This is a genomic window from Methylophilus glucosoxydans (assembly GCF_042676145.1).
GTDB classification, from domain to species: domain Bacteria; phylum Pseudomonadota; class Gammaproteobacteria; order Burkholderiales; family Methylophilaceae; genus Methylophilus; species Methylophilus glucosoxydans.
The window spans coordinates 1,777,613-1,892,955 of sequence record NZ_JBHTJW010000002.1 but is presented as its reverse complement, the minus strand read 5'-3'; the positions used below and the strand labels follow the sequence as shown (position 1 = coordinate 1,892,955).

Sequence of the window (115,343 nt, the reverse complement as noted above, 5' to 3'; positions counted from 1 at the left end):
GTAATCCGACCGTAAATTCGTACAAAAGACTGGTCGTTGGGCGCTCATTAACCGGGTCAACGTGGGCGCCAGCGTATATCAGTTACGGTAACAATAACCGTTCGACATTGGTGCGTATTCCTTATGGCCGCTTAGAACTGCGGCTCCCTGACGGCAGCTGTAATCCATATCTTGCAACCGCAGCCGTGATCGCAGCGGGCTTGGATGGCGTTGCCCGTCAGTTAAACCCAGGCAAGGGGCATGATGAGAATCTCTACGATTACAGCCCCGAGCAACTTCAAGCGTTGAAGATTGGCATACTTCCCCAGAATCTGGGTGAGGCATTGGATGCGCTTGAGAGTGATGAGGTCATCATGGATGCGCTGGGGGCAAATCTTGCCCAAGAGTTTTTAAAGATCAAACGCATGGAGTGGATAGATTATCAACGGCATGTCTCCCAGTGGGAAATTGATAGGTATGTTGAGTTCTTTTAATTGTTTGATGTGAGTGACGCATTGGTCATCGAACATGAAGTATTGATAGGAGAAAATGATGTGTGGGATTGTAGGATTACTGGTTAAAAACCAGAGTATGCGCGCGAATATCGGCCAATTGATGATGCCGATGCTGATTGGGATGACAGAGCGAGGCCCGGACTCTGCTGGCATGGCTGTGTTTACCTCGCCTGTGGATGCAAATGCGTTGAAATATAGCCTGTATGCACCGACGGCAGATTTTAGCTGGAAGGCATTGGAGCAAGCGTTTAATTCAGAGCACTCAGATCAGGTCACTCTCGCGGTGAAGGGGAATCATGCGATTCTCACCTCGGCAGTGGACACCGTGAAAGTAAAAAGCTGGATCAAGCAAGCCTATCCGCAGATTCATATCCTTTCTGTGGGTCAATCGATCGACGTGTACAAAGATACCGGCCTGCCTGCCGATGTGGCTGCGCGTTACGATTTGCCAGCATTGAGTGGCACGCATTTGGTTGGGCATACACGGATGGCGACTGAATCTGCCATTACCCCAGCGCATGCGCATCCTTTTACAGCAGGCACAGATTGGTGCCTGGTGCACAATGGATCCCTTTCTAACCCCAACAGCCTCCGTCGCAAGCTGCAACATGAAGGTATCAATTTTGAAACCGACAATGACACTGAAGCAGCCTGCCGCTTCCTTGAGTGGCGTATGCGTGAAGGTGACGATTTGAAAACCGCCCTGGAACATGGTTTCGACGAGCTGGATGGTTTCTATACATTGCTGATGGGTACCAAAGATCAATTGGCCTTAGTGAGGGATCCATTTGCATGTAAGCCTGCAGTGGTCGCGGAGCATGATGATTATGTCGCGATCGCTTCAGAGTTTCGCTCTTTAGCCCACCTTCCTGATGTGAAGAATGCTCACGTTTTTGAACCTTCACCAAAGGAGATGTACGTATGGAAAGTCTAAAATTTGACTTGGAAAATACCGAGTTGAGAACCGTGAATCAATATCTGCATCGTCCTGCAGCAGAGTTGAGTGGTAAAAATGTGGTCATTAGCAACCCCAATGGGGCTCACAACATCGCAGTTGGCCTGAATGCTGAGGTGAATGTCACAATCGATGGTCACGCCGGATATTACGCCGCAGGCATGAACCAACTGGCAACAGTCACTGTGACCGGCAGTGCATCCACTGGCGTAGCTGAGAATATGATGTCCGGCGTGGTACATGTGAAAGGCTTCGCTTCTAATGCTGCTGGCGCAACGGCGCAAGGTGGCTTGTTAATCATTGACGGTGACGCCGGGCTTCGCTGCGGCATCTCGCTCAAAGGGGCTGATATTGTGGTTGGCGGTTCTGTGGGAAGCTTTTCCGCATTCATGGCACAAGCTGGCAATCTGGTGGTGCTTGGAGACGCAGGCGAGGCATTAGGCGACTCATTATACGAAGCGCGACTGTTTGTGCGCGGTAACGTCAAGAGCCTGGGTGCCGATTGTGAAGAGAAGGAGATGGATGAGGAGTCACGCAATATTTTAGTGGATCTTCTGGCCAAATCCGGCCACGCAGACGTGGATCCGGATAGTTTCAAATTATTTGGCTCTGCACGCACTCTCTATAACTTCCATGTTGATAACGCAGGAGCATATTAATCATGAGCGATACCTCTAAAAAAACTCCGCAAACAGAACCGCGTTTTTCTGCGACGTTCGATCCGGGTACGATGTCAGAAATTCGCCGTGCAGCAGCCACCGGCATTTATGATATTCGTGGCGCGGGTGCTAAACGAAAATTGCCACATTTCGATGACCTATTATTCTTGGGGGCTTCTGTCAGTAGATATCCACTGGAAGGTTATCGTGAGAAATGTGGCACAGATGTGGTCCTCGGAACACGTTATGCCAAGAAACCTATTCATCTCAAAACACCAGTGACTATCGCGGGCATGAGCTTTGGTGCGCTGTCTGGGCCAGCAAAAGAGGCGCTGGGCCGTGGGGCAAGCGCAGTCGGTACCAGTACAACCACTGGGGATGGCGGTATGACGCCTGAGGAGCGTGGTCAGTCTTCGATTCTGGTCTATCAATACTTGCCTTCCCGGTATGGCATGAATCCAGATGATCTGCGGAAAGCGGATGCCATTGAAGTGGTGATTGGCCAAGGCGCGAAGCCTGGTGGCGGGGGGATGTTGCTGGGCCAGAAAATTAGTGACCGTGTCGCGAAAATGCGTTGCTTGCCAAAAGGTGTCGATCAACGTTCTGCATGTCGCCATCCAGACTGGACTGGTCCAGATGACTTGGAAATTAAGATTGCTGAACTGCGTGAGATCACGGATTGGGAAAAACCAATTTATGTGAAGGTGGGGGCGACGCGTCCATATTTTGATGTCACTCTCGCTGTTAAATCGGGTGCCGATGTTGTTGTACTCGATGGTATGCAAGGTGGGACCGCTGCCACACAAGAGGTGTTCATTGAACATGTGGGCATCCCGATTCTTGCGGCAATTCGACCAGCTGTACAGGCACTGCAAGATATGGGTATGCACCGTAAAGTTCAGCTGATTGTTTCAGGTGGTATCAGAAATGGTGCTGATGTCGCTAAAGCCTTGGCATTGGGCGCAGATGCTGTTGCTATCGGCACCGCTGCATTAATTGCGTTGGGTGATAACGATCCACATCTGGAAGAGGAATACCAGAAACTTGGGACCACTGCCGGCGCTTATGATGATTGGCATGAAGGTAAGGACCCAGCAGGGATTACTACACAAGATCCAGAGTTGATGAAGCGATTAGATCCGGTGAAAGCTGGCCGTCGTCTTGCAAACTATCTCTCTGTGCTGACGATGGAGGCTCAGGTGATTGCTAGAGCATGCGGTAAATCTCATTTGCATAATTTGGAGCCTGAGGATTTGGTGGCACTCACGATTGAATCCGCTGCCATGGCCAAGGTTCCGCTCGCAGGCACTAACTGGATTCCAGGCGCGTCTTCGTTCTGACATAAAGCGACTAATCAATACTGCAAGAAGGGGCAAGGCTAATAGGTCTTGTCCCTTGACGTTTGGTAGATGATCGTAGGGTTATCCTTTGGCCTTTACTCTATCCAATGTGCCAGTAGAGGAGAGCTGTTCGCTTTTGAACGTTACTATTATTCCATTCAAGGTTTAATATTTCAGACTGTCGCAAAAATAGCCTTAGCCATCCTCATAGTTGACAAGGCTGCGAGATTGCGACATTCTTAGCCCAACGGAGGTCGAAATGCTATTCCTAAAGATGAGCGCCAATAGTAAGTTGCTGGCAGAGCAGGTCAAAAATGCAAAGAAAAAATACCCGACATTGAAAGTGGTCGGTCGTGGCACGGTGACGATTAACCCGGCCAGCATTGTCAATTCAGCCAGTTTCCAGGCAGATGCTTCAAAGATTGCGAATCTTCCCCTGCAAAAATAGCCATGGGGGTGTTATTTGTTCTGCTGATTCTGGTTTCAGGGTTTCTTGTTTGTCATTACCATCCCCAGTACTTCTTTAAGCTGCATCGATACGAAGGCCAGTATCTTTACCTGCAAGCGGCCTATCTCGGTATTCTCTGCCTGATCTCGGCGGCCATTTTTCATTTTTTGTTGATCAATCTGTCAGCGATCGCGGTGTTTGAGGGGACGCGTACTCTTGGTATCGATTATGTCGATTTGCTGGCCCGTTATCTGCCGGATAGCCTGGGACTCACCGAGGGGGATAAAAAACGCTATGTGCTGTTAGGTGTGATTGCCCTGACGACATTGTTGATGCCGTTATTGATTTCAAAGTGGGTGTATTGGCGGCTTAAACATTATTTGCAGCTCGATAGTGATGAAGAAGTGGATATTGTCATTATGTCGGAGTTGTTTTCTGACAGTCCTTTGGACCAGTTGCTGTTTTCGGCGATGATTAACGACCGCAACCTGATGTTGGTGCTGGATGACCGCAAGGTGTATGTGGGGCGGGTGGCCACTATGGGCGAGCCCAACGAGAATGAGGGTGCGGATCAGGAAATCAGTTTTCTGCCTTTTGTGAGCGGTTATCGCGACAAAGACACGTTGCAGGTGATGTTTACTACCGATTACAAAAAAGTCGGCGACAATTTGCCGCTGGTGATCCGGCAAGAGTCGATTGTCAGTGCGCGTGAGTTTGATTTTTCTGTGTATGATACCTTTCAGGAGACTGGTAGACCTTCAGCAGGTCTAGCCACTACCTAATCTGTAAGCGGATCCCAAACGGTTGGGTGATGCCTTACAAATCTTTGAATACCAATCCCGCATGCTTCGCCGTAACTCTGTGCGGTCAGCCGCCGCGCAGTCCGTCGGCCATTTCTGACAGCGAGATACCCCTTTGACCGATAGGGCGTGGCCGTGCCCTTGGGTATGCTGGAGTCAGGTTTCTGCTGCGTTTAACGTTGGCAAAGCTACCCCTTGCTGCTAAACGGCAAGTCTTTATAGTCTATGCATGGATAATCTGGATGAAACAAGTCTGGCTACTGGTGAAAACGGCCTTTGTCGGTTGGCGGGATGATTACGCACAAAGCATGGGTGCCGCCCTGGCTTACTACACGTTGTTCTCGATTGCACCGCTTTTATTGATAGTGATTTCAATTGCGGGGCTGATATTTGGGCAGGAGGCTGCGCGCGGCGAAATTATTGGCCAGTTGAATAGCTTGATGGGGCAACGTGGCGCGGTGGCAATACAAACCCTGCTAGAAAGCGTGAGCCGACCGTCCGAAGGCATTGCTGCCACTGCCATTGGGGTGGTGCTATTGCTGGTAGGGGCGACTTCTGTGTTTGGCGAGTTGCAGGACTCGCTGGATCGTATCTGGAAAGCACCGATGCGGGAAGGCAGCGGCTTGTGGCACTTGCTGCGGGTGCGCTTGTTATCGTTTGGCATGATCTTGGGCATCGGCTTTTTGCTCATGGTCTCACTAGTGTTTAGCGCCGGGCTGGCGGCGATCAGCAAATGGTGGTCGCCGGTGTTTTCTGGCTGGATACTGATTGCGGGGATACTGAATACCGTGTTCAGTTTTGCATTGACGACTGGTATGTTCGCCATGATTTACAAGACCATGCCACGTGCACAAATTCAATGGGATGAGGTCTGGATAGGCGCCATTATCACGGCAGTCTTATTCACCATCGGCAAGTGGCTGATTGGCATTTATATCGGCAACAGTGCATTTTCCAGTGCCTATGGGGCAGCTGGGTCCATTTTGGTGTTATTGATCTGGGTCTATTACTCCGCGCAGATATTCCTGATGGGCGCCGAATTGACGCGTGCCTATTCGCATGTGATGGGCACGGCAAAGCGTATTGACGTTGATTGAACCAAGTCAGCCTAGCATGCGTCTTTTCACGTATCGCAAACACTTTATAAAATTGTATAATGTTTTGTGTCCTCAGGCAGTCGCGTAGTTGAGGAGGATTGATATCGATCAAGCCCAGGCATTCATGTGCAGACTACACTTTATCCAAGTGTGGCATCGCGCTTGAAACACGCGAACAATCAAAAGTTGTCAGGAAGTTGTGTGATTTACGTAGAGTTAAAGACCGTTATTTTAAAAAAACAATTAGAGTGGGGCAGAACCATCACCATCACCGAAATTGCAGATGCAAGCGGGATTAGCCGCATGACTTTGCACAGAATGCTCAAAGACCGGACCTATAATGCCAGTACCGAGCACTTGAACAAGCTATGTGCTTACCTGCAGTGCGATTTATTTACCCTGATCCGTTGGGAGCCTGATCTGCCAGTCGCGCAGGTACATGTTGCCTGAACATCGCCTTGTACTTGATCACAGGTCGTCCTCGCCAGGCTTCTTCCCTGGCCAGACTGTCCTTTCCGCTATATTTGTTATCCCACCTGGTTTTCTTGCCGGTCATGTCTCATGAGCGGGGCATGTTTACGGCAGCCCTGATCTTTTCTTTAATGGTTGCGCGTGTTGGTATGCTTCTGACATAAAACGATATTTTCTCCTCAATCCAGAGCTGGTGCGGCTTGGCAAGCATTTCGTCTGGGCTGTCACCATGCTGAACACATAAGCTGGCTGGTGTTTTCCGCTTTTTTTAAGCGATGCCTTTGCACAGGAGTTTTCAATAATAAGAGAAAATTTTTGGAACTCTCTGTTATGAACAAGCTTGCTGTCACCCCGTTTGCCCAGGATAGCCAAACACATGGCAGCGCACCTGGCCGCCAGCAACTGTTGCAGCAGCTGGCACAGCTTTGGCAGCAAGGGGCCACTGAAGCCTGCTTTAGCATTGCCCGGCAGTTAACAAGTGAGTTTCCAAAAGAGGGGATTGCCTGGAAAATTTTGGGCGGTTTACTGCAACAGCGCGGTGACCTGCAAGGCGCCGGCGAGGCCCTTGCGCAAGCCGTCAAGCTGCTTAAAAAAGATGCAGAGGTATTCTTGAATGCCGCGAACGTAGCCGCGCAACTGGGGGATGTGACCCTGGCCACCAAGCATTATCGTCAGGCGATCCGTTTGAATCCATCCATGACCCGCGCTTATGCCAATCTGGCCAGCTTGCTCAAAGAAGCCGGGCAGCAGAAAGAAGCCGAGAAACTGTTGCGTACCGCTTTGCAGCTTAACAAGCACGATGCACTGGTATTGTTTGACCTGGCAGCGTTGCTGCATGAATCCGGCAAGTCACTTGAGGCTGTGCAATATTATCGTCAGGCGCTAGAGATTGAGCCTGACAATGCCGTGCTGGCCTACAACATGGCACAAGTCTTGTTTGTCCTGGGTAACCTGGATGAGGCGCTGGTACATTTTCAGCGCGCCATTGATCTGAACCCGACCTATTTTGATGCATTGCACCAGTACGGACAGTGTCTGCGGCAAAAAAACCGTTTTAAGGAAGCCGAGCAAGTGTGGTTGCAAGCCCGGGTACTCAATCCTGAGAGCTGGCAGTTGCTCAATGACCTGGCTCAACTGTATAAACAGTTACAACAACCGTTGGAATATGAAGCTTGCGCCAAGGCCATCATGCAGGTCAAAGCGCCAGAGATCGAAGAACTCAATAACTTTACCTCTACCCTGATTAACCAGCAGTTGCTCACTGAAGCAGAACGTTATTGCAAGCAAGCGATGAGCCTGGGGATCGAAGATCCGTTTACCTATTGCAATATGGCTTTGCTGCTGTATTACAAACAAGAGTATGCACAATCTCTGGAATATTATGAAAAAGCGTTGCAGCTCAAGCCGGACTGCGCCGCTTTTTGGAGTAACTACAGTGTTTCGCTGCGTTTGGTTGGTGAGGTGGAGCGTGCCCGGCAAGCCCTGGAAAAGGCGATTGCGCTGGATCCTGAGTATCTGGACTCTTACATCAATCTGGGCAGTGCCTATCTGGAGCAGGGCGATGTCAAGCTGGCGGTGGAGACTTATGTCAAGCTCATCGCACGCGCACCCCATTTGGATAAAGCTTACCGTAACCTGTTATACACCAACAGTTTTGCCAATGAGCTGAGCCCGAAAGAGCATTTAAAGTATGCACGTGCCTGTGGTGAGCAGTTCATGGCCAAGGCTGCACCTTTCAAAAACTGGTTGGTCAACGCGCAAGACCAGCGTTTGCGCATTGGTCTGGTCTCTGCAGATTTGCGCAGTCATCCGGTGGGCTATTTTCTTGAGCATTGGTTAAAACATATTGATGCCGGTAAAACAGAAATCTATGCTTACTCAGCCGATGGGCGTGAGGACAATTACAGCCAGGTCTTGAAAAAACACTGCACGCAATGGCGTTCATTGGCTGGCATGAATGATGCCCGTGCTGCCAGCCTGATCCGTGAAGATGGTATTCATATTTTGCTCGACCTCTCTGGCTATACGGCTGATAGCCGCGTGTCATTATTTGCCTGGCGTCCGGCGCCCGTGCAGGCCTCCTGGCTGGGCTACTGGGACACCACAGGCCTGCCCACCATGGATGCGGTGATTGCTGACCCGGTCAGCGTGCCTGCGGGTAGTGAAGGGCAATTTACCGAAAGCGTTGTCAAACTGCCGCATACCCGTTTGTGTTTCTCTGCCCCTGAGTCCGAAGAGCAGGTGAATGCGCTGCCAGCCTTGCAAAATGGCTATGTGACCTTTGGCTGCTTTCAAAAATACAGCAAGGTCAGCGACGAGGTATTGGCGGTTTGGGCACAAGTGTTTCTTGCGCTGCCTGCGGCCAAACTTTACTGGCAGTGCAAGGCCTTTCAAGATGATCAGATACAAGCTGAAGCCCTGACCAGACTGCAACAAGCCGGTATCCAGCCTGAACAATGTGTCTTGATGCGTCCCACAGCGCGAGATGCCTATTTCAAAAACTATCATGCTGTAGACATGATTCTGGACAGTTTCCCCTTTAACGGCGGGACAACGACTTGCGAAGCCTTGTGGATGGGCGTACCTACGCTGACCATGCCGGGCGAGACCATGATCTCCCGCCAAGGCGCCAGCATGATGAGCAGCGCTGGCTTGCCAGAGTGGGTTGCCGAAGATAAGAAAGCTTTTGTACAAAAAGCAATTCAATTCGCTGCGGATTTACCTGCTCTTGCCAACCTGCGGGCAGGCTTACGTGCGCAAGTGATGCGCTCCCCATTGATGGATGGCGAGCGTTTTGCACGCGATATGGAACAGTTGCTGTGGAATGTCTGGAGCGAGCGGGTGACGGGTATTGCCGACGCGCTGTTGGCTAAAACACGCATTCAGGACGCTTATGCCGGTGAGGATCCAGTCTGGATCATTAGCGCCACTCGGGCCAGTGAAGAGGCCTTCTGGACTTCTTCTGCACTCGGTGTATCGCTCAAGCGGCATATGCAGCAAGATGCCAGAATCGTTCCGTATGTGTATTACGAAAATACACGCGGTCTATCCGAAGTTTTTAATGAGGCCGTTGCCATCGCGCCTGACAATGCGCTGGTCATTTTTGCCCATGACGATATCTGGCTGGACCAGAACCCTTTTGTGCAAACTGTGATGGATGGCCTGGCGGCCTATGATGTGATTGGCGTCGCCGGCACTGCGCGCATGTTGCCCAAGCAACCGGCATGGTTATTTACCGACCTTGCCTTTACCTGGGAGCAGTCTGCGTTCTTGCGTGGCAAGGTTGCGCACAGCGAACACCCGTTTGGGCACAACACTTATTTTGGTGCTGAACAAGGCGATTGCGTCTTGATGGATGGTGTCTTCATGGCCGCCTACAAACGCACGCTGACGCAAGCCAACGTGCGCCATGACCCGCAATTTGATTTTGAATTTTATGACCTGGATTTTTGCCGTACAGCGACTCAGGCAGGGCTCAAGCTCGGTATTTGGCCGATCAGCCTGACGCACCAGAGCATGGGCAATTTTGGCAAGCAGCGCTGGCGTGACAAATATCAGATGTATCTGCGTAAATGGGGCGAGGGTGAGGCTGCAGTTGGCACGCCAATGACGGCTGAACTTGGCGCGGCGCTTGAAGAAGTGTTTACACTGGCTCTGCAGCATCAGCAAGCGGGTGATCTGCAAACTGCGACACAGTTATATCAAGAGATTCTGGCGGTTGCCCCGCAATCCGCCCCTGCCTGGTTTAATCTGGGACTCATCGCCTGGGCGCAAGGGCATCAGCAAGAGGCCGTGGCCTGTTTTGCGCAAGCCCATGCTGCACAGCCGGCTGAGTGGGAGTATCTGCAACATTATTTGGTGGCCATGCATGCCACGGCGAGTGCCGATACCTTGGCTGCCACCTTTGAGCAAGCCATGGCATTGCCGCAGCATGCGGAGGCGGTGCACCAGCTTGCCGAAGCGTTAAAGATGCCTAGGTTCACTCGCCAATCCGTGCAACATGCACAAGCTTCGTCGCAAGACGCAGCCATGCAACCGGATGCCTCCCAGCAACAAGCCTTGCTAACAGCGTTTGAGCAGCAACAATATGGACAAATGGAACAGGCCCTGCACACCTATTTGGGGCAATATCCGCAGTGGCTGGCGGGCTGGAAAATGCTGGCGGATGTCTTGATGCTGCAAAAAAAGGATGCCAGCGCTGCGGCCAAACAGGCCCTGACATTGAATGCGCAAGATCCACAAGAACATTGCTATTACGGCATCGTCCTCAAGGCCAAGGGAGATCTGCCTGGAGCGGCAACAGCCTTTCAACAAGCGATTGCCCTCAAGTCGGACTACGCTGCGGCTTACAACAATCTGGGGACAGTCCTCAAAGATCTGGGGCAGGTCGAAACGGCTATCGAGCACTTTAAATGCGCATTGGCCTTGCAACCCAACTATGCCGATTGCTTCAGCAACTTGCTGTTTTGCATGACCCACGCAGAACACATAGACAATGCCGCACTCATGCAAGCACATCAAGCCTATGCCGACTTGTACGAAGCACCACTCAAAGCAGCCTGGCTACCACATCAGAATACACGTGACGTGCACAGACCACTCAATATCGGCTGGGTCTCTGCAGATTTCAGGGCCCATTCGGTCGCGCACTTTATGCTGCCTTTACTTAGTGAGCTGGCAAAAGAAACCTCTCTGCGCTTGGTTGCCTATGCCAATCAACCGCTGGTGGATAATGTCACCACCCAGATGCAGGGCTATTTTTCAACATGGTACGAAGTCTCATCCTGGTCAGACCAGGCATTGGCCGAGCAAATCCGGGCTGACGGCATTGACATCCTGATTGATTTATCCGGCCATACGGCAGGCAACCGCTTGCTGGCATTTGCGCGCAAGCCTGCGCCAGTTCAGGTGAGCTGGCTGGGCTACCTCAATACCACCGGCTTGAGCAGCATGGATTATTACCTGGCAGACTCTTATCTGTTGCCAGCCGGCCAGTTTGATGACCAGTTTACTGAAAAGCTGGTGCAGCTGCCGGTGAATGCTACCTTTATCCCATATGAGCAAGCGCCAGAGGTGAATGCCTTGCCTGCACTGAACAACGGCTATGTCACGTTTGCTTGCTTTAACCGGGTCCTCAAAATCACCCAGGCTACCGTGCAACAATGGGCTGCGTTGATGCAAGCCTTGCCTGACAGCCGCCTGGTGATTGGAGGGGTGGGAGAGGGCGAAAGCACGCAGCATTTGCAAACCTGGTTTGCCGAAGCTGGCATTGCCGCTAACCGCATCCGCTATTACGCACGCACTGACATGGCAAGCTATTTAGGCTATTACCACGAGGTCGATATTTGCCTGGATACCTTCCCCTCCAACGGCGTCACCACCACTGCACATGCGCTGTGGATGGGCGTGCCCACGTTATGTGTTGCCGGTGACCGCTTAGCAAGCCGTGGCGCCATGGCATTGATGCAGCATCTGGGGTTGATGCAGTTTATTGCCTCAGACCATGACCGCCTGATCAAGCAGACCCTGGACCTGTGTGCTGACTTTACAAAGTTGGCAGCGTGTCGCGCCCACATGCGTGAACACTTTTCTAACAGTTTGCTCGCCAAACCTGGCTTGCAAGCAGAGGCGTTACGCCAGATGTTATTCCAGATGTGGCAACGCTGGTGTGCGCAACAGGCCCCAGCTTCAATTCAAAGCAGATGGGTGGATGCCGACCTATCTCAACCCATTCTACATATGGAGCCAGAGATGCTTGTGGAAGAAATTGATACTGTAGAAGCCGTAAATACACTTTCTCCTGTCACGCCTAGTAGTGATTTAATGGCTGCCGCCCAGAAATTACAGGCAGAAGGAGAGATTACGAAGGCTGCTCAACTTTATCTTGCCTTGCTTAAGGCAGAACCCCAACATGCGGAAGCCAATTTCCAGTTGGGATGGATTGAAACACATACCCGCGGTGTCACATTCGCTTTGCCAAGACTGGAGCAAGCAGTCATGCTGCAGCCAGAAGTAGAGCAATATTGGGTCACCTATATTGATGCATTGATGATGCAAGACAACATTCGAGCAGCGCTCTTGGCTATTCAGCAAGGGCAGCAACATGGGTTAACCGCTGCGTCAGCAGCCATGCTGATGAATGATTGCATGCAAGCGGCGAGCCAACAGTTTGCTGAGAAAAATACGCCTGATTCAGCCCTGGTTTCTGTCGAGCAATTACAACAACAGCTATTTGCTGAAAGCAAGATGCAGACGACTGTTACCGATGACGTGCCAGTGTCCGTTGTCCCTCAGCAGCCTCTGTTAGCGCAACCTGTTCAGTGGTTTAACAAGACAAAACCACTTGCGGATCAGACAGTCTTCCCTGAAAGCTGGTTAAAGGCTTATCCTCAGGCATTGATGATTGAGTACACTTCCCGTTGTAATTTGCGCTGCAAGTATTGCTCCAAGAGTAATCCCGGCGACGACCAAATTCCTGGGCGTAATATGGATATGACAACCACAACCGTGGATGCGGTCATTCATTTAATCGAGCAATCTTCTTATAGCGAGTTGTTGCTGGCAGGAACCGGCGAGTCTACTTTTCATCCGCATTGGCGTGAAGATTTTCCACGCATGATACACGCTGGCAAGTCTCGTAATCCGTCATGTTATATCCATGTCAACAGCAACTTTGCGGCCAAATATGAAGATGAGGATTGGGCGGTCTTTGCCCAGCTAGACGGCATCGTGATTTCAATTGATACCGCTGATCGGCAATTGACACGTGAGGTACGCGCCAAGTCCGACCTCGGTTTGATTATTTACAACATTACCCGTTTGCAGACCTACTGCCAGTTTCACGGTCTCAAGTTACCCAAACTGACGGTGAACGTTACTTTATATCATGAAGCGGCTGCCGGCCTGCCTGAATTGATGGCGATGCTGTCTAATTTGCCGATCACGTCGGTGACGATTTCAGATTTGTTTGAGCGTGAAGCTACTGACAAACATGCGATTCGTCCTTTGCATAACGATGATCCGGTGTCATTCAAGCAAGCTGTCGAGCATTTAAAGCATGCCATGGAAATTGCAGATAAGCAGCAGGGCTTTCGCGTCACCATACAGCCACATTTGATGGAGAGAATCGAAGCCATGGCGAAAAGTATCAATGCTGCAGCCACTGATACAGGCGCTGTGCAGGCCGATCCGCAACTTTCCACCAAGCTTTGTTTGCAGCCTTGGACACGCTTTACGCTGGCTGCCGATGCTGCGATCTTCCCTTGCTGCATGACTGAAATGGATCCGGTGGGCAATATTGATAGTGGCAAAGAAGAGGAAGGGTTGAACGGTGAAGGGATACGTGCCTTCCGTCATGCATTGCTGCGAGGTGATATGCCAAGCTCCTGCAAGCATTGCACGAATGCACCGGATGTCAGCCCACAAACCCTGCAGACAGCAATCCATGAACTTTCAAGAAAGGCCAATGCATGAGCCAGGACACTATCAATCAGATGAATGCCACGCCGGAGCAACTGATGGCTGAGGCCAATGCGCTGGCAGATCAACCGGAACAAGTGCTAAGACACTATCAGGCTATGTTGCAGCAATATCCTCGCTATGCGCCTGCTTATCACCAGTTTGGATTGGTTTTGCGCTCACAAGGGGATGCTGGTGCAATTGGCAAACTTGAACAGGCTGTTCAGCTGGATGCCGGGAATGAGCAATATTGGGTCAGCTACATTGAGGCCTTGATGTTTTGCGCGCAATTGCAAAAAGCAGCTGCGGCAATTCAATTAGGGTTGCAGTATGGTTTAGGACTGTCAAAAGCACACGTACTGGCCCAGACATGTGTAGACATGATGGAAGCGGCCGGATCTTCAGTCATGGCCACTGCAAGCGAAGTGCCTGCTTCATTTGTCAAATCAGGCAACGTTGCTAAGGTTAAAATTTACCAGGCCTATTATTCAGAACAAAGTCGCCTCGAGTTGGATAAAGGATTTATTCCGTTTGATAACCTGGCCAATCCCCGACCAGATTGGCGTGAGTATTGGTTTATGCGTCAATACTTTTTAAATGAGGCGCTAGATGAAGAGACCTTCTATGGCTTCTTCTCGCCAAAGTTTTCTGAAAAAACCGGGTTAAGTTCTGCAGAGGTTTACCGTTTTATCGAGGCCAATGCTGATCAGTCAGACGTGATTCTTTTTTCACCTTTTTTTGACCAGACCGCGTTTTTCCTGAATCAATTCCATCAAGGTATCCTGGCCCATCAAGGCATTGCACCTTGCTTTGAATTGGTGATCAATAAAATTGCGCCTCAAGCCGAGATGGACACACTCATCATGCACAGCGAAAACTCTGTGTATTCTAATTTCTTTGTGGCAAAACCTAGCTTCTGGCGAACATGGCTGGCAGCTTGTGAAGATTTGTTTCATGAAGCTGAAGAGGGTAAAACGCTGCTCGCAAAATGTTTGAATGCCGATACTACCCATGAACATAAACTTTTGCCGTGTAAGTCATTTGTGTTTGAACGGATTGTTTCTTTGATGTTGGTGACACAACCGCAATGGCGGGTCAAAGCTTATGATTCAAGTTTAATGCCACTGGTCAATTCGACATTGGCTGAATTTGTGACCATGGATGAATTCAAGGCATTGGATGAAATAAAAAAACAGGCCTGTAAGCAGCACTGTGATGTGGATAGTTTGGGCTACACTGCTTTGAAAGATAAGATCGTTGATCGGATTAAGCGCCATCGGTTAAATCAGCTCGAGCAAGCGATTGAGGAAGTGTATGCGCAGGCCGAGCAATTACAAGCCGCAGGTGAGCTTCAAAAGGCGATGGCTTTATATGAAGATATTCTCAAGAATCAGCCACAACATGCCGGGGCCAATCACAATCTGGGCTTTATTGAAACGCATACGCGGGGTGTTGAAGCCGCCTTACCCAAGTTTGAAGCAGCAGTCATGGCCAGGCCTGAGGTTGAACAATATTGGGTGAGCCTGATTGATGCTTATATCTTAGCGCAAGACTTTCCTGCAGCTTATGAGGCGATCAAGCAAGGCCAGAAACATGCATTGACTGCACAAATGGCTCAGCTATTAAATCAGGAGTGTCTAGAGAAAACCGATAGTGCCTGGCGCTTGCAAAAAGAAACCGAGACCGCATCGCTTGTAGAGTCAAACTTGATGACGCATGCGGCAATAGAGGCTTTGTTGACGCAAGCACAAGCTTTACAGGCAGAAGGTAATTATCAGTCTGCCAAAGCACAGTTACAACAAGTGTTACAAGCTGATCCCAAACATGCCAGGGCTAATCATGACTATGGACGATTGCTCGCAGAAACAGAGGCATTAGATGCCGCGTTACCATATTTGGAAGCAGCGATTGCGAATGCCCCTCAAATTGAGCAGTACTGGGTCACCATTATTGATGCCTATACCCAGTTACATGCCTTTAAAACCGTGTTTATGGCAATCAGCGAGGCTAAGAAGTATGCCTTTTCTGAGGCAATGCATGACATGCTATATGAGGAAGTTGTCAATTACGCGATTGGTCTCATTGGCAATCCTCAAGTTCAACAAAGTCCGGTCATGGAGGGGTTGATAGACGCTACCGGCCTGCTGCAGGAGATTGTGACAGCCAATGTAGCCGATATTCAAAGAGGCCAGTCTAGCGGAGCGTTGATTTCTGGCAATATGGATTTAAGCGCTTGTGAGGCCTTTATACAACGCTTTCCAGCTTTGATGGAGACCGATAAACTGATTAATTTTGTGCGTGCAGTGGTCTTGAAGCTGATGTGGCTGCCAGAATTTACTGGTCATAAAATATTTGCACCATATTTTGATCAGTTACTTGCCAACATAGACTTGGGTATTCCAGCCGTAGTACCACGCAATGCCAAACTGGCAAACATTGTTGTTGCCACCGAAGTCTATGACTTTGGCGGACATACCAAGGATATTATTACCATGCTGCATCAGCTTGAGAATCCCATGCTGGTGATCACCGATGTTTATGCAAGATTTGCAACACAATCGTTTTACAAGAATATTCAAAGCGCGCTGCCACAGTGCCCTGTTTTAGTCCTGCCACAAGAAAGCTTGCTGGCCAAAGGCCAACGTTTGGCCAGCCTGATTAATACCTATGCCCGTAATGTGTTTTTGTTGACGCATCAGGATGATGTCGCTGCGGTCGTGGCTTGTCAGCCTAATTTTGAGACGGATTACTACTTTATTCACCATGCGGATCACAATTTGTCAGTAGGGAGCCGCGTCCCCCATTTGAAACATGTCGATTTGTATGGGCAACGAGCCATCAACTGTCATGAAGATTTGGATCGCGAAACATTGTTTTTACCAACGACGGCTGTTGACCAAGGGGTTAAAACTTTTGACTATACCTCCGGCAAGTTGAATACAGTCACGGCTGGCACTTTTGCCAAGTTTAAAACCGAGGGTGCGATTGCTTTTCAGGAGTTGGTCTGCCAGGCATTGTATCTAGGCGAAGGTCAGCATTATCATTTTGGTGAGATTCAGGCCCCTGTGCTGCAACAAGTGCGGGACTACCTAACGCAAAAAGGCTTGGATGTAGCGCGTTTTGTCTATATGGGCAACGTGCCATCCTTATGGCAAGCCTTGCTCGAGATTGATGCACATGTGTTTATTGGCTCTGCCCCTATTATGGGCGCTAAGTCGGATATTGAGGCGCAGGGAGCCGGCTATCCTTTACTGGCGTTTAAAGCTCTGGATTGCCCGCGTCATCTTAACGTTGGCAGCCATGCCCCTGAGACGATTTACTGGCATGACATGGAGACGTTTATCGCCGGTTTAAAAGCATTGAATGCTGATCATTCGAAGTATGCAAAAGCGGCACGTACCTACTATGAGCAGGCTTGTTCCATGAGCGCTTATCAAGAGGTATTGGGGAAAATGAGTCACTAGTATGGATATTCGGACTTATCAGCAACAGCATGTGGCATGGGACCAGTTTTTGGCACAGAGCCGGAATGGGGCCTTCTTTTTCAAAAGAGGCTACATGGATTATCACGCTGACCGTTTTCAGGATGCTTCTTTGTGGATAGAGAAGGAAGGGCAAGTACTTGCCATGTTGCCGGCGAGCCGCGACGGTGACACCATCGTCAGCCATGGCGGTTTGAGTTTTGGCGGTTTGGTCATGAGTGCACGTCTGGGGGCGGCAGATGTAAAAGCCCTGTTTGAGCAGTTACGTGATTACTGGGCGGCCATGGGGATTAAAAAGCTTATTTATAAGCCTATTCCACATATTTATCACAGCATGCCCAGTGAAGAGGATTTGTATGCCTTGTTTAGATTAGGTGCCAGGACCATGCGAGTGGATGTATCAACCACCATTATGCAGGAGTCACGTTTGCGCTTATCAAAAGGTCGTAAGCATGCATTGTCCAAAGCGGCTAAAGCAGGGGTCACGATTAGAAAAAGTGACGACTACGCTAGTTGTTGGCAGATACTCACTGATAATTTGCAAGCGCGACATGGCACCAGTCCCACGCACAGCCTGCAAGAGATCTCGCTGCTAGCCAGCCGCTGTCCTGAAATCAGCTTGTATATGGCCTATCTACATGAGCAGCCGATTGCCGGAGTCGTTATGTTCGATTTTGGCCGGGTTGCGCACACGCAATACATTGCGCCTAGTCAGGTGGCAAGAGAGGTGGGGGCGGTAGACTTACTACTGGAAACGCTCATCAGCGAAGTCTACGCAGATAAGCCCTATTTTAATTTTGGCATTTCTACCTGCCACAATGGCTTAAGTTTTAATGAAGGCTTATGTGCGCAAAAGGAAATGTTTGGTGGTCGCACGACAACCTTGCAATGGCTGGAAATGGATTGTATATGATGCATGATGACCAACGTAAACAAGCGATCTCGGCTTATGAGCAAGCGTACAGCGCCAGCGATTTTGAAGTGATTCAGGCGCGCTATCGTAAAAAACTCTTGCTAGAGTTGTTTGAAAAATATCAACCCAAACATGTGCTGGAGGTCGGCTGCGGTTGGGATACGATTGCGAATCACTGGCAAGGCTTTGAAAGCCTGACCGTCGTTGAGCCTGGCCCGCAGTTTGCAGAAAAAGCCAGAAAAGATACTGCCCAATTAGCAGGTGCACAGGTGATCGAGGCGTTTCTTGAAAGCAGCCATCTGGGCAAACCTGACCCGGCATATGATTTGATCCTGCTGAGCAGCCTGTTGCATGAGGTGCCAGATGCGAAGGCATTATTGGCTAGTGCCAAAGCATTGGCAGGTCAAAATACAGTGATTCATATCAATGTGCCGAATGCGTTGTCTATGCACCGCCTGCTAGCTGTGGAGATGGGGTTGATGGATAGCGTCTATGCCCAGTCTGCACTGCAAAAATCATTTAATCAGCCACGTATTTTTGATTTAAAACAATTAAAAGTATTGGCGAAAGAACTAGGATTACAAGTGCTTGAGGCAGGTTCTTTTTTGGTGAAACCATTTACCCATCACCAAATGATGACCCTGATGCAACAAGGCTTGCTGACGCAGGAAATGCTGGATGGCTTGTGGCAATTGGCGCGGCATTTTCCTGAAAACGGCTCTGAAATTTATGTCAATCTCAAACTTGAGGACTGAAAATGGATACTAAAACAACGGTGATTGTAGGGAATGCTTTAGCTGGAATGGTCGCGGCATTAGAGTTGGCGCGCCAAGGCAAAAAGGTGACCTTGGTCAATCCTGGTGGACCATTGGGCGGTTACTTTGCCGGACTGGAGATTGATGGCGTGATGTTTGATGCGGGTTTAGTCAAGTTTGAGCTGGATGGCTATCTTTCGCAAAACAGTACCTTAGCCAGCTATAACCCCAAGCTACGTAATGATGTGGGCCGCTTTATGAATATCGTGCATGCCTGGGCCCTGCAGTATGCGCCATTACATCAGTTTGACATGCCAAAAATGTGGTTGCAGAACAAGGCTTACGATGATGTGGTATTGAGTAATAGCTACCATACCTTTAGTCAATTGCCTTTTGCCCAGCAAAGTATTCAAGAGTTGCAGCAATTACCTGCTGCAGAGATTCATGCGCGCGAAAAATCCAATGGTGCCCGTTACCATACGCTGGATTACCTGACCGCTTCCCTTGCCAATCATGGTAAAGCCATGCATGACCATATCATTGCTCCTTACCTGATGAAGGCACAAGGCGTGACAGCCGACAAAATGCTGGCACGTTATCATCGTGTCGCCTGGTTACCACTCTTCTACCCCGAGACATTGCTGGCTAGTTTTCAGGGAAAAGCGGTGCCCCTGCAACCCACCGTATTTCACTATCCCAAGCAAGGGGCGGTCGGTGGCATCTGCCGTCAAGTCAAACAACAAGTACTCAGTCATCCCAATATCACCTATGTACAACAAGCGATACAAACGGTAGAAAAAAATGACGGTGGATGGCGGTTACAGTTGGGTGAGGGGGCCGTGAGTGGTCCTATTGAAGGTGGCCATTTGGTCTGGACCGGTGCGCCAGCAGCGTTGCTCAAGGCACTGGGGAAACAGCCTACCATGGTGCAAGAGATTAAATCGCCGATTGCAGTGCTATTTCTGCGCATTAAAAAAGCGGACATCCGTGATGTGTATACGATTTTGCATGTTCTGGATATGGATAAATGCGCTTATCGGATTACAAATCAGACGGCATGTGCTGATCAACAAGACGAAGATATGAATATTGTGGTTGAGTTTAACCAGAATTATTTCAAACAGTTGTACGGTGAGAATGATTCGGACGCATTCATCGTTGAGAAATTACTGGCCGAACTGGCGGCCATGAACATGATTGCGGCAGATGCCCAACCTCTGATTGCTGCCATCAAACGTATCCCGGGTGGATTTTTGGTACCAGATCAGGCGGCACGGGATGCTTGGGAGCAAGATCAGCAAACCGTGGCAGCACTGCATCCTGAGATTGCTTTACTCGCAATGTCGAGCGGCTTTTTTGCCACCTCACTTAACGATCAGGTGATTCAAGGGTTGTACTATGCAGAAACCCGCCTGGACGCAGAAGTTGAAACAGTCAAGGAAACACTGCCTGCCTGAATCTCAAGTCACTGACTCGCCACAGATTCTGGTGGCGAGCAATTTGATATGCCTTATTTGGCTGTGAGGCGAGCCTGTCACCTTACTGATGATAAATGCTGCCTTTTCCAGGCTTTATTAGTTGAATTAATTCGTGCATGCCTATCGTATAGTGGGTTGAGTTACGAGATAGAGCAGGTGTGTGTATGCCACTAGAACATTGCAGAATTATTGAGTTGCCTAAAATCCATGACCCGCATGGCAACCTCACATTTATTGAAAGTGATAATCAAATCCCATTCGCGATTCAGCGCGTCTACCATGTGTATGATGTGCCGGGCGGGGCCGAGCGCGGCGGGCATGCGCACAAGAATCTGCATCAGTTTATTGTCGCCATGTCTGGTAGTTTTGATATCACCCTGGATGATGGCAAGGATAAGAAAAAATTTCATTTAGCCCGTTCTTATTATGGCTTGTATATCTGTCCTATGATTTGGCGTGAAATTGATAATTTTTCTTCAGGTTCAGTATTAATGTGCCTGGCCTCAGAAAAATATGACGAAACTGATTATTTCCGGCGTTATGATGAGTTTATGCGCGCGCGCTGGGCTGCTTGAGATCACCGTTTTATCCCGTTTTTGAAGTGGGCATATAAAAAGGCGCATCATTGATCTGATGCGCCTTTGTTTTTTATACGTGAATCACTATGTGCCCGAGTGGCTCACAGTGGTTGCAGTCGTGACAGGTTGTGCTGGTTGTTTGACCGGCTTTTTGTTTTGGCGGTAGACCTGGCCAGAGGTCGATACATTGGCGCGCATTCTAATCAGCTCAGCAATCTCTGCATTTTCCTTCTGCTCTTCTCTAGGGGCAAATAAAGCTCTGCCTCTAGGGTCAGCATCGACAGGGGGTTCGCACAGGTAATAGACGGCCAGGCTCTTGCGATAGATACCATAAGGCTGCGTCAGGGGGCGGCTCATGCCATGCCAGGAGTTCTGGGTGGTATCAAAAATCACGGCCCGGTTAAATTTGGGGCAGACTTCTTTGATCAGTTCACCTGGCTGGTTTTGTTCAGCGTCGTGACTCCACAAACCCAAATGGCCGCCATGGTAAGCCTTCAGTTGTTCAGAGACGTAGATAATGATGTTGATTTTGCGTTGCAAGCCCAGTTTGGGGTGAATGGAGTAATCCAGGTGCGGATTCAGGTTGCCTCCGGTGCCGTGAATATGCCAGCCGCCACCATGCAACCCGTTATCAGCATACAACTGGGTGCCGACAATTTCGGACAGTTTGTCTATCACGGGTGCTGAGTTCAGAGTTTGAAACAGGGCATAGGTCAGAGCAGGGAAGGCATTCCAGTCATTTAAGGCCTTTTTATCTTCAATCTGGTTTTGGTAGCAAAACCAGCGCGAAGAGTCATACTCGGGAAATTCACGTGCAACCTTTTTCACCAGGTCAGGATTCAGGAAGTTATCGATCACGGCATGACGAAAGGGCTTTGCATCCTCAAAATGTTGCATTCCTTTGGTCAGTTGATTCAAATCCAGAAACGATTGCATGAAAATCCCCCTTCGCATTCATTGAGCGTGTTATGTATTTATATCGGACGCACAAGCAATTTATTAAGGCGAATACGCATGTATTTATGCGCTAATTTTTGTAGATGCAGTACCGACCTTGGGTGGTGGCGCAGTGCGACAAGGTCTTAGCGTTTTAGCGCATGAATCAGCGCGCAGGGATATCTCTAGAAATAGTGGCAAAACCACGTTCTATTCAATGAAATCAAATATGCGGGGCTGCGATAAAGTGATTCTTAACTTGACGCAACGTTCTTACTATTACGGTCAGCATTTGCTTAACTTGAGTAATAACGTGCGAAATCAGATTAATTTAAAACAGATTTGAAGAGCTTGAGTGTGGCATGAATACTTAACATGAAGCTCGATATTTTTGTACATTAAGGAGGCTTAACATGGCTGCAGTCATTAATACCAATATTTCATCATTAAATGCCCAGCGCAATTTAAATGCATCTCAAGCTGGTTTGAATCAATCCATACAGCGTTTGTCTTCAGGGCTGCGCGTTAACAGTGCCAAAGATGATGCGGCCGGGTTGGCGATTGCAACACGCATGGACTCTCAAGTCCGTGGCAATGATGTGGCAATTCGCAACTCCAATGATGCAATTTCCTACCTGCAAGTGACCGAAGGTGGTTTGTCGAAAGCGACTGATGTGCTGCAGCGTATGCGTGAGTTGGCGGTGCAGGCAGCCAACGGCAGCTACGGTAGCGGTGATCGTGCCAATCTGGACACGGAATTTACGCAGTTGACTGCGGAGCTAACCCGCTTGAGCACCTCCACCCAGTTTAACGGTTTGAACGTATTTGGCGGTCCAGGCTATACCTTCCAGATTGGTTCTGGCTCTGCGGATACTTTGCAAGTCAGTTCCGTGACCGCAGCTTCCATCACTGGTAATGTGCAAACCGCCTCAGCAGCAACGGCTGCGATTACAGCCATTGATGCGCAACTGGATTCAGTGAATACGTCACGTGCGAGTCTGGGTGCGTACCAGAACCGCTTTGAAGCGGTAATCAGCAGCTTGCAAGTGAATATCGAAAATGTGTCCGCGGCGAAATCCCGGATTATGGATGCAGACTTTGCGTCAGAAACTGCGAAGATGACCCGTAACCAGATTCTGCAACAAGCTGGCACGGCGATGCTGGCCCAGGCCAACCAGTTGCCTAACAGCGTCATGTCACTGATTAAAGGGTAGTCTTTCAGCAGCTTTCTTGGTGTATATGTTTACAGGTCGTGGGCTTTTGTCTAGGCAAAAGCTCACGACCTCTTCATTTCTGGATCATCTCATCAACACACCAGTTCTCTATCGTTCAGGATAGGCCGGTAAAACCGGTTTTGTTTTTTTCAATTTAAAGTTTCCAGATGCGATATAGTTAACGCAATCTTTGCGGTAACACGCGCGATCCCTGTTGCTGGGATGTTGATAATTGGATGCCAAACATGATTCCTTTCCTTGATCTCAAAGCCGCTTATGACGAATTGTCGCCTGACCTTGAGACTGCCCTGTTAAGGGCTACCCGTTCTGGCTGGTATATCGGTGGCGAAGAAGTGGAGGCCTTTGAAGCCCAGTTTGCCGCCTATACTGGTGCACCATATTGTGTCGGCGTGGGCAATGGCCTCGATGCACTGACCTTGGCCTTGCGCGCTATGGATGTGGGGGTGGGGGATGAGGTGATTGTCCCCTCCCATACTTATATTGCGACCTGGTTGGCGGTGAGCGCGGTCGGTGCCACTGTGGTCCCTGTCGAGCCTACTGAGGGGCAGTTCAATATTGATGTTGCCGCCATTCAGGCAAAAATCACAGCTAAAACCAAAGTTATTTTGCCGGTGCATTTATATGGTATCCCGGCAGACATGGAAGCCATTTGTGCATTAGCCAAACAGCATGGCTTGCTGGTGTTGGAGGATGCTGCGCAAGCGCATGGCGCTGCCGTCAGGGGTAAACGGATAGGTACGCATGGGGATGCGGTCGCATGGAGCTTTTACCCGGGCAAGAATTTGGGGGCTTTGGGCGATGGTGGGGCAGTCACCACAAGGCATGAGCATCTCGCCCAACGTATATGCGCGCTTGGCAATTATGGCTCAGCCGTCAAATATTACAATCTGGAGCCTGGCGTGAATAGTCGCCTGGATCCCTTGCAAGCCGCCGTGCTGTCAGTCAAGCTGGCTGCGCTGGATGAGTGGAATACACGCAGGCAGGCATTGGCGCAGCGCTATCTTGAGGGTTTGCAAGGCTTGCCTTTGCAATTGCCGGTTTCTCCAGCCTGGGCCAATACTATCTGGCATTTGTTTGTGATCGCAACGCCACAACGCGATGCCTTGCAAACCTGGTTGCAGGCGCATGGGGTGCAAACCCTGATTCATTATCCCGTCCCGCCACATTTGCAACAGGCTTATCAGTCGCTCGGTTGGCAAGCAGGTGATTTTCCGTGTGCCGAGCGTTATGCCAATCAAGTGCTGAGTTTGCCCATGGGCCCGCAACTCTCAGTCACGGCTGTTGACCAGGTGATTGAGCTGGTACAGCAGTTTTTCGGAGCGCAGTGAGACTGTCTCACGCATCGCCTCGTTTAAAGTTTTTCCGAGTAGGGTCGTAAAGAGTGTCAAGTGCATGATCTTCCCAACAGAAATTTAAAGTGCATGATTAAAGAAATTTCTGGCGAAGTCGATAAAAGTAATAACAACGCTGAATAGCAAACACGAAGTCAAAAAGTGGATCAACGTTGATATGACATGCCGATTTGACACTAACTACACATAGGACTCTGAAGGAGACTAAAACATGGCTTCTGTAATTAATACCAACATTGCATCCCTGAATGCACAGCGTAACCTCAATGCTTCACAAACAGGCTTGAATCAATCGATTCAGCGTTTATCTTCTGGCTTGCGTATCAATAGCGCCAAAGATGATGCAGCGGGCATGGCGATTGCCACTCGCATGGACTCCCAAATTCGTGGCAATGAAGTTGCGATTCGTAACTCAAACGACGCGATTTCTTACCTGCAAGTGACAGAAGGTGGTTTGTCCAAAGCGACAGACGCCTTGCAACGTATGCGTGAACTGGCCGTGCAGGCAGCCAACGGCAGCTATGGTTCTGGCGACCGTACTAACCTGAACACAGAGTTTACACAACTGACTTCAGAATTAACCCGCTTGAGTACATCTACCCAGTTTAACGGTTTGAATGTATTTGGCGGTTCAGGTTACACCTTCCAGATTGGTTCTGGCTCTGCAGACACCTTGCAAGTGAGTGCAGTGACTGCGGCTTCTGTGACTGGCAGTGTTGCCACCGTTTCAGATGCGACCGCAGCGATTACTGCGATTGATGCGCAACTGGATGCGGTGAACACTTCACGTGCCAGCTTGGGTGCCTACCAAAACCGTTTTGATGCCGTTGTGAGCAGCCTGCAAGTGAACGTGGAAAATATTTCTGCAGCGAAATCCCGGATTACGGATGCAGACTTCGCGTCAGAAACTGCGAAGATGACCCGTAACCAGATTCTGCAACAAGCAGGCACAGCAATGCTGGCCCAAGCCAACCAGTTGCCTAACAGTGTCATGAGCTTGCTCAGAGGCTAAGTTTTCTCGAGGCTTTCAAACCATGGCGAGCATTTGTTTAGACAAGTGCTCGCTTTTCTTTTTTTAGCCACCAGCATTGTCAGTCAGTACCTGGCTCCGCATCCTGCGGTTGCCTGTCTAACTCAACAGCATAATCCCTTGCCCTAGCGTGTCGCAACATGCGCATTGCAGGCTTGTCCTGCGGATGCATCATGGCGATGATCGACAGGCGACTTGCCTTCGTTTTCCTTCTTCATTTCATGAACCACAATACGACAGTCAATTCGATAAGCTTCTGAAAATAAAAAGAATACCTTTATTTTCACCTCTGATTTCAACGTACTCCATCTCTCAGTGAGCGCCTGTGCGACTTTGAAGATAAGCAGGTAAAAACGTCGTTGTTTAGCCAAATTATGCTGGCTTGGTTACGGTAAAGTAGGCATGTTGGTGTACCGCTAACTCACTTGAGTGCAGCGGGCACAAAATGAGTTCATGGAGACTGCAGGACTGAAGGAAATTACACGGGATTTTTCGCAAGAATAGACCAAGTTGTGCTAACGCGATGACCATGCTGACACCGGCATGGTAGCCATGTTGCACGGCTTGAATTTGCCATGAATGATTTGATATTAAAGTTTTTCCGAGAGGAGTCGTAAATAGTTTCAAGTGCATGATCTACCCAACAGAAATTTAAAGTGCAGCATTAAAGAAATTTCTGGCGAGGTCGATAAAAGTAATAACAACGCTGAATAGCAAACACGTAGTCGCAAGTGAATCAACGTTGATATGACATGCCCATTTGACACTCATTGGATATACGACTCTAAAGGAGATTTAACATGGCTTCTGTAATTAATACCAATATTGCATCTCTGAATGCACAGCGTAACCTGAATGCTTCACAAACAGGCTTGAATCAATCGATTCAGCGTTTGTCTTCCGGCTTGCGTATCAATAGCGCTAAAGATGATGCAGCGGGGATGGCGATTGCCACTCGCATGGACTCCCAAATTCGTGGTAGTGATGTTGCGATTCGTAACTCAAACGACGCGATTTCTTACCTGCAAGTGACAGAAGGTGGTTTGTCCAAAGCGACAGACGCCCTGCAACGTATGCGTGAACTGGCCGTGCAGGCAGCCAACGGCAGCTATGGTTCTGGTGACCGTGCCAACCTGAACACAGAGTTTACACAGCTGACTTCAGAATTATCCCGCTTGAGTACATCTACCCAGTTTAACGGTTTGAATGTATTTGGCGGTTCAGGCTACACCTTCCAGATTGGTTCTGGTTCTGCAGATACCTTGCAGGTGAGCGCAGTGACTGCGGCATCTATTAGCGGCAACGTGTCCACTGTTTCAGATGCGACTGCAGCGATTACCGCGATTGATGCGCAACTGGATGCGGTGAACACTTCACGTGCCAGCCTGGGTGCCTACCAAAACCGTTTTGAAGCCGTTGTGAGCAGCCTGCAAGTGAACGTGGAAAACATTTCTGCAGCGAAATCCCGGATTACGGATGCAGACTTCGCGTCAGAAACTGCGAAGATGACCCGTAACCAGATTCTGCAACAAGCAGGCACAGCAATGCTGGCCCAAGCCAACCAGTTGCCTAACAGTGTCATGAGCTTGCTGAGAGGTTAATTGTTCAGACACTTGAATCATATCCACAGAGGCATCCCTCTGTGGATTTTAGGCTAAGCAGAGGAGCAGCATCATGACTCAATCTATGGATGGTGTTGGCGGTAACCGCACATTAACAGGTGTGCCTGCAGTAAATAGCTTGAAGCTGGTGAAGTATGCAGAAGCCAGCGGCGAGCAAAAACCTGTCGAAGCGATGGATAAAGCCACTTTGACCGGGGCGGTAAAAAAACTGAATGACTATGTGGCGCCTGCGCTGCAAACCATACAGTTTTCGATTGATGATGACACAGACCGTATCGTCGTGAAAGTGGTCGACACCGAGACACAGAAGGTGCTCAGGCAAATCCCAAATGAGGAGGTGCTGGCCATTAGCAAGACGCTGGACAAATTAAGAGGCCTAGTCATTCGTCAAACGGTGTGATGAATTGTGATTGTATTTGGAGACTAGATTATGGCATCAATTGTAAGCTCAACGGGCTCATCAGGGTTACCTATTGACTCTCTTGTCAGTGCCATGATGACGTCTGCCCAGCAGCCGATTACCCAGATCAAGACGCAAGTCTCTACTTACAATGCCAAACTCTCTGCGTACGGTACGTTGAAAAGTGGATTGAGTACCTTCCAAACAGCTTTGGATGGTCTGTCTAGTGCCGGCAAGTTTAATGCGCAATCCGTGACGCTCACCGATTCAAACAGTATCAGCGCGACTGCAAATGGTAGCGCTACCAATGGCAACCACAGCATTTCGGTGAGCCAGCTGGCGACTTCACAACGTATTACCACGTCTGCTTATAGCGATGCCAGTACCACTTTTGGTACCGGGAGCCTGAAGATTTCCTTTGGTACTTATACCCCAGCCAACGGTAGTACGGCAGCTTCTTTTACTGCGAATAGCAGCAAAAATGCGATTACGGTCAATATCGACAGTAGCAACAATACCCTGTCCGGTATCCGTGATGCCATTAACGCACAAAATGCTTCTGTCACGGCTTCTATTGTCAATGACGGTACTGGTAACCGCCTGGTGATCACTTCCATGGACACTGGTGCAGCCAATAGTCTGAAGATTGATGTCACGGATAACGATGGCAACAATACCGACGGTAGCGGCTTGTCCACCTTTGCTTATGACCCGACCGCCTCCAGTGGCAGTGGTAAAAACTTAAGTGAGCTTCAGGCTGCTCAAAATGCGTTATTGACTGTTGATGGGTTGAGCATCAGTAAGGCGAGTAACACCATTACTGATGTGATTGAGGGCGTGACCTTAAACCTGAAGGCGGTCACCAGCACGCCTAATGCAATGACGATTGCGACGGACAATAGCGCGATTAAAAGTTCTGTACAGAGCTTTGTCGATGCCTACAATAAACTGAATACCAGTCTGCGTAGCCTCACAAAGTTCGTTGATGGCGGATCTTCTGCCAATGGCCCTTTGCTGGGTGACTCGGTGGCACGTGACGTGTCAGTGAAACTCGGATTAATGATGTCCCGCATCTCTCCTACGGCCAGTACCTACCGTACCTTGAGTGATATTGGCGTCACCGTGGGCGATGGCGGAGTCATGACGCTGGACGATACCAAGTTTCAGAAAGCGATGGCGAATAGCCCTTCCGATGTGGCGAAAATTTTTTCACCTTCGGCAAGCAGTACCGATCCATTGGTCAGCTTTGTCAGCAGTGGGGATAAAACAGTTTCTGGCACCTATGCCGTCAATATCTCACAAGCGGGGAGCAGCTCACAAGATGTGGCTGGTACCCTGAATGGTGTGAATGCGATTGGCAGTGGTAATACCCTGACCGGCGCGTTTGGTCAGAATAGTGCAGGTTTGAAACTCAGTATTTTAGGCGCGGCGACTGGAGACCGTGGCACGGTGACTTTCAACCGCGGCCTAATCGGGGAGTTTAGTAGCATGCTTGATAGCTGGCTGGACTCCGATGCTGCGTTGGCCACCAGGACAGACGGTTTGCAGTCGTCTATTAAATCATTGAATAAAAAAGCCGATGACTTGAGCGCCAAGCTGCCAAGTCTTGAAGCAAGTTATCGTGCCCAGTACGCAAAACTGGACGCATTACTCAGCAGCATGCAAACCCAGAGCAGTGCGTTGACACAACAATTGAGTGCAATAAGCAAAAATAGCTAATCGCGGAATATTATCAGGAGAATCATGATGTTTGGATCGAAACAATCTGGCATTAATGCCTACGCCAAAGTAGGTTTGGAAACCGGCGTCGTGGATGCCAGTCCGCTCAAGCTGACGATCATGCTTTACGAAGGCGCTGTAACTGCCTGCATCCGCGCGCAGCAAGCGATTCAAAAGCAGGATATTCCGCAAAAAGGTGAATATATATCCAAAGCCATTTCCATCATTGAAAGCGGTTTGCGTACCAGTTTGAACAAACGTGCAGGGGGCGAGGTTGCCCTCAATCTGGACCAGTTGTATGAATACATGATCCGTACACTCATGCAAGCGAGCCTGCGTCAGGATAGTAGTAAAGTTTATGAAGTTCAGCAGTTGCTCATGGAGTTGAAAGGCGCCTGGGAAACGCTGGAAAAATCGGGGATGAGCCGCCTTGCACAACAGAATGCCTTGGAAAACTCGGCGATCGCAGAAAAAGCACAGGCGTATCAACATTTGGCCATGGCCGGGGCCTGATATGTCCAAGGCGCTGATTAATACTTATGAGTCTGCTGCCAAAATCATGGCGCAGATGCTGCTGGCCGCTCAGCAAAATGCCTGGGAAAAAGTGACAGAGCTGGAGCAGTCTTACATGCTCAAGATCGAAGTGATCAAAGCGCTGGAACAAACCTTGCGTTTACAATCCGAGCAACTGACACAGGCGCAGCACTTGCGCAAACAGGAGTTGGTGCAGAAAATTTTGGCCGATGATGGCGAGATCCGTAATTTGCTGTATCCCGTCATGCATCGTATTACCGATATGATTTTTGATGCGCAGCTACATGCACGCACCCCACCGGATGTGATTTAGATGATTCCTATCCCGCAAGTCCTCTCACAACGTTTCATTACCAGTGAAACTGAGAACTTGCGTGCGGTCACTTCCATCATGCCGGTGGAAGGTACCCAGGCCGAAGCCCCTTTATGGGAACGCATGCGTCCAGGCATGCAGTTTACCGGACTGATTTTGCAAAAAGACACCGCTCAAAAAGGCGCAGGCAATGCCGACCTGGCTGCTTTTAAAGTGCAAATCCAGTTACCCAACCAGCCACCCATGGTGGTGCAGATGCAATTACCCGCTTACTTGTCGCAACAGCAAACACTGAACATGCAGTTTATGGGGCTGGCACAAGGCCAGGGCAAAGACGCCGAGGGTTATCCGCAAGTGCGCTGGGGTGTGCAGTCTTCCGCGGCGGGGACGTCACGGCTGTCGACAGCTGGGTTGCTGGCAGAGACGCCACATGCAGACAACCCCGCTACTATGCAAAGTCTGGTACAGAATGCGGCCGGGCAATCGAGTCTGGTCGAGTTAAGCTCTCCCGCCAGAAATCTACAGCGCTGGCTGGATGCCAGCCCGTTTCAGTCGCAATCTGCCGTCTTGCAGTCACAAACCGTGGTCAGCAACAGCCCGCAAAAGCCGCAAGTGCTGGCGCAAGATCTCAAGCATGCGCTGGATAGCTCGGGCTTGTTCTATGAGTCTCACCTGAAAGAGGCGACGCTGGGCACCCGGCCCTGGCATCAGCTACTGCAAGAGCCGCAAAACAAACCTCACTTTGTACCGCCGGAGATGGTGTCGCAACAGTTACAGGTGCTGGAACAACAGCGTGTGATTTGGCATGGTGAAGTCTGGCCCGGCCAGATGATGGAGTGGCAGGTCAGTGAGCGCAAAAATTCCCAGCAGTCTAGCGAAGATCCGACCTTAAACAGTTTGTTTAGCAATTTGAAATTGCAGCTGCCAAGGCTGGGCGAGGTGGCTGTAAGAATCACGCTGGCTAACGGGCGCTTTAGTGTACGTGTACAGCCCACGGATGCAGCGAGCCTCAAGGAAATGCAATCTGGCCGCAGTACGCTGGCCATGAATCTGCAAGCTTCTGGCGTGAAGCTGGATTCCTTGCAAATCGTGCGTGAAGAAATCGCGCAGCACAGGCCGCAATATGCAGCAGGATAAGCCTTATACCCAATCTGCCGTGGCCCTGGCTTACGAAGCCGGGGATTTGGCGCCACGCGTGGTGGCCAAAGGCAATGGTCTGCTCGCACAACGCATCATTGCCCTGGCGCAAGAACACGAAGTCTATGTGCATGAGTCACAAGCCATGCTCAACCTGCTCATGCAGGTCGAACTCGATGCCCATATTCCCCCGCAGCTGTACCAGGCGATTGCTGAAATTCTGGCCTGGTTATACAAGCTGGAACAAGGGCAGGCCGACCATTAAACTGGCCAGTCTCAGATAGAGACTTTGTCGCAGTAACATTGCCGCATCTTGTTTTGCCAGAGAGTTACTGCGTCTACGCTTTTTCTGCAATCACTTCTGCCAGCGCCTGTTTGACGTCTGTAATGACACTTGTCCAATCATGGTCATGCGCTCTGAACAGTCTGGCCGAGGGGTACCACGGACTGTCTTCGCGTGCGAGCAGCCAGCGGAAGTCTGGTGGGTCAGGTAACAATATCCATACCGGTTTGTGCATGGCGCCAGCCAGATGTGCGACGGACGTATCTACTGAAATAATCAGATCCATGCGTGCGATGAGCGCAGCGGTATCGCTAAAATCCTCTAGTTCGGCCTGGTGCTGCGTGAGTTGTGGTAGCCCGCTTAACGCAGCCTGGTCAGTATCGCGAACTTCTTTTTGCAGGCTATGAAAACTCGCATCCAGTGCCAGCAACGGCGCCAGCTGCGCTAGCGGAATACTGCGGTAACGATCTTTCTGATGCGTGGTGGATCCTGACCAGACCAGGCCTACCCGTAATCTGTTCTGACTAGTCATCTGCAGACGGCTTACCTTGTCAGGCGCGGCAAACAGGTAAGGGGTGTGCTGAGGCAGATTGCCGAGCTCTGTCTTGAAGACATATGGCAAGCTCATGAGCGAACAATGGTAATCATAGTCCTGATACGCGGTGCCTGCAGCAATCAGTAAATAGTCTGGCCCCAGTGAGCGCAACAAGGGAATCAGGCTCGCTTGCGCTTCAATAATGACCTGTGCACCCAAGGCGGCGACCAGTTTGGCGTAGCGTATAAACTGGATGGTATCGCCCAGCCCCTGTTCGGCGTAAAGCAAGATACGTTTGCCTTGCAGGGATTGTTCGCCGGTCCACATCGGTTGCACACAGACCGCACGGCGTCCCCTGGGCAGATGTGGCGCATGTTTGCCACTTTCGTACATGGCCCAGCCTTGCGCATAATCACCTGTGAGCAACTGGAATAATGCCAGATTCCAGTGCAAGGTCGGGTTGTTTGGCTCCAGTGCCAGCGCCTGACGATAACAGTCGCTGGCCATGTCAATGTCCAGCATATCCAGATACAGGTTGGCCAGATTAAGGTAAAACAACGCGTTCTGCTGATCGTCTAGCGGGATTTGCTGATAGCTGGCCAAGGCCTCATGATGGCGGCCAAGCACGTGTAAGATGCTGCCTCGGCACAATAAGGCCGGTGCCAGCGTGGGTGCATAGCAGACCAGTTGGTTTGCACTGAGCAAGGCTTCTTCATAGCGGCCGAGCCGACTCAGGATCAGGCTTTTGCTGTGCAAGGCGGCAACGCAAGCCGGGTTTAACTGTAAAGCAAATTCATGATGGGCGAGCGAAAACTCAAATTGCTCTAATTCAAACAGCAAGTTGCCGCATTCGATAAGTGTGGGTTCATGCTCAGGCGCAAGATGCAGGGCCTGGTTAAAACAGTGCAGGGCCTGCGGGGCATTTTTTTGCTGCTTGAACAGCATCCCCTTTTGAAACCAGGCTTGAACATTCGCGGGGTTGCTGGCTAACACGGCGTCAGGTGACTCGTGGCTGGCGGTACTGCCTGATGGCCGCAATACTGGCGTGCCATTGAGTCGCATCAGCGGGGCAGAGGGGGTGTGTTGTATCAAGCCAGCCACGGGTTGAGCCTGCATTGTTCTTTTCTCACTGTTAAAACGGACTGATGGTCTGGCCCAGTCGCCAGCTGGCTAGTTAAGCCTAGACTTGCATATTCATCATGTCCTGATAGGCGGTGACCAGTTTGTTGCGGACTTGCACTGTGGCCTGAAAGGCGATATTCGCTTTTTGCCCGGAGATCATGACATCAGACAGGCTGACATTGTCATTTCCCATGGCAAAATCCTTGCCCATTTGTTCGGCCTGCAATTGCATATTGTTGACCTGGTCCAGAGAGGATTTCAGCGCATCACTAAAGCTCACTTGTGTCGTCGGGCTTGCCTGGGGCGGCTTGGCGACAGGATTGGCAATAGCACTGTTGCCCAGACCTTCTGGTTTTTGAGCCGCCGCCCGTAATTGCGCCAGCATGGAGGAGATGCGTTGTGCATCAATACCGCCTGCGTTCATAGGTGTCTCCTTTCATCCTGTACTCGTTTCGTGGGGGAGGCCATCACCTCTTATCTCATGGTGAGCACTGTAACATTGCGCCAGCTGGACTGCTTTGCAAAATAGGCAACATTAATCCGTCTTATTTGCTGATTTGAATAGGCAGGGTCAGCGCATAATGTGATCCATGTGAAAGTGTCCTGACAGGATATTGAAGTTCAAAAGAGGTGGCAGCATGACCGGCAATCAACAGGCCGGGAGGCAGGTCACTGCAAGTAGGTAATATTGGAGGTTCAGATGGCTGCTGATGCTGCCTTATTAACAACAAGCAATGAGTCTGGCGGAGCGTCCAACATGTTTGGGCAGCTCGGACAAAAGTTAATGCTGGTCGCCGGGATTGCTGCCGTGGTCGCGGTGATGGTGGTGTTCTGGCTGTGGAGTCAGAAGCCGGATTACCGGGTGTTGTTCTCCAACTTTGCTGACAAGGATGGCGGTGCCATCGTCGCCGAGTTGGATAAATTGAATATCCCTTATCAATTTGCCGATGGTGGTGGTGCCATTCTGGTGCCTGCTGACATGGTGCATCAGGCACGTTTGAAACTGGCGGCACAAGGTCTGCCCAAAGGCGGCAACATCGGCTTTGAACTGCTGGAAAACCAGAAATTTGGCGTGTCTCAGTTTGTTGAGCAGGTAAACTTTCAACGCGGCCTTGAGGGCGAGCTGGAACGCAGTATCCAGTCTATCTCTGCCGTGCAGGCTGCTCGTATCCATCTGGCGATTCCCAAGCCCAGCGTGTTTGTGCGCGAGCAACAATACCCAACCGCTTCTGTGCTGCTCAATCTGCACAATGGCCGCCGGTTAGACGCACAACAAGTGGGTGCCGTCGTGCATCTGGTGGCAAGCAGTGTGCCTAACCTGTCTGCCGATCACGTCACCGTGGTCGATCAAAACGGCAATTTGCTGTCTGACAACGCCAATAAGCTCAAGCAAAGTGGCCTAGACCCAGAGCAGATGGCCTACGTGGAGAATATGCAAAACAGCATTGCTCGCCGCGTGGAATCCATTATTACGCCTATCGTCGGTGCGAAAAATGTGCACGCCGAAACCAGCGCCGAGATTGACTTCTCGATGACAGAACAGGCCAACGAGTCCTATAAACCCAACACCAAGCCGGATGACATGGCGATTCGCAGTGCGCAAAGCCATGAGACGCAAAATACCGGCGCCAACAACGGCGCGGTGCCTGGTGCTTTGTCTAACCAGCCGCCTGCAGATGCGACTGCTCCGATCAATGCCCCTGGTGCGCAGGGTCAAGGGGAAAATGCTGCGCCTGCTGCTGCCCCAACCCCACCACAAAATACGCAAAAAGATACCACCACTAACTACGAGCTGGACAAGACTGTGAGCTATATCCAGCAGGCCAAGGGCGGCATCAAGCGCCTGCATGTGGCGGTGGTGGTCAATCACATCCCAGTCGTGGATAGCACCGGTAAAACGACTTACCGTGCACTGACAGCAGCCGAGAAGCAGCAGGTAAGCGACCTGGCAATGCAGGCCATGGGCTACAACAAAGAGCGTGGCGATACTATCTCTGTGGTGAATACCCCGTTTGTGGCCGAAGCACAGGAAAAACTGGTTGAGCCACCGCTGTGGAAGGACCCTGTCATGATTGAGTATGGTAAAGATGCCTTGCGCTTCCTGGCTGGCGTGGTGGTGTTGATGATGATTTATAAAAAATTGCTCAAGCCGATGGCCACCAAACTGACTGGCGCGGATAAAAAACAACTGGCTGTGACTGCGGCACAAAACGCGGCAGCAGGCGGTGAAGCGGTTGCCGGCGCGGCAGGCAGTGCAGCTGAAGGTGAAGATGCACTGGTCACCTTGAGTGGCGATCCTCCTGCGTTAACGGGCGATGATGGCCGGATGGATCAAACCTTGCTGGCCGTGAAGCAGGTGGCCAAAGAAAACCCACGCATGGTCGCGAATGTGGTTTCCAGCTGGGCGACTGCGGAGAAATAAACCATGACTGAAGGCTTGACTAAAAGCGCGATTTTGATGCTTGCCCTCGGTGAAGACGAAGCGGCGGAGGTGATGAAGTATTTGTCACCCAAAGAGGTACAGCGGCTGGGCATTGTCATGGCCTCAATGAAGCCGGTGCCACGTGAAGAGGTAACTGAAGTGCTGGAGTCCTTTATGGTCGACTTTGCCGGCAGCAGTGACTTCGGTCTGGATTCGGACGCCTATATCCGCTCGGTTCTGATCAAAGCTTTTGGCGATGACAAAGCCTCCAATCTGTTAAGCCGGATTCCGCAATCGCAAGATGCCGCGGGGATTGAAAGCCTGAAGTGGATGGATGCCTTCAGCGTGTCCGAGTTTATCAAGAATGAGCATCCACAGATTATCGCGACCATCTTGTCACATCTGGAGGCAGACCAGGCCGCAGAAATTCTGGGGCATTTTACTGACCGTTTACGTCAGGATGTGATTTTGCGGATTGCCACGCTCGACAGCATTAAACCGGCCGCGCTCAAAGAGCTCAATGAAGGCATGATGAAAATGCTGTCAGGCAATGAAAACCTGAAGCGTCAGCCGATAGGTGGCGTAAAAACCGCGGCTGAAATCATGAACTACCTGAGTGGCGACAACGAGGCCAAATTGATGGAAGGCCTCAAAAGCTATGATGACAATATGGCGCAGGAGATCATGGACCAGATGTTTGTGTTTGACAATATTCTGGAAATTGACGACAAAGGCATTCAAACGCTGCTGCGTGAGGTGCAATCTGATATGTTGATTGTGGCTTTGAAGGGAACCTCTGATGAAATGAAAGAGAAGTTCCTGCGCAATATGTCTTCGCGTGCAGCCGATATGATGCGTGAAGACATGGAAAGCCGTGGTCCGGTCAAGCTGTCTGAGGTTGAAGCACAGCAAAAACAAATTCTGCAAATTGTGCGCAGGCTGGCCGATGAAGGCCAGATCATGCTGGCTGCCAAAGGCGATGGCGAGCAATATGTTTAAATCCAGTCAGTGTAAGGAAGCATAATGGTGGCTGCAGCAATCCCAAAAGAACAAATGAGTGCCTATCAGCGCTGGGAGATGGCCAGTTTTGATGATGCTAATAGCAGTGAGAGCGTGCGTCGCAAACAGGCACAGGCCGATGAAGCCGCGCGCACGGTCACTGAAATTCTCAAGCAAGTCCGCCAGGAAGCCTATGAAGAAGGGTTCAAGATTGGTTATGGCGATGGCATGCAGCACGCGCAGGCACAACTGGAAAACGAACGTGGTCAGTTGTTGCAAATGGCGCAGAGTTTCCAGCAGGCGCTGGCGTTTCAGGATAGCCATGTTGCCGAGTCTGTTTTGAGCCTGGCGCTGGATCTGGCCAAAGCCATGATGAAAACCAAGCTGCAGGCTGATCCGCAGGCGGTGCTCCCGGTCGTGCTGGATGCCATGCACTATTTGCCCCAAGTCAGACAGCCCGCGCGCCTGATTGTGCATCCGGATGATGCGCAGGTGCTACGCAGTCATATCGGCGACACACTCAAAGAGCAAGGCTGGCAAATTGTGGAAGAGTTGCAAGTCGAACGTGGCGGTTGCCTGGTTGAAACGGCAGATAACCAGATTGATGCCAGCAATGAGGTCCGCTGGAAACGTCTGGTACAAGGGCTGTCACGCTATGATGACTGGCATAAACCTGCCTCCACCCACGAATAAGTTTTTCACTTTCTAGTTTAAGCCTACGTCATGACAATTTCAGATTCAGGGCTGCCGACGTTAGACGCGGTTGCTGACAATAGCCCCCAAGTCACCAATGAGCCTCCCAAGCAGCCCAATGTGCATGAGCAGCGCTGGCAAAGTTATTTGCGCGATTGCAGTGAACTGATCAATATGGTCGACCCGCTTGAAGTCGCAGGTCGTATCGTCAAGGTGACTGGCCTGGTGATGGTCGCTACCGGTATCAAAATGCCAATAGGCGGTGCCTGTTTTATCCCGTTACAGGATGGAGGCCGGGTAGAAGCCGAGGTGGTGGGATTCGATGGCGAGAATTTGCTGCTCATGCCGCAAACCGCGTTGGAGGGGGTCACCCCGGGCGCCAAGGTGTTCAGCATGGAAATTGCTGAAACCGTGCCAAAACCACAAATTGGCCGCCCGCCACGTCGACGTGCACAGGATAGAGCGCGCCATTTTCCGGTAGGGGATGGCTTGCTCGGACGCGTGGTCGATGCAGCCGGTAATCCGCTGGATGGTCTGGGCCCAATTCCGGGGGATGTGACCGCGCCACTCAATGGCCGCGTGATCAACCCATTGCAACGGGCACCGATTGAAGACACCCTGGATGTAGGGGTGCGTGCGATCAACGCCATGCTCACCGTGGGCAGGGGACAGCGCATGGGCCTGTTCGCCGGTTCTGGTGTGGGTAAGAGTGTGCTGCTGGGCATGATGGCCCGTTACACAACTGCGGATGTGATCGTGGTCGGCCTGATTGGTGAACGGGGCCGCGAGGTACAGGAATTTATCGAGCAGATTCTGGGGCCGGAGGGGCTGGCACGCTCTGTGGTGGTCGCTGCACCTGCCGACGTCTCGGCATTGATGCGCTTGCAAGGCGCGAGTTATGCCACGGCCATTGCCGAGCGTTTCCGCCAGCAAGGCAAAAATGTGTTGCTGATTATGGATTCACTCACGCGTTATGCCATGGCGCAACGCGAAATTGCCCTGGCCATTGGTGAGCCACCGGCAACCAAGGGCTATCCGCCTTCTGTGTTTGCCAAATTGCCGGCACTGGTCGAGCGTACCGGCAACGGAGCCAGGGGCGAGGGCTCGATTACAGCGTTTTATACCGTGTTGACCGAAGGCGATGACCAGCAGGATCCGATTGCGGACTCTGCGCGCGCGATTCTGGACGGACACATCGTGTTGAACCGCAGCCTGGCTGAAAGCGGACATTACCCCGCTATTGATATCGAGCAGTCGATCAGTCGCGCCATGCACAACATTACCAGCAAAGAACATCAACAGGCCGCCCGCATGCTCAAGCAGTGGTACTCACGCTATCTGCGCAATCAGGACTTGATCGCGGTAGGGGCTTATCAGCCAGGATCAGACCCCATGCTGGATATCGCGATTAGAAAACGTGACGACATCAATGCCTTTTTACAACAAGACATTGATGAGTGTGCGGATATGCAGCATAGCCTGCAGCAATTAGCCAACACGCTAACCTTATAGCCCCTTTAAAGCGAGCCCATGGCCAAACAATCCACCCAAACCCTGACCTTGCTTAACCAGTTGGCTGCCGACGAGGTGGAAGCGGCGATGCAGGCGCTGGCCCAGGCCATGCAACAGCTGGAACAGGCGCAACAGCAGCAAGTCATGCTGGCGCAATATCAGCAGGAATATGAGCAGCAATGGCAGCAGGTAGTGCAAAACGGCCTTAAAGCCGATTTATACCGTAATTTTCAGGGCTTTTTCTCGCAATTGGAATTGGCGGTACGCACGCAAAATGCTCAAATCGAACAATGTCAGGCGATTGTCCAGCAGCAGCGGTTGCGGTTGCAGGAAAAACAGCGCAAGCAAAAGTCTTATGAAGTTTTGATTACGCGGGCTCAAACCTCACAGGCCAAGGCTGAAAACAAGCGTGATCAGAAAATGATGGACGAATTTGCCAGCCGCGCCAGACGAGCACGTTGGTAAATAGCCGGGAGTAATGTGATGGCCTTGATTAATTCACCAGTACTGCCTACCCAGGCGTCAGAGGCGCTTAAAGTGCCCATGACGTCGTCAGGCGGCCAGGAGCCGGTGTCACCCGATGCGTTTTCACAAACCTTGCGCCAGCAAATGGCCCAAGCCCAACCTGCTGCGCCTAAAGATAAGCCTACTGCGCCCAAAGCGGAGAGCAACACTGAGCAAGGTGCTGTGTCGAATAAGGCGAGCGAACCGACTGAACCGGCTGACAAAGCCACTGCCGCCACGGGGACAGAAGTCGCCCCTACAGAAAAAAATATTCCCCATCGCACAGGCAAAACCACGGCCAAATCCAAAGCAGACGAGAGCGACAGTCAGGCAAACAGTGTTGCCAAAGAGGCTTCTAGCGTGGTCTCACCTGCCGTTGGAGGGATTGACCCTGCCCGTTTGACCGATGCCAAACCAGACCAGAAAAAAACCGGTGTTGGCACGACTGAGGATCCCAGTGCTGCGGCTGCCGGCATCATGCCATGGATGCAGACCATGCTTGCGATGCGGGCTAATCAGCCCGCAGAGGCTGTCAAAGGTGGCGCCGAGGGGAGTGGCTTGACGCTCAGTAACGGTCGTTTTACGGCCGCTGGCCAACACGGGGTAGGCAATGAGTTGCAGACCACGCCAGCCACCGACAAAGACTCGCTGACAGCAGCGACTACGACTGTGCAAGGCGGTAAGCAGCTCTCGGGTCAGTCCACCAAATCAGACAAGGCGGTTGAAGGCTTTACAGCGCTGTTGAATAACGCCAAATTGACCAGCGCGGAGATTGGCTTGCCTAAAGGCATGGAGCAGGCAGTGCGTACGCATGAAACGACGCAGGGTGCCAGTACATTGACTACGCCGCCCATGATAGAGGCCATGCAGAATACGCCCTGGTTGCAATCGGCTGGTGTGACCGATCTGAGCCAGGTGGTCACCACCCAGATTACGACACCGTTTACCGATGACCGTTGGCAAGCGGCAATTAACCAGCATGTGATGCAGATGGCCAGCAAGAGCGACGAAGTGGCTAGTCTGACCCTGTCGCCCCCGGATTTGGGGCCCATCCAGGTGGTGTTAAAGGTCGATAACCAGTCGGTGAATCCCAGTTTTATCACCGATAACCCCCTGGTGCGTCAGGCGCTGGAAGATGGCATGCAGGATCTGCGTGATCGCATGCAGTCCCAGGGCTTGGAACTGGGACAGACCTTTGTTGGCAACGGGCAGCAGGCACAACAGCATTTTGAACAGCAATCCAGCCGTGATTCTGCAAGGACTGCAGCCCCTGCGGCTGAGTCAGACACGACGATCGTACCGCAAACGGCAGTCCAGTCACGTGTGGTACGTGGCCTGGTGGATACGTTTGTATAAGCACTGCTCCAGATTGGCTAGCATGCCTCACCCAGCATAAAGGTTGATTTAACGCTGATTTTCCCCTTTTATCCGGCAATGTTTTGCTGGGCGCCCTCCGCATAATGACACCATATATCGTCAAAGTTTTACAGTAAGAAAGGTAGTGTCATGGCTCAAGAACCAGCAAAAGCAGACGGTGCAGCAGAGGCCGCCCCCAAATCCAAGAAAAAACTGATTGTGATCCTGGCCGTGGTGCTGGCGTTAGCCGCTGGCGGCGGCGCAGCAGCCTTCTTCCTGATGAAAAAACCTGAGGCGCATCAGGCCAAAGATAAGCATGGTAGCAAGGCCGGCAAGGAAGATGGCCATGAAGAAGGGGCTGCTGAGGGCGAAGAGGAAGAGGCCGCAGCCGATGAAGAAGAGGAAGAGCATGAAAGCAGTGGTGGCGGTGGCCATGGTGAAGCGGCTGCTGGCCCGGCCTACTTGCAATTTGAAACGTTTACCGTCAACTTGCTGCCTGATCCCGATGAAAAGTTTTTGCAACTGGACCTGACGATTGAAGCCAAAGACACTGCGCTGGCCGACAAAATGAAGGCACAAATGCCGCTCATGCGTAACCGTGTATTGATGTTGCTCACCAGTAAAAAAGCATCGGATATTGCGACGCCTGAGGGGAAAGCTCAGCTCAGCGAAGAACTGCTGGCAGAACTGAAAAAACCATTGAAAAAGGGGGGTAAACAACTCAAGATCAAACAGGTGTTGTTTACTTCATTTGTGATCCAGTAATGCCTGAGAGTAACCATGTCTGCAGATAAATTTTTATCACAAGACGAAATCGACGCCTTACTCAAGGGTGTCGAGGGCGACGATGACAGTGATGCCTCCAGCAAGGATGAGTCTGGTGTCCGCAACTACAACCTAGCCACGCAAGAGCGCATTGTGCGTGGGCGCATGGCCACGCTTGAGATCATTAATGAGCGTTTTGCCCGGTTGCTGCGTATTGAGTTGTTCAATTTTCTGCGGCGTACGGTCGAAATCTCGGTAGGGCCGGTCAGGATCATCAAATACACGGACTTTATCCGTAATCTGGTGGTCCCCACTAACCTCAATTTGATCCATATGAATCCCTTGCGCGGCACGGGTGTACTGGTGCTGGATCCTACCTTGGTCTTTTTGCTGGTGGATAATATGTTTGGTGGCGATGGCCGCTTTCATACCCGGGTGGAGGGGCGTGATTTCACCGAAACCGAGCAGCGGATTATTCAACGCGTGCTGAATATCTTGTTTGATGCCTACCAGAAAGCCTGGGCGCCTATTTATCCGGTGCAGTTTGAGTATCTGCGCTCGGAGATGAATACCCAGTTTGCCAGCATTGCCACGCCGAATGAAGTGGTGGTGGCGATTACGTTTAATGTGGAGCTGGGACCTAACAGTGGTGAAATCCATTTCTGTGTGCCTTATGCCATGGTGGAGCCGATCAAGGACTTGTTGACCTCGTCCCTGCAAGGCGAGAACCTTGGCGGTGACAAACGCTGGGTAAAAATGATGACCCAGCAAATCCAGGCGGCAGAAGTTGAAATTGTGGCCAATCTGACCACACGCAAGATGATGGTGGCAGACCTGCTTGCGTTAAAAGTGGGGGATGTCATTCCTGTGAATATTCAGGATACGGTAGAAGGACAAATCGATAACGTGCCTATTATGGAGTGTCGTTATGGCGTGTTTAACGGGCAATATGCGCTCAAGGTGGAAAAAATGATACGTGCTGACGGTAGTAGTCAGGAACAATTGCAAGGAGAGTCATAATGGCAATGGATCCCGCGACAAGTAGTAATGAAGAGGAATTGGATGCCGCACTGGCCAGCATGGGGATGCCTGAGTCGGAAGGGGTGCAAACCATTGCCGAGGATGACTGGGGCGCGGCCCTGGCCGAGCAAACCAAAGCCGAGTCCTCTGCATTGCAAGAGCCGATAGGCAAGGCCGCCGTCTTCAACGAGTTTAGCAGCAGCAACAAGCTCGAAGGCACCCAGAACGATATTGATTTTATTCTGGATATTCCGGTACAGCTGACTGTAGAGCTGGGCCGTACCAAGATTTCGATCAAGAACCTGCTGCAATTGGCGCAAGGTTCTGTGGTTGAGCTGGATGGCATGGCGGGTGAACCCATGGACGTATTAGTGAATGGCTGCCTGATTGCACAAGGTGAGGTGGTGGTGGTGAACGACAAGTTTGGTATCCGCCTAACCGACATCATTACCCCAGCAGAACGTATCCGTAAACTGAACCGCTAACTGTCCGGGATACTGATGCGTATGATGCATGCATGCAAATGGCTGCTGGCTGTCGTGGCTAGTTGGAGTATTTCGCCGCTCGCCCTGGCTGCTGCGACAACAACGGCCGCTACAGTAGCCCCTAGCACCGGCGATACCTTGGGCCGTATGGTGTGGGGCACGGTGATCGTCTTGCTGGCGATTGCGGCGGTTGCCTGGTTCTTGCGCCGCGTCCTGCCTGGGCAAGGCTATTCAAAAGCTGGTGTGATCAGGCAGGTTGGCGGCTTGCAATTGAGCCCACGCGAGCGGGTGGTGGTGCTTGAAGTGGGTGGCCGTTGGCTGGTGGTAGGGCTGCATGGTGGGCAAATGACCGCGTTGGGTGAGGTGAGTCCGACTGCCACTGAATCGGCTGCATCCGACAGCACGCAGGCGGCAGAGCCTTCTGCCCAGGCGATCTCTGCTCAAACGATTGTTGATCCGCAAGCTTCTTTTGCCGTGCGTTTGCAACAGGCGATGCAGGCCACCTTGCAAGACAAAGTCAAATCTTTCAAAAGCAAGCCTTGAGTGGCTTATTTCCAGCCTTTGATTGGGCTGTCCCAAGCGTACACTGTCCTTAACTTATTTTAGAGCTTGTGCTGTCTGATGATGGCGCAAGTCAGTGACGGGTATTGTTGCATGCGTTTACATTCCATCCTCAAGTCTTTGCAAGTCTTGCTGCCAATCGCACTGCTGCTATTGTGGTCATCAGGCAGTCTGGCGGCAGAGGGCTTGCCCATCGGCACGGTGACTCCTGCGCCAGGGGGGGGCCAGGACTATACACTGAGCCTGCAAACGCTGATTCTGCTGACTGCGCTCACGTTTATTCCAGCGGCCTTGCTCATGATGACCGGCTTTACGCGCATTGTGATTGTGCTGTCGCTGTTACGTCAGGCGCTGGGGACACAGTCTGCCCCCTCTAACCAGGTGTTGATCGGCCTGGCCTTGTTTATTACCTTTTTTGTCATGGGGCCGGTATTTGACAAGATTTATACCGACGCCTACCAGCCGCTTTCCGAAAGCAAAATTACCATGCAGGAGGCGCTGCAACGCGGTGTTTTGCCGCTTAAAACCTTTATGCTCAAGCAAACGCGCGAGACTGACCTGGCCATGTTTGCCAATATGGCCCATAGCGAGTCCATCAATACGCCAGAAGAAGTCCCGCTCAGAATTCTGGTGCCTGCCTTCATGACCAGCGAGCTTAAAACAGCGTTCCAGATCGGTTTTGCCATTTATATTCCTTTTCTGATTATTGACATGGTGGTGGCCAGTATCTTGATGGCCATGGGCATGATGATGATGTCACCTTCTGTGGTGTCCTTACCATTCAAGCTGATGCTGTTTGTCCTGGTAGACGGCTGGCAATTGATCCTGGGCTCTTTGGCGCAAAGCTTTGCCCTCTGATTGTTCTCTTTTCTGGAGTATTCTATGAGTCCCGAACAAGTCCTGACCTTGGGTAGTGAAGCCATGCAGACCACCTTGATGGTGGCGGCGCCGGTATTGGGCACTGCGCTGATCATTGGTCTGGTGGTAAGTATTTTTCAGGCGGCCACACAAATCAACGAGCAGACCTTGTCTTTTATTCCCAAGCTGGTCGGGGTGATGGCGATCTTGCTATTGGCTGGGCACTGGATGCTGATGACGCTGGTGGATTACATGCACCATATCTTCACCATGATTCCACAGCTGGCCAATTAACGAGGGCTGCCTCGCCAGATGCTGACGATTCATGACTCAGACCTGCAGCAGTGGGTGGTGCAGTTTCTCTGGCCGCTGACACGTATCCTCGGCTGCATTGCCGTGGTGCCGTTGTTTAGTCATCCCTCCATTCCCAACCGCATTAAACTCACAATCGGCTTTATCATTACGCTGGCACTGGTGCCTGGCATCCAGGTGCCTAATATTGCCGTGCTGTCATGGCAAGGCTTGTTCTCATTACTGGCGCAGTTTTTGATCGGCATCAGCATGGGCTTTGTCATGCGGCTCATGTTCACTGCCGTTGAGCTGGCTGGCTTTATGATGGGGATGAGTATGGGGCTGGGCTTTGCCAGTTTTTATGATCCGCATACCGAAGGGCAGACTATTGCAGTTGCTCAGATGCTGACTATGCTTACCTTGTTGGTGTTTATGAGCCTGGATGGGCATCTGATTGTCATTGCGGTCATGATGCAAAGTTTTGAAACTATGCCGATTAGCATGGCGCATTGGCAACTGAATAGCCAGGCGATTGCAAGCATTGGAGGTCATATTTTCTCGCAAGGCTTGCTGATGTCTTTGCCCGTGATTGCCAGTCTGCTGATTACCAACATGGCGCTGGGCGTATTAACCAAAGCCGCCCCTCAACTCAACCTGTTTGCCATGGGCTTTCCAATCACCATCGCGGTCGGGTTTATCATGATTTTGCTCGGATTACCTTCTCTGATTCATCCGGTCGAGGACTGGATGATCGATGCACAGCAATACATGCTGCAAGTGCTGCATTAGTCTCACTGATTTACCAATTGCGCTTTAGACGAATTGTTTGGATTGATCCATGAAAAAGCCGATCGCTGGTAAGCGATCGGCTAAAAATCAGTGCGATACCGATCTGAATTAAATAAACTGGAACAGTGACAATTTAGAGGTCGAAACAAACGACTTCTGAGCGGCTTCCATAATGGTATTCTTTTTAGCCAGGTCAGACAGTGCTTGCGTGTAGTCCAGATCTTGCAAGTCGGAAAGTACCTTAGAGTATTGAAGGGATATATCATCGCCAGTGTCATCCAGAATCTGGATTTCATTGAGTTGGCTACCAATTTGCGCTCTGGTATCAAGAATACTGTCCAGGGATTTGTCTGTATTCTGCAGAGCAGTTGCCAGGCCATTGGTGAAGTTGGTGCGGGATGTTGCATCAGTAATCGGTGTATTGAGCAAGGTAATCGCTTGCTGCATGTTGGCAAATAAGTTATTGCCGTTGGCATTGAACACGCTATCACCGGTAAACGTGGTCGGCATGGTCCGGTTATCATCAATCTGCAAATTCATGCGCGAGGTTTCCCCCTGGAAAACCCCCGCACTGGTAAATGCAGCCTTATCTGTTGTAAATCCTGAGTAGATAAAGTTACCCATGGAGTCTTTGGCGTTGGCCAGGCTGATCAGGCTATCCAGGCGGCCTTGCAACTCAGTCGCAATACTTTGGCGCTGGGCGTCGTTATAGGTGGCATTGCCCGCGGCCGTGAGTGAACTCTTGATATTTAACACCAGGTCAGTCACGGACGATAAATTGGTTTCATAGTTTTCGAGCATGCTACTGGCCGTTTTTCGCGTCTCGGCAAAAGTGTCCTTCATGCTCTTGTTATTGTTGATCTCGATAATCCTGGCAGAGGCAACCGGGTCATCCGCTGGTGAGCGGACTTTCTTGCCTGAAGAAATTTTTTCATTCAGATCATTCACGTCACTTTGTAGGCCCATGAGGCGGTTGGTGCCATTGGCATAGATCGTATTTGTACTTAATCTCATAGTGACATCCTTACTCGATGTGATTTACCCAGTTCTGAATTTATCTGCCCAGACTTAGCAGGGTATCGAACATATTACTGGCGATTTGCATCATTTTGCCTGCCGCTTGATACGCTTGCTGATAGCGTAGCAGGTTGGCAGCCTCTTCATCCAGGTTGACCCCTGATTGTGACTGCATGGCCGAGGTGGCATTATCCAGCGCAGTTTTGTCGGCCTGGTTAATGATGCTCATCTGGTTGGCTTTAATCCCCACCGCACTGGTGGTGAGCGCATAAGCCTGTGCAAAGGTTCTGTTGGTAGAGCTGGCATTCACCCTGACGAAGTTCTGATTCTGTAAATCAGCCAGTTTTAGCGCATTGGTGTTATCGCTTTCCCCTTTAGAAGGGTTGTTGGCCAATGCCAGTTTTTCCACATCCGTTACCGCCAGGGTCAATCCGCTGGCAGCATACTGGGTAGGCTTAATCAGGTAAGAGTCGCCATTGGTCGGTGAACTGGTATTCGTGTTAATGGTGATGCCATCCTGATTGAATGGCAAGGTTACATTTGTCCAGACGTACTTATCATTTTGGCGCGTGATATTGTACTGACCATTCACATACTCCAGGGTGTAGTTGCTGCTGGTCAGCTGTGAAGGGTCCGTGATCGCGACAGAGGCCTGTTTGCTCTGGTCAGTATTATTGCGGTTACTGATCGCGACCGGGCCAGCAATATTAAACATATTCTGGCCAACGGTACCGGTCAGGTCTGTGCCCTGTTTGTGCTGGTTGTTAAACGCCGTGGCAAAGGTAATCGCCAGTTGTCCCAGCTGGTTTTGTACCGTGTCTAGCGTTTCATCCCTGAATTGCAATGCGCCGCCCAATGCGCCGCCCGTCAGAGAGCCGCTTATGGGTTTAGGCGAGCCAGAAGCACCATAACCGACTTCAAGTCGGGTGCTATCCGTGTCATTGGGTACCGCATACAGGTCTTGGGATTGATTGCCCAGTACAATCGGGATGCCATTGCCGATGGAAACGTTGTAAGTGTTATCTTGCTGTGGCAGGACTGTCGTTTTGATCTGTTCACTGATTTTTGCGACGAGCAAGTCACGCTGGTCCATCAGGTCATTGGGCGGATTACCAGTTGAACTAAACGCTTGCTTGATTTTTTCATTCAGATCCGCAATAGAGCTGGCATAGCTGTTAATGGTTGCCACACTGGTTGAAACTTGCGTATTGATATTGGAACGCATTTCATCCAGACGCGAATTGACTGCGGTAAAGCGGCTCACCAAGGATTGCGCATTGGAAATGACCGTTTGCCGGGTGGCAATATCCGAAGGGTTCGCAGCCGCTGCGCTGACAGATCTGAAAAAGTTGGTCATCACCGCGCTCACGCCGGCTTTGTCATCAGACAGTAGGCTATTGACTTCATTAATGCCTTGTAAATATACCGAGCTTGAACTTTGGTTACTGGTTGTATTAATCACTTGTTTGGCCAGCACGTCATCGTAGGAGCGCACGATGGTCCCAACCTCGGCGCCTTGACCAAGGTAACCGTTACCAAAACTTTGTGCGGCTGCTGCCTTTTGAACAATCGTCTGCCTGTTGTATCCAGGCGTGGATGCATTGGCAATGTTATGTCCCGTGGTTGCAATGCCTAGCTGAGCGACGGTCAGCGCACTTTTCCCAACGTTTAATACATTCATATGCTATAGACCTTTCGGGCAAGCGGATGGATGACCGCTTAAAAACGGTCATCAACATCGCGATTAAGTTGCCTAACGGCAATGTTTTCAAATACTTTAATTTCAACTTCGCAAATGATTAATCACTTGCGTCAGTTTTTTGCCATATTGCGGATCAGTCGCATAGCCTGCACGCTGCAGCGCATGGGCATAAGCGCTGGCATCATGTGTGTTATTCATGGCTTGTTGATAGCGCGGATTTTGCGAAATCATTTTGGCGTAATCCTTGAATGCATCACTGTAGCTGTCGTAGGCCCGGAATTTTTCCACTTTGGTTTGCTTGACGCCATTCACGTACTCGGTGGTGGTACTACTGACGACTTTGCCTTTCCAGCTGGCATCAGCCTTGATGCCGAACAGGTTATGGCTGTTGACGCCATTCTCTGTTTTAATTTCATGTTTACCCCAGCCGCTTTCCAGTGCAGCCTGGCCGATCATAAATTTGGCCGGAATGCCAGATGCGTTACTGGCTGCCTGCGCATGTGGCAGCATGCTTTGAATGAATTGCTGGGTTTTGCCAGCGACTTCACGCATCGCGGTCGCCAACGGCGCCTGGGGCAGGGTAAAGCCTTGCACATTGGCTTGTGTTTCTTCAATCAAAGGCGGCAATTCCGGGATGCCACGTGCCCAGGCGGTATCGCTGGCTGGCGCTGTGGACTGAGTATCAGCAGCTTCCCATTGTTGATACGCTTCACGGATTTTTTGTGTTGCTTGTGCCAGCACGGCTTGGGCATGGGTGGGGGCTGCGCTCTGCACCGTTGCACTGCTGACTTTGTCAGTGGCTTTATTCGCCTTGCCCGATTCGTTACCGCTTGCGGGCGTGTTGGTATCCACGGGATGTCCGTTGAGTTTACTCAATTGCCTGACCAACACATCAGTGAGCCCCAGGCCTTTCTGGCTCAAATGGGTACTCAATTGTTGATCAAGCATGCCGGTAAACATTTTGCTTTGTTCGTTATCGGCAAAGCCTTCTTGCGGGACGGTATCGCGCATGCTTTTGAGCATCATGTTCATCAAAATACCTTCAAACTGACGTGCCACTGCACGAATGGTTTCAGGCGAGTCATTTTTGGCTCGCTTGAGACTATTCAGCGCACTGCCGTCTATGGCCAGGCTATTTGGATCGACACGTGGTTGCATGAGCGCCTCCCGTTTAAATCACCTCAAGCTCGGCATTCAATGCACCGGCCGCTTTCATGGCCTGCAGAATTGCCAGCAAGTCCTGCGGCGTCGTGCCAATGGCGTTGAGTGCTTTGACCACATCTGCCAGGTTGGCCCCATTGTTGAGCTTGAGCACTTTGCCAGGCTCTTTGTTGATATTGATCTCAGACACTGCAGTAGACACCGTTTGGCCGTTAGAGAATGGGCCAGGCTGGCTGATGACCGGTGAGGTATTAATGACCACTGACAGGTTGCCATGCGAGACGGCGCAACTGTCCAGCGTCACGGCCTTGTTCATGACCACGGAGCCGGTGCGTGCATTGAGAATAATTTTGGCAGGCGTTGCCGCCAGCGCCACATTAATGGTTTCGAGATTGGCCAAAAATGAGACACGGCTCATGCTCTCAGGTGGGCGAACCTGGATCACGCGGCCGCTCTCGGCTTGCGCAGTCATTGGGCCAAACTTTTTATTGATGGCTTCCACGACGTTATTGGCGGTTGAAAAATCACTTTCTTTAAGCTCAAGCCTGACAATATCCTGGCTGAGCAGGGTGTTTGGCAATGCGCGCTCTACGGTCGCCCCTTCAGAAATCCGGCCCACGCTCAGATGGTTAATCTGGGTCTGGCTGCCATTGGCTGAAGCGCCGACCCCGCCGACCACCAGGTTACCCTGCGCCATGGCATAAATCTGGCCATCTGCACCTTTGAGCGGTGTCATCAGCAAGGTGCCACCCCGCAAGCTTTTGGCGTTGCCCATGGAGGAAACGGTCACATCCAGTGTTTGTCCTGGTTGCGCAAAAGGGGGCAGGGCACTGGTGACCATGACGGCGGCAATATTTTTCAGCATCAGGTTGGTCCCGGGTGGAATCGTCACACCGAGCTGGTTCATCATGCTGATGATACTTTGGACGGTAAACGGGGTTTGTACTGTCATGTCACCTGTGCCATCCAGACCGACGACCAGACCATAGCCAATTAACTGGTTGCTACGCACGCCCTGGATGTTGCTGATGTCTTTGATCCGTTCTGCGTGGGCATTATCGGTGTTGACGATGGTCACGCTGAGGAATAACAGCATGCACAACAGTTCTTTTCTGTAGTCATAAAAAGACCGTAACAGGGTGCGTGCGTTGCGGGGGCGTGTTTGTTTCATCATGTGTGCCCCTTACAACGGAATCATGCTAAGAAAGAAGCGGGAAAACATCGATAGCACTTCTGCCGCATCCATTTTGCTATTGGTGCGGTATTCGATACGCGCATCGGCCACCTTGGTAGAGACCACCTGATTACCAATGGTAATCATGTCCGGGTTGACCACGCCAGAGAAGCGTACATACTCTGTGCCTTTGTCAAAGCCGATCTGTTTTTCGCCGCTGATCACGAGATAGCCATTGGGTAGCACATCGACCACGGTTGCCGTGACAGAGCCGCTAAAAGTGTTGCTGGCATCCGCAGTCGCCTTGTCTTTGAAGGAGAGGGCAGAGCTGGCATTGAATGAGGCTTTGGGCACGTTGTGACCAAATAAGCCGGTGACGCCAGCCGTAGTTGCACCGTCTTTGGTTTGTTCATTGTCAGTGGCTTTGTTGGCGGTGGTGTTCTCTGTAATCAGCACGGTGACCATGTCGCCGACATAGCGTGGACGACGATCCTCAAACAGTGGACGGTAGGCGCCGCTGTTAAAAATAGCCCCTTCGCTGCGCGTATCCGGGCGGGCCGCCGCAACGCGAGGTGTTTCAGGCTTTTGAACAATCGTAGACGGCGTGATGGAACAGCCATTCAGTAATTGGGAGAATGCCAGACAAAGTAATAAGCTCATGATCGTTCTATTCATCATTTGAATGCCCCTCAACCAGGGATTAAAGCTGCGCTAGTTTTTGCAGCATCTGATCCGAGGTCGTGATTGCTTTGCTATTAATTTCATAAGCGCGCTGCGTCTGAATCATGCTAACCAGTTCTTCCACCACATTGACGTTGGACGTTTCAACATAGCCAGAATTCAACAGCCCCGCGCCGTTTGTACCTGGTGTGTTCACACCAGGGTTACCAGAGGCCGTGGTTTCGACATACAGATTTTCGCCTTTGCCCTGCAAGCCGGCCGGGTTAATAAATGTTGCCAGCTGGATCTGTCCAATCTGTGTAGTGGCGGTAGAACCTGGAGTGGTGATCGAGACCACGCCATCACGGCCTATGGTCAGGCTTTGCGCATTGGCCGGAATACTGATTGCCGGTTGTACAGGATAGCCGCTAGCGGTGACCAGCTGGCCCTGGCTGTCAACCTGGAAAGAGCCGTCACGGGTATAAGCGGTGGTGCCATCTGGCAGCAAAATCTGGAAGAAGCCTTGACCCTGGATCGCGACATCCTTGTCGTTACCTGTTTGCTGCAGGTTGCCTTGGGTGAAAATACGCTCGGTCGCGACCGGTTTGACCCCGGTACCCAACTGCAAGCCGCTGGGTGACTGACTTTGCTGAGAAGTCTGGGCACCGACCTGGCGCAGGTTTTGGTATAACAGGTCTTCAAATACGGCACGCGATTTTTTAAAGCCACTGGTACTGACGTTGGCCAGGTTGTTTGAAATCACGTCCATCTGCATTTGCTGTGCATCCAGACCGGTTTTGGAAATCCATAATGAGCGTATCATCGTTCACTCCTTGGGCATTGAGCCATGTTCATAGTGTCATCTTAGTCCTGGCCTTAGCCATTCAAACCAAAGAGTTGATCAGCTTTTCCGGCGTTGTTTTGGGCGTTATCAAGCATTTTCATTTGCATCTCAAACTGGCGCGCCAGGCTGATCATGTTGACCATGGTATCGACGACATTCACGTTACTACTTTCCAATGCACCACCGACCACCGTGACATTGGCATCTGCCGGTGCCGGTTGTCCATTCGAAGTCACAAACAAGCCATCTGCAGCCCGTTTCAGACTGGATTCTGGCGGGTTTGCCAGTTTGATACGTCCGATAATATTGGTTGCACCGGGCGCCGTCAGGTTGTTCACGCTGGAGACCGTGCCGTCCTTGGCAATCGTCACCGAGACATCCGGTGGAATGCTGATCGGACCACCATCGCCCATCACATTCAAGCCGGATTCGGTTTGCAACTGCCCATTCTGGTTAATCTTGAGTGAACCGTTACGCGTATAGCCCTCAGAGCCATCGGCGCGCTGGACGGCAATCCAGCCTTCGCCTTGCACAGCAATGTCCAGGTCGCGTCCGGTTTGCTGAATGCTGCCTGCGGCATAATTGGTACCCATGGTGGCGTCAACCACAAAGGCGCGGGTCGGCAGGCCATCTCCTAAAATCGGCACCGCCCGGAAGCTGTCTATCTGCGCTTTGAAGCCTGTTGTCGTTGCGTTGGCCAGGTTGTGTGCAGTGGTAGCCTGTTGCTCCAGGATATGTTTGGCGCCGGTCATGGCGGTATAAATCAGACGGTCCATTGCGACTCCTTCAATCAGTCAACATTCAGCGTTTAACGACTCAATTAGCGCATGTTCACCAGTGTTTGCAGCACCTGGTCTTGCGTTTTAATGGTTTGTGAGTTGGCCTGGTAAACACGCTGCGCCATAATCATGTTCACCAGTTCTGCAGTCAGGTCGACGTTGGAGTCTTCCACTGCCGAAGATTGCAATACCCCCAGCGTGCTGCTGCCTGGTGCGCCAATCAAGGCTTCGCCTGAATCGAACGAGGATTGCCACTGATTGCCGCCCAGCGAGCGCAAGCCGTTAGGGTTGACAAAGTTGGCCAAAACCACACGGCCCAGCGCCTGTGATTGACCATTACTGTAACGTCCCACAATAATGCCGTCGCTACCGATGCTGAAGTTGGCAATCCGGCCAGAGGTATAGCCGTCCTGGGCTAACTTGTTCACACTGAAGCCAGAGCCATATTGCGTACTGGCGGTGTAATCCAGTTTGAGGTTGACGGCAGCTGCACCGCTTGAAGGTGTAAAGCTGACATTCAGGGCTGTAGAGTTGGTGGTGTCATACGCGCCAGAGGTCGTGAATTGAATCGTGCCCGTTGCTGTATATGGATCTGAAGCATTCGCTTTCGGTGGGACCACACTGCCGTCAGCAGTGGTATATGTTTGCCAAGTATTTGCAGCGGTTTTGACAAAGTAATTCTGCACCGTATGGCTATTGCCCAAGGCATCATACACGGTAATCGAAGTCGAGTTGGTGTAGGTAGTGGCATCAGAAGGGTTAAATGGTTTAACCGATTGATCGATGACTGGGCTATCCGAGTTCAGATTGAGCTTGCCGGTGACCTGGGTGGATGTTTTTGGGGGCAGGTCGCTGGTGTTAATTTGAATATCTACTGGCGAGGACCCTTCCAGGTTATCAGCACTGTTGCCTCTCAGGCGTTTGCCTTCACTATTCACAATATAACCATCTTTATCCATCTCAAACTGGCCGTTACGCGTGTAGGTGACGACACCGTTCTGGCTCATAATGAAAAAGCCATTGCCATTGATGGCCACATCCAGTGTATTGTTGGTATTGGTGATGTTGCCTTGAGTGAACTCTTGCGAGACCTTGGCCAGCTTGGTACCAATCCCGATTTGTGTGGCGCCCCCGCCGTTCAATGAGGCGGCATATACATCAGAAAATTTGGAGGTTGATTGCTTAAAACCCACAGTGTTGGCGTTGGCGACGTTGTTGCCAATCACAGACAATTGTTGAGAGGTGGCATTTAAACCGCTAAGACCTTGTTGAAAACTCATGCTATTTCTCCTTGCGTAAGATTACATTCTGTGGGGCTTTAGAATACTTCCAGGACATCGGCCAGTGCCACGTCCTTGCCTGTACTCAAATTCAGTCTGGACGAGCCGTTCATTTGTGAAACACTTTGCACCTGGGCCAGGCTTAATGCGGTGCTGGTTGTTTTTGCGTCCCCTAGTGTTGCGGTCGTTTCAAAGGTATAAGTGCCAGTCGGTGCCGGTTGCCCGCTCGCGTCTTTTCCATCCCAACCCAAGGCATTGATGCCGGTGGCCTGCTTGCCTAGCGTCAGTGTTTGAATGACGGTGCCTGCGCCATTTTTGATGGTGACGGTCAGGTTGTCGGCTCCGTTCGGGATGTTGACACCGAACAGTGCGCCTTTTTCGCCCAGCTCCATGGTATTGCCGGCAGACAATATATTGCGGCCTATCATGCTGGTCGCCTGGTAGGACTGGCCCATCTGCACGTTGTTGATGAGGCTGGTCATGGAGTCATTCAGTTTGTTGATCCCGGTTACCGTGTTCAGTTGCGCCATCTGGCTAGTCACCTGGGCATTGTCCATCGGGTTGAGCGGATCCTGGTTTTTCATTTGCGTCACCAGAAGCTTCATGAACCTATCTTGGGCATCATCGGTACTGGTTGTATTTGATGAGCGATTGTTCACTGTATTGAGCAAGTCTTGAGGGACCTGATTGTTAGTATTCACCGTGGTCATATGAGATTCCTTTCTGCAGGTTATTGACCAATATTGAGTGTTTTAAGCAACATGGTCTTGGCCGCATTCATGGTTTCCACGTTGTTTTGATAAGCTCGGGAGGCAGAGATCATGTTCACCATCTCTTCAGTAACGTTGACGTTAGGCATGGTGATATAGCCTTCACTGTTGGCCATCGGGTGTTTGGGGTCGTAGACCACTTTGCCGGGGCGGTTATCTTCAATCACGCCGTCAACCGCAACTGTGCTGGCGTTTTGATTCGCCGCATCTTGCACGGCCTTGAACACGACCTGTTTGGCCTGATAGGGTTTGCCGTCAGAGCTGACCACGCTGTCCGCGTTGGCCAGGTTACTGGCTACGGTATTCAGACGCATGGATTGTGCGCTCATCGCAGAGCCGGAAATCTTGAATACATTAAACAAAGACATGTCAGTACTCCTTACTCAATTACTGGCCATTGATTGCGGTCAGCATTTTTTTGATCTGGCCGGTGATCATGGTTAAGCTTGCTTCATAACGGATGCCGTTATCGACATAGGCATTACGTTCTGCATCCATGTCTACCGTATTGCCGTCTACAGAGGCTTGCGTCACCGTGCGGAACAATGGATCACCCGGGCCTGCGTAACCCTGATTCGGCTGACCTTGCATGTGGCCCGAGTCGGTTTTTTGCAAACCACCTGTTGCTGTACCCGTGCTACTGGCTGGATGCATGGCGGCCTGCATGGCGGCTTTAAAGTCGATATCGCGTGCCTTGTATTGCGGTGTATCCGCATTGGCGATATTGGATGCCAACAGCTCTTGACGTTCATTGCGGACACGCAATGCCGTCTGATGAAAATTCAGTGCGGCGTCTAATTTGTTGATCATCATTGATTCCTTTCACTTGCCTGAATCTCTGGCTTTAATCTTTGGTTAGCGATTGTTGTAGCCTCGTCGCCAAAACACCTTTATTCAAAAATATCCTAAAGGTTTGCCAGACACGGCCGTTAATCCTGATAACTCGTTACCTCTTATTGCTCGAGTCACTTTTACTAGCTATGCCTAGTGTACGCCGCACGTTTATGAACAATTTCTGAATTAAATGCGGTAAATCCCCTTTATTTGAGCATTTAGCGCCAGCGGTTGTGCGTAGAATGAATGCTCATGAAACCTCGTCTGCTTACAATTTTTTGTGCGATGCTGATTGCCCTGACCGGGTTCTTCAGTCATGTCTTGCACGCAGCTGACCGTACGGCGACAACCGCTACGCTGGCCAATCAGCGTGTCGCTGAGCCGGCGGTCGCAGACATGCACAGCCGCGTATATCAAACCGCTGTGCAATATGTGCAGAGCCAGACGCAAGGTTATCCAGGCAAAGTCAATGTCGACATTCAGCCACTGGACAGCCGTGTTCGTATTGCTGCCTGCGACATGATGGAAGGATTTACCGTACCAGGCTCACGGTTGTGGGGTAAAACACATATAGGTGTCCGTTGCCTGCAAGCCGAGACCAAGTTGTGGACGCTGTATGTGCAGGCAGACGTGCAAGTGTGGGCTGAATATGCAGTGACGGCAGTGCCAGTCAGTCAGGGTGCACTACTCAGCCCGAACGATGTGGTGTTGCAATCAGGGGATTTAAGCAAGTTACCGGCTGGCATTATCACGGACTTGTCCATGCTTGAAGGCAAACAAGCCGCCTTGAATATGCCGCTGGGCACGGTGTTGCGCCCAGAGTTGCTTAAGTCCAGACCTGTGATCATGCAGGGTCAGACTGTACAGTTAAATAGCCGTGGCGAAGGATTTGTGGTCAGTGCAGATGGGACTGCACTGCAAACAGCCAATGCAGGGCAGGTGGTGGATGTCAAAGTCAGTAGCGGCCAGGTGATTAAAGGGGTTGCACTGTCGAGTGGAAAAGTCGATGTAAGATATTAGGCAGACTCACCACGACAACCATGAAAAAATACTTCTCAATCAGAATCTTGAGATAAAAACTATATTAACAACTAAAGTTCGCTTAAACTATGCCGATAGAACTGTTAATCAATGAGGGTTTAGTCACCCGACAAACTCAGACATCAAGGCAGAGGGATAGCATGAATATTTCAGATTCGATCAAGAAACTTGGGATTGGTGTAGATAAACCAGTATTAGATAAAGGTACCAGCAGCAAAAGTACCGAAAAAACAAGCACATCGGCAACGCCAGCCAGCAAAGACAATGTGACATTGTCCGCGGCATCGGTGCAGATGCAGTCCATTGAAGCGGGGATTGCCTCGTCAGAGGTGTTTGATACGCACAAAGTGGACGAAATTAAAAGTGCTATTGCGCGTGGAGACTTTACTGTCGACACGGGTAAAGTGGCTGACGGCTTATTGCAAACCGTTAAGGACTTGATACATTCGAAAAAAGGATGATGTTTATGACAACTGCAAATCGCAACGCTATCCCTGAGATCAGTTTTGAAGCGGATGCCAATCTGGTTGAAGCGCTCATTGAAGATTTGCAGAATGAACAAAAAGCCTTGGTCAAAGCTGACCTGGACACCATAGAACGGATTATTGATCAGCGTGTAGAGTTACTACAGGCGCTGGGTGAAGCCGCAAAACAGCGTTACGCTGCCTTGTCGGCCGCCGGCTTCGAAGCCAATGAAAAAGGCATGGCTAAATGGCTGGAGTTAGGACATGGCAAAGTGATGGATACTGCATGGATGGAGTTCCAGAAAAAACTGGCGCAGGCAAAAGAGCTTAACCGCATCAACGGCATCCTGATCAACAAGCATTTTCAACGCAACCAGGAAAAGCTGGATGCGATTCAAGGCAAAGCAACCAATGCCACGCAGTTCTATGGCAAAAATGGCCAAACTCACGGTGCCCATAGCTCTCGCACCAGCTTTGCGGTATAACTCGCATTAAAATCAAACGATCACAACCGTAAATGGCAATTCATCATTGCCACTTTCAAGCTTGAGCGTTGCTTACTGGCTTTCCAGCCATTCCCAGCGCTCCAGTTTCTGCAAGATTAACGCTTCAATTTCATCCAGTCTCTCTTGTCGTTGCTTGACCTGCTCAGGCGCTTGCTTGTAAATGTCGCCTTGTGCAAACTGTGCCTGGATATCAGCTTGCTCTTGCTCTAATTGTTCAATTTCTGCAGGCAGCGCTTCAAGCTCACGCTGTTCCTTAAAGCTCAACTTTTTTCGGGTTGAGGTGTTGGATGAGGCGTTCGTGCTGACGGGGGACGAGGCTGCAGGCACCGGTTTTTCGACTGGTTTATTTGCAGCTTCGCGCTGCTGGCTAAAGCGCAGCCAGTCATCATAACCACCGCTAAATTCGGTGAGTTTGCCCTGGCCTTCAAAAGCAATGACTTGTGTCACCGTATTTTCCAGGAATGCCCGGTCATGACTCACCAGAAACAGGGTGCCCGCATAATCTTGCAGCAGGTTTTCCAGCAGTTCCAGCGTATCGATATCCAGATCGTTGGTGGGTTCGTCTAGCACCAATACATTGGCCGGACGCGCAAATAATCGGGCTAGTAACAGACGATTGCGTTCACCGCCAGACAGAGATTTGACCGGGGAGCGTGCACGTTGCGGTGCAAACAGAAAATCCTCAAGATAACCAATCACATGGGTGCGTGTTTCACCGATTTGCACATACTCCGATCCCGGACTGATCGTGTCCATCAGCGTTGCTTCCGGGTTGAGCTGTTCGCGCATCTGGTCAAAGTAGGCCACCTGGATATTCGTCCCCAGTTGTACCTTGCCCGCGCTAGGCGCTAACTCGCCCAAGAGCAGCTTGAGCAGCGTGGATTTACCAACCCCGTTGGGCCCGAGCAGTCCGATGCGGTCCCCCCGCATAATGCGCGTACTAAAGCGATTAATCAGCATTTTGTCACCAAACGCCATGCGCACTTCTTGCAGTTCTGCAATCAGCTTGCCTGAGCGCTCGCCCGCATCGAGTTGCAAGTGCACCTGACCTTGACGATCACGGCGTGCAGCGCGGTCAAGCCGCAGTTGCTCCAGTCTTCTGACGCGGCCTTCATTGCGCGTACGCCTGGCTTCAACCCCTTTGCGGATCCAGACTTCTTCCTGCGCTAGAAACTTGTCAAATTTGGCCTGGTGTTGTGCTTCTACGGTCAGCAATTCAGCCTTTTTCAGTTGGTACTGGCTATAGTTGCCTGTAAATTCGGTTAAATGACCGCGGTCAAGTTCGACAATACGGGTAGACAGGCGGTCCAGAAAGCGACGATCATGCGTAATCAGCATCACGCTGCCTTGAAAGCCCAAGAGCAGCTCCTCCAGCCAGACGATTGCTTCCAGATCCAGGTGGTTCGTCGGTTCATCGAGCAACAAGACATCGGGGGCTTGCACTAATGCCTGTGCCAGGGCCACGCGTTTGCGCCAGCCACCTGACAAGGTGGCAATTGGGGTGTCTGCCTGTAGCCCAAGTTTGGACAACACAGACGCAATGCGGGATTGTAGCGCCCAGCCGTTTTCAGCTTCCAGGCTGTGCTGTAATACTTGCATGCGATCGAGCAAAGCTTCAGTCTCTTGCGTCTGCGACAACTGCAGTGACAGGTCATGATATTCTTTAAGTTGTGTGACGACATTCCCCAAGCCTTGGGCGACGGCAGTAAACACATCATGCGCTGCATCCAGCTCGGGCTCTTGCGGTACGTAGGCAATCTTGCTGCCAGGGTCGCGCCAATATTCGCCATCATCCAGTTTGATCAGCCCGGCGACCACTTTAAGCATGCTGGATTTACCGGTACCATTACGGCCAATGATGCCGACACACTCCTTGTTATCCAGCTGAAAGTTGACTTGGTCCAGTAATGGCACATGACCAAAGGCCAGGCTGGCCTGTTTGAGTGTGATTAAAGGCATATCAGTGTATCTGTTGTGAAGGCGAGGGGAGGGTCTCTAAGGGCGCCAGAGTGGCACGTAAAGAGACAGAGGGTGCGGGCCGGGTATCTGGCTGATACTCCTCGACCCAGCGCTGCAAGTCTTGCTTGATTTGAGACTCTGGCAAATGCGGTATGGTCGCCAACCACTCGAGCAACTGCGTCAGCCAAAGGCTATCTGCACTGCGCGCTTGGGCAATCCGTAGTTTTTCATGGCTCGTCGGCAAGGTGTTTTCATCATCTGCCAGCAACTCTTCATAAAGCTTTTCACCCGGACGCAGGCCGGTAAACTCAATGCGTATTTCTTGCTCTTGCAGACCGGATAGTTTAATCATGTCGCGTGCCAGATCAATGATTTTGACCGGTGTGCCCATATCCATTACAAAGACTTCACCGCCGTTGCCCATGGTCGCTGCCTGTAATACCAGTTGCGCGGCCTCAGGGATGGACATAAAGTAGCGTGTGATCTCCGGGTGGGTAATTGTGATTGGGCCGCCGTGCGCAATTTGCTCGCGGAATTTTGGAATCACGCTGCCACTGCTTCCCAGCACGTTGCCAAAACGCACCGTGATAAAACGGGTGTGATTTTGCTTGTTTTGCAAGCCCTGACAAATGAGTTCGGCCAGACGCTTGCTGGCGCCCATGACATTGGTCGGATTCACTGCTTTATCAGTGGAGACCAGCACAAAAGTGGGCACATTAGCCGCCTGGCACGCCGCTGCAATCTGGTAGGTGCCGTAGGCATTGTTCTGCAAGGCCTCTACCACGTTAAAATGCTCCATCATAGGCACATGCTTATAAGCCCCGGCATGTAACACAACCTCCGGCTGATGATTTTGCAAGATGCGTTGTATCCTGGCCTGATTTTTCACATCGGCCACCAGATAGACTAGCTCTGTATTGGTGACGGACTGATTAAATTCTTGCTGCAAGGTGTACAACGCATATTCCGAGATATCCAGACAGATTAATTGTGCCGGGTGAAAACTCAGTATTTGTCTGCACAGTTCAGAGCCAATGGAGCCCGCAGCCCCCGAGACCAGCACTACCTTGTTAGCCAACATCGTACTCAAGCCATGGGTGTCCAGCTGCACCACATCTCGTCCCAGCAAGTCCTCGACATCAATCTTGCGAATTTGCGAGAGACTGACCCGGCCACTGATCAGGTCAGACATGGCTGGCAGGGTCAAAACTTCCATCTCGGGAGATTTTCTGGCGGCTTCCACCGCCAATCTGCGTTTCTGGTGTCGGCTACTTGGCATCGCGATCATGCAATGCTGGCAGCCATAACGTGCGGCAATTGCTGGAATATCTTCCAGACCACCTTCTACCTTGGTGTGCATGATTTCGCGGCCCACCAGCCTGTTCGCTGGATCTATCATGGCCACGACACGCCATTCCGGATTTTTACTGAGCTCTTTAATCAGGTTAAAAGAAGCATCTTCAACCCCGATCACAATCACAGGTTTACCTTGCAGCGCAACCGTATTAAATAAACGCCGCTCTTTCCAGGCACGGTATAAAAAACGGCTCCCGCCCATGGCCAAAATGAGCAACATAGGATTCAGGATCAGCACCGAACGCGGGATGATGATCGTTGGGTGGACCAGCAGGGCATACGCTGCGCTAAGCAAGGCAGCAAATCCTACTGCGCGCATAATCCGTTTTAAATCGGGCAGACTGGCAAACCGCCAAAGTCCTTTATACAGGCCAAAGCTATAAAAACAGATCGCATGAATGGCAAAAATCACTGGCAATGTCTGCCAGATATGCTGTACAAAGTTGGGCGGTATCTGGAAGTTAAAGCGTAACAAGAACGCAAATACCCATGCCACGATCACAACGACCGCATCATGTTTAAAAGCAAGAAAAGACAAAACGCGTGCTGGTAGCCTGAGCATAGAAATCAAATAATCAATCAATGCGTGATGTTATCACGCCGGATGACCTTGATCACTGTCATGCAGATAATCTTAATATCTAACCAGATTGATCGATGCTTTAGATAGTATTCATCCAGAGCCACTTTTTGTGGAATGGGAATTTCGTCCCGTCCATTTACTTGCGCCCAGCCAGTGATGCCTGGTTTCAGCGTATGAACGTTTTTTTCAGTGCGCAATGCGATTAAATCGTCTTGATTGAAGAGCGCAGGACGTGGCCCGACAACAGACATATCCCCTTTCAGCACGCTCCATAATTGCGGTAACTCGTCCAGGCTAGTTTTTCTGATAAAACTTCCTACCGGTGTTAAGAATGCATTTCGATCCCTTTGCTGATTCATCAAATGTGTGGCAATTTGAGGCGTTCCAACACGCATGGACCGGAATTTTGGCATTTGGAACAACATATTGTTTTTGCCAACACGCTGGCTCCAATATAATGCAGGGCCCACAGAGGTTAGTTTTACTAAAAGATAACTGAATACAAGCAATGGACTAAATAAGAGTATTGCTATAACTACATTCAGGATATCAAATGTTCTTTTAATCAAAATAATGATTTACCTTGGTTGATATTTAGGACTAATATCAGGCTTTTAGCTAAGTAATTACTTTTTCGATTTGTTCTGAGAGATTTAACGAGGTGGATTTTATTAAGAACTTGATTGCATGATATTTTAATCTTATTGTCTCTTTTAAAGAGTTATTAAATAAATCTTTCTTCTATTTAACCAATCGTCTTTTGATAAAAGTCTAGCCATGCCTGTGTTAAAAGATTGCTATCAAAAGAATCTATTGATCTTTTATAAGCACTCTCGCTCAAAGTTTTCCTCAATTCAGGATTGTTAATTAAAGAGTTTAATTTATAAGTTATATCATTAACATTTCTAGGTTCATGAAGTAATCCAGTTTTATGATTTACAATTGCTTCATTCACGCCATAAATATCAGAGCCAAGTGCAGTTACTCCACAAGCTGCAGCTTCGATGATTACAGTTGGGAATCCTTCTCTGTAGCTTGGTAGGCAGAGAATGTCAGCTGCTACCATGTATCTTTCTGGATTGAGTGTTTCAGGTACAAAGAATAAAGTATGTAGTTTGTCATTTAATATTTCTTTTATGGCAGGTGTTAAATCATGTTCATCAGGCCCAACAAACAGAAGTTTTGCATTATGGTTAGTTATACCTTTAAATGCATGAACTAAATCTAATATACCTTTATCTTTATTTAGCCTTCCTAAAAACAAAAGAACTACATCATCTTCAGATATTCCTAAATTTTGTCTAGTAGACAAAAAAAGCTTTGAACAAGGCCTGAATTTCTCTAAATTGACTCCTGAAATAGAGCCTTCGTGAAAAACAATACCCTGATTTTTTTTGAGTATTTTGTTTTCTACTAAAAAGGAATTCTCAGAATGTGAAACAACTATTACATTCGTACTGATAGTGGCTATAACCTTATCAAGAAATACGAGTAGTTTTCTCATTAATCCACGTTTCGTAACCCAAACTTCCCCCTGAAAGGTGTGAATACGTATTTTGATTCTAGCTAGCCAAGCGGCTAACATCGTCAGGAGTCCAGCTTTAGGTGTAATAGAATGGACTGAGTCGAAACGTACTGTAAGAAATAACCAAAACAAACTAGCTAAAACCTTTATATCTGCAATGATGTTTATTTCTCTTTCGATCCTTAACGGGATCAAATTTGCATTAAGATTTAAGTTTTTTAATAGGTTTTTATCCTGAGTATTAAGAACAACATATACATCGTAGTGTTGGGATAGTAGTTTTATATGCTCTTTAAGAAAAGCTTTTAAAGCATACTCAGCTGTTAATACAATACAAATTCTTTTCATTTAACTGACTGTAAAACCAGAGCTCTGATTGTTTTTATACATCTGACTGTGAAGCTTGCTAAAACTAAGGGCAAGAGATATTGTTCTGTTTTGATGAAGTAAGTTGTTTGAAATTTCAGTATGCTGTAGTAGGTGAGTAATTGGCGTTTAAAATCTATGTTTGTCTTTACTCTATAGAGCAACAGAAACTCATCTAAACAAGCATATTTACTAGTTTTACTGGCTCTGAGTAAAAGCTCTTGATCTTCGCTTAAGTAGGAGGCTGGCAGTTTATATTTAAATCTTCTAAACCACTCAGTTTTTCCAAGCCAAGTAGGGTGAGGCATATATATACTACGCCAAATATAGCGAGTGAGTTTACGGTGCGTTTGATCAAAAGGAAGCTCACCAACTATGTCGTTCTCTTCATTAATTTTATAAGCTCGGGTAGATAGTAAATCAATACCAGGGTTATCCTTAAGAAATTTAATCTGTTTTTCTAATCGACACTCGACAGCTATATCATCGCCATCCATTCTAGCAAAATAATCACCTCTGGCAATATCAATCGCTTGGTTCAATCGTTTTGCAAGCCCCTCATTTTTTCCATCCTGCAAGATAATAATTCTATCGTCTTTTATTTCTCTAATGACCTCTACAGAGTTATCGGTAGAGCCATCGTCAATCAGAATTAATTCCCAGTCCTTAAATGTTTGATTGATTATGGATTTTACAGCGTCATTCAAATATTTTCCCGCATTAAATACCGGCATTGCAATGCTAATAGTAGGCGTGTCTTTATGATGTAAAGTTTCAACGGTCATTCTTTGAGATTGAGAACATAATTATGAAATACAATTAACAATTAAATCAATTTATCATTTCTACTGAGTTTTTTAGACAAGCCAATAATTAAAACAGTACTTGATCAAAGCTAAATTAAATACCATGAGGGAGGACAAAGATCACTAATGTCTCTAGAGTTGTCAGCAAACCAATTCAAGGGCGCGATAACGACTTTTTCAGGATTTGAACCTAGCCATGCACCCCACCAACTAAAAGAGCTATTTGCAATTACATGATGTTTACATGCTGCCATCAATATCATATCTTCATATGAGTTTTTGCCAGAATTATGATCAACGAATATCACATTATTTAAGTAATTAAGATTCTCTTTAGCCCAACCGATATCATCAGAAAAAACAAAATAAAAAGGTTCAGATACTAAACTAGTAATATGTGCTATTGCCTTCTTGTAGTATTCAAGCCCTAAAAATCCATGTACTTTATTTGTATTAGGATTGCTAATATAATCACCACGTCGTATGTGTATCGATACAGCGTTTAATTTTTCAATCTGACTCTTAATTTGAGAGCTCATCTCAGACAGTTCATTAACTGGGGTCAACTCTCTAATTAAAGTTCCCCTAATTGAATCGAAATACTTATGCGACTGCCAATAACCATCTATATATACAGGCGATTTGAGCTTAAAAAAAATTCTGTTTAAAGCAAAGCTACTTTCCAAGTAATGCTTACCGTTCGGCAATCTTAATTTTTTAATTATGTATTTAACTAATCTCGTTCTTGGCTTTGTTAAAACTTTAATTTCTTCTTGAGTAGCAATGTCTGCTTTGATTTTGAAGTGATTTAATTCATAGCCATTATGCAAATTGTAATTTTGATAGCCACTCAAATCTAGTTTCAATTCTGATAAGTTATTTTCTGCAAGTGCTCTTCCAGCAGCGTACTGAAATAGTTGATTACCGAGTCCGCCTATTAATCTAACCACTACCATAAAGTTTTTTATCTAAGAATATCTATAATCACTATAATTTAAATTATTTTCTATTACAAACGGACATAAGAATTGCTTCGTATTTTTTTGTAATTACATCCCAAGTAAACTTTTCTTGCCATTTTATTTTCCCTTGACGTCCTTTTTGATCAAGAGCTGATTTATCGTTCATTAAGTTGCGCATGGAGGTTGCTAAGTGCTGAATCTCAACATTAGTAAAGTTGCGATGATTTTTATATGATTCACATACAAAACCACCTCCAGTCCATTCAAGAATCTCTAGTGAATTTCCAACATCTACCGTTAGAAATGGTGTTCCCGCTGCAGCTGATTCGAATAAAACGAGTGGAGAGTATTCGATATTTGACGCAAATACGAACAGATCTGCATTCATAAATGCTTGAATCAACTCATTTCTAGGAAAATCCGAAATAATTACTTTTTTATTAGATTGTTTAAGATTTATTGTTTTTGCAATTTCTTCAGGGGATTTCTTTTTAAATGTAACCCCTAATTTTTTAAATAAAATATAGACTAAATGTTTAATTCCAATAAAAAGACCATTTGAATTAAAGACCAGTTTCAAATTACGCCAAATATCGTGTGTACTGGTATAAGGGATATTACCATTAAGAATCAATGTAGCATGCTCATTTGGTTGTAGATCGAGTGATTCAAAAGCTTTGACAACTTCCCAATGGCCTTTAGTCCCAGTAAAGCTACCTACTGTTAGATAGAGAAAAGAGTTTTCACTAATTTTATTTCTTTCTCTAAAGCGTAAATCTTTTAGGCAGTTAAATTCTTTTTCGCTTGCACCGTTTGGTAAAATTGAATAGTTTGTTATGCCATTTTTTTTTGCAAACTCTATATCTCTATATTTACTTGCATAAAAAATTAAATGGTCAAATTGCTTCAAAATTGCAGGCATTAACTTAAAATACGCTTCATATTCTGGATTATACAGAGCAGAAAATCCACATGGAATAAAGACCTTGGGCGTTTTAATGCGATCTATGATCTCCCAAGTAGCATCAAAAGTCCATTGTTGGGCAGCTTTTATCATTATTACATCAAATTCAGATGTAATTAGATAAGTTTGATAATCGAGCACCTCTCCAAGCATTCCAGAAACAAAATTTCCTTTTACATCAAATTCTTTAATGCTTACACCGTTTAGTTGCAGAGTGGCTCGGTTTGCTAATTTAGAGGTTGCCACAGTTACATCATGACCAAGCTCTACGAGTCTCTCAGCAACTTGACGCATCACTTCTTGTACGCCACCAACACTGGGATAATAAAATTCTGAACAAAATAAAACGCGCATAGTTTAGTTAATAAATTTTCTGGCCCAGTTTAAGGTGGCATGTAATCCGTCTTCAATTGAAAATTCTGGTCGCCATCCAGAAACATAGGTGAGTTTTGCTGGACTTAGTACACTCTCTGCAACATCAAATGGTCTCTCTGGAAGAATATTGAGTTTTAATTTAGAACTGCTCGCTAATTTTATTATATGGTTAATTATTTGACGGTTACTATAACCAATACCGGTTCCTATGTTAAAAATATCTCCAGATTTACCATTCTCTAAAGCGCAAAGAATACCCTTGGCTAGATCGTTAATATAAATATAATCTCGAATAGTTCCATTCTGACCAAATATGCTTACTGGTTCATTTTTCAAAATTTGAAAAATTGCAGTTGCAATAAAACCTTGACCTTTACCCGGCATTTGATTGATTCCGTAGGGATTTCCGGGACGTACAATGGTTACTGGTAAGCCTGCAAGACGCTGATACATCAAAGCGTATTTCTCTGAGGCTAGTTTAGTAATTCCATATGGTGATACTGGATTAGTAAGATGTGCTTCATCTATGGGTAAATACATTGCGTTACCATAAACTGTACCTCCAGAAGAAACCAATAAAAATTTCTTTAAATCATATTCAGAAGCTAGTTTTATTAAATTAACGGTTGAAGGCAAATTGCCCAAAACGTCGTGTATAGGATCATCGAAACTAGTTTTAGGTACAGTTGAATAGGCAAGATCCATAACTTCATCAGCATCAGAGAGTAGTTTTCTTGCAAAAACTTCATTAGATATATCACCTGATAAATACTTTACTGTCGTAGGTAAAGTTAATTTTGGTGTTTTGCTACGACCAACGACAATAATATGTTCTCTACCACTTTCTAATAAGTATGGAATTAAGCTGCTACCAATAAATCCACCACCACCAATTAATAGTGTACTCATTCAGCTAGCCTTTACCTAATACTTTATTTCTCAGTGATTTTAAGAGTGGTTTTAAAAAAGATGGAATGTAACTATATAAAAATCTAGATTTGATTTGCTTAAGTTGTTTATCAACAATAATATTAAACTCGGTATTATTTTCTTTAATATTTTCAGAAATTTTATCTACAGCAAGTAAGTACATTTTTATTGCTTTTCTCTTGGAAAGCGCAGATGGTGATTTCTGTTGACTTCTGAAACCATGATATAGGCAGGAAAGTTGTAGGCACTCCTGTAAAGAGTAGCTATCTTTTAACCAATAATATAAATTTTCGGAAGAAATTTTAGTTACATTTTCTAAAAAAGGGTTTACCCCTGTCCTCGACATACTAGTGTCCACTTCTCTATATTCCATTAGATATTCTGGAATATTAGATAGTTTGTAATTACGAGATATTCTTGACCATAGCTCATAGTCTTCTGGTGGTTGTCTTGATTTATCTTCACAGTATCCCCCAACCATATCCAACACACTTTTTCTAATCATTATTGATGAGTGTACAAACGGATTATCGAATAATAATTCTAACTTTATTGCTTTGTCACTTATAGCATGGGTGTGATTCCTGAGAGTGGGGTGGTTGTCTTTTATTATTTTTGACCAAGTTCCAACCATAGCTACTTCAGGATGCTGTTTCATATACTTTAATTGCTTGTCTAGTCTAGTTGGCATCATAATGTCATCTTGATCTATTCTGGCTATATAGTCAGAGTTGGACAAGGCAATTGCTCTATTTAAAGTAGTCGCTAAACTGCAATTAGTTTGAGTAAAGTATCGTATTCTTAAATCAGAGAATTGTTTTATATCTATCTCGGATGAATCTTTAGAGCCATCATTAATTATAATAAATTCGAAATCAGATAAACTTTGAGTCAAAACACTTTGAATTGAGCTCTTGAGATAAGGTAGTCCATTGTAGACTGGTAAAATTACAGTTGTTTTTATCTCACGATCTTTCATTTTTTTCTAAACCAAAAACATCCGCATCCGTACTCTTGCATTGCAACATCTTCAGCGTTGGCATGATAGTTTAATCCACCATCGTTTTCATTCTCTGGAATTAATGCAAATTCAACCAACTCAAGGTCGCTGAAGTAGCTAATTATTTGCTCATATGAGTAAACTCTATGTGCATTAAAATAGATAACTGGTTTTCCCACAGGAACCACAAATAAGAGGTTGCCATCGTATGAAAGAACGCGTTTTAATTCATTAATTGCCTTTATATCCCCATATGGGTCTATGGGATCTCCATATCTACCAAGTCCTACATGTTCGACAACATGCATACAAGAAAGTGAACTTATAGTCCCATTTTCAAATGGTAAATTAGTCAAATCTGCAGCTTTGGACACCAGATTTGACAGCTTAATATTAGCAGGACGGAAATCATAAAACTCTACGTTGATAAATGCTGATATCGTACTTGCAAAACTTAATGTGGAAGATACATCAATGTGTTTTTCTGGCGTTATTTTAACAAGGACTCGTGCTGCCCAAGCCGGATGATAGATATAGTGACGATCGAACCCTGTGTTACTCGTATTATCATCTAAACACAAAATACGATTACTCCACTTTAAGTCAAACCGCTCGTCCATACTTAGCTTATAAAAATCATGAAATTGGTTTTTAACTCGCTTTTTGGATAAGTAGCTGTTGTATGAATATCTTGCCAAATAAGACAATGGTTTGATTGAGAATAATAGTTTTTTGAGAAAATCTTTAATCATGTAAGGCATTTTTATAATTAATCTTCTCATTTAATAAGATGGATTTTTTCAAAATGATGATGAGATAATTGTTATTCGGACAGTTTGATTGGCTAATTTGGATTCTAGCCAGATCTCTTGTCCCAATCTTGTCTGTTCACGAAAATAGTATTTATGTAAGTGTCGGCATATTTAATATATCCATTGAGTTTCATAAATTCGAAAATTTCTGAGATCTTTTCTGCGGTTTTATTTTGGGAGTAAGTCAAAGTTTCAATGCAAAAGATACTCGGGCGCCATTTATTAAAGTCCCATGACTTAATAATAGATAAATCCATTCCTTCTACATCTAAAGACACAAAAGTCGGGGAGGAGAGCGGAAAGTATTTTTTCAGAAGCGCATTAATATGAATTTGCTTTACTTTTACCTCGTCAGCTAGTTTATGGTCAGAGTTGCTTTCATATAATTTAACAGTACTACTTTGAGTTGTACTTAAAGTATTTGAACTCATTTTATAAAATGTAACTTCAGGGTCATCATTTATACCAACTGCAGATATTTCACATACATCATTGGGTCGTACTTTTTTTAGCTGATTTGCTAGGAATAAGTCAGGCTCTACTAAAACCCCTCGATATCCCTTTTTATAAAAAAAATAGGTATTGTTAAGGTGAATAGGGTCATTCGCTCCTAAATCTAAATAACTGACTTCACTCAACCCCATCCATTCAATTAAGAAATTGACAATTAGGTCCTCTCCAGATTGTGAGTATGAATTTTTTTTTTCAGTCATCTCACTTTTAAGTGAGATGACTTTACCTTTTAAGGCAAGAAGGTATTTAACTAAACTCATTTTAATCCCATATATTTTTTGTTTAATGAACCCATTGAAAATGCTTATTGCAATAATTGTTTGATTTGATTTTAAGGAGAAAATTAGTGCAAGTGATAGTTCTTTCAAACTGAGCCCATAAGAAATTGGTCCAAAATGCCGTAGGATTTCTCCTCGTGGTCTTTTAACTTTATATTCAGAGAATATACTAATATTTTCTTTTAATGATCTTAATTTGTTCTTTTCACAATCTCTTGAGAGTTGCTCTATTGAGTCTGCAGTTACATTTATTAGTGGAGCTTCCAAATAATTAAAGTTGCCTTTTGCGGTATTCATTAAACGAATATAGAAGTCAATATCTGATAGCCAAGTATAACCTGCATTAAATCTGACATCTAAGATTTTAGAAAACGCGACAACGCTTGGAGGCCCAATTAAATTTGCGAATACTAATCTTTCTGGATTAAGCTTAATTTTTTCTATTTCAGAAATTTTGGCTTGATGTAAGAAAAGCTTCTTGCCGTAAATGTTTCTGGCAAAACAAGCAGTAAACACGACTAGACATTTACCAGATAAAATTGGCTCTGTGGATTTGAATAAGCTATATTCATCCTCAAACCAATCGTCATGATGCAAAATCTTTATAACACTACCTGCAGCATAATTGATGCAAGCATTCCAATTATTGATCGCTCCCAAGCGACTGGGATTTTTAATATATCGAAGTCTAGAATCTTCTAACAACTCACCAAGTGCGTTTTTTACACTTGTATCTTCTGTGTCGTCTGTAATGACGACTTCAAAGTTGCAATTTTTCTGTGAAAGTACTGAACGCACTGTTCTCAACAGAATGTCAGACTGCCGGTATGCCGGTATGCAAACAGAAATTAAAGGCATTCTTTAAGGAGTCAGTTAGAGAGAATTAATTAACTCGAAATTTATAGAACTAAATTAAGTCTTTTTCCAAAAAGCACTTACACCATCTATGTCTATAATTTCATCATTGATTTTATGCAAACCACGAAAATCATGTATTGCTTTTGCACAGTTTACTATTGAATAATCGTCTACGATTACATATCCACCAGTAGATAATTTAGGGTACAAACTTTTTAAAGCATCCATAGTAGATTCATACATGTCGCCATCTAAACGCAAAATAGCCAACTTATCTATAGGTGCTTGAGGTAAGGTATCTTTAAACCAACCCTTTAGAAACTTTACTTGATTGTCCAATAAACCATAAGCGGAAAAGTTCTCTTTAACAGCCTCAAGCGAAACTCTTAAATAGTCAATTTTGTAATGTGGGTCGTCTAAGTCAGCAGGATATTTTTCTGGGTCTGGTTTTGGTAACCCCTCGAATGAGTCAGCTGCCCAGACCAAACGGTCTGTAACACTAAGAGCCTTGAGCATGCCACGCATGAAAATCACACCTCCACCACGCCATACACCTGTTTCTATAAAGTCTCCAGGCACGTCATTTTTAATAACTTGCTCTATACAAAACTGTATATTGCTTAAACGCTTTAATCCTATCATCGTATGCGCCATTCCCGGCCAGTCCAGACCAGATTCACGTTTTTTTTCATCAAACTTCTGCGGTTTAACTAAAAATGTATTTTCAGGCAATATCCATTTTGCAAAATATGCTTTTCTAGGGGCTAAATCAACTTTAATGAACTCCTCATGACCGTGAATCCAATTTGTTAATGCTTTTTTAAGCAAATCCACATAAAGCAACCCACCTGCATCTAATTCTTTTCTCATATTAAACTCACTTACTATATATTTGACAGTTTAAATCCAAAGGTCCCCATCCATGAAGTCGTTCAATATGCATATGCTTCTTAGGATAAGTAACAAAAAATTCACCGCAATGTAAAATGCTATCAAGGGTCTCTCCTTGAAATATCACTGAGGCGCTAATAAAGTATTTTCCAGGAACCAATGGCAAGCTTTGTACTTGCCAATTTAGATTGATTTCGCCACTACTTAAATTCAATTCATAATTTATCCATGATGATAAAAATGTATACAACCGAACCCCATCTTCTGAGTCAATTCCAAATGCCACTTGCAAATCTTTTCGATGCCTAAACTTATCATCAACAGAAGCTCTAAGAGCGACTAATAATGAGTTGCCTGCGGTCAATGTATCACCTGACTCAACTGCTAAGTACTCAATACTAACGCCACCAGTACCTCCACGCCCTGCGTTGTTATATACAGAGGCTTTATACTTTAATGAGTGATTTAAGTATTTTGCTCTAGCATCTTCAGCAGAACCAACGAAATCAACCTTACCATTGTTTAAAACTATCCCTTTATCGCAAAGAGTTGTGACGGCATCCAAATTATGGCTCACGAACAAAACTGTACGACCACTCTTCCCAATCTCCTCCATCTTACCCAGGCACTTTTTTTGAAACTGAGCATCCCCAACGGCTAGTACTTCATCTACTACCAAAATCTCAGGTTCTAAATGTGCTGCAACTGCGAAAGCCAGTCGCATGTACATACCACTGGAGTAACGTTTGACCGGAGTATCAAGAAACTTCTCTACTTCAGAAAAGGCGACAATTTCATCAAATTTTTTTTTAATTTCGATGCGACTCATGCCCAAAATCGCACCATTTAGATAAATGTTTTCGCGTCCTGTAAGTTCAGGGTGAAAACCTGTGCCAACCTCTAGCAAACTTGCAACTTTGCCTTTGATTTGAATCTTGCCAGTAGATGGCTCGGTAATTCTTGAAAGTATTTTTAGGAGCGTAGATTTACCTGCACCATTTCTACCAATAATTCCAACTTTTTCGCCTTGTTTTATCTCGAAGTTAATTTCTTTGAGAGCCCAAAACTCTTCAGTATTTCTGGGGGGAGTATTTATTGGTTTTATAGAGCTAAATTTCTTAGTAAGTACATCTCTAAGAGATTTATACCGCTCTTTCGATTTGTGACTAAGGTTATATTTCTTACCTAAGTTTTCAACGGATATCACAGTAGTCATTTTATATAACGTCAGCAAAGCTACGCTCAGTGTTTCTAAAAAAACGTATTCCCGTAATTAAAATTAAAAGAATTAACGATAAAGAGAGGTATAGTCCTGGTAAGTAAATCTTACTTGTAGCGTGGTGGCCCAAAATTGCCCATCTAAAGCCATCAATAATACCAACCATTGGATTAATTGAGTAAAGCAGCTTCCATTTTTCTGGAATTATTGATGAGCTAAAGCCGATAGGTGAAATGTACAGTCCGAACTGTAATATAAAAGGGATAATAAATCTGAAGTCTCTGTATTCAACATTTAATGCTGCAATCCAAAGCCCAGCACCTAATGCAGCTAAAATTGACATTAGTATGAATAATGGCAAAAGTAATATGTGCAAGCTGGGTTGGTAACCATACCAAAACATTAGTATAACAAGAATAAAAAATGAAATCAGAAAGTCAACTAAAGTAACAATAATTGCACTGACTGGAATAATCATCCTTGGAAAGTATATTTTTGAAATCATATTGGCGTTTGATATTAAACTATTACCAGCCTCTGCAAATGCCGTTGAGAAAAACTGCCAAGGTAGTAACCCAGCAAAAACTAAAATAGGATAAGGAACGTTATCCGAAGGTAAATTGGCTAATTTCCCAAATACCAAGGTAAATACAATCATTGTCAAAACAGGTCTAATTAAAGCCCATGTTATTCCAATCATTGTTTGTTTATACCTGACAAGTACATCTTTCCAAGCCAGAAAAAAAAATAATTCACGGTATTTCCATAGATCGAGCCAATAAGCCTTTTCCAACTTACCTGCTTCAATAGTCGTAATATTTGAGTCAACGTTATTCATTTATCTTTAATAACCATTCGGATTGTTCTTTTGCCAATTCCAGTGATCTTTACACATTTCAAATAAATTCCTCTCAGCTTTCCAGCCAATTATTTTGTTGGCAAATGATGGATTTGCGTAGCAAGAAGCAACATCACCGTTTCTTCTATCTTTGAACTGATAAGGAATTTCTGTTCCAGCTGCTTCTTGGAATGTTTTAATTATGTCCATAACGCTATAACCTTTTCCAGTGCCAAGATTCACTGCGATAGAGGTGAGATCATCAAGCTTATTTAAAGCTTTGATATGACCTTTTGCCAGGTCTGTAACATGAATAAAGTCCCTAACTCCAGTGCCATCATGAGTTTCATAATCATTTCCCCAAACGTTCACGTGTGTTCTTAATCCTGCTGCCACTTGAGAAACATATGGCATTAGATTATTTGGAATGCCAAGAGGATCCTCACCTATTAAACCGCTCTCGTGCGCACCTGCTGGATTAAAGTATCTCAAAATCGCTATTTTTAGTTTAGGAAAAGCATTAGCGTAATCTCTTAGCATTTCCTCAATGAATAATTTTGTTCTGCCGTAAGGGTTTGTTGCTGAGAGAGGATGTTTCTCATCTATTGGTAAATAAATTGGTTTCCCATAAACAGTTGCGGATGAACTAAATACTAATTTGGTTACGCCAGTATTATTGATGGCATTGAGTAAACAAACTGTACCGGTTAAATTGTTTGAATAATATAAATCTGGATTGGAAACAGACTCACCAACTGCTTTTAGCCCTGCAAAGTGAATTATTGCCTCACAGTTATAATCTCTTATGCTAGCTTCAAGTTGGTTTTGATCTCTTATGTCACCTTTAATGTACTCAATTTCTGAGTTGCAGATTTGAGAGAGTCTATTGATAACTTCAATTTTACTGTTTGAAAAATTATCATAAATGATTGGTCTAAACCCACATTGAAAGAGTTCAATAAAGGTATGAGAGCCAATATATCCGGCACCACCGGTTAGCAGAATATTTTTCATGAATAACTTTGGGAGAGTAAATCGCTAATATTTATTTTTGAATTCTGCATAAGCTCGAGAGAGCCCATCCTTTAAAGCAGTGTTGGGTTGCCAGCCTAATGAAAAGAGTAAAGATGAATCCATTAATTTTCGAGGTGTACCATCAGGTTTGGTCTTGTCATATATAATTTGACCTTGAAAATCAATAGTTGACTTAATAGTGTCTGCGAGATATTCAATTGTAACGTCGCTTCCGAAACCGACATTGATTAATGGCGGTTGGAATTTTTCGGAAGCAGGTTGATCACTATTTAATAAACTACGAAATTTACTTTCCTCTAATTGCATTAAAAAAACGCACGCATCAGCCATATCCTGATTGAATAAAAACTCCCGCCTTGGCGTCCCAGTTCCCCATACTGTCACGTCGGGTAAATTATTAATTTTAGCATCATGAAACTTTCTAATAAGTGCAGGTATTACATGACTATTTTCTGGATGATAGTTGTCACCTGGTCCATACAGATTGGTTGGCATTACCGCTAAAAATTGTGTTCCATACTGTCTGTTGTAACTCCAGCACATTTCTATCCCGGCAATTTTTGCGAGTGCGTAAGGCCGATTTGTTGGTTCAAGCGCGCCCGTCAGCAGATACTCTTCTTTGATAGGTTGTGGAGCGAGTTTTGGATAAATGCAGCTTGAGCCTAAAAAAAGTAACCGCTTTACTCCATGCACATAACATTGATGAATTACATTGGTCTGGATGGCTAAGTTATCATAGATAAATTCAGCGGGGTAGGTGTTGTTGGCATGGATGCCACCCACTTTGGCAGCAGCTAAGAACACGTATTCAGGTTTTTCTTTTGAAAAAAATTCAATGACAGCTTGCTGTGAAGTCAGATCAAGTTCTGCATGCGTACGCATCACAAGATTGCTGTAACCTTTTGCTAACAGCACTTTGACGATAGCAGAACCAACCAGGCCACGGTGACCTGCAATGTAAATTTTCGCGCTTTTTTCCATTTGTTACTCGTGATAATCCATGGCTTTATAGCCGTGGTGTTTTATTAACTCATCACGCTGGGCAGACTTGTAATCTTCACGCACCATTTCAGAGACCAACTCTTCAAAGCAGGTTTTTGGTGTCCATCCGAGCTTCTGTTTGGCTTTGGTCGGGTCGCCAAGCAGGGTGTCAACCTCCGTGGGTCTAAAGTAGCGAGGGTCAACCTGAATGATACACTTGTCGCCCCAGTAACCTTTTTCGTCTATGCCACTCCCTTTCCAAGTAATGACCATATCAAGTTCCTTGGCAGCGGCATTCACAAAGTCACGAACGCTATATTGTTTACCTGTAGCAATTACAAAATCTTCTGGTTGTTCTTGCTGCAACATTAGCCATTGCATCTCGACATAATCCTTGGCATGACCCCAGTCACGTAAGGAGTCCAAATTGCCAAGGTACAGGCAGTCTTGCAAACTCAACTTTATTCTGGCAAGAGCGCGTGTAATTTTTCGAGTTACAAATGTTTCACCACGAATTGGCGATTCATGATTAAACAGGATGCCATTGCACGCATAAATACCATACGCTTCACGATAGTTAACTGTAATCCAATAAGCATACATTTTAGCAACAGCATAAGGACTACGTGGATAAAATGGAGTGGTCTCTTTTTGCGGTGTTTCTTGCACCAAGCCATATAACTCAGAAGTCGATGCTTGATAAAAACGAGTTTTTTTCTCTAGTCCAAGAATCCGGATTGCTTCGAGAATGCGTAGTGTGCCAATGCCATCTGCATTCGCAGTGTACTCAGGCGTTTCGAAGCTAACACCGACATGGCTCATGGCCGCCAGGTTGTAGATTTCGTCTGGTTGGACTTGCTGAATAATTCTGATCAGATTTGTCGAATCAGTCAGGTCGCCATAGTGCAAGATAAAATTCTGATGTTCAATATGCGGATCTTGATAGAGGTGATCAATTCTATCGGTATTGAACAGAGAGGCGCGTCGCTTGATGCCGTGCACGATATAGCCTTTGTTCAATAAGAGCTCGGCCAGATATGCACCATCCTGTCCTGTGATGCCTGTAATTAAAGCGACTTTTTGTGACATGATTAAATTGCTAAGTTGAAAAGTGATGGAATTATAGCATGGGCACTATCTGTGTAGCCTTCAACAAGCGCTTTACATTTACGAGGGCTTACTTGCCAGCATCGCCTTGATATTCGCCATCTTACTTTTTCCATAATCTTTGCTAAGCACCTGATCCGGCCCGTTAAACGGATTGCCAAAGTGCTTCACATCATCTTTAGGCAATTCGCTAATAAAACGGCTAGGCTCGCAGGCTTGCATTTCACCCGCCCGTTTGCGTTTTTTGCACCAGGTGATGTTGAGTGACTTTTGGGCGCGGGTGATGCCTACATACATGAGTCGGCGTTCTTCTTCAATCTGGTCAGCGTCGATGGAGTTGGTGTGCGGCAGGATGCCTTCTTCACAGCCGATCAGAAACACATGGCCGTATTCCAGTCCTTTTGAGGCGTGCAGGGTAGAGAGTTTGACGGCATCTGGCTCGCCATCTTCGCGGCCTTCTAGCATGGTGATGAGCGAAACCAGTTGTGTCAGTTCGATGAGGTTTTTACCGTCCGATTCATGGCCGAACTCGGTCGAGGCTTCGCCTTTTTTGCTGAGCCAGGCGACGAATTCTTGTACATTGCTCCAGCGCGTCTCGGCAGATCTGGCTTCTTCACCGTCGTACAGATAGCTTTCATACTGGATGGCGGTGAGTAAGTCGCTGAGCACTTCGTTAGCAGGGTCTTTGACAGCACGGCCTTGCAGTGTTTGGATAAAACGGCAGAAGGTCAGCAGGTCATCCAGCTGTTTGGCGCCGACCTCATGCTGAAAGCCACCTTCAAAGGCGGCGGCAAACAATGACATTTTGTGCGCGCTGGCGTATTCGCCCAATCGCTCCAGCGTGGTGTTGCCTATGCCTTTTTTCGGCGTGGTGGCGGCACGGATAAACGCAGGATCATCATCTTCGTTCATGATCAGGCGCAGGTAGCTGATGATGTCTTTGATCTCAGCCTTGTCAAAAAAGGATTGGCCCCCCGAAATTGTGTAGGGGATTTTGTGGTTACGCAGAAATTGCTCAATAATCCGCGCCTGGTGGTTGCTGCGGTAGAGAATGGCGTAGTCTTTGTAAGTCGTGCGATGCTCGAATTTGTGGGCTTGCAGCTTCATCACCACGGTTTCTGCTTCGTGCTCTTCACTTTGCGTCGCCGTGACGTGGATCAGGTCGCCGGTGCCGAGTTCGCTCCACAGTTTTTTCTCAAACAGTTTGGGGTTGTTGGCAATGACGTGGTTGGCCGCGCGCAAAATCCGCACGGTAGAGCGGTAGTTTTGTTCGAGCTTGATCACCTTGAGTTTGGAAAAGTCTGTGGTCAACTGACGCAAGTTCTCCACGTTGGCACCACGCCAGCCATAAATCGCCTGGTCATCGTCGCCTACGGCGGTGAATTGTGCTCTCAGGCCGGTTAGCTGTTTAATCAGTTTGTACTGGCAAGCATTGGTATCCTGATATTCATCCACGAGCAGGTAGTGCAACTTGCGTTGCCATTTTTCCAGCATTTCACTGTGCTGATCAAACAGCTCCACCGGCACCTTGATCAGGTCATCAAAGTCTACCGCCTGATACGCGCGCAGGGTTTGCTGATAAAGCTGGTACACCCGGGCTGCGGCATGGGTGAGCTCTTCATCGGCTTGTGATTTGGCCTGATCCGGACTGATAAAGTCATTCTTCCAACTGGAGATTTGCCATTGTGTTTTGCGCAACAGTTGCTTGTCGGTGGTGGCTAAAATATCACTGAGGATTTTAAAGCTGTCCGAGGCGTCCAGAATGGAGAATTGCGGTTTATAGCCGAGCAGCGCCGCTTCCTGGCGCAAAATCTGCAAGCCTAGGGAGTGAAAAGTGGTGACGGTAAGTCCCTTGCCACTTTTGCCTTCCAGCAAGGGGGTCACGCGTTCCTGCATCTCACGCGCGGCCTTGTTGGTAAAGGTGATCGCCGCGATTTGATGGCCCTGGTAACCCGCCTGGTTGATCAGGTAGGCAATTTTTTGGGTAATGACGCGGGTTTTACCACTGCCAGCGCCTGCCAGTACCAGCAACGGGCCGTCAAGATAGTGAATCGCTTCACGCTGGGGAGGATTTAACAGATGCTGCATGAGCGGATTGATAAAACGTGTTTCAGTACAAAGTGGAGAATAATGGGAAAGCAGACAATTATTAGCCTAGATGGACTATTCAACCCTTTCATTTATATGGGTATAGTCCTGTAACCATAGTATGATGTTTCTTCAGGTTAACTAACTTTGTCCGTCCCTGTGTTTGATCTCAATAGCGCCATTCTATCATCAATTGGACTCACCCTAACGCTGGTTCTGGTCTTGATGATTTCTGGGGCCTATCAGCAGCGCCGCCTGATCATGGGTTGGGTGCGGGGCTTGCTCATTTTTGCCTGTGGACTGGCCGTGTATTTCTTTTCTCAAACTAGCCTCATCATCGGACCACAAAGTATCTATATTGCGGCGGCGGTGACTCTGGTGGCACAAGGCTTGAGTCAGCTCGTTAATGGGATACGTATGTTCAGGGGCTACCGCGTTTACCGCTATTGGACCTTGCTCGTGATTACCACCTTGCTGGCCTGCAATGCCGTGATGTTGAACATGCATATTTCCAATCGCTGGCTGCTACTGAGTAATTTAGCCGTTTTGCTCTGGATATTTGCCTACGGCAGCCGCAGTTTAGTGGGACATGGAAAAGATTTTGTCGCCAATATCTTTTGGCTGTGTTGTAGTCTGTTTGCCATGGTTGGCTTGATCCTGGCCATTGTCGCAGTCAAGGTTGGCCTGGCGGATCAGGCGAGTCTCGATGGCTTTGGCGACTGGAGTATCCATGCTTATCTGGTGTCCTTTTTCATGCTGATCATCACGGCGGTGGTGAGCTTGCTGTTGTTGATCATGCATGTCAAGGCACAGGCCGGTTTGCAGGCGATTGCGACGCTGGATGGCCTGACCGGGGTGCTGAATCGGCGTGGCCTGCAAGAAGCCGCCAGTCGCATGCAGGCGGTTTCGCAACGCATTCAGCTCCCCATGGGCATGCTGATTGTCGACCTGGATTACTTTAAAAAGGTGAATGATGTGTATGGTCACCTGGTGGGCGATGTGGTGCTTAAGTCTTGCGCCGAGACCATACGTGCCGCCTTGCGTGGCGGCGATGTCATCGGGCGCTATGGTGGCGAGGAGTTCTGCATCCTGATGCCCAACACCGGTGAGCAGGAAGCCATGGTGCTGGCAGAGCGCATCCGCCGGATTATTGAGGTGACGCCCGTGAGCATTGCCGGTGTGGAGAGTATGAGTCGTGAGACCCAGGCGATTAAATGTACGGTCAGTGTGGGGGCAGTGAGTTCGGAAACCATGGGCTATGTGATTGATGCCTTGTTTGCAGCGGCAGACCAGAATCTCTACCGTGCCAAACAAAACGGCCGCAACCGTATTGTGAGCAATATAGAGCAGTTGCTTGATAAGTCCCCAGTGAAAGGTAAACCTGCGAAACGGCATGCCAGCGTGATTGCCTAACTTCAGAGCGCTCCTGCCGTTGACGCAGACTTTACGCTTGGTCTGATTCAGAGGCGGGTATTTCTTCCTGAGCCGGACTACTTTGTTGCTCAGCCGCTTGTGCCAGCATTTCGGCTCGGCTTTGCGGGGACTCCAAGCTGACACGGCCAATGGCGCCACTTCGATAGTCTGTGAGCAAGGCCATGGCTGTGCGCTCCATATCCCACTCTCCATCATTGCGTTTGTAGCTTCTGCGTTTGGCAATGGCTTGCAACAAATCAATGCCATCTATTTCAGCCACATTCAGTTTCATCACGTCCAGCTTGTAGCGTGTATTCATGAGCGCTGGATATTGCTTCAACAACACATTGCCCAAAAACTCAGCCACATCCTCATCAATCACTGCATTGCGGCCAATCGCATGGCTGGCGGCCAGCATATACCCATCTGAGGCGTGTTCGATTTTGGGCCACATCATGCCCGGCGTATCCGTGATGTTGAGGCTGTCGCTCAGTTCGAAACGTTGCTGGCTTTTGGTCACGGCCGGTTCATCGCCGACCTTGGCTGCACGCCGGTTGAGCAGGGCATTCATCAAGGTGGATTTGCCGACGTTGGGAATCCCCATGATCATCATGCGCAAGGGTTTCAGCGGCGTGCCGCGATGCGGGGCCAGTTGGCGGCATAGACCTGGGATTTTTTTTGCATCACCGGGCTTTTTGCAGGAGAGGGCAACCGCTTTGGTATTGGGCTGGCTGTTAAAGTAATTCAACCAGGCTTGCGTCACATTCGGATCAGCCAGATCGGCTTTGTTGAGGATTTTGAGGTTAGGGCGCTGGCGGAAATTACGCATTTCCTCAATCATGGGGTTGTGGCTGGCGGCGGGTACGCGGGCGTCCAGTACTTCAATGACGACATCAATGTGTTCCAGTGTCTCTTCTGCTTTTTTGCGGGCAGAAGTCATGTGCCCCGGAAACCATTGTATCGCCATATTTTTGCTCCATGCTTAACTCAAAAAATACGGGTTCAATGTCTTTGCCGTACCCGGTTGTGTGAGGAAGCTCTATGCCGTTATCAGCTGCGCACCTCACCATCAAGCGCGTATTTTAACATTTAAGCGGCCAGCCACTAAATACGATTGTCTTTTTAGCGATTACTTCCAGCTGTAACCCAGCGTAAACAGCGCGCGCGTATCGCCTTTACGCCGTTCATCGACAGGGCGGCTGTCATAGTTATAGTCGACTTGTGTAGAGGCACTCAAGCCGAAAATAAACGGAAAACGCAAGCCGGTAGAGCTGTAAAGCAGGATTTGTGACGGCGAGTTCGGCGTGTAAGTGACTTCATGCCGGTGGAATGCTTGCACAAATGAATCAAACAGGTATTGGTTATAGTTGACCGCCCAACGCAAGGCCGCATGATTCTCGTTACTTTCCTCGTAATAATCCTGGGTAATGTATGACAGACCGCCTTCCAGTGAAAGATTGCGTTTTTCGCTTTCAAAAAACTGGTAACCCGTCCCCACACTGTAGGTGCTACGCAAGCGAATGTCGCGGAAGCGGTCTTTTTCCTGAATCGTGTTCAAGTAGCCATACCACTTTTTGGTGAAAAAGTGATCGTACTGACCACGGACTCGCCCATTATTCTGAGTCTGGCGATCTTTATCTGCAGCCCAATAGTAGTAGCCCTGTACGGTATAGCGCGTATCAAAGCCGCGCAAAATCGACTCGCCATTAAACTGCATGTTGCGGTTTTTACTGTTACCGTTGTTAAAAGCACCGCCCAGGCTCATGTTCCCGGTCCAGACATAGCCTTCGCCAATCAGATCCAGGGTCGGATTGATGTAATGAATTTCGCCGAGTTCAGTGTCCACCAGCCGTGTATTCGTTTCCTCATCCAGAATGACCTGACCCTCAGTACTGTGTATCAAACGTCCGGTAACGATACTGCCATCTGATAGCTGCATCAGGATAGATTTTTCCGCATCAATACTGTGGATGTCATCCCAGTTGATTTTAATCTCGTCTGCATAGCTGGTTTTAAAGGTGAGCTTGTTTGAGATTTTGACGCCTAGCGTCCCGGTGATTTTGTCCCCGTTTTTGAGCCATACCGTATCTGCTTGCGCCAGATGCGTCGTTAGCAGGAGCAGTAACAAGACCCATTGCAACCATCGCCACGGTTGTGATGGCGCGGTGTAGGATAGATATCGGCGTGCCTGAAGAATGGATTGTTGCGGCATAGGTACTACTCCCTGATTCGATTGAACAACAGCGCTGCGTGGCAGCGGATTGAATGCAGCGGTTGCGCTGCAAAGGCGGGTGTTTTTTATAAAACTGACCACCCTGTCTCTTACATGATTGCAAAACCAGCCTGAGAGTTCCCGCTAAAATCGGACTCAAAGACTGTAGCAGGCGCACTTAGGCATATGCCGTTCATCTCATGCGCTTAAACTCACGTGCCGTCAAACAATTGTGCTGTTAAACTGGCGTATTAGCATTTTAAAGTAGTCCGCAACATGGTCCAAACATTATTGCCCCCCGAGGTCAGGCCTGGCCAATCCTTGCCCTTATTGCAGGCCTTACATATCCTCACCCGCGACGGTAAGCTCAATCAGGATAGCCGCCGCAAACTTAAGCAGGTCTATCATCTGGTCAATTTTATCGAACCGCTGATGCAGGCGGTGATGGAAAAACAGCCTTCGCCCGTCTTGGTTGATCACGGCGCCGGTAAATCTTACCTGGGCTTTATTTTGTATGACTTGTTGCTGAAACAACATCAGGCAGGCCAAGTGATTGGCATTGAGAGCCGCGGTGAATTGATTGAAAAGTCGCGTCAACTGGCGCAAGCATGCGACTTTAGCCGCATGCAGTTTGAGCATTTGACAGTGGCAGAAGCCATGCAGTCCGCGCAACTGCCAGAACAGGTTGATATTGTGACGGCCTTGCATGCCTGCAACACCGCCACCGATGATGCGATTGCATTTGGCTTGCAAAAGCAGGCACAGTTTATGGTGTTGGTGCCTTGTTGTCAGGCGGAGGTGGCTGAAGTGCTACGGCAACATAAAGCTGAGGCCTTATCAAAAACCTTTTTAAGTGAGTTGTGGCGTCATCCTATCCATACGCGTGAGTTTGGCAGCCAGGTGACCAATGTGCTGCGCTGCCTTGCGCTGGAAGCGCATGGCTATCAGGTGACCGTGACCGAGCTGGTAGGCTGGGAGCATTCTATGAAAAATGAACTGATCATTGCCAAGTATACTGGCCAGCGTAAACGCAGCGCGCGTGAGCGCGGCTTGCAATTGCTGGAGCAGTTACATTTGTCTGGCCTTGCGCCAAGGTTTCACTTTTAGCATTTGTTTTTAGGCTACGCTCAGTCAGGCGCAGATAAAAAAACCTCTGACACTGGGAGAGTATCAGAGGTGAATGGAGCTAATGCTTTGCCCCAGGGAAGAGACGTTATGCGCCTAACTAGAAGCGTTTGCCGAAACCCAGGCTGATCACCCATGGATCGATATCCAGGTCATCAATTTTTGTCCAGGCGTTGCCATTGAGCGGGTTTTGCATTTTTACGGTGGTATTCATCCAGATGTATTTCACATCCGCGTTCAGCAACCAGCCATCCTTGAGGTTAACATCCAGACCAGCCTGCAAGGCAGGACCAAAGCTGTCACGGTCAATTTTGATTTTTTGACCTGCTAATGGGCCTTGACGCAGGTCGAGGCGGCGGTCCAGCATAAAGGTTGCGTTAATACCGGCGCCGACATAGGGGTCAAAGGTTTGGTCGGGGTTAAAGTGCCATTGTGCGGTTAAGGTTGGCGGTAAAGCATCAATGCTACCCAGTAATTGATTGGTGACGGTAGTGCCTGAGTCTTTGGTGATGCTGACATCGTGCTTGGAGCCCAGCGCCAGAATCAGTTCTGTCGCAATGTTTTTGGTCCAGTAGTAACTGATATCCAGCTCAGGAATAGTATTGCTGTCCGCTTTTAATTCTGCACCGCTAGACATCGCGCCTGCCGCAATATTTTTGTTTACATATTTGCCCAGATCGCTACTTTCGTTCGGGCTGATATTGGTGGCGCGCAGGCGGACGACCCAGTCGCCTTGTTCTGCCTGAGCATTGAGGGCTGGCAATAAAGCAGCCAACATTAAACTGATTGCGGTTTTTTTCATTGTGATCACTCCATTAGTGCATTGAACTTGAATGCATTGTAGGTCGGCAAGTCAGGCCGTATATTGATGCAGGTCAACTGGATTGGATTTGCCTAAAACGCCGTGCAAACAGCAAAGCGCACGCATGGAGTGATAAAAAACCAGTCCTTAGACTGGTTTTTGGGTGGCTGGATCGTTGGGTCAGTAGTCGTTGCGTTGCTTCCAGGCTTCATCCAGTGCTTTGGACTTTTGTTCAAAGATGGCTTTTTTGGCATCGAGGTCTTTTTCAATCTGGGCTTTTTCCGCCTGATATTGTTTAAGCGTTTCTTGTGCTTGCGTCAGCACGGCTTGCTGGCGTTGAATTTTTTGCTCGATATCGCTGAGTTTGCTCATGGCGTCGCCTACGGCATCGCGGGCACTGGCGGCTTCAGATTGTTCGACGCTGATATTGCGCGCAAAAACTGGTTCGCTGAAGGTCAAGATCAAAAGAGCGGAGAGGGTCAGTATACGCATGCGGGACTCCATTAAAAAAGCGGTATAACAACAAGCCATGAATTAAAAAGCAGATCATAGGCGTTTAAATCATGTGCATCAATCTTTTAGTAAGGCATGTAAGCGATTAGTTTCTTTAGTTCATCCGTTTAGCCATTCGATGACTCGCTCAATCATCGCCGTTGGCGAGCGCACTGCTGGTTTAACGCTTTACATATACACCTTATTCCGCAACAATGTTGCATATCATTGAGGAGGAAAAAATGCGTTTCTGCTGGCTTTGCATGCTGTTGATGTCTTGGGGAAGTTTGCATGCAAGGGAGGCCTTTGAGTTGGCGGGCAAGCAGATTGCGTCAGGCACTGTCTCTTCGTGGATGATGGCCGTGTCGTCAACGGCGATTCCGGTGACGGTGATTCATGGGCAAACTTCAGGACCGGTATTGACCCTGACAGCAGGTATCCATGGCGATGAATTTCCTTCGATACTGGCCTTGCAGCAGTTGCGCAAGCAGATACAGCCTGAACACTTGAAAGGGACCTTGATTCTAATTCATCTGGCGAATCTTGAAGGTTTTCATGCACGTCGCATTGCACTGAGTCCAGTCGATGAGAAAAACCTGAACCGGGTGTTTCCTGGTAGCGCACAGGGCACCCTGACTGAGCAGATCGCCGATTTTTTAACGGCGCAAGTCATCAGCAAAACGGATTACCTGATTGACATCCATTCTGGCAGTGCCAACCAGCATTTATGGCCACATGTGTATTCCCCGGTGTTGCACGTGCCAGCGCTGGATGCCAGAACACAGCATTTTGCTGATCTTTTAGGATTGCCAGACATTGTGCTCTATGACGGCAGGCCCAATGATCCTGATCATTCCATCTCATATCCGAATACGGCACAGACCAGGGGCAAGCCTGCATTGACGCTGGAAGTCGGCCAGTTTGCACAGCGCGATGCCGCTTTTGTGGCCATGATCACGCAAGCTTGTGCACAGGCCATGAGTGGCTTGGGCATGATAGATGCGCCTGAAACGATAGATGTCAGCACGCAACACAGGACAAAGGTAGCCTCGCCAATTCATTATTACAGCAAAATGGTTGAGATACGCAGCCAGCAAACCGGCTTGTTTACGGCCAAATCCAGCATTGGCGATTGGGTGACAGCAGGGCAGGTCGTAGGTGAAGTGACGGATTATTTTGGCGAGAAGATTGAAACTTTGCGTGCGCCTGTGGCCGGGCGCATCCTGATTCAAAATGCCACGCCACCGATACGCGCGGGCGAAGTCACATTATCTATCGGTGTGGTGAAGGCCCCTTAGCTGTTGCCATCAGGATGCGCACCTTGCGCGCACGGCTCGTTTGCGTCAAAGACTGGCATGGATTCAATCTCTTTGCGATGTAGTGCCCGCTCCTCAAACAAAAAAGGGTAGATGGCTTCACGCAGGCGGGTGTGAAACTTCTCTATCTGCAGTCTGTGTACTAGCAAATGGCTAATATCGCTGCATGCGACCGCTTCCAGTTGTGTTTGCGCCCAGACCGTGGGTAACCACCGCCCGATTTTTGTTGCGGCATCCGCCCTCATTTGTAAGGTTCGTGTCCGGGCAGCCACTTGTGCTTGCAAGTGGACGTCGCCCATATGCTGAAAGGCAAAGTACCATTTCCAGTGAAAGCGGCCTGTGACGGGCGGAGTATCTTTCCATTGCGGATACAAGGCATAGAAGGGTTTCAGCGTATCCTCTTTTGGTAAATCCCAGGCGCCATGTACCAATTGCCGATGCTGCATGGCAAGCTGGCTACCGTCTTGCAAGGGATAACGGGCGTGCAGCCATAGCTGGCAAAGATTCGGTAAGACCACGCATAACATGACCCAAATGCTGCTCAGCAACATGGCATTGAAGTTGGCGTTGAGCGCTCGTTTGCGCAGGCTGACTGCACTACACAATACAGACCATAAAAACGTATATAAGGCTGTAATTGTTAAAACCTGTAACAGGGGTGACAAGGAAAGCGAGTGCATCCCGGCAAACAGTAATAACGGGAGTACGAAGACAAGCGTGACAAGCACCCAGCGGGATAACACCCGTTTAAACCAGAAATGACCTGGTTCTTTTACCAGGCTATGCAAAAACAGTAAACGTTGCGCTTGTTGCTCGCTGGCTTTCAGGTCATGCATCAGGGCGATACAGAGCAAGGGCGCAAAAAATACCAGCAAAAAAGCATAGTCAAAGGTACCCAGCATCACATATTCAGGGTGATGTGACTCACCATCGTAAAGCTGGCTTTGCAAACCGAGTAAACGTATCCGTTGCACGTACGGCACCACCAGCCGGTTGCCCAGGGCAATAAAGCTCCATTCGCCAGGGCGGTAATAGACGTTGTGGAACAGGTAATAGCCGACTTCTCCTGCCTCAAGTGCCCCGTCATGACTGTTGTGCTGGATAAAGTCCTGCTTGCGCAGGGTCTCTTCCTGTTGCGCATGCTGGATCTGGGACTGGATATGACGGATATTTTGCCAGCCGTTTAACAAGCTAAAACTAACCAGTACCAGGCTGAGCAAAAGCAATAGGGTCAGGCTGCGTTGCTTGAGCAGCAGAGTGAATTCATGTTTCATAGTCGGTGCGAAACCCTAACAAGCATGGAGCCAGGCAATAACAGCCAGCCAATCAACACCAGAAAGGCAGCTGTCAGACTGGCGTGGCTGACTGCCATCGGTGGCAGATTCACTGGGGGACGGGGCGCGTTCTTCCAAAAGTCGGCAGAAACACGCGTGTTCTTATCGTCATGCTGATCCACTTTGTAAGTGTGGATCTGGTTCAGATATTGGATTAATTGATACCGCCGGGCTTCCGACTGCCGGATAAACGCCTGGTGGTGCGGCAGGTCATTGCCGCTAGCCGCCATCTGTATATATTGCAGCGCCAATGCCGGTGTGAGCCATAACCAGTGCCGGATACTTTCATTCTGTTTTGCCAGCTGTGCGTCATGCAATGCCTGTTGTTCGCGGTAGACGGCCGTGGTCAGGCGCTCGCCTTCCTGCATCAGCAGGCCATTGTAGTTGACAGGCAGGTCTTCAACGCTGCTGACATGATACTGGTCGAGAATGCTTTGTTTAAATGCTGCAAAATGCGGATCGTCAGGGTTATGGCTGTCACCTATGCTTTGCAGCTTGCTTTCTGCATGGTATTCAGCCTCTGCGCGAGGCTGTGTTGGATAGGCGATCTGGGCCAGATTCGCCAGCCCGCGCGGAAAAATGATGCAGACACAGACCCAGCACAGCAATAACGTCAGCAAGGCACTATGCAGTTGCCGGCTGTACCAGGACACGGTGACGACCAGCAGGCACCAGCCGGCAATGTAAAGCGCTTGGGCCAGCAACATGAGCGCCAGCCTGGCCAATAACTGATCGCTCTGCCAGCTCCATGCCAGCGTCAACAGTGCTTGCAGGCACAAAAGGAGCAGCAATGGTAAAAACAGTGCCAGCCATTTTCCGGCGGCAATCGCCCAGCCTGGGGTGCCATTGCCGCGCATGAAAGCCAGGATGCCGGTGATTTTATCGGCAGTGACGGTGGCATAGGCAATCATGATCAAAAACAGTGGCATCCACCATTGCACGATCATGGCCGGTGTAATCAATGAAAAGCGGCCCAGCGTAGTGGCTTCAGTCGCCGGGTTGAAGTTGGCACTGTTCAGGCGATGTGCTTCTAGATACACCAGATGGCCAGACTGGTCGAGGATGCCGGGCTCGATCACACTGAGCGGATGGACCGGCTTGGCGACGAAATCGCCAAAATGCGAGACCCGGTGTGGATGACGGTCGGGTTGCGATTGCCAGTCATGCTGGCTGCGCGCTGTCACCTTAGCTACCGTCTGTGCATGATCTTGCCAGTGGTGATGGGCGGCAAGGGCGGCAATGCCCCATAATGTCACCAGCACTATCATTAACAATGCCGGAACCCGCGCATGCCATAACCTGCGCCATTCATTGCAGGCGATTTTCCAGATCAATGCGCTCATGCCTGCCCTTGATACAGTTTTTTCAGGCTATCCAGTGTCAGTGCTGACTGGTCCAGCATTACCGGTTGCAACTGCCCATTGGTCAGCATCAGCAAGCGGTCAGAAAAACCAATGGCGGACAACACATCATGCGTGACCACCAGCACGCCCATGCCACTTTCTTTGCATTGCACAATCAGCTGGTTTAAGTCTTCGGTAGCCTGTGGATCCAGCCCTGAATTAGGCTCATCGAGCAACAGCAGTGTGGCCTGTTTGGCAAGTGCAAACGCCAGCATCACCTTTTGCTTCATGCCTTTGGAGTATTCGCTGCAAGGCCGGTGCCAGGCTGTTTCCGGCAAGCCGGCCATGGTCAGGCAGCTGTTAATATCCTTTTCTTCACCTATATTGGCCAGGCTTAAAAAGTAACGGATATTTGCTATCGCAGAGAGATGTCCATACACGGCAGGTTGCTCCGGCACATAGGCAAGGTGCGATAGCGCCCGCTGGCGGTCCTGCGCGATATCAATACCGGCAATCAGGATATTGCCTGTTTGTTCGGCCGTGTCATGTAAGCCTAAAATACTTTTCAGCAGCGTTGATTTACCGGCGCCATTGCTGCCCAGCACAGAGACGACTTCACCTGCCTGTAAGTTGAGCTCAAGCTGATTTAGAATTTTCCGCTTGGAAAACCCCAGGCTGAGCTGTTGAATCGATAGCAATGCAGTCATAAAAAATCCACCGTTGCTGTGAGCATAAAGTTACGGCCAGTACCTGGGGCGAAGTTAAGCTGGTTGGTCGCACCTGTGGATGAAAAGTCATACACATACTCATAGTAGCGATCAAAAATATTATTGGCTAACAAGCTGACGCGTCCCCAGCTGGTTTTATAGTCAATATTGGCATTGGTCAGCGTATAGCCGCCGTATTTTCCGCCCTGGTTACTCTCATTGACGTAGTAGTCGCCTTGGCTATCCACGTGAACACGTGCAATCCAGTTTGCATTGGGCGCATATTGCAAGCCCAGCGAGGCGGTGTAAGAGGGGATGCTGCGGACCGAGTTATCCTTGAATTGCGGATGTAATGCATCCGGTTTCACGATAATGGCCTCTACCCGTGACACATTGCCCCAAAAGTGCCATTGCTCGTCTAACGCATAGTCAAAACTGGCATCTATCCCTTGCCTGCGGGTGGAACCGATGAGTTGGTTAATGTTGTCAATATTAATAAATTCGTTTTCAGCTTTTTGTTGCCAATAAGAAAGACGCGTATTCAAATCAGGATGCCACTGGCTCTTGATTCCTAATTCCCAGCCATCGTTGATCGCAACCTTTACGTTGGTCGGGCCATTGGTACTATAGAGATTAAGGTTAACGCCAGTGGGTGTTTGAAAACTGCGCCCGGCATTTACAAATAAAGTTTGCTGCGCATTCAGGTTGGCAAACAAGTTGAATTTGGGTTGTACGATGGTCTGGTTATCCAGCATGCGTGTCCTGAGCGTATTCCCATTAATCACAAACTGGTTTCTAGGGTCGCTGTTCAAATAATCCACCCGATAGGCCAGGTTCCAGCGTAACCAGTCCAGCGGCGTGTTTTCAAATTTGGCGTAAATGCCTTGTGCGGTGAAGTCGTATTGGGCATTGCGCCGGATAGTGGTCAAGCGTTGACGGAATTCATCGACATGCTGGCGTTCAATATCGTAGCCGGTTTCAAAAGCCCAGCTGGGATTGATTTTCCAGTTTAACTTGCTCATAAAGCCAATCGAGGTCTCGTCTTCCAAGCGATGTTCCAGGCCCGGTGATCCAAAAAAACGTACATTGCGTTCACGACCAAAGTTCTGCCAATAAGCTTTCAGGCTTAAATCAAGGTCGTTATTAAAAAAGTAATCGTAATGCAGGCTTAAATGCTTGAATTCTTTTTCACCGCTATCGTTGAGTGCATTGGGCGCCACGCCTCTGCGGTCATCACGCGCTTGTTCTTTAGACATAAAACCCGGTGCTTCAGGCGAGTTGTATTTGCCATACTTGGCGCTCAATGCCAGGCTGGACTGCTCGAAATCCAGCTGCCAACGGCCGGACAAGGCAATTTTTTCATTTTCGGTATGGGCGCGGAAGCCATTGCCTTTGCGATAACCAATCGCATAGTTTTGGGTGAAATCACCTTGTTTTTCACCATAGTAGCCTTGCATTTCGCGCGTTTGAAAGCTGCCATAGCCAAATTGCAATTGCTTGTCGACGTCTTTACGAGTTTCTACCTTGTAGTTGCCTGCGGTGGCAAACAGGCCGGTCGAAGCGTCGCTGGTGCCTTTAAATACTTGGGCGCTCTGAATGTTGGTGGGGAACAGGTAATCCAGCTCACTGAGACCTGAGAACAAATTGGACGGAATGCCATCTACCAGCACTTTGGCATTGGGCGTTTCGCCATCGCCACTAAAACCGCGGATAGACACTTCGGTATTGACAATGCCCTGACTAAAGCGAGACAGCACCACGCCTGGTGTTTTGCTAAACAATTCCAGGGTATCGGTGACGTGTTCGTACTCGAGTTCTTGACGCGTAATGACATCTACCGAGCCAGCCAGGCCTTTATCAGTGGCTGAGACTTGCTCTTTTTTGCCAAGCACCACGACGCTATCCAGCTCGATACTGCTGACCGGTGCTTCATTTTTCTTGGCTTTACTGCTTTGTTTGGAGGGGTCCAGTTCTACCGAGTCTTCAGCATAAACCGTTACCGCCGGGAACAGCATGACTGCCAGCAGGCTGGCAATCGTTTTTGGGTACATCATGATTTATCTTCCCTGTAAGTCTGCGTATTCATCAATCTGGTTCAGTGTGTTCTCTTTGTGCCTCATCTCACACGGTGGCTGAGGCAATATGTTTTATTTTTATTGGGCTAAAGCTGTTAAATAAGAATGATTGTAAAGTGATCTATGCGACTTCTCCTTAAAAAAACAATGTCTGGTGTAGAAAAAACACACAGCAGCCTCGTTGTGTGCGCTTGTTGTGATGGACTGTCACTTTTTTGATCCTTCAACCGGGGAATGGACCGCCGATCAAACGATGATCAGAGATCCTTGGTCCATCACATGATTAGCGTTGCAGCAGATTAAAAGTATTTATTCAGACCAATAAACACCCCTCTGCGTGGCCCAAATTGTGGCGCATCAATGCCAATGCCCGAGCCATCCCGTAATTCATACTTTTTATCAAACAGGTTGATGATGGCCAGCCTGGTTTCCAGCTTGCCTAGGGTGCCTGCGTTGATCATGGTGCTGGCCCCCAGATTGACCTGCGTGTAGGCGGGCATGTGTTCGGTATTGGCGAAGCCACGGCGCAGGCCGCTGCCAAAGAACGCATCGGCGCTGAGTTGATAGCCTTGCCATAAGTAACCGACGCCGGCGGACGCGGTGTAGCGCTGGTCATGGTCGGTATGCACCCAATGATTGGCGGTATAGTCCAGCTCATCTTGCTCAAAGTTATATTGTGCAGAGACGACTTTCTTGGCCAGGCTCATGGAGCGTGAGAGGTTGGCATAAGCTGAGAAGGCTTCGTCTTTATAGCTCGCGGTCAATTCAAAGCCATAAATTCTGCCTTTGTCATAGTTAAAAGGCGTGTAGACCAAGGCTTCACCAAAGCGACCCTCATCAATCAGGTCCTGGACAATTTTGTAGTAGCTGTCGAAGCCCACGGTGAGTTTGGGCGTTAACTGCTGGCTGACGCCGACGTCAAAATAATGTGAGCGCTCGGGTTTGACTGCGCCATTGAGGTCACTGGACGCAGCATTGGTGGTATTGCTGAATAAGGCCAGTGTTTTAGTGCCGACCAGCTCCGTCGGAGGCGGTGTAAAGTATCTTGAGTACGCGGCATGGAAGGTGGTTTGAGGCGTGGCATTCCATACCAGGCCCAGGCGTGGGCTGAGTTGGCCGCCGCTGACATAGGCATTCATTTTGTCGGCTCGCACGCCATAGTTCATCACCAGGCTGTTGTTGATTTTCCATTCGTCCTGCAAGTAAAGCGCCAGCAAGGTGTTACCGTTTTTGTGATTGTTATCAACAATGGTGGCCTGGGTGTTGGTCGTCGTGCCGCCCGAGGTCAGGAACACATTGGCGGTATTGTCGCTGGTGATATCTTCGGTGCTGGTAAACATCCCCATGCGGATGGTGTGGCTATCGCCCCAGTGATAGCTGCCATCGGCTTGCAAGCCATTACTCATGCTGTCTCTAAACACGCGCGAGGCCACGCCATTAAAGGCCAAGCCCCCCGTGATATCCGGTGTATAAGTGGTGCTGGTATAGCGTGTGAACAGTGAAACCTGGTAATCGAAATCAGGGCCAATGGAGCTCTGCACGGCCAGTATGCCGTACTGGTTACGCTCGTTCTGGTGATCTCTCAGGCTGGAGGAGTTATAGCCAGACAAGCCTAAGGCAGAGAGATAGTCGCTGTTGGCCGCCTGCGCCGGGTTATTGGGAATTTGAAAATTACCATAGTAGGAGCCCAGCATCGCCACAATTTGCGTTTCCGGATTCAGCAAGTACGACATGTAGGCGAAGCCTTTGGTTTGCTGGGTATTATCATGAATCGGGTTGTAGCTATCGGTGGTATTTTCGATGCCGCGATTATTGGAGAGATAAGAACCCGTGACATAGTAACTGAAGTCACCCGTGGAATTGTGCATTTGAATACTGGGGTTGACGGTGTCGCTGGTGCCACCATAAAAGCCAACATTGCCGCCCGGTTTAAAGTTTTTCTTGGTCTCAATCTCAATTACCCCGGCCGTTCTGTAGCCATACTGCGCAGGCAAAGCGCCGGTGAGCAGATTGATTTTATCGGCAAAGCGCGTATCCAGAATCTGACCAAAACCATTGATACCCTCCGGCAGAATCACGCCGTTAATCCGGTATTGGATATTGCCATGATCGCCACGGATATGCAGTTGCCCATAAGAGTCATTAGCGACGCCAGGGGCGCGTAACAAAATCTGGTTAAAGCTGTTGTTTTCACCGCCTGGAATGTTGCTGATATCTTTCTGGTCAAAGCGGTATACGCTGCCGCCCGTGGCGGGTGACAGGCTATTACGGATTTTGCTGAACCGTTCTGCCGTCACTTGCACGCTATCGAGCTCGAGTGCGCTTTCATCCACCGGTTCTGCCAGTACAGAGATTGCAGGGTAGCTGGCAAACATGCCGCCCACCGCTACAGAAATGATGCGTTTGATCTTCATAAAGTTGTCCTCTTGGCCTCACGCTGAGGCCTTTTTCGTCTGGTTGTGTTGGGGTCATCAGGGCTCAAACGAAAAGAGGTGGTGCGCGCGCAGCGTAGCGACGATAGGACGGTTTGGTATGTAAAACGGTATTGCTGGTTTGGGCTGATGTGACGAGGTCTGGTGCATGTAGCAGTAGCGGACGTCCTGGCAGCAGCGTGTCAGGGAGATTGTCCAGGCACAGGCATTCTTCACACAGATTGTCCTGGCTGGTTTTATCATGCTTGAGGGTGTGATTAATCTCTTCAGACAGGTGAGAGATGGCGTGCGCAATCGCATGCTGCTGCGCAAATACAAAAAACAGCAAGACTGCCAGCAGGGCGCCTAGCAGCCATTGATTGAGTCGGGTCCGTATGTAGTGATTTAGCATGCAGTCTGGCGATTAAAAAACCTGCGATGAGCGCGTCCGCTATCTAGCCATGTTCTGATGACACACTCATGAATCGGGCAAGTTATTTTCATCACAGCGCGTTAATCCCTGATGGCATCCAGCGCGAGTACGACGCGTGTCTGCCCCTCTGGCACCACAGGCGAACGATGAATGGCGCCGCCTACGGTGTTCCCTTGCCACTGACTACCTTTGAGCAATACGATATCAAAGGCGTCTGCCTGTCTGATGCCACGCGCATCGAGTACCACGCCTGCACGCTGTTGGTTGTTGAGTCCTGGCGGGTTTAAGTGACTGCGGTGCTTTAAATAACTGCGGTCGGCAAATGCTTCCTCCAGCCATTCGGTGCCTGGCCCCATGTAGGTACACAGCAGCCGAATTCCGGTATGGTCAACATGAAATTGCGGGCACATGGCTTTTTGCAATACTTCCAGTCGCAGGCCCACGGTCTGGCAATCCAGCAGCTCGGCAAACACCGTTACCAATTGTGCCAGCTCTTGAATAAACACTTCGCGGCCCGGCTGTGCTGGCAACGGCAAAGTACACAACTGTGGCGCAAGTGCGGGCTGCAATGAAATCACGTTGCGCAGTCCAGGCGCCAAGCTGCGCGCTGCCAGCTGCAGGTAGTCGCTGATTGCAGTTTGCGCCTCCCGGCGTACGAGACAGACTTGCTGCTCGGGCTCAAAGATCGGCAGCATTTGCAGTGGGTTAAAGGTCAACGGCTCGCTTGCTGGTGTCAGCGCAGGTGCAAGTGAAGCAGTTTGAGGGGAGCTGGCAACCGACAACATGCTAGACACTTTCCAATATCTGCATATCGTCGTTGGTTTCAACGGTTTCTTCTACCGCCCAGTGGGGGAATGGATCCTCAAACTTGCGCCAGGCCTCCATGCCCAATGCCAGCTCGCTTTCTGTCAGCAGGCAGGCATCAAATTTTGCCGTTAGCGCCGCTTTATCCATCTCCATGCCGATGATGACCAGTTCCTGCTGGCGATCGCCGTAAGGCGATTGCATGCGTGAGCGGATGTGCTGCAGGCTGTCTGCATCCTGCGGCCAATACTTGGCCGGCGTTGCCGCCCACCAGATGCCCGCCAGCTCGGTGCGCGTGACCGCACCCGCTTGCGACCACATGGCACAAAACTCGGGGCGCGAGGCAATCCAGTAGCGGCCTTTGGAGCGGATCACGCCTGGCCATTCGCTATTGAGCCATTGCCACAAGCGTTGTGGATGAAACGGGGTGCGTGAACGGTAAACAAAGCTAGAAATACCGTATTCCTCGGTTTCTGGCACATGTTCGCCACGCAGCTCCTGCAGCCAACCAGGCGCTTCTGCAGCCTGGTCGAAGTCAAACAGGCCGGTATGCATGATACGGTCCAGCGGCACCTTGCCAAAGCTGCTGTGCAGGATCTGTGCACGCGGGTTAAGCGTTTTGAGGATACCTTCCAGCCGGGCGATTTCCTCCAGCGTCATCAAGTCGGTTTTGTTCAATACCAGCACATCGCAAAACTCAATCTGGTCTACCAGCAGGTCAACCACGGTGCGTTCATCTTCTTCGCCCAGCGACTCTCCTCTGTCGGTCAGGCTTTCCTGCGAGCTATAGTCCTTGAGAAAGTTATAGCCATCCACCACCGTGACCATGGTATCGAGTTGTGCCACATCGGCCAGGGATACGCCTTCCTCATCGGCAAAGGTGAAGGTTTCAGCAATCGGCAAGGGCTCTGAGATACCGGTGGTTTCAATCAGCAGGTAATCAAAGCGGTTTTCCTTGGCCAGGCGAGTGATCTCCACCAGCAAGTCTTCTCGCAAGGTGCAGCAGATGCAGCCATTGCTCATTTCCACCAGTTTTTCTTCCTGGCGTGACAGCTCAGCCCCGCCGTCGCGCACCAGTTGGGCGTCAATATTGACTTCAGACATGTCGTTGACGATCACCGCGACACGCTTGCCTTCGCGGTTATTGAGCACATGGTTGAGCAGCGTGGTTTTACCCGCACCCAGAAAGCCAGAAAGTACGGTCACCGGAAGTTTTTTGATGGCAGAAGTGCTTAAACCAGACATAAATGTAGTCCTTCGTTAAAGTAGTCTTGAGGGAGGTCCGTACCGATAAACACCAGCGTGGACACTTTGCGCTCATCAGGCTGCCACTGTGTGGTGTGGTCACCACTCATGAGCATGTGAACGCCTTGAAAAACAATGCGCTGCGGATCGTTGTGGGCATGGATAATGCCTTTGTAGCGTAGCAACTGCGGGCCGTAATCGGCGATGATGGATTCGAGAAAGGTTTCCAGCTTTTCCAGATTAAATGGCCGTTCGCTGCCAAATACGAACGAAGTCACATCGTCATCGTGCGCATGGCTGACGTCACGCAAGAAGTCCGGCTCAATTTGCAGGATGGCATCCAGCGAAAAACCATCAATATCCAGAATCTGTCTGAGGTCAGTCTGGCCAAAGTGCACGCTGTGAATCGGGGCTCTCAAGTTGATGTTGTTCAGCCTTGCCGTGAGGACGCTCACTGCCTCTGGCGTGACCAGATCCGTTTTTGATAGCAGAATACGATCGGCAAATCCGACTTGTTCTTGTGCCTCGTGGTGCGCATCCAGTTGCTGCATGGCATGCACTGCATCCACCACCGTGATAATCGCATCTAGATGATAGCTGGCATAGACGTCATCTTCGACAAAAAAGGTTTGTGCGACTGGGGCCGGGTCGGCCAGGCCTGTGGTTTCGATAATCACGCGGTCAAAGCTAATTTCCTGCGCTGCACGTTTTTGCGCCAGATCGCCCAGAATACGCACCAGGTCGCCACGTACGGTGCAGCAAATGCAACCGTTATTCATCTCGACGATTTGCTCGTCACCCTGAATCAACAGCTCGCCGTCTATGCCGGTCTCGCCAAACTCATTTTCAATCACGGCAATGCGCTGGCCATGTCGCTCTTGCAGAATGCGGTTAAGCAGGGTGGTTTTACCTGCGCCGAGAAAGCCAGTTAAAATCGTCACCGGGATTTTTGCATTGCCTGCTGTCATGTGCTGCTCCAAACATGGAAAATCTGTTGCTGGATAAAGGGTGAAAGCCAAGCCACGCCAAGGCCACAAGCAATCAACAGGCATTGCACTAGTAAATCCTGCGGGCGATATTGCGTTTGCAGCGTTGGCACTAAGTCTGCCAGGGCGATGTAGATAAAACTGGCGGCGGCCAGTAACAAGGCGTACGGAATCAGCGGCGCAATATGCGTAAAACTCAACCAGCCAACCAAACCACCGACAATCATGGCTGAACCCGAAAGCATATTAAGCAGGAGCGCACGGGGTTTACTCAAGCCAGCATGGATCAACACCATAAAATCTGAAATCTCTTGCGGGATTTCATGCGCGACAATCGCAAATGCCGTCACCCAGCCCAACTTGATATCTGTCAGAAAACTGGCTGCCAGCAAGATGCCATCGACAAAATTATGGATACCGTCGCCCAGCAAAATAATGGCCACCTGGCCGCCAGACTGCTTTTCTACAGGATGAGTAGCAACAGGTGCAGCGTCCGCATGATGGAAATGCCGCCACAATGCCAGCTTCTCCAGAATGAAAAATAGCAACATGCCTGCAACTAGCATCCAGCCCGCGTTGGTGAGGTTAATGCCTTGATTCAAGGCTTCCGGTAATAAATCCGTGAAAGCAAACCCGAGCAGTACACCCACGGCAAATGCCACCATGCGCCGCGCATGATTGGCGAACAGGGTATTTGATAACCAGCCGGCGATCAGTACCGAAACCACACCACCTACGGTACAGGCCAGCATTAAACTGGGGAATAACATGCTTGAACTTTAAAATGCAATTTTGTTGCATTTTAAAGGGTGGGGGATTTAATTGCAACAATGTTGCAATTTTGTGTGTAAAAAAAGCAGGCATCCCATTCATAGGCGCCTGCTACTTACGCAATACGTATTTTTACGATCTCATCATCGTTAGATGCGCATGCAACATCGACAGCCTGATATCGCACGCGCTATCGTCATCAAGCGTGCGTCCTTAGTCTCATAGGATCATAAAAGGGGGTAGGGGCCACATAGGCTGACACTCTTTGATGGCTGCACACCACTTCTACTGCCGTTCCAATCGCTGTGTATTCTGGCTTTAAATGCACCATGGCTAAAGACTGCATTAAATAATTGCTAAAGGAGGCGCTGGTGACGACACCGATCTCTACCCCATCTTTGACTATTTTTGCGCCAGCCTCAACACTCGTTGGTGATTTGCAGATTAAACCAGCTTGTTTCACCCGCTCTTTGCCTTTGGACGCCAATACAGCCGCTTTGCCGATGTAGTCTCCCTTTTTATCCAGGTCCACACCCCAGCCCATGTTGATCTCCCATGGCGTGGTATCACCTTCAGGCATTTCGAATGGAAAAAACAAGAGCGCTGCTTCAATGCGCGTTAACTCTAGTGAGTTCCAGGAGGCTGGAATCGCGCCCAAAGGCTTGCCAACCTCTAAAATCTTATCCCATATTTCAATGGCATCTTGCCCCTTACAATAGACTTCGTATCCACGCTCTCCTGAATAACCACCGCGGGCAATGACAACATTTTTACCAAATAGGCTGGTGGGCTTGTGCTTAAAATAATCCAAGCTTGCCAGGTCAAAGTCGATGACATGCGGCGCTAATATCGCTAAGGACCGAGGGCCTTGTAAAGATAAAATATGCGCATCAAGATCGGGCGCGATGGTCACGTCTTTGCCAGCCGAGAGCATTTTTAAGTTTTCCGGTGTTTTGCCTGAGCCGTGGGAGAGCCGAAAGCTATTGGCGCTGTCTCTGATAATCATGATGTCATCACAAATTGCACCGGATTCATTCGTTTCTGCAGCCAGGACACTGTGGCCGGGTTCGAGTTTGGTGATGTCCTTAGCCACCAGCCTATCAAGGACCTTTTCTGCATCTGGGCCATCCACATTGATGATGTTTAAGCCAGACACGTCGTATAAGCCAGCACGACTCCTCACCGCGACAACTTCATCATGGACATCCGTGTGATAGCTCCAAGGAATAGGCATATTATTCCAGATGTCGCCATCTAAATTTGACCCTAATTCCCGGTGTCGAATATTGAGTACTGAGTTTCTAGACATGATGACTTTTCTCCCATTAAATTGATGATTCGGAATACTATAAAAATAAAGATTTGTTCAACACTCTCTTTAGGATGTACTACTTAAGAAGTAAAGTTGTCTTCAAGTGACACCTTCAGAAAGTTGAGCTCACCCAGAGCAGGTATTAAAAAAGGGTGAGCAATCAAACTTGCTCACCCTTGGTTAGGCCACGCGTTCCAATTTGAACTAAATACTATGCAGCCAGAAGACAATGAAGACGCCCACCAGCAACGCTATGTAAGGGAGCACGCCAGCGCGGTTCATGACGCCATCCTTTGCATTGTCTAGTTGCATATCTTCTAGCATGGCTGATGGAAATACACCTTTATCCTGGATAAAGTGTCTGTAAATAAAAACCGGCACAATCAAGGTTGCAAAAAACAGTCCGGCATTGAGGGTGCCTGCCCCCCAGACGTCAGCGCCTAATCCCATCAATCCCAAGTTAACAAAACCGAGCAAGCCGCCTAGAAGCAGTAGGATAGTAGGTGCTTTGTATGGACGGTCCCAGTTCGGTCTGTCCATGCGGTGTATCCAGCCGGAATTCAGATTGAGGAAGTTAAAAATGATGTAACCAACATTGGATGCAGCCAATACAAACACATAGTCTGACATCAGCAATAACAGCAGGTTGAAACACAAATCTGTCCACATCGCTTTGGTTGGCGCGCCATGCTCATTGACTTGAGACAAGTATTTGGGCAGCCAGCCATCGACAGAGGCTTGATAAAGCGTACGAGAAGAACCGGCCATGGAGGTCATGATCGAGAGCAAAAGAGCCAAAACCAGCATAATTACCAATACTGTCACAATCAGCTTGGAGCCGCCCAACATACTCGACAAGACTCCGGCAACGCCCATGCCACTGTAAATGTCTGGTGCCAACATCCCATCGTATACCGCGCCAGTCGTTACGTTACCCGCGGCATCTGTCACCGCTGGCGTCACCAAATGGCCTAAGCCTAAATGCGCCTGAAAAGCGATGGGCACCAGTGTGTACACCGCAATACACAGCAAACCTGAGTAGAAAATGGCCTTAAAAGTATCTGTTTTAGGGTTCTTGAATTCTCGTGTGTAACAGACGGCGGTTTCAAAGGCATACGTTGACCAGGCAGCAATAAACAAGCCCGCCGCCATTAATTTCCAGCCTTCAATATTCCAAATACCATCAATCACATTCCCGGCTGTGTCATAACTTAAAGGCGCCAAGGGAAAGAAATTCGCCATAGGCATGTCGCCGGTGAGGATAGGCACCAAGCCTATCAGCATGAGTGGAATTAAAGCTGTGACCCCCAGGATCATAGTTGCTTTGGCAGAACGTAAAATACCACCGTGCTGTATCGAAAACACTGTGAGTAAAACGGCAGCCCCGAGAATAAACGTTGCGTTAATTCTTAAGCTTAAGCCAGCTTTAATGCTACTCAAATCCATGAGAGTAATTTGCCAGGTGTTGATGGCGGCATCTGGGGAAAATAAGGCACTTAAAATGTAGCCTGCAGCCAATCCAGAACCGATCGCCAATACTGGAGACCATGCGAACCAGTTACACCACACTGAGACTGGCGCGATAAACTTGCTATATCTTACCCATGCAACCGCGCCATATACCGAAGCACCGCCAGACTTATGTGGAAACAAGCCTGCAATTTCTGCATACGTAAATGCTTGAATAAAACCAAATGTGATAGAAATGGCCCATACCAACCAAGCTGGTTTGCCTACCGTTGCCGAAATGGCGCCCATAGAAAACAATACAAGCGCTGGCACGCCACTAGCAACCCAAAAGGCACCTTGCCAACCAATCTTGCGATGCAGCGTGTGCTTGCTTTCAGCACCACCTGCGAAGCCGGCTTGAGATATATCAATCGAAGAATTTATACTCACCTTATTTTCCCTTCCCTAAAAGCCTTCTTTTTTTCACCTATCTACTGATTTCAAGAAAGGCTAATAAGAAGATCAACGTTCAATGACAATCAGATATCAACTGCACATGGGATTAAGTCAATACATCCACAATGGAATCTATTTTGATGATTTGCAGCTGTTTACTAAATTCTCACTACGGATTACTCCTAAAGGGGTAGTTGGTGAAGATTTCAAAGGAGCGTTGATTGCCGACACAGCTTGCGTTGGAGGGGGGAGCGTTCAGAATGTGTTGATAGGGGCGTGCGCGTAACTTTGCGCCTACGCATGATGTGAAAGGCCTTTTTGCTGAGCGTTAAAAAGGCACGAGGTCTGCGCTAGTACACCTTATTTTTGATTGTGTGCCCAGACTGCGGCTTCTAAGCGGCTACTTAGTTTAAGTTTGCTCAGTAAATGTTTGATATGCACTTTCACGGTGGTGTCGCTAATGCCAAGTTTGCGCGCAATGGTTTTGTTATTGAGTCCGTCACTGAGACATTGCAATATTTCTCTTTCACGCTCAGTGAGCGAAGCCTGCTCATCTTTACGTTGAGGTTTGGGCTCTAAAAGCGCCGTTCTCAGCACTTCAGTGAGTGTGTCTTGAATAATCGTCATGCCGTTAGCGACTTTTTTTAAGTTGGCACAGAGGTCTTCCGGCTCCATGTCTTTTAATAAGTAGCCATCAGCACCTGCGCGCAAGGCCTCTAATAAATCGTCTTCAGCATCTGACACCGTCAGCACTACATATTTGGCAGTCAGGTCTAACGCTTTGAATTGGCGTAAGGTCTCTATGCCATTCATTCCTTTCATGTTGAGGTCTATCAACACAATGTCTGGTTTAAAGCCAATGGCAGTATCCAAACCCTCTTGCCCTGAGGCGGCTTCACCGATTACTTTGAATGCAGGGTCTGCATCTATGATTTGCCCAACCCCTTTGCGGAAGAGGGCATGATCATCAATCAAGAACACTTTGTATTGGGTCTGCATCATTTTTAAATGTCTTTCTATGATTGAGGCAACTGTGGCGTGAAAATCAAGCGCACTCGCGTGCCCCCTTGTTTGCGTCTGAGAACCGCAACATTTCCCCCCAGGCTTTCTGCCCGCTCTTGCATGATGCTCTGTCCATAATGGCCAGACGCTTCAGTGGCGGTGTAGCCAATACCATCATCATCAATGATGATAATGATGGTTCCACTGCTTTGAAAATTAAGTGAGATTTCCACTCTACTTGCGTTTGCATGGCGCACTACGTTGGAGAGTGCCTCACGCAATACATGTAAAATATGAAACTCTTCATTGACAGTCAAGCGACAGTTTATCAGACGATTATCCAGGGAAATGGATAGGTTGGAGCGCTGGCTAAATTCATCAATGGCAGTCTGAATCGCCGAATTCAATCCCCGCACATCCATATGTACGCGGAAGGTTGCCAATAACTCGCGTAGCTCACGATAAGCCGTATTCAAACCATCGCGCAATTCGTTGACAATGCCGCGAAATTCATTCGTCTCTAATTGGTTGTTGCTTGCACTTTGCAGCCGCGAAATTTGAATTTTCATGAACGACAGTGATTGCGCCAAAGAGTCGTGCAATTCGCGGGCAATGGCCGCACGCTCTTCTAACAATGCCAGACGCCGCCCCTCTTGCTCCCGTCCTTGGAAACCCATCACCATAGAAAGTAAATGTGCCGTCAGTTCGATCAACTGCGTTTCTGTTTCATCAAACACATGCTCAAGATCCGCCTCGACCTGTAACACGCCCAATGCCCCCGTGGGAGTGACGAAGCCGACCGCAATGCATTGAAAGCCATTGTCATCTGACGAATTGTCATTGGTACAGAATCTCACTAGATTCGTTGTGGTGAGATCTTCTAAAATGGCGTCACTGAGTTTTTCTGGTTTGTGATTGGAAAATAAAACGCGCTCTGTTGAAATGCCCAAGTCATTTTCGGTAAAAATGAGAGAGACATTTAAAATGTTTAAGGCCTTTTCCAGCGAGAATAAACTTTTGCGTAAGACCGTTTCGCTTAATAAAGTGTTGTTGATAGATTCTACAAATTCATGCAGAAAGTCTTGTGATCTAATTAATCGACGCAGGCGTTCACTGCTATTTTGATTGAACCATTCGTTTTCTGCTTTAAACCCTTCTAGTCTTGCCGAGGTTTCGTAGACCAGACGTTCAATTTTGACAAACTCATCTTCATCCTGCTCGCGCTGTTCATTTTGCGCGTCTTGGCCAGCAAAACTGACTAGCGTATCCAGACGATGAACCAGGAGCTTTCTCGCTCTAAACGCGATGGTGATCAAGCAACTGATGGCTAAATAAATGCTCAGCAGCTGCAGCAGTGAAATCACTGATTGCTTTGCCTCGACCTCTTGCAACAATAGCGCGACCAATTGCTCATAGCTTGAGATTAAGGTCTGAACCGTGAGTCGTTGCGAGATGATGGACGCTTGTTGAAAGTGGCTGTCACTGATTTTTTCTCTTGCTTCTCTGAGTTTCTGCAACAGTTGGTTGACTTGCGTGGCATCATGACTGTTAATCTGTGCCACCATTTTGCCTAGGTCAAAGCGTAAATGGGGATCGGCCTTAAGGATTGCTTCGGTCAATTGCTCGGGCGCTTCTCCGATGGCGGTGTCAGAAAAATGTTGCCAGAAAATCTGCTCTTTGGTGATGTCTTGAATGACTTTTTGATTATTAGCAGTGTAGTCGAGCAAAAAGAGAGAGCCAGCCTGCATGAGTATCAAGCTGGAAGTAATACAAAAAATTAATATGATAAGCTTTGCATACAATGTGTGTATTGTCAGATCTTTGATGCTTTTGATCAGGTTTGCAAATTGAATGCTCAAGGATGACTCCGGAATTGAAATTTCCCGCGAAAGGCGCTTAGATGAGTTTGTTTGTTTTTAGCACACTAATATTGAGTGTCATTTTTTTTATCGTCTTTAACGCATGGTGGGTATCTGGCGCCTCATTTAACACGCATTTATCTGCATTGATGATCGCTGCAACCACCGCATTGACTTCCTTGTTGTTGATTGCAATCTACCCCATCTTTCGTAAACATTATACGCGTCATCCCAAGCCATCGATGGATCATAGCGTGACTTGGGCCAACGATGTGTCCAGCAATCTTTCTACGCCTGCCGCAGTCATTGATGGCTACATTGTTAAGTTTGCGAACAAAGCATTTCTGATGGAAATTGGCATGTTAAGCATGCAGGAGCAAGTGGTCGGGATGCCGTTGACCAATATTATTCATCCTGGCGACCATCAGCTGCTGGCTTCTCTATTTGCAAAGACAACGGCGACACAAGATAAAAAGAATCACTTACGCATTCGTTTGCTCTGCCTGGATGGCAGCATTTTACCGACACACGTCTCCATTTCACCCATACAAGAAGACAGTCGATCTGTTGTCAATTTACTCCAATTCTCTTCAAGCCTTTCACAAAAGATGGTGGAATCCAGTGAGCTTGAAAACTCAATACATGAGCAACTCATCAATCACATAGAACAAATTGTGTTTTATCTTAAAGTGAATCAAGAAATCATATTCTTAAATCATTCTTGGGAATCGATGTTAGGTTACAAAGTACAAGAATGTCTCAATAAAACCTTACTTACTTTTGTGCATCCAGAAGATAAACCGTTGGCTGAGGCGAGAATCACTTCTCTGATTCAAGGAAAGCGCAATAAGACCGTCGTCGAGTTTCGTCTGATTGCCAGAAATGGCGATTCTCATTGGGTGGAGTTGCGTGCTAAAAACACCACCGCATACAAAGGCGAACGATCCAGCATCATCGGTACCCTCACCGATATCAGCCAAATGAAGCTCACGGAGTCTACCAAAAGAAGTCATCGTCATCTGCTTAATGCGCTCATCAACAATACGCCTGGCATGATTTATCGTTGTAAAAATGATAAAAACTGGAGTTTTGAATTTGTCAGTGAAGGCGCGGTTGATATTACGGGTTACGAGCCGTATGAAATGATAGGCAATCCCAACTTTTCCTATGCCCAGATTATTCATCCTGAGGACCGCAATATCGCCTGGGATCATGTGCAAGAGAAAATCAGGCATCAACAAAAATTCCAATTACTTTATCGTATTTATACGCGTTCTGGCGCGGTTAAATGGGTACTAGAGCAGGGTAAAGGGGTATTTTCAAGTGCTGGAGAGTTGTTAGCACTTGAAGGCTTCATTACCGACGTGGCTCAAGAGGATGGGTCGCAGGCCATACAGCGCTTACAAAAGTATTTCATGTGATTTTCAAGATAGAGGGTATCCAGCGTTATGGGTGCGTCCCTAACGCCACTTCTGCGCCATCATCTTTTTTAGACAGCCATTGCACCGTTAAATCTTTAAACTTGGTTAAGCCTTTGTACTCCACCAAATCCGGATGTAATGACTTCAGCACCCGATGAAAGCGTTTTGCCCAGCGTGCGGAAGTGCTTAACTCATTCATATTGATTAAATAGCAGCGGATACTGAACAGTATGGCATTGCTGCGTGGCAATCTGAATAGGCTTTGTAACTCAACACGTAAATGTACCAGCTCGCCCACATTGTCGATGGTGACTTTATTGCGGTCGCCGCCCCACAAGGGATAGTTTTCTGGCGAAGTGTCTAGCCTTGGGTTAATCGTCATGGTCCAATTTAAACGCCGTACGGGTGCACCCAATTGCAAGGCCATGAGGAATTTTAAAGCGCGATCCATCACACCTAGTTTCGTCACTTGCGGGACAGGGCCGTGCCACTCATGCCAGGCCATGCCCACATCAAAGGCCAGCGACCAATCTGCTTGGCTGGTGATAAAGCCAGCATCAGCATACAACGTGCCGTTGCGTTGATCCAACAGCACAAAGTCACCTTGCACCTGTCTCCCCATATACTCCATTGGATCCATGTCAAACGAGGTGCTATCGCCAAAGGTAAACGTGTTTTTAATCCCAAGCGGTTTATTTTCCCAGGTCCACAATAGGCCGTCTTTTTTGAGCGAAAATAGGTCAGGATAGTCGTTCGATAAACTTTCCATCGTCAGCTCTAGAAAGTCCCATTGCGCCTCCGCCATGTGTGGCAAGGCCTGGTACCGTCCCGCATCTAGCGCTAATGTTTTGGCTTTATCCTCGCATTCAGCGACGTAGTGCTCATCAATATCAAAAGCAAATTCAGTCACAGCGCCCACCGGCCCCTTGGTGTGGGGCTCAATATTCACTGAATACATATACGTGTCTTCTGCGAACGGAAATGGAAACCGTTTGATGGCCTTGGGTGAGTTTTGGTAAGTATAGTCATCACGAAAGGTTTCTTTTTTAAAAGCTAAGCTCATAGCATTTCCTGTTAAAGATTGATTTCTAAGGAGTGGCATTTTGCTCGCGAGACGCAAGGCATAATCTTTTTGCCAGCCGCCTTGTCTGCTTCTGATAAATAGTGATCTTGATGCACCAGCACGCCATCAGTTCGGATGACTTCCAGCTCACAGCGGCCACATGCACCGCCACGGCAAGAGTAGGGTGCATCCACCCCAGCCGCTTCAATGGCTTCCAACATGCTCATTTCTGCGGGTACATGAACTTCAATGTTAGATTTTGCCAATTTCACTTTGAATGGTTCACCCGAAGGGGGCGCTAAAAACTGTTCGCTATGGATATGATTTTCTGGCCAACCCAGTGATCGGGCAGTTTCAATTAGAGCCACCACCATCGCATTCGGCCCACAAACATAGACGTGGGTGCCCAGGGGTTGTTTGCTTAATAGCGATTTTAGATCAATGGTTTGCCTCTCACTTTCGACATAAACATGGACTCTTTCATCGCATTTTTCTTTCAGGGCAGAGGTGAATGCCGCGTGATCCTGAGAGCGATAGGCGTAATGCAATTCGTAATTGGCTTTGGTCCTGATTAAATCTTCAATCTGCGACATGAATGGGGTGATGCCAATGCCACCAGCGACGAGTAGATGTTTACGCGCTCTTTTATCCAACGCGAATAAGTTGTTTGGATACGTGATTTCTAATTGAGAGCCAACCTTGACCTCATGATGGAGGTAAGCCGAGCCACCGCGTGAGTGTTCTTGTAGACGCACGGCAATGTGATAAGTATCAGGCGCCTGCGGAGAGCCCATCAGTGAGTAAGGGTTGCGATGGAGTCGACCATTGATGTTCATCGCAACCACCACATGACTCCCCCCTGAAAATGGAGGCAAACTTGCGCCATCCTCCCTGATAAAGGAGAACTGCTTAATCAGCGGAGTGATTTGCTGAATATTTGAAACAACAACTTTAAATGTACTCAAGGGTAAATCTCCTCAATGCTTGGAATCTGCCCTGGGTCTTCAGCGTCCACCATCAGCCCCATATAAGCACCAAGGCGTCTAGAAAAGTGGTCTCTGACAAACAATTGTTTGCCGCAGCCATCACATTTTTTGATATTGGTATGCGCTTCATAAGAGATAGTCTTGCAATGAACACAATAGATAGGCCGAGCTAAGGTGCCAACGAGCTCTTTGATGATGTCACTGTCATCAATGCCATATTTGTCAGCCATTTGAGCCACCTGCCAGATAAAGCGCTCTGAGCCTGCCACGTAGATGCGTAAGCCCATGCATGCAGTGGATAAATGGGCCTCAAAGGCAACGAGTGATTCATCTGTCGTTTCAAACATCAACAGCGCATCCGGCACGACTTTGCTTAAGGGGATGCTGAGATCCTGTTGCACCACGGGGTTTCTCGCATAGAGCACTTTGGTAGGGTGCTCTGGATGCATTTGCTGGAATAACTTCATTGCCGCCAGGCCCCCGGCACTGCCTTCAACCAGCACAATATGTGCGTTTGCTTGTTGTTGCCAGACCAAGGTTGAGTAGACCGGCTTACTTCGAATCCAATATCCGCGTTCCATGGTATTTTTCCGTTAAATCATATGCTTAATAAGGGTGCATTTTGCACGGGATGAAGTGAGCACCTTAGAGAGCGTATCGTTTAATTTAAGCCTCTTTCACCGCAGGCAATTCGCTTTTATCGGAGAGATACGCCTCCAAGGAGTCGTCCAACGCCTCCAACCAAGGTGTGTGATGGGGTGGGGACATGGTGCCCGTCATCAAGGAACGATAAGAGTGATCACGGAAAGTCATGATGTTTTGCTTTTTATGATACTTCCATTCCAGGAAGGTCTTGTTGACCGCAGGAATATCAAATGACGGATAGTCGGTGGCATCTATTAGCTCCTGAATATAGTCGCCTTGGTAGGTGTACATTTCTTCCGCTGTTTGTAGCGCCAGTTCTTTTTCACGCCATAGCATGCTATGCGCTTTCATCTCTTCTTTTGCCGGTAATTCAATACGTCCCAAAATAATGTCTCGCACGTACCAAGCCTGCGCATCAAACATATTGAAGGAGTACCACTGATCCTGCATGCCGATATAGAAGAATTTTGGATTGTCTTCCCATGCAACGCCTTTATACAGGTTGAGTGGCCATAGTCGATTGTTGGTTTTGAGGCGTAAATCATCTGCGAGGAATGGAAAGTGGTGCAAATAGCCGGTGCACAGAATAATCGCATCCACTTTTCGCGAGCTGCCATCGAGAAAATAAGCAGTATCCGTATCGACTCTGACCAGATTGGGTTTTTCTTCCCAGTTTTTTGGCCATTTATAATTCATCGGTGCGGTGCGGTAACAGCTGATGATGCTGCGTGCCCCATATTTGTAACATTGTGAGCCTATATCTTCTGCGGAATAACTGCTGCCGACCAATAGAATATCTTTGTCTTTAAACTCCAGGGCATCCCGGAAATCATGGGCATGCAAGATGCGGCCGCCAAACTTGTCAAAGCCTTCAAAACTCGGGATTTTTGGGGTAGAGAAATGCCCTGTTGCGCAGACCACGTAATCAAATTCCTCTGCGTAAATGGTATCCGTGGTGTGATCTTGCACAGTCACGGTGAACTTCTGAGTCGCCTCACTAAAGACGACATTGCGTACAGCCGTATTAAAGCGAATATAATCGCGCACACCTGCTTTCTCAACGCGACCTTTGATGTAATCAAACAACACTTCGCGTGGTGGGTATGAGGCGATCGGCCTGCCAAAATGTTCTTCAAACGTGTAGTCGGCAAATTCCAGACACTCTTTGGGACCGTTAGACCAAAGATAACGATACATACTGCCATGGACAGGCTCGCCATGTTCATCTGTCCCTGTACGCCAGGTGTAATTCCACAACCCACCCCAGTCGCTTTGCTTTTCAAAGCACACAATTTCTGGAATTTGAGCGCCTTTTGCCTGGGCTGATTGAAAGGCTCTAAGCTGTGCGAGGCCGCTTGGACCCGCGCCGAGTATGGCTATTCGCGTTGACATTAGGATTCTCCATAAATCTGATTGATTAGTTTGCGCCGCGTTTAGAAGCGCGATGTCGCTAAAGTAACCTGCTTCACCAAGATGAAAAATCCTCATCAAGAAGTACTCCAAATTGGGTAAGTGAGGTTGAGGTCATCCCGTTGATGAGGCCGTGGCTGGAGATGTGTTGAGTGCGTTTTGATGACCGCGCATAGGCCAAGCCTTGTTGATACACCGGAATCGCTTGCGCTTATGTATTGTTGACATGGCTGAGTGAGGGCGAAGCCTAATACCAAAGAGGTACGCCATGAGGGTAATTGAATCTCATGCCGTCAAAGTCAATATTAGTGCATTGGATAACGGCCTATTGGTGAATATCAACCTATTAATAGATATCCATAGGATAGGCAAGCTTTTAACTTGGACACTTCGTAAGACATGGTGAATCGATGCAAGCAATCAAAGAACAGCAGTGGGGGGAGGACTATTATTTTGGCGCTTCCTTCACCAAGCCTATTAGCAAGTACCGTCTGGATGGACAACATGCCATTCAATTATCCCTAAGCGCAGGCGACCGGCTTGAAATTCTAAGCCCAGACCAAGCGCAAAGCACCGAGTTGATTGTATTGGATGCACATGGCACATTGGCACCTGCGTTACTCGACAAGCGTCCGCCAGTCGTCGCGGTAGGTATTCAACAGCAACTTCAGCAGCGTGGTGCGGCCTCCCAAAGGCTGCGTAATCAATTAAACACTTGGCAGCTGGATGAGTCTTCTTTGCAGCAAGCAATCACAGTGTCAGGTGCAGAGCATGCCAAATTCACAGCGGCAAATGATTTGACTGTCATGATTGTCGCGGCTGGTCCAAACATGTCTGTTGAAGCGCACACGCCAGTCACCGAAGTGGACATTACCGTGACTTACGCCAATCTGGCAGAACCACCCTTGCCAGCACCATTGGCGCCAATCAAGCACGAGTTGAGGGTTGACCGCGCCACGGCACAGACCTATGAAGTCAAAAAAGGCGAATGGATTCAGATTATTGATGTGTCTGGCAAGCAATGCTCGGATTTTATTGCGTTTGATAAACAGGCGTTGGCACAAGGCAGCGTGTTGGGACTGGATGCGACAGCGACCAGAACGGTGATGGGCTTGAGCAATCCTGTACCCGGATTGCACTCACGATACCTTGGTTCGGATCTGAAACCGATGATAGAAGTGGTGCAGGATACCGTGGGTCGGCACGATAGTTTTCTACTGGCGTGTACCCCCAAATATTACGAGGACAGTGGCTATTTCGGCCATGCCAGTTGCACCGACAACTTTAACCAACGATTGGCTCACTATGGCATTGCACCACGGGCTGGCTGGCCAGCGATTAATTTGTTTTTTAACACCTTTATTGACGCCTCGGGCGCCGTGCTGATGGATGAACCGTGGTCACGGGCGGGAGATTATATTTTAATGCGTGCTGAGCGAGACCTTGTCTGCGCCTCTTCTGCTTGTCCTGACGATATTGACCCTGCCAATGGCTGGCATCCGACCGATATTCATGTGCGTATTTACGATGCTGCACAAGACTTTCCCCGCGCCATTGCCTATCGCAACACTTCTGAGGAGCTGTCTCGCATGACCAAATCTTCTGGTTTTCACCCCCGAACTTCCGCAATGACCAAAAAGTTTATCGACTATGCAGGCTATTGGGTGGCCACTGAATACGATGGCTGGGGGACGAATGCAGAATATCTCGCCTGTCGTGAGCGCGTGGCACTGCTAGATTTGTCGGTGATACGCAAATTTGAAATCGTCGGCCCTGATGTGGTGGCTTTTTTGCAGTATGTATTAACGCAGAACATCAGCCGCATGGCCATAGGTGAAATTGCGCACTCGGCGATTTGTCTTGAAACCGGCGGCATGATCGATGATGGCACCATATTCCGTATGGGGGAACAGGCTTTTCGCTGGTGCTGCGGTGCGGAATACACCGGTATCTGGATGAGGGAAAAAGCCCAAGAAAAAGGCTTTAAAGTCAGCATCCGCAACGCCAGCGCACAGCTAGACAATCTCGCTGTGCAGGGTCCGAACAGCCGCGAGTTGTTAAGCAAGCTGATTTGGACCCCGGATAGTCAGCCCTCGGTTGAAAAACTCAAATGGTTTCACTTTGCGATTGGCCGGCTAGGAGGGGCTGCAGGCGTGCCCGTGATGGTTTCCAGAACCGGATACACTGGCGAACTGGGCTATGAAGTCTGGTGTCACCCCGATGACAGCGAAGCAGTATGGGATGCTGTGTGGCAAGCGGGTCAGCCCTTTCAGATTGCCCCTATGGGGTTGAATGCGCTTGACATCCTGCGCATTGAAGCCGGCTTGAGTATGGCTGAGCACGAGTTTGACCACAGCACCACTCCATTTGAAGCAGGCACTGGCTTCAGTGTGCCTTTAAATAGCAAACAGGAAAACTTTATCGGCCGTGAAGCCTTGTCGCGGCAAGCGCCAGAGAGCCGACATCGTCTAGTTGGCATGATTCTGCAAGGGGGCGATCCAGCCAGTCATGGCGATCATGTGTATCATGGCCGTTTCCCGGTTGGCATCGTCACCAGCGCCACTTATTCGCCATTGATGGGAAAACAGATTGCCATCGTGCGCGTGGCACCCGATTTTTCCAGCATAGGTACGCGCCTGGAAATAGGTAAGCTGGATGGGCAACAGAAACGTTTGGCGGGAGAAGTTGTGAAATTGCCTTTTTATGACCCTAAGCGCGAGAAACTGCTCGCATGAGGCTGACGAGATATATAGATCCTGTGTCGTACATGGTCTTAATGCCTGTGGGTTGCTGGGAGCGTTTATCCGCGCTGCATTGTGATGAGCCAATTAGCGTGGCTTGGCATTTTTTGAGATGAGCTTATGCAGCAACCACGGTAGGGGCGTTTTGCTGAGCCACTGCCGGTGGTCGGCCACCCACGGATAGGCTCTGCTCAAGATGGGCCGCAGTATCCGGCTAGACCAGAATCTGCCTATCTTTGTGAAGCCTGTCACGCTGTATGCCGCGGCAAACACATCGACACCATTGATCCAGCGTCCCATGGCATCTTGCGCATGAATCCTGTTCATCAGGGCGTCACGCGTGACCGGGCAACTGTCGGGTAACTGCATTGCAGTCTGCGAACAATCGACCAGTATTAACTGATTTGCAGCATCGGCTTGCTTCAGCGTCTCCATTTCAATCCGGCACAAAGGACAGGAGGCATCGTAATAAATGGTCAGCGGAAAGGTAATTTGTGAGCGCATGATTAAGTTCTCAAAGGGATTCTGCTAGATTAAAGCGCTGCTCTTAGACCTTCAATCCACACACTTATGAGCATCAAGAATCACGCAAGTTCGCGTGCTCATTGCGCCTACAACACCAGCAGGTTAAGCGTGTGCGACTGCAGCTGCTTTCTGGCAATCCGGACACAATCCCTTCAAGCTAATCTCAATCGTTGATACCTGATAGGTATCGAATATTGCCTGTGGGATATGCGCAGCGAGTTCGTGTATGCATAACACGGTGCCGCAGGACTGGCAGAGCAGGTGGGCGTGGCCGTGGTTGTTAAGCATGCCCGGCGGCAGGCTGCTGGGAGTTTTAAAGCTGCGTTTTGGGCTGTTTAGCTGGTATTTCCAGGCGCGGTCTTCGGTGGATATTTTGTGGATGAGGGCGTTTTCCTGCAACCAGTCGAGGACGCGATACACCGTGACCCGGTCGATTTCTTTGACGCCTTGCAAGGCGTTGAGGATTTCAGGCTGACTCAAGGCGGTATGCGAGTTGATCAGCGTCGTGAGCACGGCCGTTCGTGCTTGTGTAGGGCGTAACCCAGCTTCTATCATCAATTGTTCAGCGGTAACCATGGCTAAAATTATGAACTACACGACAGCATGGAGCAACCCGCCTTTTGTCTTGCCCAGTCGGGGCGCTTTTCCGCAAACTTTTCTTTGCCAGGCTGTAGGGTATATGGGTGGCGTAATACTTCCAGTAATTCCAGCAAGCGGCTATTGTCGCCTGCTGTGGCCAAATCAATGGCTTCTTGCGCCAGGTAATTGCGCAGCACATAGACCGGATTGGCGGTAGCCATGCGGTGCTGGCGTTGCGCTAACGATTGCTGGGATTGCGTCAGGCGTTGACAATAAGTCATGAGCCAGGTCTGGATATCCTGGTTAAAATCCTGCCAGCCTTTTTGCGTATAAAAAGCGTTTTGCAGTGTGCTCACTTGCGGCTGTTGCAGGTCAATTTGCGCAAGCTGGGTGAAAAACAGTGTCTGGTCAATTTCGGCACGGGTCATGAACTCAAAAATCTGGTTGATGAGCTCGCCATCCCCCTCTTGCCAGCGCTCAAACCCAAACTTGTCAGCGAGGCTGCTGGTGAGGGCGCGGAAGTAAGTTTGGTCATAGGTGGCGATTCCGTCCGCCAGGCCTTGTGTGGATGGTAACAGCGTACCCAAGGCTTCTGCCAGCCGTTCCAGGTTCCAGCGGGCAATATCGGGTTGGCGGCCAAAGCAATAACGGCGCCCTTGTGCGTCGGTGGTGTTGGGTGTCCAGCCAGGGTCAAAATTATCTATCCAGCCATAAGGGCCATAGTCTATGGTCAGGCCGAGGATAGACATATTGTCGGTATTCATCACGCCATGCACAAAGCCCACACGCATCCAGTGCGCGATCATGACTGCCGTTCGGGCACACACTTCTTCAAACCAGGCTTCAATCAGCTCTGGGGCTGGGTCATTCACATCCAGCGTCAGTCCGGTTGAGGGCCACCAGTCGGCAAAGTCCCTGTCCAGGGTAAAGCCAATCAGGCGTTTTAACAGCGCGAATTCTTCACGGCTGGCCAGCAGCTCAAAATGCCCAAAGCGCGTAAATGAAGGGGCCACGCGGCAGACAATGGCGCCAGGTTCCAGCTGCGGATGCCCATCGTAAAACATGTCACGCACCACCTGGTCACCTGTTTTGACCAGGCTTAAGGCGCGCGTGGTCGGCACGCCCAGATGGTACATGGCTTCCGAGCATAAAAATTCGCGCAAGCTGGAGCGTAATACGGCACGGCCATCTGCCGAGCGCGAGTAGGGGGTCTCGCCTGCGCCTTTAAGTTGCAATTCAAAACGCTTGCCGCCATGCACTAACTCACCCAGCAAAATGGCACGTCCATCGCCCAACTGACCCGCCCAGTGCCCAAACTGGTGGCCGCCATAGCGGGTGGCATAGGTA

The 115,343-nt window shown here is 48.6% G+C and carries 103 protein-coding genes (2 of these 103 running past the window's edge); 45 read left to right on the top strand and 58 right to left on the bottom strand.

Translation table 11 applies throughout. The annotated features are described in order from the left end of the window. The 14 genes from glnT to ACFQ1T_RS11570 all read left to right on the top strand — a co-directional run. Positions 1-473, top strand: partial view of a type III glutamate--ammonia ligase gene (gene glnT / locus ACFQ1T_RS11635; RefSeq protein ID WP_379076793.1) — the final stretch only. Its footprint begins 862 nt before the window's first position; 473 of the gene's 1,335 nt are visible here — the last part of the coding sequence; its start codon lies beyond the left edge, outside the window; it ends in the stop codon at positions 471-473. Between the two features lie 58 nt (positions 474-531). Continuing rightward, complete coding sequence (locus tag ACFQ1T_RS11630) at positions 532-1,428, top strand: class II glutamine amidotransferase (protein ID WP_018987290.1); 897 nt, start codon at positions 532-534, stop codon at positions 1,426-1,428. Next, on the top strand, positions 1,416-2,108 hold the full coding sequence (locus tag ACFQ1T_RS11625) for a GltB/FmdC/FwdC-like GXGXG domain-containing protein (RefSeq protein WP_379076791.1): 693 nt from the start codon (positions 1,416-1,418) through the stop codon (positions 2,106-2,108). Before ACFQ1T_RS11630 ends, ACFQ1T_RS11625 begins: the two co-directional genes overlap by 13 nt. Positions 2,109-2,110: 2 nt before the next feature. Then, complete coding sequence (locus tag ACFQ1T_RS11620; RefSeq protein WP_194746950.1) at positions 2,111-3,448, top strand: FMN-binding glutamate synthase family protein; 1,338 nt, start codon at positions 2,111-2,113, stop codon at positions 3,446-3,448. A 259-nt stretch (positions 3,449-3,707) separates the two neighbouring features. Beyond that, a complete protein-coding gene (locus ACFQ1T_RS11615) occupies positions 3,708-3,896 on the top strand; it encodes a hypothetical protein (RefSeq protein ID WP_194746949.1) in 189 nt (62 codons plus the stop codon). 2 nt (positions 3,897-3,898) lie between these two features. After that, on the top strand, positions 3,899-4,678 hold the full coding sequence (locus ACFQ1T_RS11610) for a hypothetical protein (RefSeq protein ID WP_313988779.1): 780 nt from the start codon (positions 3,899-3,901) through the stop codon (positions 4,676-4,678). A gap of 260 nt (positions 4,679-4,938) precedes the next feature. Beyond that, the gene (locus ACFQ1T_RS11605; protein WP_379076787.1) at positions 4,939-5,793 is read left to right on the top strand and encodes a YihY/virulence factor BrkB family protein; all 855 of its coding nucleotides are present in this window, start codon (positions 4,939-4,941) and stop codon (positions 5,791-5,793) included. A 126-nt stretch (positions 5,794-5,919) separates the two neighbouring features. Next, entirely contained in the window at positions 5,920-6,243 is a 324-nt protein-coding gene (locus tag ACFQ1T_RS11600) for a helix-turn-helix domain-containing protein (RefSeq protein WP_379076785.1), read from the top strand. A 351-nt stretch (positions 6,244-6,594) separates the two neighbouring features. Next, the gene (locus tag ACFQ1T_RS11595) at positions 6,595-13,737 is read left to right on the top strand and encodes an O-linked N-acetylglucosamine transferase family protein (RefSeq protein WP_379076783.1); all 7,143 of its coding nucleotides are present in this window, start codon (positions 6,595-6,597) and stop codon (positions 13,735-13,737) included. Next, positions 13,734-17,186, top strand: a complete 3,453-nt coding sequence (locus tag ACFQ1T_RS11590) for a tetratricopeptide repeat protein (RefSeq protein ID WP_379076780.1) — start codon at positions 13,734-13,736, stop codon at positions 17,184-17,186. The genes ACFQ1T_RS11595 and ACFQ1T_RS11590 overlap by 4 nt, the downstream gene beginning before the upstream one ends. Position 17,187: 1 nt before the next feature. After that, positions 17,188-18,117 carry a GNAT family N-acetyltransferase gene (locus ACFQ1T_RS11585; protein WP_379076777.1) on the top strand — a complete coding sequence of 310 codons (930 nt, stop codon included), beginning with the start codon at positions 17,188-17,190 and terminating at the stop codon, positions 18,115-18,117. Continuing rightward, positions 18,114-18,872 carry a class I SAM-dependent methyltransferase gene (locus ACFQ1T_RS11580; protein ID WP_275354908.1) on the top strand — a complete coding sequence of 253 codons (759 nt, stop codon included), beginning with the start codon at positions 18,114-18,116 and terminating at the stop codon, positions 18,870-18,872. The genes ACFQ1T_RS11585 and ACFQ1T_RS11580 overlap by 4 nt, the downstream gene beginning before the upstream one ends. Before the next feature lie 2 nt (positions 18,873-18,874). Next, a complete protein-coding gene (locus ACFQ1T_RS11575; protein ID WP_379076773.1) occupies positions 18,875-20,329 on the top strand; it encodes an FAD-binding protein in 1,455 nt (484 codons plus the stop codon). Between the two features lie 185 nt (positions 20,330-20,514). Continuing rightward, the gene (locus tag ACFQ1T_RS11570; RefSeq protein ID WP_275354910.1) at positions 20,515-20,925 is read left to right on the top strand and encodes a sugar 3,4-ketoisomerase; all 411 of its coding nucleotides are present in this window, start codon (positions 20,515-20,517) and stop codon (positions 20,923-20,925) included. Between the two features lie 87 nt (positions 20,926-21,012). Here the strand turns inward: ACFQ1T_RS11570 and ACFQ1T_RS11565 are convergent, their stop codons facing one another. After that, positions 21,013-21,864, bottom strand: coding sequence for a 2OG-Fe(II) oxygenase (locus tag ACFQ1T_RS11565; RefSeq protein ID WP_313988796.1), 852 nt, complete (start codon positions 21,862-21,864; stop codon positions 21,013-21,015). 413 nt (positions 21,865-22,277) lie between these two features. On the opposite strand from ACFQ1T_RS11565, the gene ACFQ1T_RS11560 reads away from it, so the two are divergent. The 3 genes from ACFQ1T_RS11560 to ACFQ1T_RS11550 all read left to right on the top strand — a co-directional run bounded on the left by ACFQ1T_RS11560 (position 22,278) and on the right by ACFQ1T_RS11550 (position 25,463). Next, positions 22,278-23,078 carry a flagellin N-terminal helical domain-containing protein gene (locus ACFQ1T_RS11560; protein WP_313988799.1) on the top strand — a complete coding sequence of 267 codons (801 nt, stop codon included), beginning with the start codon at positions 22,278-22,280 and terminating at the stop codon, positions 23,076-23,078. Between the two features lie 245 nt (positions 23,079-23,323). Next, positions 23,324-24,427 carry a DegT/DnrJ/EryC1/StrS family aminotransferase gene (locus ACFQ1T_RS11555; protein ID WP_379076769.1) on the top strand — a complete coding sequence of 368 codons (1,104 nt, stop codon included), beginning with the start codon at positions 23,324-23,326 and terminating at the stop codon, positions 24,425-24,427. Positions 24,428-24,662: 235 nt separating this feature from the next. Continuing rightward, positions 24,663-25,463, top strand: coding sequence for a flagellin N-terminal helical domain-containing protein (locus ACFQ1T_RS11550; protein WP_313988804.1), 801 nt, complete (start codon positions 24,663-24,665; stop codon positions 25,461-25,463). A gap of 143 nt (positions 25,464-25,606) precedes the next feature. On the opposite strand, the gene ACFQ1T_RS11545 is transcribed toward ACFQ1T_RS11550, so the two are convergent. Next, positions 25,607-25,852 (bottom strand): hypothetical protein, encoded by a 246-nt coding sequence (locus ACFQ1T_RS11545; protein ID WP_379076765.1) that lies wholly within the window; start codon positions 25,850-25,852, stop codon positions 25,607-25,609. Between the two features lie 429 nt (positions 25,853-26,281). Between ACFQ1T_RS11545 and ACFQ1T_RS11540 the strand changes: the two genes are divergently transcribed. The 7 genes from ACFQ1T_RS11540 to ACFQ1T_RS11510 all read left to right on the top strand — a co-directional run bounded on the left by ACFQ1T_RS11540 (position 26,282) and on the right by ACFQ1T_RS11510 (position 31,471). Continuing rightward, on the top strand, positions 26,282-27,082 hold the full coding sequence (locus tag ACFQ1T_RS11540) for a flagellin N-terminal helical domain-containing protein (protein WP_275354917.1): 801 nt from the start codon (positions 26,282-26,284) through the stop codon (positions 27,080-27,082). 73 nt (positions 27,083-27,155) lie between these two features. Next, a complete protein-coding gene (locus ACFQ1T_RS11535) occupies positions 27,156-27,503 on the top strand; it encodes a flagellar protein FlaG (RefSeq protein ID WP_194746937.1) in 348 nt (115 codons plus the stop codon). Positions 27,504-27,533: 30 nt separating this feature from the next. Further along, positions 27,534-29,222: a flagellar filament capping protein FliD gene (gene fliD / locus ACFQ1T_RS11530; RefSeq protein WP_275354919.1), complete on the top strand. Its 1,689-nt coding sequence runs from the start codon at positions 27,534-27,536 to the stop codon at positions 29,220-29,222. Between the two features lie 24 nt (positions 29,223-29,246). Next, complete coding sequence (gene fliS / locus ACFQ1T_RS11525; protein ID WP_275354920.1) at positions 29,247-29,735, top strand: flagellar export chaperone FliS; 489 nt, start codon at positions 29,247-29,249, stop codon at positions 29,733-29,735. 1 nt (position 29,736) lies between these two features. Continuing rightward, on the top strand, positions 29,737-30,069 hold the full coding sequence (locus tag ACFQ1T_RS11520; protein WP_194746935.1) for a flagellar protein FliT: 333 nt from the start codon (positions 29,737-29,739) through the stop codon (positions 30,067-30,069). Beyond that, the gene (gene fliK, locus ACFQ1T_RS11515; protein ID WP_379076759.1) at positions 30,070-31,206 is read left to right on the top strand and encodes a flagellar hook-length control protein FliK; all 1,137 of its coding nucleotides are present in this window, start codon (positions 30,070-30,072) and stop codon (positions 31,204-31,206) included. Then, positions 31,193-31,471: an EscU/YscU/HrcU family type III secretion system export apparatus switch protein gene (locus ACFQ1T_RS11510; RefSeq protein WP_194746933.1), complete on the top strand. Its 279-nt coding sequence runs from the start codon at positions 31,193-31,195 to the stop codon at positions 31,469-31,471. The genes fliK and ACFQ1T_RS11510 overlap by 14 nt, the downstream gene beginning before the upstream one ends. A gap of 73 nt (positions 31,472-31,544) precedes the next feature. On the opposite strand, the gene ACFQ1T_RS11505 is transcribed toward ACFQ1T_RS11510, so the two are convergent. Together ACFQ1T_RS11505 and fliE are read right to left on the bottom strand one after the other, a co-directional pair. Further along, positions 31,545-33,140: a tetratricopeptide repeat protein gene (locus ACFQ1T_RS11505; RefSeq protein ID WP_379076756.1), complete on the bottom strand. Its 1,596-nt coding sequence runs from the start codon at positions 33,138-33,140 to the stop codon at positions 31,545-31,547. A 64-nt stretch (positions 33,141-33,204) separates the two neighbouring features. Then, complete coding sequence (fliE, locus tag ACFQ1T_RS11500) at positions 33,205-33,570, bottom strand: flagellar hook-basal body complex protein FliE (RefSeq protein WP_194746931.1); 366 nt, start codon at positions 33,568-33,570, stop codon at positions 33,205-33,207. A 276-nt stretch (positions 33,571-33,846) separates the two neighbouring features. Here fliE and fliF point away from each other — a divergent pair, with 276 nt between their 5' ends. The 13 genes from fliF (at position 33,847) to fliR (ending at position 45,401) form a co-directional block, all read left to right on the top strand. Then, on the top strand, positions 33,847-35,568 hold the full coding sequence (gene fliF / locus ACFQ1T_RS11495; protein ID WP_194746930.1) for a flagellar basal-body MS-ring/collar protein FliF: 1,722 nt from the start codon (positions 33,847-33,849) through the stop codon (positions 35,566-35,568). 3 nt (positions 35,569-35,571) lie between these two features. After that, a complete protein-coding gene (gene fliG, locus ACFQ1T_RS11490) occupies positions 35,572-36,567 on the top strand; it encodes a flagellar motor switch protein FliG (protein ID WP_275354926.1) in 996 nt (331 codons plus the stop codon). 24 nt (positions 36,568-36,591) lie between these two features. After that, positions 36,592-37,260 (top strand): flagellar assembly protein FliH, encoded by a 669-nt coding sequence (locus tag ACFQ1T_RS11485; protein WP_194746928.1) that lies wholly within the window; start codon positions 36,592-36,594, stop codon positions 37,258-37,260. 30 nt (positions 37,261-37,290) lie between these two features. Beyond that, positions 37,291-38,772 (top strand): flagellar protein export ATPase FliI, encoded by a 1,482-nt coding sequence (fliI, locus tag ACFQ1T_RS11480; RefSeq protein WP_313988821.1) that lies wholly within the window; start codon positions 37,291-37,293, stop codon positions 38,770-38,772. A gap of 18 nt (positions 38,773-38,790) precedes the next feature. Then, positions 38,791-39,237, top strand: coding sequence for a flagellar export protein FliJ (gene fliJ, locus ACFQ1T_RS11475; RefSeq protein WP_194746927.1), 447 nt, complete (start codon positions 38,791-38,793; stop codon positions 39,235-39,237). Between the two features lie 18 nt (positions 39,238-39,255). Continuing rightward, positions 39,256-40,632, top strand: coding sequence for a flagellar hook-length control protein FliK (locus ACFQ1T_RS11470; RefSeq protein WP_379076750.1), 1,377 nt, complete (start codon positions 39,256-39,258; stop codon positions 40,630-40,632). Between the two features lie 150 nt (positions 40,633-40,782). Next, positions 40,783-41,397 (top strand): flagellar basal body-associated FliL family protein, encoded by a 615-nt coding sequence (locus tag ACFQ1T_RS11465; protein WP_379076747.1) that lies wholly within the window; start codon positions 40,783-40,785, stop codon positions 41,395-41,397. Between the two features lie 15 nt (positions 41,398-41,412). Then, positions 41,413-42,417, top strand: coding sequence for a flagellar motor switch protein FliM (fliM, locus tag ACFQ1T_RS11460; RefSeq protein WP_194746924.1), 1,005 nt, complete (start codon positions 41,413-41,415; stop codon positions 42,415-42,417). A gap of 59 nt (positions 42,418-42,476) precedes the next feature. Beyond that, on the top strand, positions 42,477-42,902 hold the full coding sequence (fliN, locus tag ACFQ1T_RS11455; protein WP_194747501.1) for a flagellar motor switch protein FliN: 426 nt from the start codon (positions 42,477-42,479) through the stop codon (positions 42,900-42,902). A gap of 21 nt (positions 42,903-42,923) precedes the next feature. Further along, the gene (fliO, locus tag ACFQ1T_RS11450) at positions 42,924-43,445 is read left to right on the top strand and encodes a flagellar biosynthetic protein FliO (RefSeq protein WP_379076744.1); all 522 of its coding nucleotides are present in this window, start codon (positions 42,924-42,926) and stop codon (positions 43,443-43,445) included. 111 nt (positions 43,446-43,556) lie between these two features. Continuing rightward, the gene (gene fliP, locus ACFQ1T_RS11445; protein WP_379076741.1) at positions 43,557-44,321 is read left to right on the top strand and encodes a flagellar type III secretion system pore protein FliP; all 765 of its coding nucleotides are present in this window, start codon (positions 43,557-43,559) and stop codon (positions 44,319-44,321) included. Between the two features lie 24 nt (positions 44,322-44,345). Next, complete coding sequence (gene fliQ / locus ACFQ1T_RS11440) at positions 44,346-44,615, top strand: flagellar biosynthesis protein FliQ (RefSeq protein ID WP_379076738.1); 270 nt, start codon at positions 44,346-44,348, stop codon at positions 44,613-44,615. An 18-nt stretch (positions 44,616-44,633) separates the two neighbouring features. Next, positions 44,634-45,401, top strand: a complete 768-nt coding sequence (gene fliR / locus ACFQ1T_RS11435; protein WP_379076736.1) for a flagellar biosynthetic protein FliR — start codon at positions 44,634-44,636, stop codon at positions 45,399-45,401. Between the two features lie 108 nt (positions 45,402-45,509). On the opposite strand, the gene flgL is transcribed toward fliR, so the two are convergent. From flgL to flgB, 11 genes are all read right to left on the bottom strand, one after another. After that, positions 45,510-46,415 carry a flagellar hook-associated protein FlgL gene (gene flgL, locus ACFQ1T_RS11430; RefSeq protein WP_379076733.1) on the bottom strand — a complete coding sequence of 302 codons (906 nt, stop codon included), beginning with the start codon at positions 46,413-46,415 and terminating at the stop codon, positions 45,510-45,512. A gap of 40 nt (positions 46,416-46,455) precedes the next feature. Next, positions 46,456-48,099 carry a flagellar hook-associated protein FlgK gene (flgK, locus tag ACFQ1T_RS11425; RefSeq protein ID WP_379076730.1) on the bottom strand — a complete coding sequence of 548 codons (1,644 nt, stop codon included), beginning with the start codon at positions 48,097-48,099 and terminating at the stop codon, positions 46,456-46,458. Positions 48,100-48,201: 102 nt separating this feature from the next. Beyond that, a complete protein-coding gene (gene flgJ / locus ACFQ1T_RS11420; protein ID WP_379076727.1) occupies positions 48,202-49,278 on the bottom strand; it encodes a flagellar assembly peptidoglycan hydrolase FlgJ in 1,077 nt (358 codons plus the stop codon). A gap of 13 nt (positions 49,279-49,291) precedes the next feature. After that, a complete protein-coding gene (locus tag ACFQ1T_RS11415) occupies positions 49,292-50,377 on the bottom strand; it encodes a flagellar basal body P-ring protein FlgI (RefSeq protein ID WP_275356364.1) in 1,086 nt (361 codons plus the stop codon). An 87-nt stretch (positions 50,378-50,464) separates the two neighbouring features. Continuing rightward, a complete protein-coding gene (locus ACFQ1T_RS11410; RefSeq protein WP_194746918.1) occupies positions 50,465-51,115 on the bottom strand; it encodes a flagellar basal body L-ring protein FlgH in 651 nt (216 codons plus the stop codon). A 40-nt stretch (positions 51,116-51,155) separates the two neighbouring features. After that, positions 51,156-51,938: a flagellar basal-body rod protein FlgG gene (gene flgG / locus ACFQ1T_RS11405; protein ID WP_194746917.1), complete on the bottom strand. Its 783-nt coding sequence runs from the start codon at positions 51,936-51,938 to the stop codon at positions 51,156-51,158. Positions 51,939-51,991: 53 nt separating this feature from the next. After that, positions 51,992-52,735 carry a flagellar basal-body rod protein FlgF gene (gene flgF / locus ACFQ1T_RS11400; protein WP_194746916.1) on the bottom strand — a complete coding sequence of 248 codons (744 nt, stop codon included), beginning with the start codon at positions 52,733-52,735 and terminating at the stop codon, positions 51,992-51,994. 44 nt (positions 52,736-52,779) lie between these two features. Next, entirely contained in the window at positions 52,780-54,018 is a 1,239-nt protein-coding gene (gene flgE, locus ACFQ1T_RS11395; protein WP_313988842.1) for a flagellar hook protein FlgE, read from the bottom strand. 38 nt (positions 54,019-54,056) lie between these two features. Then, positions 54,057-54,728 carry a flagellar hook assembly protein FlgD gene (locus ACFQ1T_RS11390; RefSeq protein WP_379076722.1) on the bottom strand — a complete coding sequence of 224 codons (672 nt, stop codon included), beginning with the start codon at positions 54,726-54,728 and terminating at the stop codon, positions 54,057-54,059. Between the two features lie 20 nt (positions 54,729-54,748). Continuing rightward, on the bottom strand, positions 54,749-55,156 hold the full coding sequence (gene flgC, locus ACFQ1T_RS11385; protein WP_194746913.1) for a flagellar basal body rod protein FlgC: 408 nt from the start codon (positions 55,154-55,156) through the stop codon (positions 54,749-54,751). A 19-nt stretch (positions 55,157-55,175) separates the two neighbouring features. Further along, a complete protein-coding gene (gene flgB, locus ACFQ1T_RS11380) occupies positions 55,176-55,598 on the bottom strand; it encodes a flagellar basal body rod protein FlgB (RefSeq protein WP_313988846.1) in 423 nt (140 codons plus the stop codon). Between the two features lie 276 nt (positions 55,599-55,874). Here flgB and flgA point away from each other — a divergent pair, with 276 nt between their 5' ends. From flgA to ACFQ1T_RS11365, 3 genes are all read left to right on the top strand, one after another. Beyond that, a complete protein-coding gene (flgA, locus tag ACFQ1T_RS11375; protein WP_379076718.1) occupies positions 55,875-56,642 on the top strand; it encodes a flagellar basal body P-ring formation chaperone FlgA in 768 nt (255 codons plus the stop codon). Positions 56,643-56,803: 161 nt separating this feature from the next. Then, positions 56,804-57,124, top strand: coding sequence for a flagellar biosynthesis anti-sigma factor FlgM (flgM, locus tag ACFQ1T_RS11370; protein ID WP_275354946.1), 321 nt, complete (start codon positions 56,804-56,806; stop codon positions 57,122-57,124). A gap of 5 nt (positions 57,125-57,129) precedes the next feature. Then, entirely contained in the window at positions 57,130-57,612 is a 483-nt protein-coding gene (locus ACFQ1T_RS11365) for a flagella synthesis protein FlgN (RefSeq protein WP_194746909.1), read from the top strand. Positions 57,613-57,684: 72 nt separating this feature from the next. On the opposite strand, the gene ACFQ1T_RS11360 is transcribed toward ACFQ1T_RS11365, so the two are convergent. The 18 genes from ACFQ1T_RS11360 to ACFQ1T_RS11275 all read right to left on the bottom strand — a co-directional run bounded on the left by ACFQ1T_RS11360 (position 57,685) and on the right by ACFQ1T_RS11275 (position 79,079). Next, complete coding sequence (locus tag ACFQ1T_RS11360) at positions 57,685-59,592, bottom strand: ATP-binding cassette domain-containing protein (RefSeq protein ID WP_379076713.1); 1,908 nt, start codon at positions 59,590-59,592, stop codon at positions 57,685-57,687. Position 59,593: 1 nt separating this feature from the next. Further along, on the bottom strand, positions 59,594-61,510 hold the full coding sequence (locus tag ACFQ1T_RS11355) for a polysaccharide biosynthesis protein (protein ID WP_379076710.1): 1,917 nt from the start codon (positions 61,508-61,510) through the stop codon (positions 59,594-59,596). A gap of 17 nt (positions 61,511-61,527) precedes the next feature. Continuing rightward, entirely contained in the window at positions 61,528-62,100 is a 573-nt protein-coding gene (locus ACFQ1T_RS11350) for a sugar transferase (protein WP_449288984.1), read from the bottom strand. A gap of 176 nt (positions 62,101-62,276) precedes the next feature. Further along, complete coding sequence (locus ACFQ1T_RS11345; RefSeq protein ID WP_379076707.1) at positions 62,277-63,404, bottom strand: glycosyltransferase; 1,128 nt, start codon at positions 63,402-63,404, stop codon at positions 62,277-62,279. After that, positions 63,401-64,207 carry a glycosyltransferase family 2 protein gene (locus tag ACFQ1T_RS11340; protein ID WP_379076704.1) on the bottom strand — a complete coding sequence of 269 codons (807 nt, stop codon included), beginning with the start codon at positions 64,205-64,207 and terminating at the stop codon, positions 63,401-63,403. The genes ACFQ1T_RS11345 and ACFQ1T_RS11340 overlap by 4 nt, the downstream gene beginning before the upstream one ends. A gap of 110 nt (positions 64,208-64,317) precedes the next feature. Further along, positions 64,318-65,184 (bottom strand): alpha-1,2-fucosyltransferase, encoded by an 867-nt coding sequence (locus ACFQ1T_RS11335; protein ID WP_379076701.1) that lies wholly within the window; start codon positions 65,182-65,184, stop codon positions 64,318-64,320. A gap of 43 nt (positions 65,185-65,227) precedes the next feature. Further along, a complete protein-coding gene (locus ACFQ1T_RS11330) occupies positions 65,228-66,508 on the bottom strand; it encodes a glycosyltransferase family 4 protein (protein ID WP_379076698.1) in 1,281 nt (426 codons plus the stop codon). 3 nt (positions 66,509-66,511) lie between these two features. Then, positions 66,512-67,438, bottom strand: coding sequence for an NAD-dependent epimerase/dehydratase family protein (locus ACFQ1T_RS11325; RefSeq protein WP_379076695.1), 927 nt, complete (start codon positions 67,436-67,438; stop codon positions 66,512-66,514). 4 nt (positions 67,439-67,442) lie between these two features. Next, on the bottom strand, positions 67,443-68,438 hold the full coding sequence (locus ACFQ1T_RS11320) for a glycosyltransferase family A protein (RefSeq protein WP_379076692.1): 996 nt from the start codon (positions 68,436-68,438) through the stop codon (positions 67,443-67,445). Continuing rightward, on the bottom strand, positions 68,435-69,211 hold the full coding sequence (locus ACFQ1T_RS11315) for a DUF268 domain-containing protein (RefSeq protein ID WP_379076689.1): 777 nt from the start codon (positions 69,209-69,211) through the stop codon (positions 68,435-68,437). The genes ACFQ1T_RS11320 and ACFQ1T_RS11315 overlap by 4 nt, the downstream gene beginning before the upstream one ends. 104 nt (positions 69,212-69,315) lie before the next feature. Further along, positions 69,316-70,920, bottom strand: coding sequence for an FkbM family methyltransferase (locus tag ACFQ1T_RS11310; protein ID WP_379076686.1), 1,605 nt, complete (start codon positions 70,918-70,920; stop codon positions 69,316-69,318). A 54-nt stretch (positions 70,921-70,974) separates the two neighbouring features. Further along, positions 70,975-71,790, bottom strand: coding sequence for a TylF/MycF family methyltransferase (locus tag ACFQ1T_RS11305; protein ID WP_379076683.1), 816 nt, complete (start codon positions 71,788-71,790; stop codon positions 70,975-70,977). A 7-nt stretch (positions 71,791-71,797) separates the two neighbouring features. Beyond that, a complete protein-coding gene (locus tag ACFQ1T_RS11300; RefSeq protein WP_379076680.1) occupies positions 71,798-73,027 on the bottom strand; it encodes an ABC transporter ATP-binding protein in 1,230 nt (409 codons plus the stop codon). Position 73,028: 1 nt separating this feature from the next. After that, positions 73,029-73,868, bottom strand: a complete 840-nt coding sequence (locus tag ACFQ1T_RS11295) for an ABC transporter permease (RefSeq protein WP_379076677.1) — start codon at positions 73,866-73,868, stop codon at positions 73,029-73,031. A gap of 6 nt (positions 73,869-73,874) precedes the next feature. After that, positions 73,875-74,882, bottom strand: a complete 1,008-nt coding sequence (galE, locus tag ACFQ1T_RS11290) for a UDP-glucose 4-epimerase GalE (RefSeq protein ID WP_379076674.1) — start codon at positions 74,880-74,882, stop codon at positions 73,875-73,877. A gap of 24 nt (positions 74,883-74,906) precedes the next feature. Then, a complete protein-coding gene (locus ACFQ1T_RS11285) occupies positions 74,907-75,884 on the bottom strand; it encodes a GDP-L-fucose synthase family protein (RefSeq protein ID WP_379076671.1) in 978 nt (325 codons plus the stop codon). 3 nt (positions 75,885-75,887) lie between these two features. Beyond that, a complete protein-coding gene (gmd, locus tag ACFQ1T_RS11280) occupies positions 75,888-76,973 on the bottom strand; it encodes a GDP-mannose 4,6-dehydratase (RefSeq protein WP_379076668.1) in 1,086 nt (361 codons plus the stop codon). A gap of 78 nt (positions 76,974-77,051) precedes the next feature. Next, a complete protein-coding gene (locus ACFQ1T_RS11275; RefSeq protein WP_379076665.1) occupies positions 77,052-79,079 on the bottom strand; it encodes a UvrD-helicase domain-containing protein in 2,028 nt (675 codons plus the stop codon). A gap of 225 nt (positions 79,080-79,304) precedes the next feature. Between ACFQ1T_RS11275 and ACFQ1T_RS11270 the strand changes: the two genes are divergently transcribed. Further along, the gene (locus ACFQ1T_RS11270) at positions 79,305-80,492 is read left to right on the top strand and encodes a GGDEF domain-containing protein (protein ID WP_313989282.1); all 1,188 of its coding nucleotides are present in this window, start codon (positions 79,305-79,307) and stop codon (positions 80,490-80,492) included. 31 nt (positions 80,493-80,523) lie between these two features. Here the strand turns inward: ACFQ1T_RS11270 and ylqF are convergent, their stop codons facing one another. Continuing rightward, positions 80,524-81,459 (bottom strand): ribosome biogenesis GTPase YlqF, encoded by a 936-nt coding sequence (ylqF, locus tag ACFQ1T_RS11265; protein ID WP_379076662.1) that lies wholly within the window; start codon positions 81,457-81,459, stop codon positions 80,524-80,526. Between the two features lie 162 nt (positions 81,460-81,621). Beyond that, positions 81,622-82,620 (bottom strand): DUF481 domain-containing protein, encoded by a 999-nt coding sequence (locus tag ACFQ1T_RS11260; RefSeq protein WP_275354967.1) that lies wholly within the window; start codon positions 82,618-82,620, stop codon positions 81,622-81,624. 360 nt (positions 82,621-82,980) lie between these two features. On the opposite strand from ACFQ1T_RS11260, the gene ACFQ1T_RS11255 reads away from it, so the two are divergent. After that, complete coding sequence (locus ACFQ1T_RS11255; RefSeq protein WP_275354968.1) at positions 82,981-83,811, top strand: class I SAM-dependent methyltransferase; 831 nt, start codon at positions 82,981-82,983, stop codon at positions 83,809-83,811. A gap of 118 nt (positions 83,812-83,929) precedes the next feature. Here the strand turns inward: ACFQ1T_RS11255 and ACFQ1T_RS11250 are convergent, their stop codons facing one another. Together ACFQ1T_RS11250 and ACFQ1T_RS11245 are read right to left on the bottom strand one after the other, a co-directional pair. After that, entirely contained in the window at positions 83,930-84,631 is a 702-nt protein-coding gene (locus ACFQ1T_RS11250; RefSeq protein ID WP_379076659.1) for an OmpW/AlkL family protein, read from the bottom strand. 180 nt (positions 84,632-84,811) lie between these two features. Further along, positions 84,812-85,123: a hypothetical protein gene (locus tag ACFQ1T_RS11245; RefSeq protein ID WP_379076656.1), complete on the bottom strand. Its 312-nt coding sequence runs from the start codon at positions 85,121-85,123 to the stop codon at positions 84,812-84,814. A 242-nt stretch (positions 85,124-85,365) separates the two neighbouring features. On the opposite strand from ACFQ1T_RS11245, the gene ACFQ1T_RS11240 reads away from it, so the two are divergent. Continuing rightward, positions 85,366-86,421 (top strand): M14 family metallopeptidase, encoded by a 1,056-nt coding sequence (locus ACFQ1T_RS11240; protein ID WP_379076653.1) that lies wholly within the window; start codon positions 85,366-85,368, stop codon positions 86,419-86,421. On the opposite strand, the gene ACFQ1T_RS11235 is transcribed toward ACFQ1T_RS11240, so the two are convergent. From ACFQ1T_RS11235 to ACFQ1T_RS11170, 14 genes are all read right to left on the bottom strand, one after another. Next, positions 86,418-87,713, bottom strand: coding sequence for a DUF3526 domain-containing protein (locus ACFQ1T_RS11235; protein ID WP_379076650.1), 1,296 nt, complete (start codon positions 87,711-87,713; stop codon positions 86,418-86,420). The two genes, ACFQ1T_RS11240 and ACFQ1T_RS11235, sit on opposite strands and share 4 nt — an antisense overlap. Then, positions 87,710-89,116 carry a DUF3526 domain-containing protein gene (locus tag ACFQ1T_RS11230; protein ID WP_379076647.1) on the bottom strand — a complete coding sequence of 469 codons (1,407 nt, stop codon included), beginning with the start codon at positions 89,114-89,116 and terminating at the stop codon, positions 87,710-87,712. Before ACFQ1T_RS11230 ends, ACFQ1T_RS11235 begins: the two co-directional genes overlap by 4 nt. Further along, positions 89,113-89,823: an ABC transporter ATP-binding protein gene (locus ACFQ1T_RS11225; RefSeq protein WP_379076645.1), complete on the bottom strand. Its 711-nt coding sequence runs from the start codon at positions 89,821-89,823 to the stop codon at positions 89,113-89,115. The genes ACFQ1T_RS11230 and ACFQ1T_RS11225 overlap by 4 nt, the downstream gene beginning before the upstream one ends. Next, positions 89,820-91,877 carry a TonB-dependent receptor gene (locus tag ACFQ1T_RS11220; protein WP_379076642.1) on the bottom strand — a complete coding sequence of 686 codons (2,058 nt, stop codon included), beginning with the start codon at positions 91,875-91,877 and terminating at the stop codon, positions 89,820-89,822. Before ACFQ1T_RS11220 ends, ACFQ1T_RS11225 begins: the two co-directional genes overlap by 4 nt. A gap of 320 nt (positions 91,878-92,197) precedes the next feature. Further along, positions 92,198-94,312 carry a TonB-dependent receptor gene (locus tag ACFQ1T_RS11215; protein WP_379076639.1) on the bottom strand — a complete coding sequence of 705 codons (2,115 nt, stop codon included), beginning with the start codon at positions 94,310-94,312 and terminating at the stop codon, positions 92,198-92,200. Between the two features lie 64 nt (positions 94,313-94,376). After that, positions 94,377-94,721 (bottom strand): hypothetical protein, encoded by a 345-nt coding sequence (locus ACFQ1T_RS11210; protein ID WP_379076636.1) that lies wholly within the window; start codon positions 94,719-94,721, stop codon positions 94,377-94,379. A gap of 101 nt (positions 94,722-94,822) precedes the next feature. Further along, positions 94,823-95,527 (bottom strand): DUF1826 domain-containing protein, encoded by a 705-nt coding sequence (locus ACFQ1T_RS11205; protein ID WP_338657481.1) that lies wholly within the window; start codon positions 95,525-95,527, stop codon positions 94,823-94,825. Position 95,528: 1 nt separating this feature from the next. Further along, the gene (gene zigA, locus ACFQ1T_RS11200) at positions 95,529-96,767 is read right to left on the bottom strand and encodes a zinc metallochaperone GTPase ZigA (protein ID WP_338657582.1); all 1,239 of its coding nucleotides are present in this window, start codon (positions 96,765-96,767) and stop codon (positions 95,529-95,531) included. 11 nt (positions 96,768-96,778) lie between these two features. Further along, complete coding sequence (locus ACFQ1T_RS11195; protein ID WP_379076630.1) at positions 96,779-97,759, bottom strand: CobW family GTP-binding protein; 981 nt, start codon at positions 97,757-97,759, stop codon at positions 96,779-96,781. Then, positions 97,756-98,547, bottom strand: coding sequence for a ZIP family metal transporter (locus tag ACFQ1T_RS11190; protein ID WP_379076627.1), 792 nt, complete (start codon positions 98,545-98,547; stop codon positions 97,756-97,758). The genes ACFQ1T_RS11195 and ACFQ1T_RS11190 overlap by 4 nt, the downstream gene beginning before the upstream one ends. A 200-nt stretch (positions 98,548-98,747) precedes the next feature. Further along, the gene (locus ACFQ1T_RS11185) at positions 98,748-99,857 is read right to left on the bottom strand and encodes an aminomethyltransferase family protein (RefSeq protein ID WP_379076624.1); all 1,110 of its coding nucleotides are present in this window, start codon (positions 99,855-99,857) and stop codon (positions 98,748-98,750) included. A gap of 207 nt (positions 99,858-100,064) precedes the next feature. After that, complete coding sequence (locus ACFQ1T_RS11180) at positions 100,065-101,753, bottom strand: APC family permease (protein WP_379076939.1); 1,689 nt, start codon at positions 101,751-101,753, stop codon at positions 100,065-100,067. A gap of 372 nt (positions 101,754-102,125) precedes the next feature. Next, complete coding sequence (gene narL / locus ACFQ1T_RS11175) at positions 102,126-102,767, bottom strand: two-component system response regulator NarL (protein WP_272227256.1); 642 nt, start codon at positions 102,765-102,767, stop codon at positions 102,126-102,128. A gap of 14 nt (positions 102,768-102,781) precedes the next feature. Next, positions 102,782-104,626: a histidine kinase gene (locus ACFQ1T_RS11170; RefSeq protein WP_379076621.1), complete on the bottom strand. Its 1,845-nt coding sequence runs from the start codon at positions 104,624-104,626 to the stop codon at positions 102,782-102,784. A gap of 41 nt (positions 104,627-104,667) precedes the next feature. Between ACFQ1T_RS11170 and ACFQ1T_RS11165 the strand changes: the two genes are divergently transcribed. Continuing rightward, entirely contained in the window at positions 104,668-106,047 is a 1,380-nt protein-coding gene (locus ACFQ1T_RS11165; RefSeq protein WP_379076618.1) for a PAS domain-containing protein, read from the top strand. Between the two features lie 25 nt (positions 106,048-106,072). Here the strand turns inward: ACFQ1T_RS11165 and ACFQ1T_RS11160 are convergent, their stop codons facing one another. The 4 genes from ACFQ1T_RS11160 to ACFQ1T_RS11145 form a co-directional block, all read right to left on the bottom strand. After that, the gene (locus ACFQ1T_RS11160; RefSeq protein ID WP_379076615.1) at positions 106,073-107,110 is read right to left on the bottom strand and encodes a heme-dependent oxidative N-demethylase family protein; all 1,038 of its coding nucleotides are present in this window, start codon (positions 107,108-107,110) and stop codon (positions 106,073-106,075) included. 11 nt (positions 107,111-107,121) lie between these two features. After that, on the bottom strand, positions 107,122-108,075 hold the full coding sequence (locus tag ACFQ1T_RS11155; protein WP_379076612.1) for a PDR/VanB family oxidoreductase: 954 nt from the start codon (positions 108,073-108,075) through the stop codon (positions 107,122-107,124). Next, positions 108,072-108,677 carry a dimethylamine monooxygenase subunit DmmA family protein gene (locus tag ACFQ1T_RS11150; RefSeq protein ID WP_379076609.1) on the bottom strand — a complete coding sequence of 202 codons (606 nt, stop codon included), beginning with the start codon at positions 108,675-108,677 and terminating at the stop codon, positions 108,072-108,074. The genes ACFQ1T_RS11155 and ACFQ1T_RS11150 overlap by 4 nt, the downstream gene beginning before the upstream one ends. A gap of 85 nt (positions 108,678-108,762) precedes the next feature. Next, positions 108,763-110,229, bottom strand: a complete 1,467-nt coding sequence (locus tag ACFQ1T_RS11145; protein WP_379076936.1) for an NAD(P)-binding domain-containing protein — start codon at positions 110,227-110,229, stop codon at positions 108,763-108,765. A gap of 332 nt (positions 110,230-110,561) precedes the next feature. Between ACFQ1T_RS11145 and ACFQ1T_RS11140 the strand changes: the two genes are divergently transcribed. Beyond that, positions 110,562-112,886 carry a DUF1989 domain-containing protein gene (locus ACFQ1T_RS11140; protein WP_379076606.1) on the top strand — a complete coding sequence of 775 codons (2,325 nt, stop codon included), beginning with the start codon at positions 110,562-110,564 and terminating at the stop codon, positions 112,884-112,886. Positions 112,887-112,979: 93 nt separating this feature from the next. Here ACFQ1T_RS11140 and ACFQ1T_RS11135 read toward each other — a convergent pair whose 3' ends face one another. The 3 genes from ACFQ1T_RS11135 to ACFQ1T_RS11125 all read right to left on the bottom strand — a co-directional run. Then, complete coding sequence (locus ACFQ1T_RS11135; protein ID WP_379076603.1) at positions 112,980-113,396, bottom strand: thiol-disulfide oxidoreductase DCC family protein; 417 nt, start codon at positions 113,394-113,396, stop codon at positions 112,980-112,982. 123 nt (positions 113,397-113,519) lie between these two features. Then, positions 113,520-113,993 carry a Fur family transcriptional regulator gene (locus ACFQ1T_RS11130; RefSeq protein WP_379076600.1) on the bottom strand — a complete coding sequence of 158 codons (474 nt, stop codon included), beginning with the start codon at positions 113,991-113,993 and terminating at the stop codon, positions 113,520-113,522. An 8-nt stretch (positions 113,994-114,001) separates the two neighbouring features. Continuing rightward, positions 114,002-115,343 carry the 3' portion of a protein adenylyltransferase SelO gene (locus ACFQ1T_RS11125; RefSeq protein ID WP_379076597.1) on the bottom strand. It continues 245 nt past the right edge of the window, so the window shows 1,342 of its 1,587 coding nt (coding positions 246-1,587); its start codon lies off the right edge, out of view; the stop codon is at positions 114,002-114,004.

Excerpts from the sequence above, each read along its gene's own strand:
- ACFQ1T_RS11630 (WP_018987290.1), top strand. The coding sequence starts at position 532 with ATGTGTGGGATTGTAGGATTACTGGTTAAAAACCAGAGTATGCGCGCG.
- ACFQ1T_RS11625 (WP_379076791.1), top strand. The coding sequence starts at position 1,416 with ATGGAAAGTCTAAAATTTGACTTGGAAAATACCGAGTTGAGAACCGTG.
- ACFQ1T_RS11620 (WP_194746950.1), top strand. The coding sequence starts at position 2,111 with ATGAGCGATACCTCTAAAAAAACTCCGCAAACAGAACCGCGTTTTTCT.
- ACFQ1T_RS11615 (WP_194746949.1), top strand. The coding sequence starts at position 3,708 with ATGCTATTCCTAAAGATGAGCGCCAATAGTAAGTTGCTGGCAGAGCAG.
- ACFQ1T_RS11610 (WP_313988779.1), top strand. The coding sequence starts at position 3,899 with ATGGGGGTGTTATTTGTTCTGCTGATTCTGGTTTCAGGGTTTCTTGTT.
- ACFQ1T_RS11605 (WP_379076787.1), top strand. The coding sequence starts at position 4,939 with ATGAAACAAGTCTGGCTACTGGTGAAAACGGCCTTTGTCGGTTGGCGG.
- ACFQ1T_RS11595 (WP_379076783.1), top strand. The coding sequence starts at position 6,595 with ATGAACAAGCTTGCTGTCACCCCGTTTGCCCAGGATAGCCAAACACAT.
- ACFQ1T_RS11590 (WP_379076780.1), top strand. The coding sequence starts at position 13,734 with ATGAGCCAGGACACTATCAATCAGATGAATGCCACGCCGGAGCAACTG.
- ACFQ1T_RS11585 (WP_379076777.1), top strand. The coding sequence starts at position 17,188 with ATGGATATTCGGACTTATCAGCAACAGCATGTGGCATGGGACCAGTTT.
- ACFQ1T_RS11580 (WP_275354908.1), top strand. The coding sequence starts at position 18,114 with ATGATGCATGATGACCAACGTAAACAAGCGATCTCGGCTTATGAGCAA.
- ACFQ1T_RS11575 (WP_379076773.1), top strand. The coding sequence starts at position 18,875 with ATGGATACTAAAACAACGGTGATTGTAGGGAATGCTTTAGCTGGAATG.
- ACFQ1T_RS11570 (WP_275354910.1), top strand. The coding sequence starts at position 20,515 with ATGCCACTAGAACATTGCAGAATTATTGAGTTGCCTAAAATCCATGAC.
- ACFQ1T_RS11565 (WP_313988796.1), bottom strand. The coding sequence starts at position 21,864 with ATGCAATCGTTTCTGGATTTGAATCAACTGACCAAAGGAATGCAACAT.
- ACFQ1T_RS11560 (WP_313988799.1), top strand. The coding sequence starts at position 22,278 with ATGGCTGCAGTCATTAATACCAATATTTCATCATTAAATGCCCAGCGC.
- ACFQ1T_RS11555 (WP_379076769.1), top strand. The coding sequence starts at position 23,324 with ATGATTCCTTTCCTTGATCTCAAAGCCGCTTATGACGAATTGTCGCCT.
- ACFQ1T_RS11550 (WP_313988804.1), top strand. The coding sequence starts at position 24,663 with ATGGCTTCTGTAATTAATACCAACATTGCATCCCTGAATGCACAGCGT.
- ACFQ1T_RS11540 (WP_275354917.1), top strand. The coding sequence starts at position 26,282 with ATGGCTTCTGTAATTAATACCAATATTGCATCTCTGAATGCACAGCGT.
- ACFQ1T_RS11535 (WP_194746937.1), top strand. The coding sequence starts at position 27,156 with ATGACTCAATCTATGGATGGTGTTGGCGGTAACCGCACATTAACAGGT.
- fliD (WP_275354919.1), top strand. The coding sequence starts at position 27,534 with ATGGCATCAATTGTAAGCTCAACGGGCTCATCAGGGTTACCTATTGAC.
- fliS (WP_275354920.1), top strand. The coding sequence starts at position 29,247 with ATGATGTTTGGATCGAAACAATCTGGCATTAATGCCTACGCCAAAGTA.
- ACFQ1T_RS11520 (WP_194746935.1), top strand. The coding sequence starts at position 29,737 with ATGTCCAAGGCGCTGATTAATACTTATGAGTCTGCTGCCAAAATCATG.
- fliK (WP_379076759.1), top strand. The coding sequence starts at position 30,070 with ATGATTCCTATCCCGCAAGTCCTCTCACAACGTTTCATTACCAGTGAA.
- ACFQ1T_RS11510 (WP_194746933.1), top strand. The coding sequence starts at position 31,193 with ATGCAGCAGGATAAGCCTTATACCCAATCTGCCGTGGCCCTGGCTTAC.
- ACFQ1T_RS11505 (WP_379076756.1), bottom strand. The coding sequence starts at position 33,140 with ATGCAGGCTCAACCCGTGGCTGGCTTGATACAACACACCCCCTCTGCC.
- fliE (WP_194746931.1), bottom strand. The coding sequence starts at position 33,570 with ATGAACGCAGGCGGTATTGATGCACAACGCATCTCCTCCATGCTGGCG.
- fliF (WP_194746930.1), top strand. The coding sequence starts at position 33,847 with ATGGCTGCTGATGCTGCCTTATTAACAACAAGCAATGAGTCTGGCGGA.
- fliG (WP_275354926.1), top strand. The coding sequence starts at position 35,572 with ATGACTGAAGGCTTGACTAAAAGCGCGATTTTGATGCTTGCCCTCGGT.
- ACFQ1T_RS11485 (WP_194746928.1), top strand. The coding sequence starts at position 36,592 with ATGGTGGCTGCAGCAATCCCAAAAGAACAAATGAGTGCCTATCAGCGC.
- fliI (WP_313988821.1), top strand. The coding sequence starts at position 37,291 with ATGACAATTTCAGATTCAGGGCTGCCGACGTTAGACGCGGTTGCTGAC.
- fliJ (WP_194746927.1), top strand. The coding sequence starts at position 38,791 with ATGGCCAAACAATCCACCCAAACCCTGACCTTGCTTAACCAGTTGGCT.
- ACFQ1T_RS11470 (WP_379076750.1), top strand. The coding sequence starts at position 39,256 with ATGGCCTTGATTAATTCACCAGTACTGCCTACCCAGGCGTCAGAGGCG.
- ACFQ1T_RS11465 (WP_379076747.1), top strand. The coding sequence starts at position 40,783 with ATGGCTCAAGAACCAGCAAAAGCAGACGGTGCAGCAGAGGCCGCCCCC.
- fliM (WP_194746924.1), top strand. The coding sequence starts at position 41,413 with ATGTCTGCAGATAAATTTTTATCACAAGACGAAATCGACGCCTTACTC.
- fliN (WP_194747501.1), top strand. The coding sequence starts at position 42,477 with ATGGGGATGCCTGAGTCGGAAGGGGTGCAAACCATTGCCGAGGATGAC.
- fliO (WP_379076744.1), top strand. The coding sequence starts at position 42,924 with ATGATGCATGCATGCAAATGGCTGCTGGCTGTCGTGGCTAGTTGGAGT.
- fliP (WP_379076741.1), top strand. The coding sequence starts at position 43,557 with ATGCGTTTACATTCCATCCTCAAGTCTTTGCAAGTCTTGCTGCCAATC.
- fliQ (WP_379076738.1), top strand. The coding sequence starts at position 44,346 with ATGAGTCCCGAACAAGTCCTGACCTTGGGTAGTGAAGCCATGCAGACC.
- fliR (WP_379076736.1), top strand. The coding sequence starts at position 44,634 with ATGCTGACGATTCATGACTCAGACCTGCAGCAGTGGGTGGTGCAGTTT.
- flgL (WP_379076733.1), bottom strand. The coding sequence starts at position 46,415 with ATGAGATTAAGTACAAATACGATCTATGCCAATGGCACCAACCGCCTC.
- flgK (WP_379076730.1), bottom strand. The coding sequence starts at position 48,099 with ATGAATGTATTAAACGTTGGGAAAAGTGCGCTGACCGTCGCTCAGCTA.
- flgJ (WP_379076727.1), bottom strand. The coding sequence starts at position 49,278 with ATGCAACCACGTGTCGATCCAAATAGCCTGGCCATAGACGGCAGTGCG.
- ACFQ1T_RS11415 (WP_275356364.1), bottom strand. The coding sequence starts at position 50,377 with ATGCTGTTATTCCTCAGCGTGACCATCGTCAACACCGATAATGCCCAC.
- ACFQ1T_RS11410 (WP_194746918.1), bottom strand. The coding sequence starts at position 51,115 with ATGAGCTTATTACTTTGTCTGGCATTCTCCCAATTACTGAATGGCTGT.
- flgG (WP_194746917.1), bottom strand. The coding sequence starts at position 51,938 with ATGATACGCTCATTATGGATTTCCAAAACCGGTCTGGATGCACAGCAA.
- flgF (WP_194746916.1), bottom strand. The coding sequence starts at position 52,735 with ATGGACCGTCTGATTTATACCGCCATGACCGGCGCCAAACATATCCTG.
- flgE (WP_313988842.1), bottom strand. The coding sequence starts at position 54,018 with ATGAGTTTTCAACAAGGTCTTAGCGGTTTAAATGCCACCTCTCAACAA.
- ACFQ1T_RS11390 (WP_379076722.1), bottom strand. The coding sequence starts at position 54,728 with ATGACCACGGTGAATACTAACAATCAGGTCCCTCAAGACTTGCTCAAT.
- flgC (WP_194746913.1), bottom strand. The coding sequence starts at position 55,156 with ATGTCTTTGTTTAATGTATTCAAGATTTCCGGCTCTGCGATGAGCGCA.
- flgB (WP_313988846.1), bottom strand. The coding sequence starts at position 55,598 with ATGATCAACAAATTAGACGCCGCACTGAATTTTCATCAGACGGCATTG.
- flgA (WP_379076718.1), top strand. The coding sequence starts at position 55,875 with ATGAAACCTCGTCTGCTTACAATTTTTTGTGCGATGCTGATTGCCCTG.
- flgM (WP_275354946.1), top strand. The coding sequence starts at position 56,804 with ATGAATATTTCAGATTCGATCAAGAAACTTGGGATTGGTGTAGATAAA.
- ACFQ1T_RS11365 (WP_194746909.1), top strand. The coding sequence starts at position 57,130 with ATGACAACTGCAAATCGCAACGCTATCCCTGAGATCAGTTTTGAAGCG.
- ACFQ1T_RS11360 (WP_379076713.1), bottom strand. The coding sequence starts at position 59,592 with ATGCCTTTAATCACACTCAAACAGGCCAGCCTGGCCTTTGGTCATGTG.
- ACFQ1T_RS11355 (WP_379076710.1), bottom strand. The coding sequence starts at position 61,510 with ATGCTCAGGCTACCAGCACGCGTTTTGTCTTTTCTTGCTTTTAAACAT.
- ACFQ1T_RS11345 (WP_379076707.1), bottom strand. The coding sequence starts at position 63,404 with ATGAAAAGAATTTGTATTGTATTAACAGCTGAGTATGCTTTAAAAGCT.
- ACFQ1T_RS11340 (WP_379076704.1), bottom strand. The coding sequence starts at position 64,207 with ATGACCGTTGAAACTTTACATCATAAAGACACGCCTACTATTAGCATT.
- ACFQ1T_RS11335 (WP_379076701.1), bottom strand. The coding sequence starts at position 65,184 with ATGGTAGTGGTTAGATTAATAGGCGGACTCGGTAATCAACTATTTCAG.
- ACFQ1T_RS11330 (WP_379076698.1), bottom strand. The coding sequence starts at position 66,508 with ATGCGCGTTTTATTTTGTTCAGAATTTTATTATCCCAGTGTTGGTGGC.
- ACFQ1T_RS11325 (WP_379076695.1), bottom strand. The coding sequence starts at position 67,438 with ATGAGTACACTATTAATTGGTGGTGGTGGATTTATTGGTAGCAGCTTA.
- ACFQ1T_RS11320 (WP_379076692.1), bottom strand. The coding sequence starts at position 68,438 with ATGAAAGATCGTGAGATAAAAACAACTGTAATTTTACCAGTCTACAAT.
- ACFQ1T_RS11315 (WP_379076689.1), bottom strand. The coding sequence starts at position 69,211 with ATGATTAAAGATTTTCTCAAAAAACTATTATTCTCAATCAAACCATTG.
- ACFQ1T_RS11310 (WP_379076686.1), bottom strand. The coding sequence starts at position 70,920 with ATGCCTTTAATTTCTGTTTGCATACCGGCATACCGGCAGTCTGACATT.
- ACFQ1T_RS11305 (WP_379076683.1), bottom strand. The coding sequence starts at position 71,790 with ATGAGAAAAGAATTAGATGCAGGTGGGTTGCTTTATGTGGATTTGCTT.
- ACFQ1T_RS11300 (WP_379076680.1), bottom strand. The coding sequence starts at position 73,027 with ATGACTACTGTGATATCCGTTGAAAACTTAGGTAAGAAATATAACCTT.
- ACFQ1T_RS11295 (WP_379076677.1), bottom strand. The coding sequence starts at position 73,868 with ATGAATAACGTTGACTCAAATATTACGACTATTGAAGCAGGTAAGTTG.
- galE (WP_379076674.1), bottom strand. The coding sequence starts at position 74,882 with ATGAAAAATATTCTGCTAACCGGTGGTGCCGGATATATTGGCTCTCAT.
- ACFQ1T_RS11285 (WP_379076671.1), bottom strand. The coding sequence starts at position 75,884 with ATGGAAAAAAGCGCGAAAATTTACATTGCAGGTCACCGTGGCCTGGTT.
- gmd (WP_379076668.1), bottom strand. The coding sequence starts at position 76,973 with ATGTCACAAAAAGTCGCTTTAATTACAGGCATCACAGGACAGGATGGT.
- ACFQ1T_RS11275 (WP_379076665.1), bottom strand. The coding sequence starts at position 79,079 with ATGCAGCATCTGTTAAATCCTCCCCAGCGTGAAGCGATTCACTATCTT.
- ACFQ1T_RS11270 (WP_313989282.1), top strand. The coding sequence starts at position 79,305 with ATGATTTCTGGGGCCTATCAGCAGCGCCGCCTGATCATGGGTTGGGTG.
- ylqF (WP_379076662.1), bottom strand. The coding sequence starts at position 81,459 with ATGGCGATACAATGGTTTCCGGGGCACATGACTTCTGCCCGCAAAAAA.
- ACFQ1T_RS11255 (WP_275354968.1), top strand. The coding sequence starts at position 82,981 with ATGGTCCAAACATTATTGCCCCCCGAGGTCAGGCCTGGCCAATCCTTG.
- ACFQ1T_RS11250 (WP_379076659.1), bottom strand. The coding sequence starts at position 84,631 with ATGAAAAAAACCGCAATCAGTTTAATGTTGGCTGCTTTATTGCCAGCC.
- ACFQ1T_RS11245 (WP_379076656.1), bottom strand. The coding sequence starts at position 85,123 with ATGCGTATACTGACCCTCTCCGCTCTTTTGATCTTGACCTTCAGCGAA.
- ACFQ1T_RS11240 (WP_379076653.1), top strand. The coding sequence starts at position 85,366 with ATGCGTTTCTGCTGGCTTTGCATGCTGTTGATGTCTTGGGGAAGTTTG.
- ACFQ1T_RS11235 (WP_379076650.1), bottom strand. The coding sequence starts at position 87,713 with ATGAAACATGAATTCACTCTGCTGCTCAAGCAACGCAGCCTGACCCTA.
- ACFQ1T_RS11230 (WP_379076647.1), bottom strand. The coding sequence starts at position 89,116 with ATGAGCGCATTGATCTGGAAAATCGCCTGCAATGAATGGCGCAGGTTA.
- ACFQ1T_RS11225 (WP_379076645.1), bottom strand. The coding sequence starts at position 89,823 with ATGACTGCATTGCTATCGATTCAACAGCTCAGCCTGGGGTTTTCCAAG.
- ACFQ1T_RS11220 (WP_379076642.1), bottom strand. The coding sequence starts at position 91,877 with ATGATGTACCCAAAAACGATTGCCAGCCTGCTGGCAGTCATGCTGTTC.
- ACFQ1T_RS11215 (WP_379076639.1), bottom strand. The coding sequence starts at position 94,312 with ATGAAGATCAAACGCATCATTTCTGTAGCGGTGGGCGGCATGTTTGCC.
- ACFQ1T_RS11210 (WP_379076636.1), bottom strand. The coding sequence starts at position 94,721 with ATGCTAAATCACTACATACGGACCCGACTCAATCAATGGCTGCTAGGC.
- ACFQ1T_RS11205 (WP_338657481.1), bottom strand. The coding sequence starts at position 95,527 with ATGTTGTCGGTTGCCAGCTCCCCTCAAACTGCTTCACTTGCACCTGCG.
- ACFQ1T_RS11195 (WP_379076630.1), bottom strand. The coding sequence starts at position 97,759 with ATGACAGCAGGCAATGCAAAAATCCCGGTGACGATTTTAACTGGCTTT.
- ACFQ1T_RS11190 (WP_379076627.1), bottom strand. The coding sequence starts at position 98,547 with ATGTTATTCCCCAGTTTAATGCTGGCCTGTACCGTAGGTGGTGTGGTT.
- ACFQ1T_RS11185 (WP_379076624.1), bottom strand. The coding sequence starts at position 99,857 with ATGTCTAGAAACTCAGTACTCAATATTCGACACCGGGAATTAGGGTCA.
- narL (WP_272227256.1), bottom strand. The coding sequence starts at position 102,767 with ATGATGCAGACCCAATACAAAGTGTTCTTGATTGATGATCATGCCCTC.
- ACFQ1T_RS11165 (WP_379076618.1), top strand. The coding sequence starts at position 104,668 with ATGAGTTTGTTTGTTTTTAGCACACTAATATTGAGTGTCATTTTTTTT.
- ACFQ1T_RS11160 (WP_379076615.1), bottom strand. The coding sequence starts at position 107,110 with ATGAGCTTAGCTTTTAAAAAAGAAACCTTTCGTGATGACTATACTTAC.
- ACFQ1T_RS11150 (WP_379076609.1), bottom strand. The coding sequence starts at position 108,677 with ATGGAACGCGGATATTGGATTCGAAGTAAGCCGGTCTACTCAACCTTG.
- ACFQ1T_RS11145 (WP_379076936.1), bottom strand. The coding sequence starts at position 110,229 with ATGAGGATTTTTCATCTTGGTGAAGCAGGTTACTTTAGCGACATCGCG.
- ACFQ1T_RS11140 (WP_379076606.1), top strand. The coding sequence starts at position 110,562 with ATGCAAGCAATCAAAGAACAGCAGTGGGGGGAGGACTATTATTTTGGC.
- ACFQ1T_RS11135 (WP_379076603.1), bottom strand. The coding sequence starts at position 113,396 with ATGCGCTCACAAATTACCTTTCCGCTGACCATTTATTACGATGCCTCC.
- ACFQ1T_RS11130 (WP_379076600.1), bottom strand. The coding sequence starts at position 113,993 with ATGGTTACCGCTGAACAATTGATGATAGAAGCTGGGTTACGCCCTACA.